127 protein-coding genes, 3 pseudogenes and 1 riboswitch (2 of these 131 cut by a window edge) are annotated in these 115,343 nt (G+C 36.6%); of the genes and pseudogenes, 28 read left to right on the top strand and 102 right to left on the bottom strand.

The window, feature by feature from the left end:
- The 22 genes from deoC to QE429_RS13430 all read right to left on the bottom strand — a co-directional run.
- Positions 1–101: the 5' end (the start) of a deoxyribose-phosphate aldolase gene (deoC, locus tag QE429_RS13535; RefSeq protein WP_307290812.1), read on the bottom strand. Its footprint begins 547 nt before the window's first position; the window shows 101 of its 648 coding nt (coding positions 1–101); its start codon is at positions 99–101; the stop codon falls past the left edge of the window.
- Positions 102–275: 174 nt separating this feature from the next.
- The gene (locus QE429_RS13530; RefSeq protein ID WP_307287599.1) at positions 276–539 is read right to left on the bottom strand and encodes a EutN/CcmL family microcompartment protein; all 264 of its coding nucleotides are present in this window, start codon (positions 537–539) and stop codon (positions 276–278) included.
- Positions 539–814 carry a BMC domain-containing protein gene (locus QE429_RS13525; RefSeq protein WP_026567441.1) on the bottom strand — a complete coding sequence of 92 codons (276 nt, stop codon included), beginning with the start codon at positions 812–814 and terminating at the stop codon, positions 539–541. The genes QE429_RS13530 and QE429_RS13525 overlap by 1 nt, the downstream gene beginning before the upstream one ends.
- A gap of 15 nt (positions 815–829) precedes the next feature.
- Positions 830–1,102 carry a EutN/CcmL family microcompartment protein gene (locus QE429_RS13520; protein WP_307287597.1) on the bottom strand — a complete coding sequence of 91 codons (273 nt, stop codon included), beginning with the start codon at positions 1,100–1,102 and terminating at the stop codon, positions 830–832.
- A gap of 239 nt (positions 1,103–1,341) precedes the next feature.
- Positions 1,342–1,797, bottom strand: coding sequence for a ribose 5-phosphate isomerase B (gene rpiB, locus QE429_RS13515; protein ID WP_307287595.1), 456 nt, complete (start codon positions 1,795–1,797; stop codon positions 1,342–1,344).
- Positions 1,794–2,633 carry a triose-phosphate isomerase gene (gene tpiA, locus QE429_RS13510; RefSeq protein WP_307287594.1) on the bottom strand — a complete coding sequence of 280 codons (840 nt, stop codon included), beginning with the start codon at positions 2,631–2,633 and terminating at the stop codon, positions 1,794–1,796. Before tpiA ends, rpiB begins: the two co-directional genes overlap by 4 nt.
- Before the next feature lie 11 nt (positions 2,634–2,644).
- A complete protein-coding gene (locus tag QE429_RS13505) occupies positions 2,645–2,923 on the bottom strand; it encodes a BMC domain-containing protein (RefSeq protein ID WP_307290811.1) in 279 nt (92 codons plus the stop codon).
- A gap of 113 nt (positions 2,924–3,036) precedes the next feature.
- The gene (locus QE429_RS13500; protein ID WP_307287592.1) at positions 3,037–4,464 is read right to left on the bottom strand and encodes an aldehyde dehydrogenase family protein; all 1,428 of its coding nucleotides are present in this window, start codon (positions 4,462–4,464) and stop codon (positions 3,037–3,039) included.
- A gap of 2 nt (positions 4,465–4,466) precedes the next feature.
- On the bottom strand, positions 4,467–4,766 hold the full coding sequence (locus tag QE429_RS13495) for a EutN/CcmL family microcompartment protein (protein ID WP_307287590.1): 300 nt from the start codon (positions 4,764–4,766) through the stop codon (positions 4,467–4,469).
- Between the two features lie 13 nt (positions 4,767–4,779).
- Entirely contained in the window at positions 4,780–5,514 is a 735-nt protein-coding gene (locus QE429_RS13490) for a hypothetical protein (RefSeq protein WP_307287588.1), read from the bottom strand.
- Complete coding sequence (gene pduL / locus QE429_RS13485) at positions 5,514–6,173, bottom strand: phosphate propanoyltransferase (RefSeq protein WP_307287586.1); 660 nt, start codon at positions 6,171–6,173, stop codon at positions 5,514–5,516. Before pduL ends, QE429_RS13490 begins: the two co-directional genes overlap by 1 nt.
- Entirely contained in the window at positions 6,166–7,128 is a 963-nt protein-coding gene (locus QE429_RS13480; protein WP_307287585.1) for a DNA-binding transcriptional repressor DeoR, read from the bottom strand. Before QE429_RS13480 ends, pduL begins: the two co-directional genes overlap by 8 nt.
- A gap of 346 nt (positions 7,129–7,474) precedes the next feature.
- Complete coding sequence (locus QE429_RS13475) at positions 7,475–8,827, bottom strand: aspartate aminotransferase family protein (RefSeq protein ID WP_307287583.1); 1,353 nt, start codon at positions 8,825–8,827, stop codon at positions 7,475–7,477.
- Positions 8,828–8,844: 17 nt separating this feature from the next.
- Positions 8,845–10,311 (bottom strand): CoA-acylating methylmalonate-semialdehyde dehydrogenase, encoded by a 1,467-nt coding sequence (locus tag QE429_RS13470; protein WP_307287581.1) that lies wholly within the window; start codon positions 10,309–10,311, stop codon positions 8,845–8,847.
- A 150-nt stretch (positions 10,312–10,461) separates the two neighbouring features.
- A complete protein-coding gene (locus QE429_RS13465; RefSeq protein WP_307287579.1) occupies positions 10,462–12,078 on the bottom strand; it encodes a PucR family transcriptional regulator in 1,617 nt (538 codons plus the stop codon).
- Between the two features lie 86 nt (positions 12,079–12,164).
- Positions 12,165–12,380: a hypothetical protein gene (locus QE429_RS13460; RefSeq protein WP_307287578.1), complete on the bottom strand. Its 216-nt coding sequence runs from the start codon at positions 12,378–12,380 to the stop codon at positions 12,165–12,167.
- 212 nt (positions 12,381–12,592) lie between these two features.
- Positions 12,593–14,065, bottom strand: a complete 1,473-nt coding sequence (locus tag QE429_RS13455; RefSeq protein WP_307287577.1) for an NCS1 family transporter — start codon at positions 14,063–14,065, stop codon at positions 12,593–12,595.
- 166 nt (positions 14,066–14,231) lie between these two features.
- On the bottom strand, positions 14,232–15,650 hold the full coding sequence (gene hydA, locus QE429_RS13450) for a dihydropyrimidinase (RefSeq protein ID WP_307290809.1): 1,419 nt from the start codon (positions 15,648–15,650) through the stop codon (positions 14,232–14,234).
- Positions 15,651–15,673: 23 nt separating this feature from the next.
- On the bottom strand, positions 15,674–16,960 hold the full coding sequence (preA, locus tag QE429_RS13445; protein WP_307290808.1) for an NAD-dependent dihydropyrimidine dehydrogenase subunit PreA: 1,287 nt from the start codon (positions 16,958–16,960) through the stop codon (positions 15,674–15,676).
- A 32-nt stretch (positions 16,961–16,992) separates the two neighbouring features.
- On the bottom strand, positions 16,993–18,360 hold the full coding sequence (locus QE429_RS13440) for an NAD(P)-dependent oxidoreductase (RefSeq protein WP_307287575.1): 1,368 nt from the start codon (positions 18,358–18,360) through the stop codon (positions 16,993–16,995).
- 401 nt (positions 18,361–18,761) lie between these two features.
- Positions 18,762–19,580 carry a uroporphyrinogen-III synthase gene (locus tag QE429_RS13435; RefSeq protein ID WP_307290807.1) on the bottom strand — a complete coding sequence of 273 codons (819 nt, stop codon included), beginning with the start codon at positions 19,578–19,580 and terminating at the stop codon, positions 18,762–18,764.
- Positions 19,580–20,260 carry an oxidoreductase gene (locus tag QE429_RS13430; protein WP_307287574.1) on the bottom strand — a complete coding sequence of 227 codons (681 nt, stop codon included), beginning with the start codon at positions 20,258–20,260 and terminating at the stop codon, positions 19,580–19,582. Before QE429_RS13430 ends, QE429_RS13435 begins: the two co-directional genes overlap by 1 nt.
- Before the next feature lie 116 nt (positions 20,261–20,376).
- Between QE429_RS13430 and QE429_RS13425 the strand changes: the two genes are divergently transcribed.
- Positions 20,377–20,676, top strand: coding sequence for a hypothetical protein (locus QE429_RS13425; protein WP_307287572.1), 300 nt, complete (start codon positions 20,377–20,379; stop codon positions 20,674–20,676).
- Between the two features lie 77 nt (positions 20,677–20,753).
- Here the strand turns inward: QE429_RS13425 and QE429_RS13420 are convergent, their stop codons facing one another.
- Entirely contained in the window at positions 20,754–21,137 is a 384-nt protein-coding gene (locus QE429_RS13420) for a DUF302 domain-containing protein (RefSeq protein ID WP_307287571.1), read from the bottom strand.
- 230 nt (positions 21,138–21,367) lie between these two features.
- On the opposite strand from QE429_RS13420, the gene QE429_RS13415 reads away from it, so the two are divergent.
- Complete coding sequence (locus QE429_RS13415; protein ID WP_307287569.1) at positions 21,368–21,604, top strand: hypothetical protein; 237 nt, start codon at positions 21,368–21,370, stop codon at positions 21,602–21,604.
- Positions 21,605–21,912: 308 nt separating this feature from the next.
- Here QE429_RS13415 and QE429_RS13410 read toward each other — a convergent pair whose 3' ends face one another.
- From QE429_RS13410 to QE429_RS13340, 15 genes and pseudogenes are all read right to left on the bottom strand, one after another.
- Positions 21,913–22,299 (bottom strand): YidH family protein, encoded by a 387-nt coding sequence (locus QE429_RS13410; RefSeq protein WP_307287568.1) that lies wholly within the window; start codon positions 22,297–22,299, stop codon positions 21,913–21,915.
- A gap of 18 nt (positions 22,300–22,317) precedes the next feature.
- Positions 22,318–23,208 (bottom strand): redoxin domain-containing protein, encoded by an 891-nt coding sequence (locus QE429_RS13405; protein WP_307287567.1) that lies wholly within the window; start codon positions 23,206–23,208, stop codon positions 22,318–22,320.
- A gap of 124 nt (positions 23,209–23,332) precedes the next feature.
- Entirely contained in the window at positions 23,333–24,109 is a 777-nt protein-coding gene (locus QE429_RS13400) for a sulfite exporter TauE/SafE family protein (RefSeq protein ID WP_307287565.1), read from the bottom strand.
- A gap of 40 nt (positions 24,110–24,149) precedes the next feature.
- Entirely contained in the window at positions 24,150–25,277 is a 1,128-nt protein-coding gene (locus QE429_RS13395; RefSeq protein WP_373463199.1) for an MBL fold metallo-hydrolase, read from the bottom strand.
- Between the two features lie 76 nt (positions 25,278–25,353).
- Positions 25,354–25,932 carry a sulfurtransferase TusA family protein gene (locus QE429_RS13390; protein ID WP_307287563.1) on the bottom strand — a complete coding sequence of 193 codons (579 nt, stop codon included), beginning with the start codon at positions 25,930–25,932 and terminating at the stop codon, positions 25,354–25,356.
- A 49-nt stretch (positions 25,933–25,981) separates the two neighbouring features.
- The gene (locus QE429_RS13385; RefSeq protein WP_307287562.1) at positions 25,982–26,461 is read right to left on the bottom strand and encodes a DsrE/DsrF/DrsH-like family protein; all 480 of its coding nucleotides are present in this window, start codon (positions 26,459–26,461) and stop codon (positions 25,982–25,984) included.
- Between the two features lie 66 nt (positions 26,462–26,527).
- Positions 26,528–26,755 (bottom strand): sulfurtransferase TusA family protein, encoded by a 228-nt coding sequence (locus QE429_RS13380; RefSeq protein ID WP_307287560.1) that lies wholly within the window; start codon positions 26,753–26,755, stop codon positions 26,528–26,530.
- Between the two features lie 117 nt (positions 26,756–26,872).
- Positions 26,873–27,133: a metal-sensitive transcriptional regulator gene (locus QE429_RS13375; RefSeq protein WP_307287558.1), complete on the bottom strand. Its 261-nt coding sequence runs from the start codon at positions 27,131–27,133 to the stop codon at positions 26,873–26,875.
- A gap of 88 nt (positions 27,134–27,221) precedes the next feature.
- The gene (locus QE429_RS13370; protein WP_307287556.1) at positions 27,222–27,524 is read right to left on the bottom strand and encodes a rhodanese-like domain-containing protein; all 303 of its coding nucleotides are present in this window, start codon (positions 27,522–27,524) and stop codon (positions 27,222–27,224) included.
- Positions 27,525–27,544: 20 nt separating this feature from the next.
- Positions 27,545–27,901 (bottom strand): rhodanese-like domain-containing protein, encoded by a 357-nt coding sequence (locus QE429_RS13365; protein WP_307287555.1) that lies wholly within the window; start codon positions 27,899–27,901, stop codon positions 27,545–27,547.
- A gap of 104 nt (positions 27,902–28,005) precedes the next feature.
- On the bottom strand, positions 28,006–28,266 hold the full coding sequence (locus QE429_RS13360; RefSeq protein ID WP_307287552.1) for a metal-sensitive transcriptional regulator: 261 nt from the start codon (positions 28,264–28,266) through the stop codon (positions 28,006–28,008).
- A 14-nt stretch (positions 28,267–28,280) separates the two neighbouring features.
- The gene (locus tag QE429_RS13355) at positions 28,281–28,607 is read right to left on the bottom strand and encodes a rhodanese-like domain-containing protein (protein WP_307287550.1); all 327 of its coding nucleotides are present in this window, start codon (positions 28,605–28,607) and stop codon (positions 28,281–28,283) included.
- Between the two features lie 467 nt (positions 28,608–29,074).
- The gene (locus QE429_RS13350) at positions 29,075–29,839 is read right to left on the bottom strand and encodes a cobalamin-binding protein (protein WP_307287549.1); all 765 of its coding nucleotides are present in this window, start codon (positions 29,837–29,839) and stop codon (positions 29,075–29,077) included.
- Between the two features lie 482 nt (positions 29,840–30,321).
- Entirely contained in the window at positions 30,322–30,777 is a 456-nt protein-coding gene (locus QE429_RS13345) for a branched-chain amino acid aminotransferase (protein ID WP_307287547.1), read from the bottom strand.
- A 117-nt stretch (positions 30,778–30,894) separates the two neighbouring features.
- Positions 30,895–32,447, bottom strand: a pseudogene (locus QE429_RS13340) (DHA2 family efflux MFS transporter permease subunit).
- Between the two features lie 185 nt (positions 32,448–32,632).
- On the opposite strand from QE429_RS13340, the gene QE429_RS13335 reads away from it, so the two are divergent.
- Positions 32,633–33,532: a TetR/AcrR family transcriptional regulator gene (locus QE429_RS13335; protein WP_307287545.1), complete on the top strand. Its 900-nt coding sequence runs from the start codon at positions 32,633–32,635 to the stop codon at positions 33,530–33,532.
- 69 nt (positions 33,533–33,601) lie between these two features.
- On the opposite strand, the gene QE429_RS13330 is transcribed toward QE429_RS13335, so the two are convergent.
- The 3 genes from QE429_RS13330 to QE429_RS13320 all read right to left on the bottom strand — a co-directional run bounded on the left by QE429_RS13330 (position 33,602) and on the right by QE429_RS13320 (position 36,036).
- Positions 33,602–33,988 carry a hypothetical protein gene (locus QE429_RS13330; protein ID WP_307287543.1) on the bottom strand — a complete coding sequence of 129 codons (387 nt, stop codon included), beginning with the start codon at positions 33,986–33,988 and terminating at the stop codon, positions 33,602–33,604.
- A 141-nt stretch (positions 33,989–34,129) separates the two neighbouring features.
- Positions 34,130–34,615: a PaaI family thioesterase gene (locus QE429_RS13325; protein WP_307287542.1), complete on the bottom strand. Its 486-nt coding sequence runs from the start codon at positions 34,613–34,615 to the stop codon at positions 34,130–34,132.
- A 266-nt stretch (positions 34,616–34,881) separates the two neighbouring features.
- On the bottom strand, positions 34,882–36,036 hold the full coding sequence (locus tag QE429_RS13320; RefSeq protein ID WP_307287541.1) for a lactate 2-monooxygenase: 1,155 nt from the start codon (positions 36,034–36,036) through the stop codon (positions 34,882–34,884).
- Between the two features lie 186 nt (positions 36,037–36,222).
- On the opposite strand from QE429_RS13320, the gene pepF reads away from it, so the two are divergent.
- Positions 36,223–38,037 (top strand): oligoendopeptidase F, encoded by a 1,815-nt coding sequence (gene pepF, locus QE429_RS13315; protein WP_307287540.1) that lies wholly within the window; start codon positions 36,223–36,225, stop codon positions 38,035–38,037.
- A gap of 62 nt (positions 38,038–38,099) precedes the next feature.
- On the opposite strand, the gene QE429_RS13310 is transcribed toward pepF, so the two are convergent.
- From QE429_RS13310 to QE429_RS13285, 6 genes are all read right to left on the bottom strand, one after another.
- Positions 38,100–38,549, bottom strand: coding sequence for a flavodoxin domain-containing protein (locus tag QE429_RS13310; protein WP_307287539.1), 450 nt, complete (start codon positions 38,547–38,549; stop codon positions 38,100–38,102).
- Positions 38,546–39,592, bottom strand: a complete 1,047-nt coding sequence (locus tag QE429_RS13305; RefSeq protein WP_307287537.1) for a ribonucleotide-diphosphate reductase subunit beta — start codon at positions 39,590–39,592, stop codon at positions 38,546–38,548. Before QE429_RS13305 ends, QE429_RS13310 begins: the two co-directional genes overlap by 4 nt.
- Before the next feature lie 17 nt (positions 39,593–39,609).
- Positions 39,610–41,898, bottom strand: a complete 2,289-nt coding sequence (locus QE429_RS13300; protein ID WP_307287535.1) for a ribonucleoside-diphosphate reductase subunit alpha — start codon at positions 41,896–41,898, stop codon at positions 39,610–39,612.
- A gap of 130 nt (positions 41,899–42,028) precedes the next feature.
- Positions 42,029–42,228: riboswitch (cobalamin riboswitch) on the bottom strand.
- Between the two features lie 115 nt (positions 42,229–42,343).
- Positions 42,344–42,796: a 5'-nucleotidase C-terminal domain-containing protein gene (locus QE429_RS13295; protein WP_307287534.1), complete on the bottom strand. Its 453-nt coding sequence runs from the start codon at positions 42,794–42,796 to the stop codon at positions 42,344–42,346.
- A gap of 135 nt (positions 42,797–42,931) precedes the next feature.
- Complete coding sequence (locus tag QE429_RS13290; RefSeq protein WP_307287533.1) at positions 42,932–43,951, bottom strand: alpha/beta fold hydrolase; 1,020 nt, start codon at positions 43,949–43,951, stop codon at positions 42,932–42,934.
- A gap of 69 nt (positions 43,952–44,020) precedes the next feature.
- Positions 44,021–45,019, bottom strand: a complete 999-nt coding sequence (locus tag QE429_RS13285; RefSeq protein ID WP_307287531.1) for a VanW family protein — start codon at positions 45,017–45,019, stop codon at positions 44,021–44,023.
- Between the two features lie 238 nt (positions 45,020–45,257).
- Here QE429_RS13285 and QE429_RS13280 point away from each other — a divergent pair, with 238 nt between their 5' ends.
- Complete coding sequence (locus QE429_RS13280; RefSeq protein ID WP_307287529.1) at positions 45,258–45,659, top strand: hypothetical protein; 402 nt, start codon at positions 45,258–45,260, stop codon at positions 45,657–45,659.
- Positions 45,660–45,999: 340 nt separating this feature from the next.
- Here QE429_RS13280 and QE429_RS13275 read toward each other — a convergent pair whose 3' ends face one another.
- The 5 genes from QE429_RS13275 to QE429_RS13255 form a co-directional block, all read right to left on the bottom strand.
- Entirely contained in the window at positions 46,000–46,986 is a 987-nt protein-coding gene (locus QE429_RS13275; protein ID WP_307287528.1) for a proline dehydrogenase family protein, read from the bottom strand.
- Between the two features lie 191 nt (positions 46,987–47,177).
- Positions 47,178–48,371 carry a cell division protein FtsZ gene (gene ftsZ / locus QE429_RS13270; protein WP_307287527.1) on the bottom strand — a complete coding sequence of 398 codons (1,194 nt, stop codon included), beginning with the start codon at positions 48,369–48,371 and terminating at the stop codon, positions 47,178–47,180.
- Between the two features lie 316 nt (positions 48,372–48,687).
- Complete coding sequence (locus tag QE429_RS13265; protein WP_373463253.1) at positions 48,688–50,595, bottom strand: TRAP transporter permease; 1,908 nt, start codon at positions 50,593–50,595, stop codon at positions 48,688–48,690.
- A gap of 34 nt (positions 50,596–50,629) precedes the next feature.
- The gene (locus QE429_RS13260) at positions 50,630–51,166 is read right to left on the bottom strand and encodes a DUF1850 domain-containing protein (RefSeq protein ID WP_307287525.1); all 537 of its coding nucleotides are present in this window, start codon (positions 51,164–51,166) and stop codon (positions 50,630–50,632) included.
- A gap of 91 nt (positions 51,167–51,257) precedes the next feature.
- Entirely contained in the window at positions 51,258–52,259 is a 1,002-nt protein-coding gene (locus tag QE429_RS13255) for a TAXI family TRAP transporter solute-binding subunit (RefSeq protein ID WP_307287524.1), read from the bottom strand.
- A gap of 226 nt (positions 52,260–52,485) precedes the next feature.
- On the opposite strand from QE429_RS13255, the gene QE429_RS13250 reads away from it, so the two are divergent.
- The 3 genes from QE429_RS13250 to QE429_RS13240 all read left to right on the top strand — a co-directional run bounded on the left by QE429_RS13250 (position 52,486) and on the right by QE429_RS13240 (position 54,956).
- Positions 52,486–53,466, top strand: coding sequence for a 2-hydroxyacid dehydrogenase (locus QE429_RS13250; RefSeq protein WP_307287523.1), 981 nt, complete (start codon positions 52,486–52,488; stop codon positions 53,464–53,466).
- Between the two features lie 176 nt (positions 53,467–53,642).
- On the top strand, positions 53,643–54,131 hold the full coding sequence (locus tag QE429_RS13245) for a DUF2243 domain-containing protein (RefSeq protein WP_373463252.1): 489 nt from the start codon (positions 53,643–53,645) through the stop codon (positions 54,129–54,131).
- Positions 54,132–54,278: 147 nt separating this feature from the next.
- Complete coding sequence (locus tag QE429_RS13240; RefSeq protein WP_307287521.1) at positions 54,279–54,956, top strand: cytochrome c oxidase assembly protein; 678 nt, start codon at positions 54,279–54,281, stop codon at positions 54,954–54,956.
- A gap of 5 nt (positions 54,957–54,961) precedes the next feature.
- Here QE429_RS13240 and QE429_RS13235 read toward each other — a convergent pair whose 3' ends face one another.
- On the bottom strand, positions 54,962–55,624 hold the full coding sequence (locus QE429_RS13235; RefSeq protein ID WP_307287520.1) for an NUDIX hydrolase: 663 nt from the start codon (positions 55,622–55,624) through the stop codon (positions 54,962–54,964).
- A 106-nt stretch (positions 55,625–55,730) separates the two neighbouring features.
- The gene (locus QE429_RS13230; RefSeq protein WP_307287519.1) at positions 55,731–56,324 is read right to left on the bottom strand and encodes a kinase; all 594 of its coding nucleotides are present in this window, start codon (positions 56,322–56,324) and stop codon (positions 55,731–55,733) included.
- Between the two features lie 158 nt (positions 56,325–56,482).
- Between QE429_RS13230 and QE429_RS13225 the strand changes: the two genes are divergently transcribed.
- Positions 56,483–56,770, top strand: coding sequence for a hypothetical protein (locus QE429_RS13225; RefSeq protein WP_307287518.1), 288 nt, complete (start codon positions 56,483–56,485; stop codon positions 56,768–56,770).
- Between the two features lie 78 nt (positions 56,771–56,848).
- Here the strand turns inward: QE429_RS13225 and QE429_RS13220 are convergent, their stop codons facing one another.
- From QE429_RS13220 to QE429_RS13195, 6 genes are all read right to left on the bottom strand, one after another.
- Entirely contained in the window at positions 56,849–57,973 is a 1,125-nt protein-coding gene (locus tag QE429_RS13220; RefSeq protein WP_307287517.1) for an NAD(P)/FAD-dependent oxidoreductase, read from the bottom strand.
- 22 nt (positions 57,974–57,995) lie between these two features.
- On the bottom strand, positions 57,996–59,186 hold the full coding sequence (locus QE429_RS13215) for a MalY/PatB family protein (RefSeq protein WP_307287516.1): 1,191 nt from the start codon (positions 59,184–59,186) through the stop codon (positions 57,996–57,998).
- Positions 59,187–59,339: 153 nt separating this feature from the next.
- Positions 59,340–59,636 carry a hypothetical protein gene (locus tag QE429_RS13210; RefSeq protein ID WP_307287515.1) on the bottom strand — a complete coding sequence of 99 codons (297 nt, stop codon included), beginning with the start codon at positions 59,634–59,636 and terminating at the stop codon, positions 59,340–59,342.
- 66 nt (positions 59,637–59,702) lie between these two features.
- Entirely contained in the window at positions 59,703–60,653 is a 951-nt protein-coding gene (locus QE429_RS13205) for a Ger(x)C family spore germination protein (protein WP_307287514.1), read from the bottom strand.
- Positions 60,654–60,776: 123 nt separating this feature from the next.
- Positions 60,777–61,865 carry a GerAB/ArcD/ProY family transporter gene (locus QE429_RS13200; RefSeq protein WP_307287513.1) on the bottom strand — a complete coding sequence of 363 codons (1,089 nt, stop codon included), beginning with the start codon at positions 61,863–61,865 and terminating at the stop codon, positions 60,777–60,779.
- Positions 61,866–61,880: 15 nt separating this feature from the next.
- Complete coding sequence (locus QE429_RS13195) at positions 61,881–63,299, bottom strand: spore germination protein (protein ID WP_307290805.1); 1,419 nt, start codon at positions 63,297–63,299, stop codon at positions 61,881–61,883.
- A 253-nt stretch (positions 63,300–63,552) separates the two neighbouring features.
- Between QE429_RS13195 and QE429_RS13190 the strand changes: the two genes are divergently transcribed.
- The 5 genes from QE429_RS13190 (at position 63,553) to QE429_RS13170 (ending at position 68,359) form a co-directional block, all read left to right on the top strand.
- The gene (locus tag QE429_RS13190; protein ID WP_307287512.1) at positions 63,553–63,747 is read left to right on the top strand and encodes an alpha/beta-type small acid-soluble spore protein; all 195 of its coding nucleotides are present in this window, start codon (positions 63,553–63,555) and stop codon (positions 63,745–63,747) included.
- Between the two features lie 116 nt (positions 63,748–63,863).
- A complete protein-coding gene (locus tag QE429_RS13185; RefSeq protein WP_307287511.1) occupies positions 63,864–64,904 on the top strand; it encodes a DUF3231 family protein in 1,041 nt (346 codons plus the stop codon).
- Positions 64,905–65,252: 348 nt separating this feature from the next.
- Positions 65,253–66,404, top strand: a complete 1,152-nt coding sequence (locus tag QE429_RS13180) for an SLC13 family permease (protein ID WP_373463198.1) — start codon at positions 65,253–65,255, stop codon at positions 66,402–66,404.
- A 71-nt stretch (positions 66,405–66,475) separates the two neighbouring features.
- Positions 66,476–67,833 (top strand): IS3 family transposase gene (locus QE429_RS13175; protein ID WP_307283228.1). Its coding sequence is split into 2 segments (ribosomal slippage): positions 66,476–66,929 and positions 66,929–67,833, totalling 1,359 coding nucleotides; the frame shifts between segments, so codons are not numbered across the junction.
- A 166-nt stretch (positions 67,834–67,999) separates the two neighbouring features.
- Complete coding sequence (locus tag QE429_RS13170; protein WP_307287510.1) at positions 68,000–68,359, top strand: SET domain-containing protein; 360 nt, start codon at positions 68,000–68,002, stop codon at positions 68,357–68,359.
- A 44-nt stretch (positions 68,360–68,403) separates the two neighbouring features.
- Here the strand turns inward: QE429_RS13170 and QE429_RS13165 are convergent, their stop codons facing one another.
- From QE429_RS13165 to QE429_RS13110, 12 genes are all read right to left on the bottom strand, one after another.
- Positions 68,404–68,967, bottom strand: a complete 564-nt coding sequence (locus QE429_RS13165) for a DUF2062 domain-containing protein (RefSeq protein WP_307287508.1) — start codon at positions 68,965–68,967, stop codon at positions 68,404–68,406.
- 257 nt (positions 68,968–69,224) lie between these two features.
- On the bottom strand, positions 69,225–69,671 hold the full coding sequence (locus QE429_RS13160) for an aminodeoxychorismate lyase (RefSeq protein ID WP_307287507.1): 447 nt from the start codon (positions 69,669–69,671) through the stop codon (positions 69,225–69,227).
- The gene (locus QE429_RS13155) at positions 69,661–70,041 is read right to left on the bottom strand and encodes a hypothetical protein (protein ID WP_307287505.1); all 381 of its coding nucleotides are present in this window, start codon (positions 70,039–70,041) and stop codon (positions 69,661–69,663) included. The genes QE429_RS13160 and QE429_RS13155 overlap by 11 nt, the downstream gene beginning before the upstream one ends.
- A 462-nt stretch (positions 70,042–70,503) precedes the next feature.
- The gene (locus QE429_RS13150) at positions 70,504–70,854 is read right to left on the bottom strand and encodes a 2Fe-2S iron-sulfur cluster-binding protein (protein WP_307287504.1); all 351 of its coding nucleotides are present in this window, start codon (positions 70,852–70,854) and stop codon (positions 70,504–70,506) included.
- Between the two features lie 35 nt (positions 70,855–70,889).
- A complete protein-coding gene (locus QE429_RS13145; protein ID WP_307287503.1) occupies positions 70,890–71,591 on the bottom strand; it encodes a GntR family transcriptional regulator in 702 nt (233 codons plus the stop codon).
- 43 nt (positions 71,592–71,634) lie between these two features.
- Positions 71,635–72,165, bottom strand: a complete 531-nt coding sequence (locus QE429_RS13140) for a chromate transporter (protein ID WP_307287502.1) — start codon at positions 72,163–72,165, stop codon at positions 71,635–71,637.
- Complete coding sequence (locus tag QE429_RS13135; protein WP_307287500.1) at positions 72,162–72,746, bottom strand: chromate transporter; 585 nt, start codon at positions 72,744–72,746, stop codon at positions 72,162–72,164. The genes QE429_RS13140 and QE429_RS13135 overlap by 4 nt, the downstream gene beginning before the upstream one ends.
- A 116-nt stretch (positions 72,747–72,862) precedes the next feature.
- Positions 72,863–73,342, bottom strand: coding sequence for a GlcG/HbpS family heme-binding protein (locus QE429_RS13130; protein WP_307287499.1), 480 nt, complete (start codon positions 73,340–73,342; stop codon positions 72,863–72,865).
- A gap of 28 nt (positions 73,343–73,370) precedes the next feature.
- Entirely contained in the window at positions 73,371–74,834 is a 1,464-nt protein-coding gene (locus QE429_RS13125) for an aldehyde dehydrogenase family protein (protein ID WP_307287497.1), read from the bottom strand.
- A 190-nt stretch (positions 74,835–75,024) separates the two neighbouring features.
- Positions 75,025–75,756 (bottom strand): iron-containing redox enzyme family protein, encoded by a 732-nt coding sequence (locus QE429_RS13120; protein WP_307287495.1) that lies wholly within the window; start codon positions 75,754–75,756, stop codon positions 75,025–75,027.
- A 223-nt stretch (positions 75,757–75,979) separates the two neighbouring features.
- Positions 75,980–76,750 (bottom strand): creatininase family protein, encoded by a 771-nt coding sequence (locus QE429_RS13115; RefSeq protein ID WP_307287493.1) that lies wholly within the window; start codon positions 76,748–76,750, stop codon positions 75,980–75,982.
- Between the two features lie 64 nt (positions 76,751–76,814).
- Positions 76,815–77,144, bottom strand: coding sequence for a 2Fe-2S iron-sulfur cluster-binding protein (locus tag QE429_RS13110; RefSeq protein ID WP_307287491.1), 330 nt, complete (start codon positions 77,142–77,144; stop codon positions 76,815–76,817).
- 263 nt (positions 77,145–77,407) lie between these two features.
- On the opposite strand from QE429_RS13110, the gene QE429_RS13105 reads away from it, so the two are divergent.
- Both QE429_RS13105 and QE429_RS13100 read left to right on the top strand, forming a co-directional pair.
- Positions 77,408–77,743 carry a hypothetical protein gene (locus QE429_RS13105; protein WP_307287489.1) on the top strand — a complete coding sequence of 112 codons (336 nt, stop codon included), beginning with the start codon at positions 77,408–77,410 and terminating at the stop codon, positions 77,741–77,743.
- A 340-nt stretch (positions 77,744–78,083) separates the two neighbouring features.
- Positions 78,084–79,526, top strand: a complete 1,443-nt coding sequence (locus tag QE429_RS13100; protein ID WP_307287488.1) for a hypothetical protein — start codon at positions 78,084–78,086, stop codon at positions 79,524–79,526.
- A gap of 42 nt (positions 79,527–79,568) precedes the next feature.
- On the opposite strand, the gene QE429_RS13095 is transcribed toward QE429_RS13100, so the two are convergent.
- The gene (locus tag QE429_RS13095; RefSeq protein ID WP_307287487.1) at positions 79,569–80,264 is read right to left on the bottom strand and encodes an NAD(P)-binding domain-containing protein; all 696 of its coding nucleotides are present in this window, start codon (positions 80,262–80,264) and stop codon (positions 79,569–79,571) included.
- 194 nt (positions 80,265–80,458) lie between these two features.
- Complete coding sequence (locus QE429_RS13090; RefSeq protein WP_307287485.1) at positions 80,459–81,904, bottom strand: hypothetical protein; 1,446 nt, start codon at positions 81,902–81,904, stop codon at positions 80,459–80,461.
- Between the two features lie 575 nt (positions 81,905–82,479).
- Between QE429_RS13090 and QE429_RS13085 the strand changes: the two genes are divergently transcribed.
- Complete coding sequence (locus QE429_RS13085; RefSeq protein WP_307287484.1) at positions 82,480–83,286, top strand: aspartate dehydrogenase; 807 nt, start codon at positions 82,480–82,482, stop codon at positions 83,284–83,286.
- Positions 83,287–83,321: 35 nt separating this feature from the next.
- On the opposite strand, the gene QE429_RS13080 is transcribed toward QE429_RS13085, so the two are convergent.
- Positions 83,322–83,999 (bottom strand): GntR family transcriptional regulator, encoded by a 678-nt coding sequence (locus QE429_RS13080; protein ID WP_307287483.1) that lies wholly within the window; start codon positions 83,997–83,999, stop codon positions 83,322–83,324.
- Between the two features lie 116 nt (positions 84,000–84,115).
- Complete coding sequence (yyaC, locus tag QE429_RS13075; RefSeq protein WP_307287482.1) at positions 84,116–84,736, bottom strand: spore protease YyaC; 621 nt, start codon at positions 84,734–84,736, stop codon at positions 84,116–84,118.
- 333 nt (positions 84,737–85,069) lie between these two features.
- On the opposite strand from yyaC, the gene QE429_RS13070 reads away from it, so the two are divergent.
- Both QE429_RS13070 and QE429_RS13065 read left to right on the top strand, forming a co-directional pair.
- The gene (locus QE429_RS13070) at positions 85,070–85,660 is read left to right on the top strand and encodes a guanylate kinase (RefSeq protein ID WP_307287481.1); all 591 of its coding nucleotides are present in this window, start codon (positions 85,070–85,072) and stop codon (positions 85,658–85,660) included.
- A 156-nt stretch (positions 85,661–85,816) separates the two neighbouring features.
- A complete protein-coding gene (locus QE429_RS13065; protein WP_307287479.1) occupies positions 85,817–86,644 on the top strand; it encodes an aldo/keto reductase in 828 nt (275 codons plus the stop codon).
- Positions 86,645–86,697: 53 nt separating this feature from the next.
- Here QE429_RS13065 and QE429_RS13060 read toward each other — a convergent pair whose 3' ends face one another.
- Together QE429_RS13060 and QE429_RS13055 are read right to left on the bottom strand one after the other, a co-directional pair.
- Positions 86,698–87,237 carry an NADPH-dependent FMN reductase gene (locus QE429_RS13060; RefSeq protein WP_307287478.1) on the bottom strand — a complete coding sequence of 180 codons (540 nt, stop codon included), beginning with the start codon at positions 87,235–87,237 and terminating at the stop codon, positions 86,698–86,700.
- Positions 87,238–87,320: 83 nt separating this feature from the next.
- Positions 87,321–87,914 (bottom strand): class I SAM-dependent methyltransferase, encoded by a 594-nt coding sequence (locus QE429_RS13055; protein ID WP_307287476.1) that lies wholly within the window; start codon positions 87,912–87,914, stop codon positions 87,321–87,323.
- A 160-nt stretch (positions 87,915–88,074) separates the two neighbouring features.
- Here QE429_RS13055 and QE429_RS13050 point away from each other — a divergent pair, with 160 nt between their 5' ends.
- Entirely contained in the window at positions 88,075–89,415 is a 1,341-nt protein-coding gene (locus tag QE429_RS13050) for an NAD(P)/FAD-dependent oxidoreductase (protein WP_307287475.1), read from the top strand.
- Between the two features lie 54 nt (positions 89,416–89,469).
- Here the strand turns inward: QE429_RS13050 and QE429_RS13045 are convergent, their stop codons facing one another.
- From QE429_RS13045 to QE429_RS13010, 9 genes and pseudogenes are all read right to left on the bottom strand, one after another.
- The gene (locus QE429_RS13045; RefSeq protein WP_307287473.1) at positions 89,470–89,946 is read right to left on the bottom strand and encodes a GNAT family N-acetyltransferase; all 477 of its coding nucleotides are present in this window, start codon (positions 89,944–89,946) and stop codon (positions 89,470–89,472) included.
- A gap of 3 nt (positions 89,947–89,949) precedes the next feature.
- Positions 89,950–91,452 carry a M81 family metallopeptidase gene (locus QE429_RS13040; protein WP_307287471.1) on the bottom strand — a complete coding sequence of 501 codons (1,503 nt, stop codon included), beginning with the start codon at positions 91,450–91,452 and terminating at the stop codon, positions 89,950–89,952.
- A gap of 43 nt (positions 91,453–91,495) precedes the next feature.
- Entirely contained in the window at positions 91,496–92,944 is a 1,449-nt protein-coding gene (locus QE429_RS13035) for an aldehyde dehydrogenase family protein (protein ID WP_307287469.1), read from the bottom strand.
- A 13-nt stretch (positions 92,945–92,957) separates the two neighbouring features.
- Positions 92,958–94,244 (bottom strand): aspartate aminotransferase family protein, encoded by a 1,287-nt coding sequence (locus QE429_RS13030; protein ID WP_307287468.1) that lies wholly within the window; start codon positions 94,242–94,244, stop codon positions 92,958–92,960.
- The gene (locus QE429_RS13025; protein WP_307287466.1) at positions 94,228–95,661 is read right to left on the bottom strand and encodes an aminotransferase family protein; all 1,434 of its coding nucleotides are present in this window, start codon (positions 95,659–95,661) and stop codon (positions 94,228–94,230) included. Before QE429_RS13025 ends, QE429_RS13030 begins: the two co-directional genes overlap by 17 nt.
- On the bottom strand, positions 95,636–96,205 hold the full coding sequence (locus tag QE429_RS13020) for an IclR family transcriptional regulator (protein ID WP_307287464.1): 570 nt from the start codon (positions 96,203–96,205) through the stop codon (positions 95,636–95,638). The genes QE429_RS13025 and QE429_RS13020 overlap by 26 nt, the downstream gene beginning before the upstream one ends.
- A gap of 66 nt (positions 96,206–96,271) precedes the next feature.
- A pseudogene (locus QE429_RS24460) lies at positions 96,272–96,421 on the bottom strand (helix-turn-helix domain-containing protein); the annotation flags it as partial.
- Positions 96,422–96,632: 211 nt separating this feature from the next.
- Positions 96,633–97,010, bottom strand: a pseudogene (locus tag QE429_RS13015) (VOC family protein).
- Between the two features lie 149 nt (positions 97,011–97,159).
- Entirely contained in the window at positions 97,160–97,303 is a 144-nt protein-coding gene (locus QE429_RS13010) for a hypothetical protein (RefSeq protein WP_307287463.1), read from the bottom strand.
- Positions 97,304–97,514: 211 nt separating this feature from the next.
- Here QE429_RS13010 and QE429_RS13005 point away from each other — a divergent pair, with 211 nt between their 5' ends.
- Positions 97,515–97,820: a hypothetical protein gene (locus tag QE429_RS13005; protein ID WP_307287462.1), complete on the top strand. Its 306-nt coding sequence runs from the start codon at positions 97,515–97,517 to the stop codon at positions 97,818–97,820.
- 69 nt (positions 97,821–97,889) lie between these two features.
- Here the strand turns inward: QE429_RS13005 and QE429_RS13000 are convergent, their stop codons facing one another.
- From QE429_RS13000 to QE429_RS12985, 4 genes are all read right to left on the bottom strand, one after another.
- Entirely contained in the window at positions 97,890–98,063 is a 174-nt protein-coding gene (locus QE429_RS13000) for a hypothetical protein (RefSeq protein ID WP_307287461.1), read from the bottom strand.
- 178 nt (positions 98,064–98,241) lie between these two features.
- The gene (locus tag QE429_RS12995) at positions 98,242–98,424 is read right to left on the bottom strand and encodes a hypothetical protein (RefSeq protein WP_307287460.1); all 183 of its coding nucleotides are present in this window, start codon (positions 98,422–98,424) and stop codon (positions 98,242–98,244) included.
- A gap of 396 nt (positions 98,425–98,820) precedes the next feature.
- Entirely contained in the window at positions 98,821–99,381 is a 561-nt protein-coding gene (locus QE429_RS12990) for a class I SAM-dependent methyltransferase (RefSeq protein ID WP_307287459.1), read from the bottom strand.
- Entirely contained in the window at positions 99,378–99,893 is a 516-nt protein-coding gene (locus tag QE429_RS12985) for a hypothetical protein (RefSeq protein ID WP_307287458.1), read from the bottom strand. Before QE429_RS12985 ends, QE429_RS12990 begins: the two co-directional genes overlap by 4 nt.
- Before the next feature lie 287 nt (positions 99,894–100,180).
- Between QE429_RS12985 and QE429_RS12980 the strand changes: the two genes are divergently transcribed.
- Complete coding sequence (locus tag QE429_RS12980) at positions 100,181–100,840, top strand: YqcI/YcgG family protein (protein WP_307287457.1); 660 nt, start codon at positions 100,181–100,183, stop codon at positions 100,838–100,840.
- Between the two features lie 39 nt (positions 100,841–100,879).
- Here QE429_RS12980 and QE429_RS12975 read toward each other — a convergent pair whose 3' ends face one another.
- The 4 genes from QE429_RS12975 to glnA all read right to left on the bottom strand — a co-directional run bounded on the left by QE429_RS12975 (position 100,880) and on the right by glnA (position 105,162).
- Entirely contained in the window at positions 100,880–101,449 is a 570-nt protein-coding gene (locus QE429_RS12975) for a cysteine hydrolase family protein (RefSeq protein ID WP_307287455.1), read from the bottom strand.
- A gap of 132 nt (positions 101,450–101,581) precedes the next feature.
- On the bottom strand, positions 101,582–102,511 hold the full coding sequence (locus tag QE429_RS12970; RefSeq protein WP_307287453.1) for a phosphate ABC transporter substrate-binding protein: 930 nt from the start codon (positions 102,509–102,511) through the stop codon (positions 101,582–101,584).
- 133 nt (positions 102,512–102,644) lie between these two features.
- Positions 102,645–103,640, bottom strand: a complete 996-nt coding sequence (locus tag QE429_RS12965; protein WP_307287452.1) for a hypothetical protein — start codon at positions 103,638–103,640, stop codon at positions 102,645–102,647.
- Positions 103,641–103,797: 157 nt separating this feature from the next.
- A complete protein-coding gene (glnA, locus tag QE429_RS12960) occupies positions 103,798–105,162 on the bottom strand; it encodes a type I glutamate--ammonia ligase (protein ID WP_307287451.1) in 1,365 nt (454 codons plus the stop codon).
- A 310-nt stretch (positions 105,163–105,472) separates the two neighbouring features.
- Between glnA and QE429_RS12955 the strand changes: the two genes are divergently transcribed.
- The gene (locus QE429_RS12955) at positions 105,473–106,147 is read left to right on the top strand and encodes a Dph6-related ATP pyrophosphatase (RefSeq protein ID WP_307287450.1); all 675 of its coding nucleotides are present in this window, start codon (positions 105,473–105,475) and stop codon (positions 106,145–106,147) included.
- A gap of 124 nt (positions 106,148–106,271) precedes the next feature.
- Here the strand turns inward: QE429_RS12955 and QE429_RS12950 are convergent, their stop codons facing one another.
- Positions 106,272–106,430: a hypothetical protein gene (locus QE429_RS12950; RefSeq protein WP_307287449.1), complete on the bottom strand. Its 159-nt coding sequence runs from the start codon at positions 106,428–106,430 to the stop codon at positions 106,272–106,274.
- A gap of 206 nt (positions 106,431–106,636) precedes the next feature.
- Between QE429_RS12950 and QE429_RS12945 the strand changes: the two genes are divergently transcribed.
- Positions 106,637–106,783: a hypothetical protein gene (locus tag QE429_RS12945; RefSeq protein ID WP_307287447.1), complete on the top strand. Its 147-nt coding sequence runs from the start codon at positions 106,637–106,639 to the stop codon at positions 106,781–106,783.
- Between the two features lie 138 nt (positions 106,784–106,921).
- Here the strand turns inward: QE429_RS12945 and QE429_RS12940 are convergent, their stop codons facing one another.
- The 4 genes from QE429_RS12940 to QE429_RS12925 form a co-directional block, all read right to left on the bottom strand.
- Positions 106,922–108,037, bottom strand: a complete 1,116-nt coding sequence (locus QE429_RS12940; RefSeq protein ID WP_307287446.1) for a cysteine desulfurase family protein — start codon at positions 108,035–108,037, stop codon at positions 106,922–106,924.
- Positions 108,038–108,228: 191 nt separating this feature from the next.
- Positions 108,229–108,732 (bottom strand): DinB family protein, encoded by a 504-nt coding sequence (locus QE429_RS12935; protein WP_307287444.1) that lies wholly within the window; start codon positions 108,730–108,732, stop codon positions 108,229–108,231.
- Positions 108,733–108,871: 139 nt separating this feature from the next.
- A complete protein-coding gene (locus QE429_RS12930; RefSeq protein WP_307287442.1) occupies positions 108,872–110,041 on the bottom strand; it encodes a DUF3800 domain-containing protein in 1,170 nt (389 codons plus the stop codon).
- Between the two features lie 170 nt (positions 110,042–110,211).
- Positions 110,212–110,544 (bottom strand): nuclear transport factor 2 family protein, encoded by a 333-nt coding sequence (locus QE429_RS12925; protein ID WP_307287439.1) that lies wholly within the window; start codon positions 110,542–110,544, stop codon positions 110,212–110,214.
- 226 nt (positions 110,545–110,770) lie between these two features.
- Between QE429_RS12925 and QE429_RS12920 the strand changes: the two genes are divergently transcribed.
- Positions 110,771–110,977 carry a hypothetical protein gene (locus tag QE429_RS12920; protein WP_307287437.1) on the top strand — a complete coding sequence of 69 codons (207 nt, stop codon included), beginning with the start codon at positions 110,771–110,773 and terminating at the stop codon, positions 110,975–110,977.
- A 61-nt stretch (positions 110,978–111,038) separates the two neighbouring features.
- Here QE429_RS12920 and QE429_RS12915 read toward each other — a convergent pair whose 3' ends face one another.
- Complete coding sequence (locus QE429_RS12915) at positions 111,039–112,055, bottom strand: NADP-dependent oxidoreductase (RefSeq protein WP_307287436.1); 1,017 nt, start codon at positions 112,053–112,055, stop codon at positions 111,039–111,041.
- A 226-nt stretch (positions 112,056–112,281) separates the two neighbouring features.
- On the opposite strand from QE429_RS12915, the gene QE429_RS12910 reads away from it, so the two are divergent.
- From QE429_RS12910 to QE429_RS12900, 3 genes are all read left to right on the top strand, one after another.
- Positions 112,282–113,064, top strand: coding sequence for a Cof-type HAD-IIB family hydrolase (locus QE429_RS12910; protein ID WP_307287434.1), 783 nt, complete (start codon positions 112,282–112,284; stop codon positions 113,062–113,064).
- Between the two features lie 142 nt (positions 113,065–113,206).
- The gene (gene sleB, locus QE429_RS12905) at positions 113,207–113,923 is read left to right on the top strand and encodes a spore cortex-lytic enzyme (protein ID WP_307287433.1); all 717 of its coding nucleotides are present in this window, start codon (positions 113,207–113,209) and stop codon (positions 113,921–113,923) included.
- 139 nt (positions 113,924–114,062) lie between these two features.
- The gene (locus QE429_RS12900) at positions 114,063–114,590 is read left to right on the top strand and encodes a GNAT family N-acetyltransferase (RefSeq protein WP_307287432.1); all 528 of its coding nucleotides are present in this window, start codon (positions 114,063–114,065) and stop codon (positions 114,588–114,590) included.
- Between the two features lie 141 nt (positions 114,591–114,731).
- Here QE429_RS12900 and QE429_RS12895 read toward each other — a convergent pair whose 3' ends face one another.
- A protein-coding gene (locus tag QE429_RS12895) for an LLM class flavin-dependent oxidoreductase (protein WP_307287431.1) crosses the window boundary here: on the bottom strand, positions 114,732–115,343 show its 3' portion. It continues 438 nt past the right edge of the window; 612 of the gene's 1,050 nt are visible here — the last part of the coding sequence; the start codon falls outside the window, past its right edge; it ends in the stop codon at positions 114,732–114,734.

Raw genomic sequence — 115,343 nt, 5'->3', positions numbered from 1 at the left:
TTTACACAGACAGTAGCAAATTTATGTTCTCTTGCTTCTTCACAAAGCTTAACAATTTGCTCTTTTGATGCTTCTGGCTTTAAAAGTGTATGGTCGATCATTCTAGCGACAGAAGGACCAGTAATAATATTAGATGAAGAACCTTCTTTATATGTCACGTTTCCAGAAGTAACAGGCTTCACTTCTTTTAACTCTTGTTTATTCGTCAATTGCTGCATAATTTGATTTGTTATTTGTTCAACCAATGCTTCTATTTGCATCGTGCTCACCTCACATTAATGTAATCGATCAACGATACCGGCAATGACTGCATCAAAAGACCCTTTTGGATCTTCTAAAATGTCTCTTGCCGATCCACCCTCTTCTAGTATCAACACATAATCTCCCACCCCTGCCTGAAAGCGATCAAACGCAATCATTGCATCTCCGCATTCTTTGCCTGATGCGTCAACAGGGATGACAACCATGAGTTTTTTGTTTTGATGACTGGGTGTTTTAATCGTTGAAACGACATTCCCAACGACTTTTGCTAATTTCATTATTTTGCTACAGGAAGAATTTTCTCGATATCTGAGTGTGGTCTTGGGATAACATGAACAGATAAGAATTCACCAACACGTTGCGCTGCATCAGCACCTGCTTCAGTTGCCGCTTTTACTGCACCAACATCACCACGAACCATTACACATACTAAACCTCCGCCAACATTTACTTTTCCAAGTAAAGTTACGTTTGCTGCTTTTGTCATTGCGTCTGCTGCTTCAATAGCTCCTACTAAACCTTTAGTTTCGATCATTCCTAATGCGTTGCTCATTTATATTTCCTCCATTCATTTAGTCACATTATAGTAGTCGATAATTCCCAATATCCCCGCATCTGACGGGACCAAATCTTTGTTAAGCGGTAAGGAAGACTCTCTACTTTTTGCTAAGTAAACAAGATCTCCTTCTCCTGATTGTCCAATCGTATCTATAGCCACAAGTGGTTTGCCTTTGTCATTCAATTGATCATCTACCGGTTGAACAATCAGAAGCTTTAAACCTATTAAGTTTTCATTTTTATGTGAACAAACCATGTTACCAATTACTTTGGCTACAAACATGTTAAAACCTGCTTTCTAAAATTTCTTAAAGGTCTATTTCGAAGGCTCTATTAAACTTGTCTGTTGATCTCCGCTCCAGGCACTTCGCTTTCCGTGGGTGTTTCCGGCGAGCCTCCTCGGCGAAAAGCGCCTGCGGGGTCTCCCCTGAACCATACTCCCACAGGAGTCTTCGTGCCTTCCGCTCCAATTAACAGGGTATAACAACTAAAAATGTTATTTAACAAGGCCATTTCGAATATTTAACGCCCTAAGAAACGGCTTTCTATTTCCATAATCTTGGTTACTCGACGGTCGTGACGTCCGCCAGCAAAGTCTGTTTCTAACCATGTTTTGACTAATTGCTTGGCAAGGCCCTCGCCAATAAATTGACCACCTATGGATAGCACATTTGCATTATTATGCTCACGGCTGTTAATCACAGATGATAAATCCCAGCAAACTGCACCGCGTACACCTGGTATTTTATTTAATACCATTCCGCTGCCCACTCCTACTCCATCGATCATAATTCCTACATATTGATCATTAGTAGCAACAGTTTCACCAACAAGGAAGGCAATGTCTGGGTAATCTACTGATTCATTAGCCTTACAACCAAAATCTAAATATTCGTAGCCTAATTCAGTTAAGTAGGCTTTCAACTTTTCTTTTAGTTCGTATCCACCATGGTCGCATCCGATTGCAACTTTTTTCATTGATTTTGATCTCCTTTGGCAAATACATTGATAATTGCATCAAATGACTTTGCATTTAGGCTAGCGCCACCGACCAGTACGCCATCAATATCTGGCATAGCACTGTATTCAGCAGCGTTACTTTCATTTGCAGACCCACCATACAAAATCGATATACCTTCTGCTTTATCTCCGATTAATTTTGTTAAAACGGACCGAATATAAGCATGTGTTTGCTGTGCTAGTTCAGCCGTAGCAGACTGACCTGTCCCAATCGCCCAAACCGGTTCATAAGCTAGAATGAAATTATGTGAATCGATTTCTTTCAATGCACCAATAAGTTGTGTAGATAACACATGTTCTGTCTGCATTGAATTCTTTTCTTCTAGGGTTTCTCCGATGCAGATGATAGGGGTAATCCCAGCCTGAATAGCTAGACTAGCCTTTTTATTAATTAGTTGATCATCTTCACCAGCATATTGTCTTCTTTCGGAATGCCCGATGATACAATAATCACATCCAACATCCTTTAACATATTAATGGATGTTTCTCCGGTGTAAGCACCTTTTTCAGCCCAGTGTACGTTCTGACCACCCAACCCAATCGGCTTTCCAGATTGTTTGATAAAAAGATGGGCAGGATACAGTAGCTGTGTCGGAGGACAAACAACAACAGAAACGTCCTTACTGCTATTGATTTGTTGGAAAAACTCAGCAGTCTCAGCTAGATTTTTGTTCATCTTCCAATTGGCGATAACGTAGGTTTGACGATCCCTTTGAGATTGTAGACCACCTAGAGTCTGGCCAATTACATCTCTGACCAGATTTTTTATATAGTTTTCAATGGATTGTTCCATTCTAATGCCCCTTATTCAGCCTTTGGTAGAATTCCTTCAACATCACCGTTTGGACGTGGAATGACATGTACAGATAATAATGATCCTACACGCTGAGCTGCTTCTGCACCCGCTTCAGTTGCCGCTTTTACAGCACCAACATCTCCGCGAACCATAACAGTTACAAGACCTGCACCTACTAATTCTCTTCCTACTAATGTTACGTTTGCAGCTTTAACCATTGCATCTGCTGCCTCAATTGCTCCTACTAAACCTTTTGTTTCAATCATTCCTAATGCTTCCTGACCCATTTTATTTCCTCCTCTAGTAACCTCTAATTTTTGTTTTTCTTGTTTTTTTGCTTTCTCTTCCTGTGAAGTGACTGTTTTTTCTTCTTTTGCTTTAGCCAATGACTAACACCTCACTATATAATTCTAAATCCATCTACTAAAACGCAGCGGCGCTGACGTGTAAATGTCTTTGCACTTGTTAATCCTTCGCCTGTTGGACCGGCAATTGTCAGTGTAGTGAATCCTTCACTTTCAAAGCCTAATCCAGCAACAGAAGGGCCATTTTTAACAAAAATCGTCGCTTGAATTTCTTGCGCCATCTTTGTTAGGTTGGTTACATTTTGTGAATGCATAATTGCAGTATGTCGATTTCCTTTTTCAGCAATAACAGCTAATTCTATGGCTGTCTCAACATCAGGAACTCTAACAATCGGTAATACCGGCATTAACATTTCTGTCATTACTAATGGATGATCCTTACTTGTTTCCGCAATAATAAGCTTCACTGTTGGGCTTACTTGGATGCCTGCAGCTTGTAAAATGACAGAAGCATCTTTTCCAATAAAATCTCTGTTTGGATAAAACTTATCGTTTTTCTTCACCATGACTGTTTCAAGAAGTTTTTCAAATTGGAACCCTTTAAGCTCTACAGCCCCATTCTTCACCATTTCTGCTTTAAGAGCATTAGCCACCTTGTCAACAACGAAAACTTCTTTTTCTGCAGTACATAAAACATTGTTATCAAAGCTTGCACCCTTAACAATATCTGCTGCTGCTTTCGAAATAATGGCTGTCTCATCCACAACAACTGGTGGATTTCCTGGTCCTGCTGCAATTACCTTTTTTCCTACAGCCATCGCTGCTTTTACAACTGGCCCTCCACCTGTAACTACAAGTGCATTAACCTTCGGATGGTTCATGACTTGTGCGGACGTTTCTAAGTTAGGAGATGCCACAGATGTTAAAGTATTTTCAGGCCCGCCCGCTTCTACAATCGCTTGGTTCAATAGCTTCAGGGTTTTAATAGAAACACGTTTTGCACTTGGATGTGGATTGTAAACAACAGTATTCCCTGCTGCAATTAATGAAATAGAATTGTTAATCACTGTTGCTGCCGGGTTGGTAGATGGTGTAATTGAACCAAATACTCCGATTGGTGCATATTCTACCAGTGTCAATCCATCATCACCCGAATAAGCAGTACTTACAAGGTCTTCCACACCAGGTGTCTTATTTGTTGCTAAAAGAATCTTTGCAACTTTATCATCGACTCTACCCAGCTTCGTTTCTTCAACTGCAAGCTGTGCAAGTTCACTGACATGCTTACGGCTAGTTTCTCTCATGTTTTCTATTATTTGTCTTCTAGTTGATAATGGCAGTTTGCGAAGCTTTTCCCATGCAACTCTTGCTGCATCGACTGCCTCGTCGACAGTAGCAAACACACCATCACCTAAGCTAATATCATTTTGAGATGCAACAGGTGCAGCAGCAGTTTGGTTTTGGCCTAATTGCATCAGCACTTGTTCAACCATCTTTTTGATATCGGTTTCATTTACTTGCAAAATTAATTACCTCCTTTATTAAAGGTTAATGACCCTTGTATTTCAATTTGATCGACAATCCCAACAATTGCCGCATCAACCGGGACACCGTTTGTAATCTCTGTTTGTCTTGCTGAACTACCGCTGACAAGCAATACCACTTCTCCTACACCAGATCCAACAGTATCAATGGCAACAAGCGGTTTCCCGTCTTCTTCGATACTCTTCATATCAAGTGGTTGTACAATAAGAAGTTTCTTCCCTGTAAGCTTTTCTGCTTTAGTGGTGGATACAATGGAACCAACTACCTTACAAATAATCATTGTGTCCCTCCTTTCAAGCGTTTGACTTCGCAATGATAATGTTTAATTCTTTCGCTGCATCCTTTGCTGAAGGAGTGATTCTACTCTTATGCGGAACATTCAGTTCTTTTAATCCAGCCTGGAAGGCTTTCTCCACATGCTTTGCTAGAATTAGAGTCTGCTTTTCTTCAGTAGCGGTAACTTGGTCCTCGACCGTTTGAATGAGTTTATTTAGCGGTACCCATTTCACTTGGTCTGTCTGGATTTGTCTTATATAGTTCTGCAAGCGTTCCTGAACTGTATGTGGAGCATGGATTTGTTGATACACATTTGGTTCAACTCCATTGTTTGCAATCACAACAGGCTTACCTAGTAATTGATATTGAATAGCCAACCATACTGATAGTTCATCATCCATTGTCAATGCAAGTTTTGATAACAACCGGTAGGAAGCAGCTGGAACAACCAGTACAGCTGTTTCTTCGATAATCTTTGTCAATTCTTGTTGTGTAGCTTCTTCTAATAAAACAACTGGTCGGTTACTTAATGAGGGGGTAGAACGAACCCACTCTTTTGATAAGATGAGTTTCACGTCGTAAAAATCTAGAAGCGGGGTAATCGCTTCCAAAACATCTGACGGTTGTTGAGATTCATAACCTAATAAAATAGAAATTGGCTTTTTATCATTTTCTAACACTTTTTCTTTTAAATAAGCTTCGACCACTTGCTGAACTAGTAATTTAATCTGGGATTGGATATCCACCAGCATCAGCCTCCACCCACTTGCATTTGACTTTCAATGGCTACAATCTCACCAATTTGACCATTTTTGATATTTGCTGCATTTGCTTCATCAATATCAATATGCATTTCAAGTTTGTATTTCGGTGAAATTCGAATTAGAACATTGGAAAAAACAATCCCTCGTTCACCTTCGACTTTTACTTGAACACGGTCTCCGTCTGAAACACCAAACGCTTCTCCATCACTAGTATGCATATGTATATGGCGTGCGGCACAAATCAGGCCTTCATTAATCGTGACCTGACCTCGAGGTCCTTGAATTGTGATAGATTCAGACCCCTTAATATCTCCGGAGTTTCGGATTGGAGGTTTGACACCAAGTGTAAAGCCATCAAATAAAGATACTTCTACTTGTGTATTTCCCCTCGCTGGGCCTAGAACGCGAACATTCGGAATCTTCCCCTTTGGACCGATTAGTGTAACAGTTTCCTTTGCAGCAAATTGATTAGGCTGAGATAAATCTTTCAGTTTATTTAATTCATAGCCTTTTCCAAACAATCGGTCCACGTGTTCGGGTGAGAGATGAATATGTCGGTTCGAAGCTGCAATCGGTACTTGTTTCGATTGTTGGAGTTGAGCTCTGACAATCTCTTCAACTAGTACTCTTATTTTCTCTTTATCCATTCTGATTATCACCTCCCATATCGAGTAAAGCTTTGGCAGTATATTGGTCGGTTATGAGTACATTGGCATGTCTGCCCTTAAGGGCGCCATATATCCCATCAATTTTTGAATTTCCACCTGCAATAAGAATTCCATACTCTTTTTCCGCTAAATGGGAGAGTTCAATCCCGATCGTTCGATCATTTAAAGCCTCATGGCTTATGCGCCCTTCAATATCAATAAACCTAGAGCATATATCCCCAACCGTTTTATTCGATTTCAGAATTTCAACGTCATTGTCTAAAAAGTAGCCCGCATGCATCAAAGTAGAATGTTCGCTTGGTTCGCCAACCGTAAAAATCGTAATATTTGCCTGTCGCCCTAGTTCTAGTATCTTCTTTACATGTCTGTCAGCAATAATTGCCTGTTTGACAACAATATGATCTACAACAGCGGGTACTGGCAAAAAATGTGGTGTGGTGTGAAAGGCATTGGCAATACCATTGATGATCTCTGATGCATATGTATTTGACTCCGAGTAACTCACCCCACCATTTAGCTGAACAACAGTAACATCCTTCACATTCTTAGGTTGCAGATTTTTCACTAGTTGAAAAAGGGTTGTTCCCCATGTAATTCCGATGGTATCTCCACTTTGGACGATGCCATATAAGTAATCCGCCGAAACTTCTCCAAGCTTTTCTTTAATAAGTTCATCCTCGTATTCAGGGATAGGAGCAACAATACAGTGCTTTAACTGAAAAAGCTCCTTTACCTGCGATGCAAGTTCTTGAACATCTTCAGCAGGATCACATATTTTTATATGAACAACACCTTCCTCGACGGCTTGCATCAAAAGTCTGGAGACGGTGGGGCGGGAAATGCCTAACTTTTTCGCAATTTCTTGTTGACTATAGTCTAATTGATAATACATTTTAGCTACTTCAACAAGGCGCGAAATCTTTTCATCCGCCATAAATTCATTCACCTTATCTTTAATGTTATTAAAATTCTAAACTCCCAATCTTTTCAAACAAGTAAACGGTTACATCATTGTGTTTAAATAAAGAATGCATGACTTCTAAATGCATTCTAATGAAATTATGTAAATCTTGGATGAACATTTGCTAATTTCATTATAACCGATGCAAGGTTTCTGTCAATCACTCTTTCGGAGTATTTCGACATTTTTTTAATTTCATACAACTCTTTCAGTAGTATTTCACTATTTTGTCGATTTTGTGACCTTGTACAGCATGAAAAAAAGAACACTCGCCAATTACAATTTGTAAGCTGACGAGTGTTCTTTTCCACATCATTTATTAAAGTTTATTAAGAGCCTCAGTAAGTGTTTTAGTGATATATTGTAGATCCTTCTGTTCAATATTCAATGGCGGCGCTAGAGTTAATACATTATTATACCCAGCTACAGTAGCTCCATTTTTACCGATGATTACACCTTGTTCTTTACAGGCGGCAATCACTTTGTTAACTAGGTCCGCTTCTAAAGGCGCTTTAGTATTTTTGTCACTCACTAATTCTATTCCTATCAATAACCCTTTACCACGAACATTTCCTACAAATGGATGATCCTGTAATAAATTCGTAAGATCGTTTAACAACTGCGCTCCTAAATCCCTTGAACGATCAAATAGTTTTTCTTTTTCCATAATTTCAAGGTTTTTCAATGCAAGTGCACAGGCCGCTGGATTTCCACCGAAGGTATTTACATGACGGAAGTAATCATATTCTTCCGTCCCTTTAAATGCTTCGTAAATTTCTTTTCGAACGGCAGTAGCTGAAAGAGGTAAATAGGCGCTGGTAATTCCTTTTGCCATTGTTATGATATCAGGCTTTACATCGTAATTCATAAAACCAAATGGCTTCCCTGTGCGTCCAAATCCACAAATAACCTCATCTACAATCAATAAGGCACCGTGTTTTTCACATACCTCTTTTGCTGCCTTCATATAACCATCTGGTGGAACAAGTACGCCTCCTCCAGTAATAATGGGTTCCATAATCATTGCAGCAATCGTTTCACTAAGTTCCCATGTCATGGTACGATCTATCTCTTTCACAGAGGAAAGTTCTCTTGGATCTGTCACATTTATTTCATCACGGTAGGAGTCCGGTGGTGAGACATGGACAAATCCAGGTGCAAGCGGTTCATATTTGTATTTTCTTTGCGCCTGCCCAGTTGCTGCCAAAGCTCCCATTGAATTTCCGTGATAGGCACGATAGCGCGAAACAATTTTATAGCGATTATGCTCCCCCTTTTGTTGGTGGTATTGGCGGACGATTTTAAAGGCTGTCTCATTCGCTTCCGAACCGCTATTTGAGAAAAAGATGACATATTCATCTCCAAGTAATTCATTCAACTTTTCTGCTAATTTAATAGCTGGTACGTGGCTTTGCGAAAGTGGAAAATAAGCCATTTCTTTTAATTGCTCATAGGCTGCCTCAGCCAATTCAGTTCTACCGTACCCAACATTCACACACCACAACCCTGCCATTGCATCTAAATATCTCTTGCCATCCGCATCTGTTACCCATGAACCTTCTGCTTTTGTCGCAACAATCGTTGCCTTTGGGTTATATGGCTTCATCGAATGCCAAACATACTTATCGTCTTGCTCTAATAAATTCTCATTCGTCCGACTTGTTTGAACCATTCTTCTCCCTCCCTATTTTAAGCATCAAAACGAGACGTAATCATTTTTTTACGTGTAAAGAAGTTTAATCCATCTTTTCCGTTCACGTGTAAATCACCGTAGAATGAATCCTTCCAGCCTGAGAATGGGAAGAAGGCCATAGTAGCTGGTACACCAACATTTATACCAAGCATGCCGGCGTCAGCCTCTTCACGGAACTGTCGTATTGCCTTTGCATTGTTGGTATAAATCGTTGCGCCATTTCCATATCTGGATTTCCGAATATATTCCAATCCCTCATCTAAGTCCTTCGCACGAAGAAGGCTTAATACGGGTGCAAAGATTTCATCTTTAGCAATTGTCATTTCAGGTGTAACATGATCAAAGATGGTAGGTCCTAAGAAATTGCCTTCAGGAAATTCCTCCATCTCTCTCCGTCCGTCACGAATTAAATCCGCGCCTTCTGCAATTCCCTTTTCGATATAAGTGAGCACTTTATCCCGGTGTTCTTTACGAATAACAGGAGTTAATAAAACTTCATCATCCATTCCGTTGCCAATAATTAATTCATCCGCTTTCTTCCTTAATGCGGCAACAAATGGTTCGTTGTCTCCAACCACGACAACAGCACTACATGCCATGCATCGTTGGCCCGCACTTCCAAAAGTTGAACTGATAATATGTTGTACAGCCTTATCCATGTCTGCGTCAGGCATGACAATATGATGATTCTTTGCTCCAGAGAGTGCTTGAACACGCTTGCCTTCGGCTGCAGCACGTTCATATACATATTTAGCAACTGGCTGTGAACCTACAAAAGAAATAGCTGCAATATCCTTATTTTCAAGCAAGCCATTAACAACGTCGTGCGCACCGTGGACCACATTAAGGACTCCATTTGGCGCTCCAGCCTCCGTAAATAACTCCGCGAGTCGATTAGCTAAGATTGGTGTACGTTCAGATGGCTTTAATACAAAAGTGTTTCCACAAGCAACGGCTAGAGGAAACATCCATAGAGGGACCATCATCGGGAAGTTAAATGGAGTAATCCCGCCCACAACACCTAATGGGTAGCGGAACATTTCCGAGTCAATATCTTCGGCAATCCCTGCTAAGGTTTCGCCCATCATTAACGTTGGTGCACCTGATGCAAATTCCACACACTCAATTCCGCGTTGTACCTCACCAAAAGCTTCTTTGTAAGCCTTACCATTCTCTTGTACAATCAATCTAGCTAATTCCTCATGGTTTTCTGTTAATAAATAGTGATATTTAAATAGAATTCTAGCTCTCTTGGGAACCGGGACATTTTTCCACTTTTTAAATGCTTCTCTTGCTGCAGCTACAGCCATAGTAACGTCTTCTTTTGAAGAAACAGGTACCTTAGTAATCACTTCGTTTGTTGCAGGATTGGGAACATCTAGTGTTTTTCCACTGTTTGAACTCACCCATTCACCGTTAATATAATTTTTAAGTACCAACGTTTCATTTTTTGTTACGCTCATGTTTTTGCCTCCTTATTTTCAAAAATAACTATAAAATTCAGTTAATTAATTCCTAATAACCTTATTATCTCTAATCTACTACCAGCTTTCATTAGACACTGTGTAAAACCTCGTGATGCATTTCTTCAACAAAATGAATAGGCTTGTTTGTTACAGCACTTGATTGACTTTTTTTGACTTTGATGCTGCTAGATAATCGTAAACAAGCAGCATGAATTCTATCGCTACCCGTTTTTCGTGTTCCATAAAATCTTCTCCTAATAAGTTTTCTAGTTTTTGCAGACGATGATAGAGTGTCTGTCTTACTATGAACAGCTTATTAGAAGTTTCCTGCTTTGAGCCATTACATTCTAAATAGGCTTTTAGTGTTTCTAGCAACTTACCATTATATTTTTGATCATACTGAATGACCGGATGAAGGTACTCAGAGGCTAGCTCTTGTAAGTCAGTATGTTTACTCATTTGTGAAATGAGACGATATAAATGTAAATCCTCATAAAAATGGTAAATTTGTTTATTCGTCATTTTTTGCTGGATCCGGAGTGTTTCTTTTGCTGTTTGATAGCTTTTATGTATGTCATCAAATGCCTGAATAAATTTGCCAGCAGCAATAATTAGCTTTGCTGAACTTTGCTTCTTAATAAACTCCGATTCCTGGATCGAATCAATGGCCCGTTTAATCCGTTCCTTTAGATTTTTCTTTGGTCGGTTATTAAGAAGAATAAAGGTAATTTCATTCTTTTTTTCAACAAAAATTACTGCAAACCCATTCTGCTCAAAAACAGAACGAAATAATAGTTTTAAGTAAGTAACATCTTGACTAAGTTTATCCTTAAAGGAGATAAGTTTGGTAATTAAGACAGTTGCATCATTGGTCTTTGTCTTTATTCCATTTTCTATTAAATATCCTTGGATATCCTCAGGTGAATGCTCTCCTTCTAACCAACCGTGGAGCCATTCAAATTCTTCCACTCGCTTTTTCTCCTCCACATATAAATCTCTTAATAAATGTTGGGCTAAAGCGGTTGCTGTTCGATCTAAAATTAACAAGTCATATTCACTAATGGCTATATCCTTTGAATAGATATATAGTTCGGCATATTCCTGACCAAATAAGAAGATTGGCAAAGAGGCAATGTACTCGCACGACTGGATTTTAGATTCTTCTAATTGATGGATAATTGCCTGTTGTTCCAATCGGCTGATTTCTGGCACAAATTCACATTCTTGATCCTTTAATCGAAAGATAATCTGCAAATCCAAGGCTGAAAAAATAAATTGAAGTATATCTTCGTAGGTTTCAATGGTTAATAGGCGTTTATTTAAACTTTGAGAATAATTCTCTAAATCAGATATTTTTTGATACTGCTGATTAATTATGGTTGCGTGAAGATCCTGGGTAATCTCTACGAATGGAACTTCTTTTTCGAAAACGATGATCGGAAATTGGTATTCGTTTGCTAGTTCGATCACCTTGTGGGGAATTTCGGTTATATATGTGCCTATTTCAATACATAAACCAGCAGCCTTATTGTCAATCAATTCTTTGACAAGTGAAACAAACAAGCTCTCCTGATCCTTCCATGCTACACCAGTTGATAGAATTAGTTCATTCCCATTGAGCAGCTTTCGAATACTAGTAACTTCAACCACATGAACCCATTTAACAATTCTATTAATTCCGCCATCACCAGCAATCAACCTGGCATATTCAAAATGCCTTCTCTTAAAAACGTCCGCTACCGTTAATTGAAAATGATCTTTCATAAAGTATTCTCCTTATAAACAAGAAGTGTTTTTAGTGAAGAAAGGATTGGTACTAACAACCAACCCTTCCTTCCATCTGTCATTTTTTAGACTTGTTGATTCTGTTTCATTAATAAGCTGGAAAAATACTTTCTGGCATTCGCAGTACCAATTTGAAGTGTTTCAGTTACGTTTCCACTTGGATGTATGAAGTCAACCGATGCTCCATTCAAATGTTCTCTTACAGCACCAATCCGACAGCCCTTTTGAATAAGAAAATCGATTTTGTCTCTTTCATCTAGAAATTGTTGGTGTTCAGACATCATAATCCTCCCTTTTCAAATTAATGGCTTTGCTTGCTTGCTGTTGATTTCCGCTCCAGGCGCTTCGCTTTCCGTGGGTGTTTCGGCGAGCCTTCTCGGAGAAACGCGCCTGCGGGGTCTCCCCTGAATCATACTCCCACAGGAGTCTTCGCGCCTTCCGCTCCAATCAACAGTGTGTAAAAAAATCAACAATGTTCTTTAATATAGCCAAATTAATATAAATCAAGATTATTTGGAATTTCTTCCAAGACAGTTTCGTAGGCATTTTCTTCGATTACCCAATCACGTCCAACGCTTATTCCTAAGTATTTCTCGTCACTTGGATCTTCAATTTCTGCTTGACGGTATTTTTGGAACCACCAGTATTTTGCGAGAACATAATAGATTCCTGCACCAACCACGAAACCAACTATGAAACCATAATTCGGTACAAAGTACGAAGCTACAGCTCCTATTACCCAAGCAATAAATCCTGCTAGGTTTACTCCGCCCATATATTTATATTGACCTTTGTCTTCATATAATTCTGGAACATTCACACGTCGTTTACGAAGTAGGTAATAATCTGCAAACAGAATGCCAACAATCGCTGAAAGGATACCACCTACGAAAAGTAAAATAGGAATAATAACCCCAAATAATGTCCACGGCTGAACAATGGTACCAACTACACCTGCTGTGATTACTCCTGCCCAAAAAGGAAACTTCGGACCGCCTACATTCGAGAAGATTGTTGCAGCAGGAACCACGTTAGCTGCAGTGTTTGTAGACCATTGAGCCAATACAATCATTAATAATAAAATAGCCAGGATAAAGCCGCCTGCTGCTTTTTGTAAAGCTACCACGGGATCATAATTTAATACAGCAATATACGAAACGGCACCAATGATAATCATAAACGTCTGTGTCAATGGCATTGCGATAAGGTTACCAATTAATGAGCCTTTATTTCGCTTAAACCAATTTTTCTCATTAACTGGAGCCTTAATAAAACGTGAAATAGAAGGGATATCAGCACTTAATGTAGCCCAAAAGCCCATGTTACTAAAGACAACAACTAAAAAGGCTGAAAAGGCTGCACCACCTGTAACTGGTGATTCCACCCAACTCCAAACATCTCTTCCTGCAGTTGCTGCCTGGTCTGAAAGTGTAACATACATCCATAAGGAAATTAGAAGAATTATAGGGGCTGCTAGATCAGCAAAACGTTCAATGGATTTGATTCCTAGTGCAGTATTGACTAATTGAACGACAGCAAAAATGAGGAAGCAAATAAACCAATTATCAAAGCCAAATAAAATATTTAATATACCATTCATCGCTGTTGCACCGAAATAGGTATTAATTCCAAACCACATCGATGCAGCTACACCTCGTGTTATGGACGGGATGTGAGTACCTATAGTCCCAAACGGTGCTCTCATATAAACCGGAAAAGAAATCCCATGTTCGATCCCTATATCCGCAATTAAAGAAATGAAGAAACCAATCGCAAGACTTCCTATCACTGTTGCGAGTATAACCCAAGGCAATGAAAGGTTGATAACGCCTGCACCGCCGATTGCAAAGGTAGCGAGAACGACAACCATGCCTACCCACATAAACGAGTATCCCAATTTTGTAATTGTTCTGTCCTTTTGATGAATCGGTAATAAATCTGGTGATTTTAAATGGCTTTTTTTCATGGAAACACTCCTTGTTTCGGTTTTATTTTATTGAATTCAACATCTAAAAATTCAAACAACCGACTAATAACAACAAAAAAGTAATAAAGAGGAGCAATTGCCCAGAATCTGAGCAATTGCCGGAGTGTACTTCAAATATAGTTAAAAACTTAAGCTGTAATTGTTGTTAGATTGATAATGTTTCACCCTGGTTCAACGGAGTATTCAAGTTATACTTTGCTCGCTTTAAATATTGGCCTGAACCTGGTTTACCAACGAACGCCTTGTCACGAACCACATATTCCCCACGGACTAAAACAGAAACTGGCTCTCCGGTAACCTTCATGCCTTCAAAGGCATTGTAGTCAACTGCCATGTGATGTGTTTCTGCAGATATTACCCGTTCCACATTTGGATCAAAAATAACGAGGTCTGCATCCGCCCCAACTGCAATAGTTCCTTTTTTCGGAAATAGACCGAAAAGTTTGGCAATCCTTGTTGAAGTAATATCAACGAACTGGTTCAAACTAATACGTCCTTTCTTCACCCCCTCTGAGAATAATATGGATATACGGTCCTCAATAATCGGGCCGCCATTCGGGATTTTTGTAAAATCATCCCTACCTAAATCCTTTTGTCCTTTAAAATCAAATGAACACTGATCAGAGCCAAGAGTTTGGAGTTGACCACTCTTTAGCGCGTTCCACAATACCTCCTGATTCCATTTTTCTCTTAGTGGAGGTGACCAAACGTATTTTGCACCCTCGAAATTAGGTTTTTCTAAATAGCTTTGGTCAAGTACTAAATATTGCGGGCACGTTTCACCCCATACCTCAAAGCCCTTACTGCGTGCTTCTGCAATCTTTTCCACAGCATCTGCGCAGGATACATGGACAACATATAATTGTGAGTTTGCTAGACCCGTAAGCTTAGCGGCACGTCCTGTAGCTTCTCCTTCAAGTTCAGGTGGTCTTGTAAGGGCATGATAAATCGGTTCTGTTTTTCCTTCCTCTAGAGCCTTCTTTGTTAAATAATCAATCACATCACCGTTCTCAGCATGTACCATTACTAAAGCACCATGCTCTTTAGCGGAAACTAGCGTTCGAAATAAGGTTTCATCATCTGCTTGGAAGACATTTTTATAAGCCATGAAGACTTTAAAGGAAGTGATTCCTTCATCATTTATCACAGATGGAAGTTCATTCAGTACTTCGTCGTTAATTTCTGAGATCATTAAATGGAAACTGTAATCAATTACAGCCTTTTCTTTAGATTTATCATGCCAGGTTTGAATGGCATTTTTTAGTGGCTCTCCTTTGTTAGTTAAGCAAAAATCAATTATTGTAGTTGTTCCACCAAATGCAGCGGCAATGGTACCGGATTCGAAATCATCCTTCGTAACCGTCCCTCCAAAAGGCATATCTAAATGGGTATGCGGATCAATTCCCCCAGGAAAAACAAGATAACCTTTTGCATCAATGACTTCCGCTCCAATTGCTGAAAGGTTGGTACCAATTTGTGAGATTTTCCCGTCTTCAATTAAAACCTCTGCTTGATACGTATCTGTTGCGGTAACAATTGTTCCATTTTTAATTATCTTCTTCATCATTATTCCCTCCTAATCTATTACTACTTAGCTACGTCCGCTTTACATTCCACTGCTACATTTAATGCAGCTTGACGCTCATTCCAAGTCATTGGAGGCATCTCTCTTGGTGCTTCTACCATATCAATTGCTCCATCAACTGGACATACAATCGAACATAAATTACAACCTACACAATCCTCTTCCCTAACCTTCAGATAACTTTTTCCACTTTCATCTTGTAGCATATCTATACATTGGTGTGATGTATCCTCACAGGCAATATGGCACTTATTACAATTAATGCAAACGTCAGTATTAATCTTTGCAACAATATTATAGTTAAGATCCAGGTTCCCCCAGTCAGAATACCTTGGTACAGATTTTCCAATGATGTCTGTAACAGAGGCAATTCCCTTACTATCTAAGTAATTATTAAGTCCCTCAATCATATCTTCAACAATTCGGAATCCATGATGCATGGCCGCAGTACACACTTGAACACCTGTAGCTCCCATTAACATAAATTCCACCGTATCTTTCCAGTTTGAAATTCCTCCAATACCAGAAATCGGAACATTGATATGTGGGTTTCTTGCACATTCTGCTACCATATTTAACGCAATCGGTTTTACCGCAGGTCCACAATAGCCTCCATGTGCTCCTTTACCTGCCACATGTGGGATGGTATTCCAAGAATCAAGGTCTACTCCCATTAAACTATTAATTGTATTAATCATACTTATGGCATCGGCACCACCATTGCAGGCAGCCTCAGCAGTTGCTGTAATATCGGTAATATTTGGAGTAAGTTTAACAATAACAGGCGTTTTTGCCACTTCTTTTACCCAGTAGGTTTGACGCTCTACAAGTGCAGGCACCTGTCCTGATGCTGCTCCCATTCCCCGTTCAGCCATTCCGTGCGGACAGCCAAAGTTTAATTCAAGTCCGTCAACCCCTACATCTTCCACACGCTTGACAATTTCATGCCATTTCTCCTGTTTGGGCTCTACCATTAAAGAAGCAATGATCGCATGATTCGGGAATCTCTTTTTAGTTTCATAGATTTCTTTTAGATTGACATCCAATGGTCTGTCAGTAATTAACTCAATATTATTAAAACCCGCTACTCTTTGTCCGTTAAAACTAATAGCAGCAAACCTAGATGAAACATTCAAGATAGGGTCACCCAATGTTTTCCAAACGGCTCCTCCCCAACCAGCTTCGAATGCTCTTTGGACTTGGTATCCAGAGTTTGTAGGAGGTGCTGACGCAAGCCAAAATGGATTAGGAGATTTTATACCTGCAAGATTAATACGTAAATCAGCCATCATTATTTCTCCCCTTTACCTTCAATAAAGTACTATGCTGAACCAACCACTGAAAATTGCTTATGAATAGCATAAGCCACATTCTTCCCTTGTTGAGCTGCGGTGACCACCATCGCGTCTCCTTTTCCTTTTCCAAAAACCACATCACCGCAGGCAAAGATTTTTGGGTTAGAGGTTTGGTACGTTTCCTGGTGCACTTTCACAACCCCGCCTTCATGCAGAAGACCAAATTGATTTATGAGTTCGAAATGTCTGGTTTGACCAATTGCTTTGACTACAGCGTCAACCAGTAAGATGTGTTCAGACCCTTTAACCTCAACTGGTCTGCGGCGCCCATCCTTTTCCGGTTCCCCAAGCATCATCTTGACACACTCTACCCCAGTGACATTACCAGACTCATCACCGAGAATTCTTTTAGGAGCGGTTAACCAACGGAACTCCACCCCATCCTGCTTAGCAAATTCATATTCAAAGTCATAAGCTGTCATTTCTTCTTCAGTTCTTCGGTAAAGAATTTTTACGTTTTCTGCTCCTAATCGAACAGAGCAAGTGGCACCATCAATCGCTGTATTTCCGGCACCGATCACGACTACTCTTTTGCCCACAAAATCCTTGGAAAGTTGGCCGCTTTTTGTAGCTTTGACAAATTCAATCGCATCATAGACTCCATTCAAGTCCTCACCATCAATTCCCAGCCTTGGTACATGGGCCATACCAACTGCTAAAATGACATAATCAAAGTTATTTGTGATTTCTTCAACCGATACATCTCTTCCAACCATGGTGTTTGTTTTTATTTTTACATTTAATTTTTCTACTTGTTCTACTTCCCAGAAGGAAATTGATTGCGGTAAGCGGAAGGAAACGATACCGTACGTATTTAATCCCCCAGCCTGACCTGCAGCCTCAAATATAGTCACATCATAGCCTAATCTAGCCAACTCTCTAGCCGCTGATAATCCAGCAGGTCCACCGCCAATAACAGCCACGGTAAGACCGTTTGAATCACCAGGTTTGAAAAGTGTTTGTTCATTTTTGATTGCCCAATCTGTCGCATATCTCTGGAGATTACCAATCATAATTGGTTTAGTTGAATGATTTAGGACACAAGCACCTTCACAAAGTTCTTCTGTTGGACAAACTCTTGAACAACTTGCTCCTACTGGGTTAGAGGTCATAATCGTCTTAGCTGAGCCAAGTAAATTTCCTGAGGCAATTTTTTTAATAAATGTTGGAATATCAATCCCTGTTGGACAGGCTTTAATACATGGGGCGTCATAACAATAGAGGCATCGATTTGATTCTTCAACCGCTTCACGGTTTGTTAATCCTTTTTCCACCTCTAGAAAATTTTTTTCGAGATCAGAAAAGGAAATACGTTCGATTTTTTCATTTGGCAAAGAAATATCCTCCTTTGACTGGTAAAATCATTAATAATATAGAAAACATTAAATGAAAGCGCTTTAAAAACACTGTTCTTTTGTAATAGATTTGGGAATAACACCAGCCTCCTTCTGCTTAAGTATAAACTTTGCAGAAAATTCTGCATCTTAATTTTATTTTACAGACCTGAAATAAGCATTGCACCTTACATTTTGTTAAATGATGCAGGCATTTGATTATTCATTATGTAAAAAGTGGTTAAGCTGATTTCTTGTACATTTTCTGAATACTTTTTCAATTTAACATAAGCATACTAAAAAAATTGTAAAAATAAATCGAATTGTCATTTTTTCTTACATAGTTTTTTTCGACACATACTACTAGCGATTTAAAAAAGCATACCTCGTAGAAGGTATGCTTAAATGGTAGTTTGTTTTTGAAAGTATTTTGCCAATTGAATAATCATTGCGCCCATTCTTTCATGCTCTGGAACAATGACCCGATCAATTCCTTCCTCCTTCAACGCTTCTAAAGTAACTTTTCCAACGGCAACGGCTAATACATGATGTCCAAAGACCTCAATGATTTCTTTATCAAAATGATTCGCCCTCGCATAATCAAGGAGTGAACGTACCTGGGTAGCCGTAGTGAAACAAACTGCATCGCAATCATAATTCAGTAATTCATGACATAATTTTTGAACAGTATCCGTTTCAGGAGGTATGTGTTGGTAAGGAAGAATTTTTTGTATGGAAGCACCGCGCTCCTCTAGAAAGTGTAGCATTTTCGGTGCAGTTTCACCATGTAGTTGGATCATGACTCGCTTTCCTGAAAAATCAAAGCTTCGTAAACCATGAATTAAACCTTCAGTCGTTCCGTCTTCATCTATTAACGCTGGGGTAATCTCTAATTTTCTTAACGCTGCAAGTGTTTTATATCCTCTTGAAGCAACCCTCGCCTGACGTAAATTTGATAGAAATTCTTCTTTGTAACCTAGCTTTTCAGCAATCTTGACCAACGTTTCAAGGCCGATTCCAGTTGTAAAAATGACCCAATCTGCACCATTTTTAATAAAATCAACAAAATCAGGCTCCACCTCCTTCTCGGCTAAGAAAACTGTCCCTTGTAGGGAACGTACTAGTGGAAATCCACCTTGCTTTTTAATTAGTGTTTGTATTTCTTCAAGTTTTCGAGAACTACCGATGACAATACGTTTACCGGAAAGTGGCTTTTTCATCATACTATAATCCTTTTTGCGAGTTGTTGAATTTCATCCGATCGATAAATTTGTACACCTTTATTTTCTGATGAAGCTACTTCTGCCATAGCCGCAGCAACTTTTTTTGCCTCTATTGCTTTATAGGACTTTAATGGACCTACCATGAAAAGGTTCAGTATATTACTAGCTTTTGCTGCTATTTTTTCACCAAAACGGAATTCCTCTCTATTACCTAACAACAATGATGGGCGAAAAATATGAAGAGAAGGTAACTCTAGCTTTTTAAGTGTCTCTTCTACATCACCCTTTACTTTATTGTAAAAAATGAGTGATTTTGGATTTGCACCCATTGCTGTCACTATTAAGAAATTGTCAACACCCGCTTTATAAGATAATTTAGCTGCTTTTACCGGGTAGTCATAATCCACTTTTCGAAAAGCTTCCTTTGTTTTTGCTTTTTTAATAGTGGTTCCTAAACAGCAAAAGACATCGGTAACTTGAAATAACTCATCTTCGTTTTCCAAATGATCAAAGTCAACCACATGCGGTTCACAAACAGGATTGATAATTTCAATTGGTTTTCGAACTAACAACACAATTTTTTTATATGTATTTTGTTGGATTAAGGTTTCTACTAACGCTTTCCCTACGAGCCCACTACCGCCTAGGACCAATGCAGTTCTTACTTGATTATTCACTTTAACTCCCCCTTAATCATCATTCTCGCATTTATAATAACAAATTCCAACGGCTTTTTTATGAATCTTTGGAAATACTGTATGGAGTGAGAACCTATTTTGGGGGAGGATGTATAGTGATAAACGAAAGTCATTTTAGTGAATTTATTAATGAAGTATCTATACAAGCAAAAATGGAAAATGTTTGGAGTTATACATGTGGCTCATGGGAAAATTGTAATGAAGATACCATTCAATCTTTTTTGTCTCAATGTCTAGAATACAATATTGACCCTCACTATTGTATGAGCTGGGTAGAAAAACACCAGAATGAAATTCCTAATTGGTCAGCTGTTTCGGAGACCTCACTTAGCTGGGTAAGTCAAAATACTTCAACTGGTACAGCTATTTCTATTTCGGGACAAGATTTAAGTTAAAAGGGGAAAAGCATGACAAAATCATTAATCACCTGGTTGTCATGCTTTTTTCAATTAAAAAGGGACAATATTAAAAATTACTTTTCTTTTTCAAGACAGGATATAAGCCTCATTTCAATATCGAGTGCAATTTGTCCAAGGTTTTCATCTGATACCATGCTCATTAACGCAGATGGCTTTGGCATTCCAATTTTCGTTTGGTTCTCTTCCTTATAAACAACAATTTTACACGGTAAAAAATAACCAACTAGATTATTTTCCATCAATACTCTTTTTGCTTCATGCGGATTGCAGACCTCTAGAACAATAAATTCCTTTTCAAGGTCTACCCCTTTTTCTTTCAGTTTTTCTTGTATATTGAAGCTCCACAGTACACCAAACTTCTCTTCTTTTAAAGCTTCCTCCACAGCGTTAACTGCTTCAGTAAGTGATTTATTGGAATCAACCGTATAATGAAACATATGGAAAAGTCTCCTCCTTTTTCCATTATCTTGCAGATGTATTTGACCAATACATATCAATCGTTTTATTATCTTTCAATCATACAATTCAATCCCTATCTATTATTTCCATCAGTTCAATTTCACCTTATTTAAAATGATGCTACAGTATTGTAACAAATGCTCCATGTTATTTGCCTTAAATATTATAAAATTATTCTTGTAAGCAATATAGCATGGGAGGTATAAAAATGAAAAAATTAGTAACAGGTATTTTTACAGCAGTTATGCTATTAGGATTGGGAACTGGGGTCATGGCAGCTAGTGACCAGATTGCATGCAAAGTTAGTGACTTCAAAGAAATGCTCCCATTTATGCAAGAGAAGCATCCTGATTTAAGTGAAAAACAACTTAAAGAAATGCATAAGGACTGTGCATCAAAAATGAAAAAAGAAACAAACACAGACTGTATGCTTAACAACAATTAAATAAGAGACTGTGTTAAAGAACAGTGTTGATATTTACACCCTGTTGATTGGAGCAGAAGGCACGAAGATCCTCGAAAATGCTATCGCATTTCCTTCGTGCGGTGTAGATTCGATGAAGCTTATTCAATGTCCTGTGGGAGTATGGTTTAGGTGTGACCCCGCATGCGCATGCGTCGAGGAGGCTCGCCGATACACCCACGAACCGCTCGTGCCTGGCGCCGAAATCAACAGGCAAGTTTAGCAGAGCCAAATAATAAAAAATAAAAAGCACTCCAAAGTGCTTTTTATTTTGTCATTATGTAATTTAATTAAAACATTAAAAAGTAGGCTCCAAATAACAATGTTATACAAATAATTAAGATACTGAGTGTAATGATATATTTTTTAGATGCCGTAAAGGTTTGCTGGTTAATTGTTTTAACCTTTTTCAGATATACTATTGTCGCCATTAGAATAGTAACAATTCCTAGTCCAACAGAGGCGATCCCAATTAAATTTGCTAAAAGATCTCCTATTGGAGAGAGACTAGACATCATATTAAAATGTAAATTGGTTACTAAAAAGCCAACACCAATTATTGCAATAGCTGTTCTGATCCATGCTAAATATGTCCGTTCGTTTGCAAGATGCTGTTGAATATATTTTGAATCTACCGTCTGCTTCATTTCTTGTTCCTTTATTTCGTCCTTCTGCATTTTATCCCTACTTTTACTTTAATCAATACCTTGTATCAACTCAGTCATCATTTCTTTATCCATTGGTCCTATAATTTTTTTCCTGATGACGCCTTTGGTATCAATAATATAACTGGTTGGAATAGTAACCGCTTGGTATGTTTGCCCGACTTGTCCATCACCATCAAGTACAATCGGGAAGGTTAGTCCGTAATCTTTCACAAAAGCCCCTATATTGTTACTACTTTTTTCAGAAGTAGTTAAATTTATAGCTAAAATCGTAACTTGGTTATTTTTCTGTTCCTCATAAAATTCCTGCATATGCGGCATCTCCGCCTTACATGGTGGACACCATGTGGCCCAGAAATTTAATATTACTTTCTTTCCAACCATATCAGAAAGCTTAACTTCTTGTCCATCTAAAGTTCTTAGGCCGAAATTCGGTGCCTTATTCCCTTCCTGAAGCCCTATATCTAGATCCTTTGATGATGATACAGCTTCCTTTACTTTACCTTTTTCTATTTTATTCACCGACAATATTGTCGTATTATCTAAAGCGAGAAAGGTAGTAAAGTGATAACTGCTAAGAACTATTAAAATGAAGATAAGAATAGTTTGAAAAATAATTTTTTTTGAAGTTTTCGCTTTCATATTTTTATAAATAAAATAAATAAGGGAAATGAGTGTTGCAATAACTAGCCCTTTAGTGCCACCAGTAAAATAAAGGATTGAAATAGGACTTTTTACTATAAGCTTTGGTTCTAATACAATGAGACTGCCCTTCCAAACTAAAATTAATATAAAAAGGCTGTTTGTTAACGTATCAAAGATTCTTTTACTCTTTTCTTTCATTTGAGTTTTCTGCAACCACCCTTTAATTACCACTAGCCCTAATAGGATACCAAAACCAAGCAGTACCCATTTAAGCATAATGGATATTGGCCCTATTTGGATTACGTTCATTTATCCAGCCCCCACAATTAAAATTTTCCATTACTTTGATAAGAATCTATTTAGAAATGAAAAAAAGGCTATTCCTAGCCCCATTTAATGATTATAAAATATCTATCCAAATTTTTACTGCAGTTGAAAAGATTAATATTCCTAAAATTACTTGTAAAACCTTTGTATTCATCTTTTTACCCATTTTAACACCTAATGGAGAGGCAAGGAGACTTGCAACCACCATGATTAGAGAAGGTATGATCTCTACCTGACCTGTTGAAACTTTACCAACCGTTGCGCCTATTGAAGAAATGAATGTGATAGCTAAAGATGATGCAATTGTCATTCTTGTTGGAATCTTTAGAACAACTAGCATAATTGGGACTAATAAAAACGCACCACCGGCACCTACAATTCCAGCTCCGATTCCCACAATTAATGCAAGTGTTGCAGCAAGCCACTTATTAAATTTGACTTGGTCCATAGGGATATCATCAATTCCTTTTTTAGGAACAAACATCATAATCACGGCTAATAATGCTAAAACTCCGTAGACGATATTAATTCCACTCTCAGGTAGAAGTGTTGAACCAAATCCACCCATAAAGCTACCAATTAAGATACTAATACCCATATAGCCAATCAATTTTTTATTTAGATATCCGCCTTTTCGGTATGCCCAAACTCCCCCTATTGTTGCAAAGAATACTTGTATCGCAGTAATACCTGCCACATCATGCGCTGTAAAATGAGCCACACCTACAGCAGCTGGGATAAGCAATAGCATCGGAAAATTAATGATGGCACCACCGATTCCTAACATACCTGAAATAAATGAGCCTATAAAACCAATTAAGAATATGGTAATTACAAAATCGATACCCATTTTCTCCTCCTTTTGAAGGGATATCCACTTCCGCTTCCTATTATCGCACTGCGCATCGATTTGGTCCAATTTCCATTTCACGTTGTTTTTCAACGTCCGGATTTATTTTTCCCATATTTGTTTCACGAATCTCTTGATATGCATTGGGCTGTGGTGGTAGGTTTTCGGTTACTAATTTCCTAAACTCATTTTCATCTGCAATATTTAAGCCATGGTTCCTTGCAAATAACGTACCTAGCTTTTCAGATATACTTCCGTCTGCATTCAATTCGTCAATGATCATAAAATGTGCAGGTAACACAATTAATTCTTCGGATAACTCTCTATATCGCTTATAAAGACTTTCTCTTAAATCAGTAACCCAATCCTCTGCCATTCCAGCAAGGTCCGGACGTCCAATTGAATCAATAAATAAGATATCACCGGAAAGTAAATATTTTTCATCTACTACAAATGATGTAGATCCGATTGTATGTCCTGGTGAATACAATGCATGGATATTAATCGTTGTTCCACCAATTGTTACATCATTGCCACCTTCTAATGGCTGGTATGCGAATGTTACTTCAGTTGCATCTTTTGGAGGTAACCAATAAGTTGCATTTGTTTTCTCAGCAATCATACGGCCTCCAGAAATATGGTCCGCATGTAAATGTGTATCAAACACATGAGTAATAGTTGCATTAACACTTTTTGCAAATTCAAGATAATAATCTGTCATTCTTGTAGCGTCAATAATTGCAGCTTCACCTTTTGAAACAACCATATACGATAGACAGCCTTTACCAATACGAACAAATTGATAAATCTCTCCTCCGTCTTTTAAATCTCCAACCTTTACAGGCTCTAAGTGTTCACTCCAAGCTTTCATTCCGCCTTGAAGGTAGGAAACTGATAACCCTTCTTCTGAAAGCATCTCTGCCACCATAACAGAAGAGCCTTCCTTAGCACATACCACTAATACCTCATTATCAGTGGGTATTTTATTTAAAATTTCTTCTACCCCGTCAAGCAACTCAAAATATGGAATATTTAAATACTCAAAATTTTCCCCTTCAATTTTCCAATCTTGAAAATCGCTTTCGTTACGAACATCGAGAATAAACAATGGTTCCTTGTTAAATACCTTTTTAGTTACTTCTTTTGAAGTCATCACATTAACTGACATGTTTTATTTACCCCCTATGGTATATTTTATTTCAAAAAAAAATTATATTTTTGTGGGGCGGTTAAGCCCCATTTGATTAGCTGTTTATGCTTGTTAATTCTCCAGCCCATTCACTCATACCTGGTACAACATTAAAGACTTTACTAAAGCCCATTTCTGCTAATTTTTGTGCTGCAAAGTCACTTCGATTACCTGTTCGGCAAACAACGAAAATTTCAACCTCTTTACTTAATTCATTTACACGATCATCTAATTCACCTAATGGAATTGAAACAGCATTTGGAATATGATTAAACACATATTCAGCCAATTCCCTAACATCGAGTACAACGATGTTTGCATTTGCCTCTAACTTAGCAGCAAGCTCTTCATTTGAAGTAACATACGGATGCTTTCTCTCGGCTTCTTCCTCAGCAGAAGAGGATTTTCTAAGGTAATGTTTAAGCACGTTGCCTTCTTCAATGGTTCCTAAATATTGATGACCTGAACTTTGTGCCCACGCTTTAATATCAGCTTTTGAACCCTTATCAGTTGCTAAAATTTCTAATACTTGACCTGCTTCTATACCGGTCATAGCTTTTTTGGTCTTCACGATTGGCATTGGACATGCTAATCCTTTTGCATCTACAACTAAATCCGTTTTTAATGATGTCATAATCTTCCTCCTAAAATATACCCAACAAGGTTTTAATTCTATTATTCTATTAAATAAACAAGTTTACATTGCCATCCTCAGCATCGGCTAAATAAGCTGCTACACCTGCATATTCAATATTTTCTAGTAGCTCTTCTTGCTTTAGTCCTAAAAGATCCATTGTCATCGTACAAGCAACTAGCTTTACTTCTTGTTCTTGTGCCATCTCAATTAACTGTGGTAATGGCATTGCATTGTGTTTTTTCATAATGTCTTTAATCATCTTGGGACCAAATCCTGCAAAATTCATTTTGGAAAGCCCCATCTTATCTGCGCCTCTTGGCATCATTTTTGCAAACATTTTTTCAATGAACCCTTTTTTAACCATAATATTTTCGTCTTTACGTAATGCATTTAATCCCCAAAATGTATGGAAAATAGTTACTTCATGGTCATAGGCAGCAGCTCCGTTTGCAATAATGTACGCCGCCATCGCTTTATCATAATCTCCACTAAACAATACAATTGTCGTCCTTTTCTTTTCCGTCAAAATAATTCCTCCTGATTATAGTCGTTTTTACATATACCCGTACAGGTATTTTATTTTCTAAAAAAATTAGCCTTTTTTAATCCAAAACTTCAGTACATCTTGATCTTCTTCAAAATTTAAAAGCTCATGTCCTCCAGATTTTGCCCAAGCAGAAAGGTCGTTTTTTGCACCTTTATCGGTTGTATGAATTTCTAATACTTGACCAGTGCTAAGTTCATTTATTGCTTTTTTTGTTTTTACGATTGGCATGGGACATGCTAACCCTTTAGCATCTAGAATTTTATCTGCATTCATTGTATATAATCTCCTTTAGGATTGATTTCAAATTTTTGAGGTTGTTTGGATTATCAACATTACCCCTATGGGTATATTAATAAATTAATATATATGTGTCAACACTATGAACTATTTTTATCTGCTCTTGACAAGTAAATTTACAGCATCCTTTATTAATAAATCAGTTTTTTCACCATTTTTCTCTGCATCAAGTACGCATTCCACTAAATTTGAGCTAACAATTACTCCAATTGTCCGATCAACAGCAGAACGAACTGCCGATAGTTGAGTAATAACTGCACGGCAATCTTTATCTTCTTCCATCATTTTTAAGATTCCTCTAAGCTGGCCTTCCATCCGCTTAATTCTATTTTTCATTTGATCATTGTAATTCACCGTAAACACCAATCCTTTTTAATAAATCCTCTATATTCGGATTTCCATAGACATAGCATACCTATAGATGTATTATTGGTAATTTTACTTATAAAAATTCAACTTCGCCCTCCCAAGCCATCATACCGCCATCCATGTTTGTAACATCGAAGCCGTAGCTTTCTAAGAACATGGTAGCTTGTGAACTTCTTGCTCCTGAACGACAAACAATAATATATTTTTCTTTTTTATCAAGATCTGGCATTTTAAACTCCACTAATCCTAAAGGAATGTTAACTGCATTTGGAATTTTACCAGTTGCCACCTCTGCCACTTCGCGAACATCAATAATATTTAACTCTTCACCATTTAGAAGTTTTTGTTCCACTTCTTTAGCTGTAATCCGTTTCATCTTTTTATTCCTCCTAATTTTTAATTCCAGGCGCTCATGCCGCCCTTTACGTTTGTAATTTGAATAAAACCTAATTTTTTTAAGATTTTTGCGGCTTGTGTACTTCTCATACCACTTTGGCATATAACAATGACATCTTTATCTTTTGCTAGTGTAGCTGCTTTATTGGATAATTGATCAAGTGGAATATTTTTAAACCCTTTAATATTCCGTCCCTTAAACTCCATTGGTGTGCGAACATCAATATATTGTTTGTTCTTATCACCAAGCTCAGCTTTTAATTGAGCCGTTGTGATATTGCGTACCCCTTTTACAGGAATAAGCCTCCAGGCCAAAAATCCAACCAATAAAATTATGATTATGGTTCCTGTACTCAAATCCACTCATCTCCTTCAATTTTTCCTCTAACCATTTAGAGAGGATTAATTTAATATACCCATAGGGGTATATTAACAAAGAAAAAAATTCATGTCAACACTTTTTATTTTCGACTTCTAACCAAGAGTTTTACTGCATCATTGACTAGTTCATCTTTGTTGCTTGCATCAACTTGTTCAATTAAGCAATACTTAAGGTTTTCACTCACAATAACTCCAACTGTATGGCTAATGGCAGAACTAACAGCTGATAATTGATTAATGACTTTCTTACATTCCTGTTGTTCTTCCATCATACGTAAGATTCCTCTAATTTGCCCTTCTGTTCGTTTTAACCTATTTTTTGTTTGCTTATCATACTCCATTGTTTATTACTCCTTTATTCATCTAGTATCATAAAACCTTGAATGGAGAAATTTCTTTTTCTTAAGAAACGGATGGCGAGATTTTTTTCAATAGAATCTGAAGCAATGATTAGAAGTTTTTTATTAGGTATTTCTTTGTAATATCGTTTTAAGTATGCGTATGGTATATTTACTGCGTACGGAATCTCCTCTTTTGAAGTTGTTTGATAATCTCTTAAATCCAGCAAAACAAATTCCCCATTATTTATAAAATTTTGCACAGATGAAATTCCTCTAACAGGAACATACCTTTGATATATAAAAAAAATAATTAACGCTCCAATAAACCACGAAATAAACATTAAGTAACCTCCATGATGTTTAATACAAAAATAACTTTATACCCTTAAGGGTATTTTGTAAAGCGAATTGTATTACCAAATTTTTAATATTCTCTGTTACTTTTGACTGTTGATTTCTGCTCAAATGCGAGCGGTTCTTAAGTGTTTCGCTGAGCTTCTTCATATTACTCGAGTAACCCGCAAGTAAAATAAAGAGGGATTGTTCCGGTTAAATGCAAAATGAAGTTCGATTCGGGGAGTGAATAAGGGGAGTTTTTCCGCTTATGAAAAAAAAATCTCCCATTTTCGCATCATTAGAATCAATAGGGGGAAATTCTCCCTCTATTTATCGACTCGTGTGCTTAACCTGATCCCCAAACCAGGGCCCTCTTAATTCTAAATGCGGGAATAAGCAGATAAGTCATTTCTTGTGTCTTTAATAACAATCCACCCGAAAACAGAACCCTTTGAATGTAAGGCAAAAGCTTTTATTTTTGAATCAATCCGATCAACTTTTCTAAACCATCAAGTAGTCTTGGTGAAGGTCTACAATAAAGTTCTTCTTCCAAGATCAAAATTTGATCTTCATCTAGGTTCAATCTTTCAAATCCTGCACGTCTTTTGACGATACTTTTTTGTACTTTTTCCCTTCTAACCCCCACCCAAACTAGACAAATAAAATCCGGTTGCCGGTTCAATACGTCTTCCCAATCAGTCTGAACACTTGCTAATTCAACATCTTGGAACAAATTGACTGCACCTGCCAACTCAGAAATTTCAGTAAGCCAATTAAGTTTACCTGGCGTAAAAACAGGTTTCGGCCACCATTCCCAATATAAAGAGGGTGTAAACTGTTTACTAGGTCTTTGCTGTTTCACCTTTTTAAGTTTATTACGAAATTTTTCAGCAGCATGTTTGCCTAGTTCGGGGTATCCTAGTACCTCCGCTGTAGAAATAAGGTCTTTTTCGATATCAGATATAGACTGCGGGTTCAGGATGATATAAGGAATTCCCCGTTCCTTTAATTGCTCCACATTCTTCTCCATCCCCGGAACACTTAAAGAAGCTAGAACCATGTCAGGCTTTAATTTTTCGACGAGACCCATATCAATTGATAAATCTGGTCCTAATCTAGGTAGGTGCACAATGGATTTAGGCCAGTCTGAAAAATCATCAACACCTATTAATAAGTGTGTCAGTTCCAAGTATTCCATTATTTCTGTATTACTTGGACAAAGGGATATAACTCGCATGGTCCTCCTCCTTTATTTTCATTCAAGAATCAACTTTACAATCGAGATATAATAATAAATATTCTAGCGAGGTTTTAGCAATGTTTAACTTATTCTATCATTATAATTACACCAGCCAATAATTGGAACAGTTTACGGCAGTCAATGGGCTGCGGGACTCAAAGACCAAAAAATCCTAGCATTACTAAAAAAATATCCGCATCTAATTCTAATTAGCAGACATTCACATTATCCTCTAAACAATCAAAGCTGTATTGTTCAAGATGGTCTTACAATGGTGAATATAAGTGCAGCAGCATACACTTTTAAAAAGGTACAGGAAAAAATACAACTCAATCACAAGGATATGCAGTGAATGTCTATGATAATCGCGTGGAGTTTATGGCTAGAGAGTTTAGTACAGGTTCATTGATCAATCTGTTACTGTTCCTATTTCAAAAAACTAACCAGCTAATTTAGCTGGTTAGTTTTTTGGGGTTTAACTATTGTACTACTTTTACTGTGTCAACTAGTTTAAATAAGAATTGGTAAATGAGTTTAAAGGCCTCACTTAGTGGCATTTCTTCCTTAAAACCTTCCACATAATTTAATGTAAAATTTAAATTCCATAAACCATCTTCTTGACTGAACATCAAATCAAATTTAGCATCCTTACCTTGTAAATTTGTATCTAGATATGACCTTATGGATTTGTCGAATTTCTTTTGAAGCTTTAATCCTAACATCACATCGTACGTCGCAAAAACATCGTCTACTTCTAGTGAAATTGCTTCCACTCCAATCTCATCAAACCACTTTGATTCCAAATAGATAAACTCTTTTTTATTCTTTTTTAAATAAGTTAGCGCTTGTGATAAAAAAGCTTCTGTTTCAATTTTTATCATATTCTCTGTCTCTTTATCACAACGTTCAATATATGCATCCGAAAAATTCACCATATGTATCCTCCTAAAATAACTTCCAATACTAATATTGAGTATTTTCCCCTAAAATGCAAATCTAGACTGCCTAAATAGCAAAAAAAGTGCCAAGCACTTTACGCTTGGCACCTTTTGTTAATTTTCAGCTAGTTTAGCTACTACTTTTTTACCTGCTGGCTTTATTTCTCCAGGATCTTCTGCCTGTTTTGCACGTTTGATGAACAGAGCAAGAACTAATGCGAGTCCTGCAATAAAGACGCTGACATAGAAAGCATCATTTATACCTTCAAGCATAGCTTTCATTTGAATGTCGTGTTGCATTTTTAATTTCATAGCTTCCGTAATTGCTGTTGTTGGTGGATTGCTGATCATTTTAGCTTTGGCAGCCGCAACGAGTTCCGTTGCGTGTGTTTTCGCACGTGTTGTCATAACCGTTACCAATAATGCTGTACCTATCGCACCTGAAACCTGTTGCATCGTACTATTCATTGCTGTACCGTGTGGGTAGAACCTAGCCGGTAACTGATTTAACCCATTCGTTGTAACTGGCATATTAACCATAGACATACCGAACATTCTAAAAGTATAAAGGAAAATAAGGTGTTTATAAGTCATGTCAAGAGTTAAATTACTAAGAAGATAGCTTGTGATCACTGTTATAGACAAACCAATGATAGCTAGTAGACGACCACCAAACTTATCAAATAATTTTCCTGTAATTGGCATCATGATTGCCATAACTATAGCACCAGGTAACAACATTAAACCAGCATCTATTGGAGAAATGCCACGAATGGTTTGGACGTATATAGGTAAAAGAATCATACCTGAGAACATCGCCATAGTAACAACCATTGAAATGGCCGATGACAAAGCGAACATTGGATATTTATAAATCCTAAAGTTAAGAAGCGGTCGTTCTTGGTTTAATTGACGTAAAATAAATATGACCAAAGTAACCACACCTAATGCGAGAGTACCATATACCTTCGGGCTATCCCATCCATCTTTACCGGCAGAGCTAAAGCCATACAATAATCCGCCAAAACCTAAGCTGGATAAAATTACTGATAAGTAATCAAGTTTGATATCGACTTTGCCCTTCTTATCCTTAAGTAGGAAAAAGCCAATCAGAATAACAACAATTGCAATTGGTGTAATAAAGTGGAAGAGCATTCTCCAGTCATAATGCTCAATAATCCAACCGGATAATGTCGGCCCAATAGCTGGAGCAAACATTAATACTAATCCAAAAATCCCCATCGCCATTCCACGTTTTTCTACTGGAAAACTTGTTAACATAACATTCATTAATAACGGCATCATGATCGCTGAACCAGAGGCCACAAGGCCTGAGTCATCCTTCCAGTTAATAATAACGGAAAATTATGAGCGAAACCGGCTAGAATGGTTCCGATTGTGAATAAAGCCATTGCAGCCAAGAAGAGTTGGCGAACTGAAAATTTTTGAATTAGAAATGCTGATAATGGTATAAGTATTCCATTCACCAACATAAATCCAGTGGTAAGCCATTGAACTGTGGAAGCTTCAATCTCTAAGTCCTTCATAATGGAAGGAAGTGCAATATTTAATAATGTGTTATTTAAGAATGCAATAAATGCTCCAATCATCAAGATGGCAATTATTCCATATGGCGGACGTTTAGCCTCTACTTTAGATTGATCCATTGAATTTCCCCCTATAAACTATAAGTTCATTTTTTTATACCCCTGTTACACACTTAGATAATAATATACTGCGAGTTCAATTTTTGCAATTAAAAAATTCTACAAATTTAAGGGTTTGTAAAGGAACTTGAAATAAGTTAGTATAATTTTATACAGGAAGTACAAATCCATTCAAAGGTGATTATATGTACAATAGAAAACAGAATGTTATTCATTCTGCTCATCAGCTTTTTACTGAAAAGGGTTTTCAAGCTACGTCTATACAAGACATTTTAGACTACAGTGGTATCTCAAAGGGGACATTTTATAACTATTTTTCTTCAAAAAACGAGTTATTAATCGCAATATATAAGACCATCCACAAGAATTTAGAAAAGGACAAGAATGACTTACTTATTGGTCAGGATCCCTCAGATATTGAGGTTTTTATAAAACAAATTGAATTGCAAATGTTGACAAACAGAAAACATAAATTGATAGCACTATTTGAAGAAGTGATGGCTTCAAATGATGAAGATTTAAAACAATTTATTCAGCGCAGTCGTTTAAATAACCTTCACTGGTACTATAAACGCTTTGTTGAAATCTTTGGTGAAGACAAAAGACCCTATATGTTAGATTGCGCAATAATGTTTCAAGGCATTCTCCAAAATAATGTTCAATACAATCGACTGGCCTATGAAACAGGTGAAAAAGTTAGTCGGGTAGTTCGTTATAGTGTTAGCCGTTTAGTAAAACTGGTGGAAAATGTGGCTGAGTCTGAAGATCAGTTACTACAACCAGAGTTCTTAAACAAATGGCTTCCTGGTTGCCAAAAAAATGAGCACGAGTTTAAAACTCAACTTCTTCAGCAGTCGGGGTCATTGAGAAAAACAATAGGAAAGCATATCCCAAATGAAACTGATCAAGTAAAATTTATTGAACTTCTAGATTTTGTAATTGATGAATTATTACATTCAACTGTACCGCGAAAATTTATTACAGAGAGTGCCCTTTCATCAATGAAGTCTAACTGTCATCTTGAGAAGGAACTGATTCAATTGGAATCTTTGGTGAAAGATTTCTTTAGACAGTTCGAGGATTAACACAAAGAAGACCCTTTTTCAACATTGAAAAGGGGTCTCATTATTTATTTTTACTTAGAAAAATTGCTTTTACTGGAAAAAAGCTTTTTGAATTTCCCAGATAAAATAATGTCTTGAATATTGTCTGACTTCCACCACTGCATCCTCACCATTTTTTGTGAAAATTAGACCTGATCCCATTTGTTCTTGAAAAAACCATCCTTTGGATTTCATAAAGTCTTCTACTACTATATATGCATCCTTCCCTTTACTTTCTGATATGTACCTGCTTCTTTTTTCGTTTTTAGATAATTCAACATACTCTGACTCAGAAAATTTAAGTTTTATCGCAGAAACCAGAATGGGCAGAGGATTTCCCTCTTGAAGAATGGCAGATCCAATTGTACTCATCACAAAACCAGAACCAATGACAAACACGATCACTAAGGAAACGATTAAAGTTTTCAGCTTCTCCATCTATTAACCTCCCGTTCTTCTGTTCCTACAATATTTGACGGGTGGAAAGGAATTTTAGTTTCAAAAGTATACATTTCATTTCGATGACAATATAAAAGAAGACTGCCTTTATATTATTGAGGCAGTCTTCTTATTAATAGGTTATGCTTTTTGTAAAAAAGTACTCGGCATTACTACCGCTACAACCTCACCACGAGCACAAAGTAAGTCATTTGCATATACTTCTGCTTCAACTTTAAATTTTTTCGGGTGAATTTCATGCACCCTTCCTACCGCCTTTAGAGGCACACCATGAGGAGTAGGCTTGAGAAAGTTCACATTTAGGGAGGCAGTCACAAAGCGTGGAGGTTCTTCCCCATCACCCGGTTCGTGGCCGTTTTTTCGGTGAAGTGCCAATGATGCTGACCCTGTTCCATGACAATCAATTAACGAAGCAACTATACCGCCATATACGAATCCAGGAAGCGCTAAATGTTGTGACTCGGGGTTAAAGAGTGTCACCGTGTGCTCCCCTTGCCAACAAGTACGAAAATGATGTCCATCTTCATTTAATCTGCCACAGCCATAACACCAGGCGAAATCATCTGGATACTCATCCTGAATAGCTACTATTTTATTTTCTACCACTGTAATTCCCCCGTTAATTTTATATTTTTTTTAATGGCTCTGTTAAAGTTTTCTGTTGATTTCCGCTCCAGGCACGAGCGGTTCGTGGGTGTTTCGGCGAGCCTCCTCGACGCAAGCGCCTGCGGGGTCTCCCCTGAACCATACTCCCACAGGACATTGAATTACATCTTGAATTCGCCCACGCACGAAGGAAATGCGATAGCATTTTCGAGGAGTCTTCGTGCCTTCCGCTCCAATCAACAGGGTGTATTAATCAACACTGTTCTTTAACACAGCCTTTTTAATAAGTCCCGATTTAGCTCACTTACATAACGTTTCCCTGATAAAGCAAGTGTTAAGTCAAAATCTGCAATAAGGTTTCTAAGTACCTGTTTAACTCCTTCTTCTCCAGCCAAGGCTAATCCATACATATAAGGACGACCAACCATAACAGCCCTTGCTCCTAGTGCAATAGCTTTAACTATATCAGAACCACGTCTAATTCCACTGTCCATTAATACAGGGATTTCGTCTCCAACTTTATCTATGATTTCTGGCAAAGCTTCAATTGCCGGGATGGCTCCATCCACTTGTCTTCCCCCGTGATTGCTGACAATAATTCCATCTACACCATGCATTACTGCTAGCTTGGCATCCTCAGGATGTAAAATCCCTTTTAATAAGATAGGTAGAGTAGTTTGTCCTTTTATATATTCTATGTCATTCCAGGTTAATGAAGGATTTCCGAATACTTGAGCCCATAGCATAATGGCTGACCTCAAATCCTCTTTTGGAGACTTCTCTAACCGTGAACAAAAAACAGGATCTTCTAAATAATTACCAATTCCTTCTGCTTCTAGGAACGGTAAATACGCATGTTCAATATCTTTTTCGCGCCATGCCATCATGGGAGTATCAAGTGTAATGACAATAGCACTATACCCTGCAGCTTCAGCTCTTTTTACCATACTTGCAGCTATTTCCCTGTCACTACTCCAATATAACTGAAACCACCTATCTCCTTCTCCCATTTCCTCAGATATTTTTTCCAAACTATATGTAGATGCTGTACTCGCAACGAGTGGAACACCTATATCAGCTGCAGCACGTGCAGTTGCTAGTTCGCCTTCTGGATGGACGATAGATTGAACTCCAATTGGTGCAAGTAATAAGGGATATTGAAATTTTTTTCCAAACAATTCAATGCTTAAATCTCTCGATGAGGTATCACACAACATACGTGGTACTATATTCCATTTTTCAAATGATTTATTATTGTTCCTCGCTGTAACTTCTGCACCAGCAGACGCCGCCACATAGTAATAAGGTTTGGCTTCTAATTGCTCCTTAGCTTTTGCTTCTAACTCTTCATATGAAACTGGTATAATGTTATTCTCTATTTTTTGATAAACATTAAATTGGACTTTATTGCCGAAACCCATTGTCAAGATCCCTCCTTTTTCCGAAAACGTTTTCATTAATATGATATCACCCCGAAAATTAAATGGTCAATGAATTGACAAAATAGTAGGAAAATCCAAATTATTTGAGCTGGTTATTATTTGACTTAATTTTCTAATAATATATGATAAATTTAGTAGTTCGAAAGAATGGTAGGAGGAGACTAGATGGAAAAAACAGTTAAAAAACGTTTAGCCCGATCAGAAGTACCTGAAGAATTGACTTGGAACCTAGATGACTTATTCCTGTCAGAGCAGGCTTGGGAAGCAGAATTAGTTGCTATTGACCAGGAAATCAACAAGTTTGAACAATATAAAGGAACAATACATACAGGGGCAAAAGCATTATTAGACTGCTTATCTGCACAGGAACAACTGTCCATGAAAATCATAAAAGCTTGGACATTTGCAAATCTTAAACAATCCGCAGATGGAACTGATCCAATCAATCAGGCAAATTCAGCGAAATTTTCCGCATTACGTACGAAAAGTATCGCTGCACTATCGTTCATAAATTCCGAAATTCTTTCACTCGAAGAAGGTGTTATTGAAAAGTACCTTCAAGAAGAGTCAGAACTTGAGGCTTTCAGAAAGAGCTTAATGGAACTTCTTGAAACAAAAAAACATAGACTTTCACCTGAAACTGAAGAGGCGCTTGCAGCACTGGGTGAGCTCCAAGGATCTCCTTATCAAATCTATCAAATGGCGAAGTTGGCGGATATGGATTTTTCTCCAATACAAGATGAGAATGGACTTGAATTACCCGTATCATTTGCCTTATTTGAGAGCCGCTACGAATTTTCATCGAATACAGAAGTTCGTAGAAAGGCGTATTACTCTTTTGTGGAAACTCTTAAGAAATATAAAAATACGATGGCGGCAACCTTTGCTACAGAGGTGAAGAAACAGATCACCCTTGCTCGCATGCGAAAATTCCAATCCGTTACACATATGTTACTGGAGCCACAGCAGGTTACTTTGGAAATGTATAATAACCAAATTGATGTAATTTATAAAGAACTAGCCCCACATATGAGGCGTTTTGCCCAATTAAAAAAGAAAGTTCTTGGTCTAGATAAAATGCTTTTTTGTGACTTGAAAGCACCACTTGACCCGGATTTTGATCCAAAAACCACTTATGAGGAAGCGAGCCAACTCATAATGGATTCATTAAAAGTGATGGGCCCTGAGTATTCTGAAATTATGGAAAGAGGTTTTAAGGAAAGATGGGTTGACTTAGCAGATAATGTTGGAAAGTCCACAGGAGCTTTCTGCTCCAGTCCTTATGGAGCTCACCCCTATATCCTTATTACTTGGCAAGATAATATGCGAGGCTGTTTCACCTTAACACATGAATTCGGTCATGCGGGACATTTCTTTTTAGCCAATAAAAATCAGAGGATCATGAATGTCCGTCCTTCTATGTACTTTATAGAAGCCCCATCAACGATGAATGAAATGTTATTAGGTAACCATTTACTAAGTAATTATAAAGATAACAAAATGCGTCGTTGGGTAATACTGCAGCTCCTAGGAACCTACTATCACAATTTTGTCACTCATTTACTAGAGGCTGAATATCAACGTAGAGTCTACTCACTCGCAGAAGATGGCAAAGCACTAACGGCCAAAATATTAACAGATATAACCCAATCAGTTCTTTCTGAGTTTTGGGGAGATACAGTCGTAATTGATGAAGGGGCAAGTTTGACCTGGATGCGCCAGCCGCATTATTACATGGGTCTTTATCCGTATACGTATTCTGCAGGGTTAACGGCATCAACAGCTATTGCGCAGATGATCCTTGAAGAAGGTCAGCCAGCGGTGGATCGATGGCTGGAGGTATTACGTGCAGGTGGTACAATGAAACCGCTTGACTTATTAAAACACGCGGGCATTGATATGTCTACGCCAGAGCCTATAAAGAAAGCAGTGGCCTATGTTGGGTCCTTAATTGATGAATTAGAAGAATCCTATCAGTAATTTTATATGAAGAGAGGCTGACTCTGCCTCTCTTTTGCTTAACCCATTTACATTTGAAATACTCAGCAATTTGAACCCTGTATACACCTTTCCAATACGATGTTTACAAGTTGGATGCAACGGTTCAAGTCTTTCTGTTGGGGTGTTATCTCAATTTTTAAAGTAGCAACTAATTTCGTTTGTACATAGAGCATATCCTTAAAATCATCTACAGCCCCGCAAAACTTTGGATAACCACTATCGCCAGTGCCAACAACTGCCGTGATTAAATTTTTCAGATCTAAACTTTCAAACCCATGATAGATGGCCATCATTTCTTGGGGGATATTACCATCCCCCCAAGTATATGTACCAACAATAACAGCATCATAGTCATTCAAATTATGAATGGAAAATTGAGAGATTCTAAATAGAGAAACATCGACCTTTTTTTGAATAAATAACTGCTGAATCAAATTAACTAATTCTTCCGTGTTCCCTGTATTAGATGTATACACGATCGCAATTTTCATAATTCATCAAAACCATTTGTTTGCGTGACCTTTGTATATGTCCTCGACTTCTGTTCAAAAAAATCAGACTTTGTTCCATTGATCATTTCATCACTAAACACATGAATCCATGGCATGGGATTCGTTCTCTCCTCGTACAGATTCTCCAAACCTAACTGTCGTAACCGTTTATTGGCAAGATATTCTGTGTAATCCTCGTATTCTTTTAAATCAATTCCATTAATATTGCGCAAAATGACATGTGCCCATTCCTTCTCTAGTGCAACTGCCTGTCCAATTGATTCGTAAATATATTCAATATTTGATGCTGTGTTTAATTGAGGATTTTCAGTTAAAAGAATACGTAAAAAGAGAGACATAAAGTATGCATGCTGCATTTCGTCACGTTGAATATAGCTAATCATGGTACTTGTCTTTAGCATTTTTTGCTGACGGGCTAGGTGATAGAAAAAGGCAAACCCTGCATAAAAGTAAATTCCCTCTAGATTAATGGAATTCACAGCGAGCTGAAATAAATTCTGTGGTGTAGGATTAGCCCGAAAACATTCATAGGCATCTACTATTAATTGGTTACGCTTTTTAACAATAGGATCCTCTTTTGCTTGATTAAACCACTGATTTTGCTCACTTAGAGGGATAAGTGAACTTAATATATATGAATAGGATTCATTGTGAACAGCCTCTTGTTGGGCAATGACTGCAAATATTGCCTTAAAACTAGAATCAGACACATAGTCCATTACCTGAAACATTGTTGGTGTTTGTATACTGTCTAAAGAGGCAAGTTGTGTATTAATCCGTAGAAAAACCCTCTTCTCAATTTCACTTAATAAGTCCCATTGCTTAATATCATCTTGCATATTAATTTCTTGCGCCTTCCAAAAATTAGCCAATAAGGTTTGATATAATTCATACATTTGCGGGTAGGCGATATCATTCCAATTAAGCAACCCAGAGGACTGGCCATTTATTATTCCTGTTGATTTATTTGGAAACTCAGGATTTAATAGTTTTATTTTTAATAAAGATGAATGAATATCCATGTAAAATCTCCTCTCAATTAACTGTGACAAGCCTCGCATTCTTCTATTTCGGTTTGGGTGGTACTCCTTACGTAATAGGTCGTCTTTAGTCCATGCTTCCAAGCCTCTAAATGAAGATTTAACAATTCTTTTGCTTTAATATCATGGCGAACATAAAGATTGAAACTAATTGCCTGGTCAATGTGGCGCCCTCGTGCCGCATTTTGTTTAATGCTCCATATCTGATCAATTTCATGTCTTGCTCGACGGTAATAGTTGTAGGTAATGTGATTTAAATCTGGTGCTGTCACTTTAAATTTAAAATTTTTCTTTTCTTCAGCATATTCGACAGAATAAATCGGATCTATTCCATCAGTTGACCCTCCGATTTTTGCCGTTGAGGAGTTGGGAGCTATAGCCATAAGCCATCCATTTCGAATTCCGTGAATGGCTACCTGTTTCTTTAATTCCTTCCATCTCTCAGAATGGTAATTTTTCCGTAAAAAGTAGTCTCCGGTCTGCCACTCTGAACCTCTAAACTGACTATATGCTCCTTTCTCAGCAGCTAATTCCATGGATGATTGAATAGTGTAAAAAGCAATATTTTCATATAATTCATCTGCAAATTGAACGGCTGTATCCGATTCCCAGTGGATCCCCTTAAGTGCAAGGAGATGATGCCAACCAAATGTGCCAAGACCCACGGCTCGAAACTTTTTATTCGTAAGAAGTGCCTGTCCCACTGAAATTGTATTTAAATCAATGACATTGTCCAACATTCTAACCTGAATACGTATTAATCTTTCTAGAACGTTCGCTGGTATTGCTTTTGCAAGATTAATAGAAGACAAGTTACAAACTACAAAATCACCTGGTCTACGAACAATTATGATATTTCCATCTTCGTCCTGATATTCTTTTAAGATCGTGGTTGGTGACGTATTCTGCGCAATTTCTGTACATAAGTTACTGCAATAAATGGATGTACGGCCCTGCCCAGAAATGTGTTTATTCGGATTTTGTCTATTCACTTCGTCCCGATAAAACATGTAGGGTGTTCCTGTTTCTAGTTGTGATACCATAATTCGTGCCATTATATCCATGGCTCGATAAGTCTTACGGGGAAGAAGTGGATTTTTTACAGCCTCTTCATATTTCTCAGTAAAGAATTTCTGATCTCTTTCATCATAAAAATCTTCTAGTCCGAGCAGATTACCTTTTTCATCCTTCCAGCCCATGATTTGTTTAACCTGATGCGGACAAAATGTATGCCATTCTCCTATACTTCTACCACTATCATCTTTTTCTTCAAGTCTTTGCATAAATAAATCTGGAATGGTAACGCCTGTAAAAATATCATGAGCTTTCCGGCGCTCATCTCCATTATTTGTTTTTAGGTCAAGGAACCCATTCATCAAATCTTTATGAAAAATATCTAAATATACTGCGATGGCTCCTTGTCGCTGACCCAACTGGTCTACACTAACAGCTGTATCATTTACTAATTTTATCCATGGTACTACACCTGAAGAGTTTCCTTTAAATTTCTTAATATCGGATCCTAATGCACGAACTTTACCATAATAGATCCCGATTCCCCCTCCATCTTTACTTAACCTGGCAATATCCCAATTATTTAAATAAATACTATCTAGGGAATCATCGACAGTATCAATAAAACATGAGGATAGCTGGCCAAAACTTTTTCCTGCATTTGCTAATGTCGGTGTAGCAACTGTCATATATAAGTTACTTAAAGCCCAATATGCTTCTTTCACTAGTTGTAAGCGAATAGTCTTTTTTTCGTACTTCATAAGTGTCATAGCAATAATCATGAACCGTTCTTGAGGCAATTCATAGATATTTCGTTCATAATCACGTGCGAGGTAACGATCTGATAATAAGAATAATCCTATGTAATTAAACAAGTGGTCTTTTTCAGGTCTGATCACTTTGGCTAAATTATGTATTTCATCTTTACTATACAAGGCTAATAAGTCATTCGAATAGATTCCTAGATCCGTTAGAATGTGTATTAATTCATAAAAATTACCATATTTTTGTGTATGATCGTACCCCCTATTTTTTGCTGCATCTCTATATAGTTCACTTAAATAAAAATTTGCAGCAACAAAAGTCCAATCTGGTTGGTCTATTGCTATTTGGTTAACAGCATATAATAATGCTTGGTCATTAATATCAGTGGCTGTTCCTTCCAACTGACTTAATTGCTTTTTTAGACCAGAAGCATCGATTTGAAATTTCTGTTCAGCCTGTTTAATAGCTTCTAAAACTAAATCAAGTTCTGTTTGTACTTTAGTGTTCATATTTTTCCCCCAAAAACAATAAAATCCGCTCAAGGTGAATTGAGCGGATGAAACGATAACAATAAAGGAAAAATCAAAAAAAGATGTCTTCCTGTCGCCATCGAATCATCTTCTCAATCCCCGAAGAAGTTGAAACATCTTAAGAAAGACAGGTCTCCTGACTTATGCATCACCCTACTTTGAGCCCTTCCCGTATAAGCGCCTACTCTTTTAAGCTCTCTTATACAGTGGTTTCCTCATTTCGTCTGCATTTACAGTTGCGGGGGCAGTTCTGGTTTTACACCAGATTCCCTTTTAAGCCTAACGGCATCTCATCTTAAGGCAAACACAATATATAGTTTTTTGTTATTAAAATATAACAACATCTTGTATAAAGCGGTTAAAATAAATACTAGTATAAATCTCATAAAATATCAAGGTATATTTTTAATTCCCTTTTTTAGTATTATTGTACCTTCTGAATCCTGTTTTGTAGTGGATAGGAGAAGGCTTTAGGCTGTGCAGTAATGTAATTAACCAGTGCATCTAGATCAACAGGACCAACTTCTTTATTTTGTGCATTTGTAAAAACAGTAAAACCGTCACCACCACCTGATAAAAAGATGTTGGCTGTTACTGTATACGACTTAGCCGGATCAAGTTCTGTCCCATCTGGAAGCTTTATTCTAACGATTCTGTTTCCTACAGGCTTATTAGAGTCCCAAGTATACGTTAACCCCGATATTTGCAATATTGCGGTTCTTGAATTCCTTGCTACATGAATGGAATGATTTTGAGTCAAATTAGAACGTTGATTATTCTGCACCTCCACTACACGTGCTAATGTATGATCTTGTTCTCTCCATCCCAACAATCCAAAAATTGCTGTATACAAAAGTACCCTAAAAAACCACTTCATACAATTCCCCCTATATTTTTCTAAAAGAACCAAAGGTATTTTTTGCTTGGTATAGGAGGAATATGCATATACCTATAAATTGAAAAATCACGTAAACTTTTACGTGATTCCTCTTTGCCAAAACTTTTACAAAAATTAGGTATGAGCAAAATCAATTAAATATTGTTCTATCATTCTCGCATCATCAGGGTGAAACATATGCGATGAATTTTCATACCAAACCATATCTTTTCCAAGTGGTGCCTCAAGGTTTTTATAAAATTCTTCTAACGGCCGCCCGTCTACATGAACATCCTTGGCACCATGTAAAAAAGAGATTCGGGTATCTATTCTTTTTAATTGGTCTAACTTAATATTTGCAAAATCTTCGATCAAATCTTGGGTGTATGTAAGATTATAGGCACTATAAAAAGAATGAAAGATATCTAATAATGAATATTCTGGGCTAGTCAAAAATTGTTTGAATCCTCCAACCATACCAGGATGTTTAACCGTTTCACTTTGATAGACCATAGAATTATATTTAATTAAGGGACGACGGAATGCTGTCCATTGTCTTACATTCAGGTAGGGCGGTTGACCTAATTCCTTTAACTTCTTTAGTGTTTTTTGATCATTGGCTTGTTTGGCTTTTTTTGTAACCCAGTCATAACAGAGTTGATCATTATTTGACCAATTTAATATTTGTGAAATCCCCATATAGCCATAAAGCTTTTCTGGATACCTCGAGGCCATATTTAACCCAATAATTGTCCCCCATGAATGGGCAGCTAAAAATAACTTATCCTGTTTAAAACGGCTCCTAAGGATATCGACTAGTTCATTACAGTCATTAATAAATTGCTCTACTCTCATTGATTCTACAGGTGTCTTCCTATCGAAGGATTTGCCTGCTCCACGTTGGTCATAAAACACAACGACAAAATGTTTCACCAGCTCTTTGGTCATAGTTGAAACCGCATAGTCTTTCCCCCGAGATACTATGCCTGGTACAGGCATACAAGGTCCACCATGAACAAACAGCAAAACTGGATTTGTCAAATTATCAGCTTGAATTAATACAGTTTGGTCCACTCCACCCAATTTTATCTTCTCAATAGAATCAATCCCGGATGGTTCAATAGCAAACTCCCTTTTCCCAAAAAATAAAACCATAATTTTCCTCCCTCTCCTTAATAGGATTATACAACAAAAAGTGTCAGGAACCATGGTTCCTGACACCTTTTATTTCTTAGCAATTAGATTTTGATAAGTGGCTGACGTCCTAACTTCCACAGTTAATGTACCCTTACCATAAATGGCTTTTATCAAAAAGGGGTATCCAGTTGTGTTTTTAAATTGAAAATCCGGCCCTCCATATGACACTGTTGCATCTCGACCTGCTGGCACATAACCAACGGATAATGAATGGTGATGCTTTTCTACATAGTTAACTGCTAAAAAATCCACAGCGTTAAATAATGTTGAGGACGTCTGACAAATGCCACCGCCAATTCCATCTACCATTTTTTTGTTCACAATTTCCTTTGCCTTTTGATAACCGTGTGCTGTGTCACTTGGCCCCACTGTAGAATTAAAGGAAAAGATGTCACCTGACCCCACAATGATATTATTGATGGCAATCGCAGATAGCTCGATATTTTTTGATCGCCCTATAACACCGCTATTAAATCTGGTTGTAAAAGTTCCTACTACTACTTCACTTAAGTGAGCAATATCCTCAGGCTTATATCCGCTTTCTGTAACGTACAAGGGTAATTCAATATCTCCGCCAACGAGAGATGCGGCCATTACCTTCTCGACTAATTCAGACTCCTCTAGGATCACTCTAGGTTTTCCTTTTATAATTTGCCCATTGGTATCAATCTTATCGAGAACCATTCGTTGGTCGTACCCAGTTGATGATTCGGTTCCTCTGGCCAATTCTTTTGCCCATTTTTCAATTTCTTTCTTAAAGGTTTCTTTGTCTGTTGCAAATCCCATGGTTTCTGGTATAAAGGTCTTAATTATTATTTTTGTATTCGGGTCAATGATATTTACAACAATTTGCTTAGGTTCCTCTTCCTTCTGTGGCTCTTCTTTTGGTTGTTTCGCAGGTGTTTTTTGAGGTTGCGAAACTTTTTTATCTGAGGACACCTCTTTTGTGGTTTCATCCATACATCCCGTTAATCCTATTAAGCTACTCATAACTAAAATAGAAATAGCCCACTTCCTTTTGCTCATCTCCCCAACTACTCTCCTCTAAAAATTATTCAGCGCTGTCCTAATACCTACAGGGCACCATTCCCCATTCACCCATTTTATTCGTTCCAGCATGTCCTTATTACTTCATGAGTAAGGTTCATCAAAAAAAGCGAGGGCTATTTCTGCACCTTCAATAAAGTGTGCTATAATAAATATTGTAGTGATTAAATGAATAATAAACTTGCTTATAAAATTTATTTGGAAAAAGGTGCTATACATGGAAGGTTCGGTTGAAACTGTTTACTTCTTAGAAAATCCTGAGAAGAATATTATTAAATTTGCAACTGGGACACAGCTACGCTATGAGGATGTAATAAAAGATGTTTTTGGTGTGGCAAGTATCAATGATTTACACATGATGATCCAGTTCAACAAAGGCTTTCAGACAAGCATTTGTGAATGCCACGGAATTAGTGAAAAAAGTATTACACTTGACCGAATTATACGCATTGCATCTAAAAACGATTTACTTCGTTTCAAACAAGAAATATTAGACCAAATGTCCCAAGGGGAAGAAGAAACTTTGTGTCCCTTTGATTCCCGAATAAAACTGCAAGAAGGAATATTCCAATGGGATAACTCCAATTTTTCCTATAATGCCGTAAAGCCAGGTGCCTAACCTTGTGATGAATAATCACAAAGGCTAGGTGCCTTTTTTATTAATAGGCTTTGTTAAAGAATAGTGTTGATTTATACACCCTGTTGATTGGAACGGAAGGCACGAAGACTCCTCGAAAATGCTATCGCATTTCCTTCGTGCGGGGCGAATTCAAGATGTAATTCAATGTCCTGTGGGAGTATGGTTCAGGGGAGACCCCTCAGGCGCGTTTCTCCGAGGAAGCTCGCCGAAACACCCACGAACCGCTCGTGCCTTGAGTGGAAATCAACAGAAAATTTTAACAGAGACTAACAAAAATAAAATCCTCGCATCTATTAGATGGAGGATTTAAAAAGCAACATTATTTTCGATTTTTCTTTGCTTGCTTATTTGTCATTCTTCCTAATAAGAATGCACTTGCTGCAACACCAATAATAGTATTCGTTTTTTTGTTAAATACTTGTTTTGCAACAAGGTTTAGGTTTTGTGGACGTTCCGCAAGACGTCTCATAAAGTAACCGTACCAGTCATTCCCAAAAGGAACATACGTACAGAAATTATAGCCTTCACTTGCAAGCTTTAATTGCAGTTCTTTTCTAAAACCATAAAGCATTTGGAACTCATATTTCTCTTTTGGAATATTATTCTTTTTAACAAAATCTTTTAGGTAATTAATGATTCTATGGTCATGTGTTGCAATAGAAGTAAATTTACCATTTAATAAATGCCATTCTGAAATCTTAATAAAATTGGAATCGATATCCTTTTTATCCTGGAATGCAATCTCTGGTGATTCTTTATAAGCACCCTTTACAATACGGATACGATAATTTTTATATTTTTCAAGGTATTCCTGCGCATTGTGAAAATATGCCTGGATGACAGTCCCTACATTATCGTACTCGAGTGAAAGGTCGTCTAATAAATCAAAGGTAGGATTTAAATGGCTATAATCCTCCATATCTATATTTACAAAGATCCCATATCGATTTGCTCTATCAACAATTTCTCTCAAATTATTTAGACAGAAAGAATACTCAATATCTAAGCCCAACTGGGTAGGTTTTAAAGAGATATGCGCATCCACTTTATGTTCATTAATAGCTTCAATTACATTCAGAATTTGTTCTTTTGCAGCATTTGCTTCTTCTTCTTTAAATACAAACTCTCCTAAATTATCAACTGTACAAGAAATTCCGTGTGAGTTCAGCTCTTTAATACTTCTAATTACTTCTTCTATGTTCGTTCCTGCAACGACACTTTGTGCTCCCATTTTTAATCCATATTTTTTAGCAGCACTATTAAGAAATTGGTTTTGAGATAAACTCATAAAAATATCTTTCAACATAGCGATTACTCCTTGCAGTGATTTTTATATCACCATCATTATAGCACACGCTTTCAATAATAGTTATTTTGCGAATATTCCAACTTAATGTTGCTAATTTCTTACTAAATTTGTTTGATATATTGATTATTTCTACCATAAAAAAGGGTCCATCCTGGATTGGATGTACCCTACTTGCTCAGTCAATAATGTTATCTATTTCTTCTATTACGATTTCGTAAGAAGGTTGGAATATCAAGAGAATCCTCAGTATCTTGGGCTTGATGATAACTATGATCACTTACCTTTTCTTCATGTTCCTGCCACTGCTGACTCTGATTAAGAACTGGATCTTCTTTAACCATCGGTTCCTGTTTTGGTTGAATTGTTCCAAACTGTGGCCTTGACTTCCCTTCTCTTGAAGGAGTCGAAACATTTTTATTAACAGGTATATCATCTGTAAAGCCAGTAGCTATTACTGTTATCATAATTTCATTCTTCAAATTCTCATTAATAATAGAGCCAAAAATCATATTTAATTCATGATCTGCTGCAGAAGCTACAAGATCTGCTGCCTCTTGAACCTCGTATAAACTTAGATCAGTTCCTCCTGTGATGTTCATTAATATTCCCTGAGCACCATTAATAGAAGTCTCTAGTAAAGGACTGGAAATGGCTTTCTTAGCGGCTTCTACTGCTCGTCCATCACCCTTTGCTACACCAATTCCCATTAATGCCGTACCCTGATTAGACATAATAGTTTTAACATCAGCGAAGTCAAGATTAATTAATCCCGGTACAGCAATTAAGTCGGAAATCCCTTGTACCCCTTGACGAAGAACATTGTCTGCTTCTCGGAAGGCCTGAATCATTGGTGTTTTTTTATCCACTATTTGTAATAGACGATCATTCGGGATAATGATAAGAGTGTCTACGGCATTTCTCATTAATTCGATTCCACTTTGGGCGTTAGATGCACGCTTTCTTCCTTCAAAGCCAAATGGTCTAGTAACAACTCCAATAGTTAATGCCCCGAGTTCACGAGATATTTGGGCAATAGCAGGAGCAGCTCCTGTACCGGTTCCTCCACCCATACCTGCAGTTACAAAGACCATATCTGCACCCTTTAATACCTCTTGCAGTTGGTTTCTGCTTTCCTCCACTGCTTTCCTGCCTACTTCTGGATTTGCCCCTGCTCCTAAACCTCTTGTTAATGTTGCCCCTATTTGCATCCTTATCTCTGCTTTTGAAAGATTAAGAGCTTGTGCATCTGTATTTACAGCTATAAATTCAACACCCTGAATTCCTGCTTCAATCATTCGATTAACGGCATTATTTCCCCCACCGCCAACACCTATTACTTTTATTCTAGCTACTTGATCTATATCCATATTAAAATCCCACATTCATTATTCCTCCTACATGGCTGTTACATTGCCTCATTATTCAAAAAATTCATTATAGACTTTGTTACTATGTATTTTGTAGAATCCTATTCTACTTATTGTTATTTTAGCAAACTATACTTATATTTTACATAGTGAGAAAGTTCCTCTAACAGTAACTGTTACACATTATGTCTTTCCTACTATTCTACTAAACTTTGGTAAAGGTTCCAACTGGAAATGTCGAATATTACAAAATTAGTCATATTGAAATAGGTAATTTACTTTTTTGAACAAAAAAAGTCCTCCGTACAAAGAGGACTTTAAATAACTTTTGTTAGTTTTCTGGATTAGGAATTTGCCTTCTTTTATAAATGTATTGCAGGGACAGTAGAATACCAAATGTAAATAATCCAACAATATCACTAATTTTCTCTGGATAAATGAGGCATAAACCAGCAACGAGAGCGACTATTCGTTCAATCCAGAACATTTTTCTCATCCAAAACCCAATTACTCCAGCACTTATAGCAATCATTCCAATCAATGCCGTAAATACTACCCAAATAAGATACAACCAAGATGTATCAATCATCAATAATTCAGGTGATAAAACGAACATGTAAGGAATGATAAAGGCCGAAATGGCTAATTTTGACGACTCTACACCAGTTTTAAATGGCTCTCCTCCTGAAATTGCAGCTGCTGCAAATGCTGCTAATGCAACAGGTGGGGTGATATCTGCAACGATTCCAAAGTAAAACACAAATAAATGCGCAGATAAGTCAGGGACACCTAGTAAAATAATGGCAGGTGCTGCGATCGTCGATGTTATAACATAATTAGCTGTTGTTGGAGAACCCATTCCCAAAATAAGTGCAGCTATCATTGTTAAAAATAACGTTGGTAATAAAGCCCCACCTGCTAAATCAAGTAGACCGTTTGCCATTTTTAATCCTAATCCAGTTTTAGTCACTACGCCAACAATGATCCCCGCTGCAGCAGTAGCTGCAGCTACTCCAAGGGCTGATCTGGCACCATCCACCAAAGCGTCAACGATTCCCCTAAATCCAATCCTTGTATCTTTTCGAAATGTACTTACTACCACAGTTATTACGATTGACCATAAGGCTGCTCGGATGACACTCATCCCAGACATAAGGAGTATTATGATGGCGATAATTGGCAACAACAAATACAGCTTATTAAGTACTTCTTTTCGATTTGGCATTTCTTCCTTTGTTAACCCTCTAAGCCCAATCCGTTTCGCTTCGAAATGGGTCATAATCCAAATACCATTAAAATAAAGAACGGCTGGTATCGCAGCTGCTTTGGCAATATCCCAATAGCTGATCCCACCTCCGATAAACTCAACCATTAAAAAGGCTGCTGCACCCATCACAGGCGGCATTAATTGACCTCCAGTTGAAGAAGATGCTTCAACTGCACCTGCAAATTCCTTTTTATATCCCAGATTTTTCATCATAGGTATTGTAAAAGCACCTGAGGTAACCACATTAGCAACAGAACTTCCACTAATCGTCCCTTGTAGCGCACTAGAAAAGACCGCCACTTTCGCTGGTCCGCCGACACTCCGACCCGCAATCGCAATCGAAAGATCATTGAAATATTCACCCACACCCGTTTTTATTAAAAAAGAACCAAACAAAAGGAATAAAAAGATAAAAGTGGATGAAACAGCAATTGGGGTGCCAAGTATCCCTTCTGTGGTAAAAAACATTGTTTGAACTAGACGTTCTAAGTCCAGACCTCGGTGAGCTATAAACCCTGGCATATAAGGGCCGAAAATGGCATAAACCATAAAAACTATTGCGATGATTGTAATTGGAAGACCAACTGCACGACGTGTTGCTTCCAATACTAGCAAAATGGCAGCAAGCCCTACATAAAAATCGATATTGGTTACATTTCCTGCACGAAGGACTAAATCATCCATCATCATCGGCCAATATGCACCAACAATAACTGAGAAAATAGCTAATAATATATCGTACCAAGCTACTTTCTGTTCTTTCCCCCTATTTTTTCTACGTGCAGGAAAAAGTAAAAATATGAGTGCAAGAGCAAAACCTAAATGGATAGAGCGTTGTAGTTGCGCCGTTAATACACCAAATATTCCTGTATAGAGATGAAATAAGGAAAAGCATAACAAACCTATGAAGGTAATCCAGCCAAATACACCATTTAATTTTCTTGTTCCAGCCTCTGGGTCATATTTCTCCATCAATTCCTGCTGTTTTTCCCCAGAAAGTGCTTCTTCATAATGACTCAAGGATATTCACTCCTTTCCACTGTTGAAAAAAGGATAGTTTTTGTATTTCTACTTTTACGGAGGTTCCAGGTTTAACCGATCGGGATAAAGGATATTCCTTTTTATGAAAGATAACCCGGTGATTAGCTCGAACCTGCCCTACTCGTAAATAAAAATAAGGAAAGTCTCGATTCATATTTTTGATATAATATTTTCCATTTATATGTTCAAATCTTTCTCCTTCCTCTGCATTCGAGGGCATGCCGATTGAAAAATTCTCATACATCAATTCATATTGTTGTATTTGTCGATTAATGGTTATCCTATAGCTTTCGACTACATCTGTTAAATGAATAGAATGTGTGTATTTGATTTGAAAATCAGTTTCACCGTTTAATAGGATATAGGCTAGCTTTGCATTTGAATGAGCAGGCTGAAATACAATTGCTAGCCTTTGAGGGATTAACACTAGAAATCCAATAGCTACAATGAAGCAACTTGATAGCATAATGCTAAAAAACATTAACCTATTGCGACGCTGCATATTCACTCCTTGATTAATGAATGTTATTGATGGAGAAAACGAGACCGGCTAGCTCTCTGCTGCCGGTTAAAGATCAAGATGTCTCCACTTCTTATGGTGCCTTTACACCTTTTTCATCAAAATATTTTTGTGCCCCCGGATGAACATCAATTCCTACTCCGTTAAGCGCATTTTCAACCTTTATTAATTTACCTTTTGCATGTGTGACTTGGTCAAGATTTTCGAAAATGGCTTTCGTAATATCATAGACAACCTTTTGGGAAAGATCACTTCTTACTACTAACATGGCTTGAACAGCAACAGTAGTCACCTTATCCTTTAAGCCGTATGTTCCCGCAGGCACTTCATCCTTTACATAATAAGAATACTTCTTTATAAGCGCGTCAATTTTGTCCTGTTCAATCGGAACAATCACAACATCTTCAGTTGCAGAAAGACCCTCGACAGCCCCTGTTGGTGTACCTGCAGTAACAAATGCTGCATCAATGGTTCCATCTTGAATTCCTTGGGTAGATTCATCAAAGGATAGATCTTGTTTTTTAATATCATTTAGGGTCATTCCATGGACTTCTAGGATTTGTTCTGCATTCGCTGCGGTTCCGGAACCTGGCGCACCAATGGAAACTTTTTTTCCTTTTAAATCCTCGACAGACTTTATCCCTGATTTTTTCGTGGTTACTAGTTGAATAGTTTCAGGATATAGAGTAGCAATAGCTTTGATATTGTCTACCTTATTATCTTTAAACATCAGTTTCCCATCATTTGCATATGAAGCGATATCTGTTTGCGTAAAGGCAATTTCACCATCACCATTTTTTAGGGTGGTCATATTCTCTGCAGAAGCCCCAGAGGTTTCTGCGTTTGCTTCAATTCCTGTTGCATCCTTAATAATTTTTGCAAATGAGCCCCCCAGCGGATAATAGGTACCACCTGTTCCGCCTGTTAGGATACTAATGAACTTAGGTTTTTCTTCTGTCTTTGTTCCTTCACCTCCCTTTTTTTCTCCCCCATTCTCCTTACTGCCGCAGGCCACAAGAAACATAGACATAGTTAACAGAAAGACAAACCAAAGAATAAACCTTTTCTTTTTCAACTAAGATATCCCCCTTTATTAAATTGATTGCCTGTTTCCATACTTATTAACTATTTAGTACAAACTTGTCAATTATTACAAAGTTGGCACTTTAGACCTATAGAATTTTTTGATAGTATTTTTCAACATGGTATAGTACAAGAGTATGAGAATGTTTGACTCTTACTTCTTTCTATGTCACTTTATAGATATAAAATTCCATATATGAACAGGGGTTCTCTATCTAATGAAAAGAAAAATAATTGCCTATAACTTCGTTTTAAAGGAAGCTCTTGAACAACTTGATGATCGATTCGAAGTAGATGTTTTTGAGGGTATTAATCCAAAGACAAATCCCGCATTTTTACATGCGCTTAAAAATGCAGAAGGGATCGTTGGTCTGGCACTTCCAGTAGACGCGGAATTACTTGAATGTGCACCAAATTTAAAAATTGTTTCTAATAACTCTACTGGTTTTAATAACCTTTCCCTTGATGAGATGACTGCACGTGGCGTGATGGGGACAAATACACCAGGTGTACTTGAGGACACAACTGCTGATGCAATTTTCGGGATTCTCCTTGCTTCAGCACGGCGTATACCTGAGTTAGACCAATTCGTGAAAACAGGAAAATGGAAAGGGCATTTAACAACTGAACAATATGCCATAGATGTTCACCATAAAACTCTAGGGATTATTGGAATGGGGAAAATTGGTTCAACGATAGCTAAGCGAGCCCATTTTGGCTTTGACATGAATATTTTGTATCATAATCGCACACCTAATTTGGAAGCAGAAGAAAAATATAATGCTAAGTATTGTGAACTTGATACGCTTTTAAAAGAGTCAGATTTTGTTTGTTTAATGACGCCACTTACACCTGAAACTGAAAATATAATTGGCAATCGGGAATTTAAGCTAATGAAGAATTCCTGTATTTTTGTAAATGGTTCACGTGGTAAGACAGTCGATGAAGAAGCCTTAATTGAGGCTCTTAGAAAAAAAGAGATTTATGGTGCAGCAATAGACGTCTACCGTTCGGAACCTATTAACCGTGACCATCCACTCCTTCAATTTCCAAATGTAGTCACCACTCCACATATTGGATCTTCTACTTTTGAAACGGAACTGAAAATGGCTAAGTTAGCTGTTGAAAACCTACTCGCCGGCCTTACAGGAAAATGTCCAAAGAATTTGGTTAATCCTGATGTATTTAAAAAGAACTAATATATTTGTATGTGCCATCGTTAATTATTTTTAATTTAGTTTACGATGGCTTTTTGTTGTTCAAAATTCCCTTCTTTCTCCTAAAAATTGTTTATGTCAACAATTTTTAGGAGAAAGTGATAGTAATTGTTGAAACACTAACGGAGGGTCATATGAAGGTAAATGAAAATCTAAAAATGCAATCAAATAAGACTACTCAAACTTTGTATGGTAATCGTAATTTATGGTCAGGCATTCTATTCGGAATAGGGTTAGTAGCATTTATTGATGAAACTGTTTTTCATCAATTACTGCATTGGCATCATTTTTATGACCAATCAACGAGAGCTATTGGTCTTGTATCAGATGGTTTTTTTCATGCGTTTAGTTGGTTTGCAACAGTGGGAGGATTATTTATGGTTGCGGACCTTAGACGTAGGAATGCTTGGCTTTTTAAGAGATGGATAGGAGGAGTGTTTCTTGGTGCAGGTGGGTTTCAATTTTATGATGGAACCATTCAGCATAAACTCATGCGACTTCACCAAATTCGATACAATGTCCCTCTTTTACCCTACGACATGATATGGCACATAATTTCTACCATTTTAATTTTAGTTGGAATAGTTCTTATCATACGAAGCTCTAAAAGAGTAGAAAAACAGGAGTTGTTATTTAACAATGAATAATTTCCAGCACATGGAAAAAATATTGGGATTTTCCCCATTCCCATTACTAATGTGCCTACCATTTGTGTTGTTATTAGGTTTCTATTTAGTATTAGTAGGGATATCCATTCACCATCATAAAAGATGGTCTATATATCGAGTTTCCTTATGGTCGTTGGCATTTTTTGTGCAATGATAGCAGTTACTGGGCCCATTGCCAACCAAGGACATAATAATTTCTCTATGCACATGGTTGGTCATCTCCTTCTTGGAATGCTTGCCCCCCTTCTTTTGGTTTTGGCTGCACCAATGACTTTATTATTACGTACACTTCATGTCAAACCTGCAAGATTTATAGCTCAACTTTTAAAAAGCACACCATTATTCTTGATTACCAACCCCATTGTTGCTTCCTTATTAAATTTAGGAGGTCTCTGGCTGATCTACACAAGTAATCTTTTTGAAATGATGCAACATAATCTAGTTATCCATTTAATCGTACATTTTCATTTATTTCTTGCAGGTTTTGTCTTTACAGCAGCGTTTATTTATATTGATCCTCATCCACATCGGACAAGTTTTTTACACCGCGCAATTGTTCTAATTTTTACCTTTACCGGCCACAACGTCCTCTCCAAGTATATTTATGCCCATCCACCTGATGGTGTTTCTATTGAACAGGGTAGAACTGGAGGGATGCTAATGTACTATGGCGGGGATGCCATTGATCTTATTTTTATTATTATTTTTTGCTTTCAATGGTACAATGCTTCAGAACCAAAAGGTTTAAATTTATCCAGAGCAAGTAAGAAGCAGCAGCAGATAACTAAACCCCTGCATCGATAAAATATTCAATTTTTATTACCCCATTTCATTGGTAAATTAGGCATGAAGAGAGGAGTATCTGGTTTAGCATTTAAAATTGTCTTAAGGGCAAGAATTGTAGGAGGAGCCAAATAGATTTTTCCGTTCCTTTCCTCCTGAATTGCTTCCTCCGGAGAAATCCAAAATGCTTCCTCTACTTCATTTAAATTAGGTCTTGGTGATTGACCCTCGGGTAGCTTTGCAAGAAAAAATCTGGTATCAAACCGAATGGGACTTTCTTCTGGTGTAATGAGACGGCCAAAGTATCTTATATTCTCTAGCTGAAGCTGAACCCCTTCTTTATGGCAGATATCTATAAATGATATTTCACCGTTATGAAGGAGTCGCCGATATTCTATTAATCTTTCATTATGTACATGAAATGGAGTACCATCTTCATGTCTTACTAGCATTATACCCACTTCTTCATATAACTCTCTTGCTGCCGCAACATAATAAGCAAAATCAAATGTTTCTTCTATTTTTCCTTGTGGATGTTGAATTAAATAGTCAGCTTTATCAACGGCACCTCCAGGAAAAACACAATATCCTCCAAAAAATTTCATTGTTTTAGGTCTCTTGGTCAAATAAACATTTGACAGTTGATCTAATAATACGACAGTTGATGCAGGACGTGGGTTTACAGCCAAATTAGTCCCTCCTTCTATTAAAAATTACTCTAAATTAATATTGATTTCATTATATTCCATTACTTCGCCTAATTTTCCTCCTCTACACTTTTTATATTAATTTACTTTAACTGCTCAAAACTAAATTAGCATTCTCCATCGGACGTTCTTGCTTAAGATAAAACTCCTCCGCTTTCCAATACCGATTTTCAAATTTTGATAAATTCTTTTTGGTCTCATTGCCTTCTCTATTAAACCGCTTTTCTCTCGGACAATCTAAATAGACAAGAAAATCAAAGTAGTTTCTCCATTCCTTCCGCTGAAGAAAGACACCTTCAATAATGACCACGCAAGAATAAGGGAGAATTACCCTTTTGTTCAATTGTATATCCGATTCATCAATATAGTAAGGTAGGCTAAACGATCGATTCCACTTTATTTTATTGAAAAGTTGATTCGATAAACCTGGAACATCCCATTGTAATTGATAATACTCGTACCATTCTTCATTCCCTGTGTGATATCGTTTGTTCCGATTGACAATATGGTCATCTATATGAAACACATAAGATGGTATCTTTTCTTCTTTTAACTTTTCGACTAGCTGCTTTACTAAAGTTGTCTTTCCGGAACGACTTAAACCGTCAATTCCTAATATTAACCGCTTTCCTCCTTCAAGAGTTGGAATCATGTTTACGATCTTTTGTACTTTTTCATTCATACATTTTTAACTCCTTTTAAAAGAACAGACAAGTGAAAATTATTAATAATTTGGAAGTCAGACGTTTATCTTTTTTAGTTATAAAAAAGTTAGACCTTTTTATACATTTACCCATATGATATTCCATCCAACTCATTTGGAAGGAAAAGGTGATAAGAATGAATAATATGATAAATGAATATAGGCCCATACATGGAGGACCTGGTGGCCTAGGACATGGAGGTCCAGGAGGTCCTGGTGGATGGGGACACGGTCACGGTGGATGGGGACATGGATATGGTGGTTGGGGACATGGTGGAGGTGGATTCTACCCTGGTTTTGCAACAGGTGCTCTTACTGGTTTAGCCCTTGGTGCCGCAGCAGGTACACCTGTTGGATACCCAGTACCGGCATACCCAGCTTATCCTGCCTACCCTTACCCTTATCCGTATCCATATCCTTACTAACAACATACACATAGTTTTAGAGTCAAACATCATATGGATAAAAACATCATGCACCCAGTTGGGTGCTTTTATTTTTAGTTATTGCTCTGGCATAACTGCCCCAGCTACATCATATATTTCTAAATCTATTTCTGTTTGTCTTCCTAAAACAACCTTGGCAAGTTCTGCCCCGATAAATGGCCCACTTGTTAAGCCTGATGCACCTAACCCATTTGCTACATATATTCCCTCAAAATTAGGCAAAGCACCTATCACTGGTAAAAAACCTGGTGTGAAAGGTCGAAAACCTACTCTTGTTTCTAAATAAGTACTTTCAGATAACCCAGGAGCTACTTCTAGAGCCTTGCTTAAAATTTCATTTATTCCTCCAGATGTAATACGTGTGTCAAAGCCTGCGTCATTTTCATGAGTAGATCCGACTACCACACGGCCATCCTCAAACGTTAATATATAGTGATTACTTGGCGGGATAACAACAGGCCATTTTTCCGTATCCATATTTGGTATTTCTAAATGTACAATTTGAGCTTTTTGCGGGGTTACTAAAAACTGAACTCCAAGGGGCTCCAGTAACTCCTTAGACCATGCTCCTGCAGTAATAATAACGGTATCAGCAAAAAATACTTCTGTGCCCATTTTCACCCCAATGACTCGATTTTCATCCCTTACTATAGACGCTTCTCCTTTAAAAAAGGTTACCCCATGTCTTATGGAAGAGCGAACCAATGATTCACATAATGCCCTTCCATTTACACGTGCTCCTCCACTAATATGAACAGAACCATATACATCTGATAATGGGGGGAATAGTCTTTTTGTTTCCGTGGCTGATAAGAGCGTAATCTCACCAATCTCAGGGGCATCCTCCCTACGCTTTCGAGCTCGCTCTGCCATTTGTTCAAGTTTATTCCAATCTGTATGAAGGCTTATTGCGCCTACCCGTTTATATCCTGTCTCCGTCTCTCCATCGGCCTCTAACTGAGCAATTAATTCAGGATAATACCGAGCCCCGCCACTTGCAAGCTGGTACCAAGCTTTGTTTCGGCGCTGAGAAAGCCATGGGCAGACAATCCCTGCTGCAGCATCCGTAGCCTGCCCAACATCCCCACGATCTACCAAGGTTACCTGTGCCCCTAATTTGGTAAGATGATAAGCTGTAGAAGCTCCAAGTATCCCTGCACCAACAACAATTACTTTCTTCATAAAACACCTTTTCCACTTTAATCTATTGTAAATCTTCAAACTCCCTTGCGATCCGTTCAAATGCTTCCATTATAATTGGTCTTGGTGATGGGATACAAATACGTTGAAAATGCAACCCTTCCTCACCAAACATTTTCCCATCTTCTAGTAAAACATTAGCTTTATTATAGATTCGATCATGAACCTCTTCAGGAGTTAACCCGTAACCGCTAAAATCCATCCACATGATATAGGTTCCTTCAGGAATTCTCACCTTAACCTTAGGCATTCTTTTTGCTAAATATCCCACTATCCATTCCATCGTTCCGTCAATGTATTCCTTCAACTGTTCTAGCCACTCTTCCCCCTCATGATAAACCGCTAGAAGTGCTGAAACAGTAAAAGGTGAAGGTAAATGCGTCCCCATAACACTGCTAAATGTTTTCCTATGCTCTGGATTCGGTATAATTACATTCGTACAATGGAGGCCAGCAACATTAAACGTTTTGTTAATTGCTGTAAAAGTAATAATATTTTCATCATCGTCAGCTGCTTTTGCAATAGGAATAAACGTTTGATTACTTCGAACTAAATCGCCATGTATTTCATCTGCAACTATAAGCACATTATTTTTCACACAAATATCAGCTAATTTTTTCAGTTCATCCTTGTTAAAGACTCTTCCCGTTGGATTTTGAGGATTACATAAAATAAACATTTTGGTTTTCTCATCTTTTGCTTTTGCCTCAAAATCTTCAAAGTCAATTTGATAATAACCGTCATCATTACTTAGAAGCGCATTATTCAGTAGTTCTCTCCCGTTCGCTTCTATCGCTGATGTAAAAGGAGGATAAACTGGACGTTGAATAATAATTCCATCCCCTGGCTGTGTAAATGCTTTAACTGTTACTGTTAGTGCGTGAACTGTACCGGGACTAAAAATAATTTCTTCCTTCTTGATATTCCAATCGTGTCTCTTTTTAAACCAGTGTTGAATGGCTTCAAAATACTCATCAGGGAAAATTGAGTAACCAAATATCTTATGGTCAACTGTCTTATGTAATGCGTCAATTAATGGTTGAGGAACAGGTAAATCCATATCTGCTGTAAATAATGGAATGGTATTTTCATCATACCTATCGGTGAGACCCATCTTTTTAATCAACTCACCGCCATCCCACTTTATAGAATAGGTCCCTCTTCGATTGACGATTTCATCAAAATTATATTTCATGAAAACCCTCCTTTTAAGATTTATTTTAACAAAAAGTGCCGGAATTTACCTCCCAAAGAACTTGTCATGCCCGGTAAACGAAAAACACCAGGTATCGTTTTTACCTAGTGTTTCTTTTTAATGCGATGCTAGTTACCCGCCTAAAAAACGGGCTTAGCGATTATTAAAATAAACGGACAATGCATTCTCTATCTCACTTATATGTTCATTGGCGCTAATAATATAGTGGTCTCCATTTATAGAGGATGAGAAACTAATAAACCCCTGATTTCGTAAAAAATCATCAATATCTGATAAATCCTCTCCTCGGCTCTTTAAAGTTTTTTGACCAACAAAAGAATGATTTACAAAAACCTCATACCGATCCTCAGTTAATTTTGAATGGACGTCAGTAGAAAGATTTGAATTTATAATTGGAAAACTGCTATTTGATGTATTTTGGTTGATCATAATTTTCCCTCCTTCATATATCATTACCTTTTCCAAGAATGATTGGAATATGACCTACTGTATAAATTATTGTGTTACGCCAAACTCAGTAATGCTAACTTTTGCCTCTGCTTCTATAATCATTTCAGGATAATAATCCCTATATCTTTTTAAATCAAAGTGACGAATGCGACTGTTAAGTATATTCCCAATAGAAAGGGAATCAACCTTTAATGCCTGTGCTTTAGATATGATTTTCTTAAAATCTTTATTTAATTGTTCCTCAAACTGCTTCTCCAATCTTTGAACTACTTTATGGTTCATTTTTGTACCTTTATATTCCCTAATCACACCTTCAATTTCTATATCTATTTTAATTTTTGGAATGGGGCCACTATTATCAACCTTGAAATGTTTTTTAGAGTTAATATTTTCAAGGTCTGCCGTATTTCCTTTAATATGTAGAGGGTATAAACCAAATTTATAATCTTCAACCAGTGTCCTAAAGGCAAAAAGTTGATTATACAAAATTTTACCAACGTATTTATCTCCCTTAAATAAAGCTATTCCATTGATTTTAACCTTATCATCTATTAACACCAAAAGTGGAAGCGAAAAATCTGCTCCTTTGGAGTAATACTTATAGAGCAACTGATGAAGATTAGTCTTTGGTATGGTCCCTCTTTTGATATTTTTTTCGATAATTCCTGAAATATAAAGACCAGTATCCTGAGTTTCATATTTTTTGGTTAAATAATCCTTCGCCTTTCCCTCCACTACTGCAAGATATACATGCGATCCTACACTTGGATCTCGGTTTAGATAATCAAGATACTCATATATTCCATGCTTAGCAAGCTCCTCGTTATATAAAGCAAGCTCTAATTTGCCACTAAGTAATGGCTTACTTGATTCAGAGTCTAGTTTTGCTCGGTTTTCTCGAATTAAGCCTGATACATTTGAAAATGTTCCGCTTGAAACAGATTTATCTGGTTTTAAAAACTGGAATAGATACGGTACCTCTAATTTGGTCTTCATTAATGTAATCGTAACCAACAGCAGTTACTAAGTCGATATCGTCTATAATGTTTTGTTCTGAAGAACAGCCTGTCACCGTTATTAAAAACATTAACAATAAAAAAATATAAAGATAATTTTTCATTATGTTTTTTTCACCTTACTATAAATAAAATGGCTAATGAAAATGAAGGGTATGTATCCTCCCATAACAATGTATCCACCATAATTAAGGAGCGCGCTTAACTGACGTATTTGATTGTATCCTTTAATAAATGGCACTATTCCCATAATAATTAACAAGGCAAACAGCAAGATGATTCTTTGCTTCCCTCCAAAAATTCGTTTTGTTCCTCTCATAAAGCACCATAAGGCTAATGTAATATTTGGAAGAATAACTAGTGCCCATGAGCTGATTCCGATATATTCAAACCGCTCCACAAAGGGCATCTTCATTATTTTCCACAAACCCAAAGTTGGCCAAAGATTTTGCACCAATTGCCCTTCACTATAGTAAACAATGGTCACAATATACGTAGATAAATATAGAAAAGTACTAAAGGCAACACCATAATGTCCCCACTTCTGAGACTTTATGGGGTCCTTAATAAAGGGGTAGTAGATAAAAAGGGTTTCAAATCCTACATAACTAATGGCCATTCCCTTTGCTGAGAACAAAATCTGCCAAATTGAATGGTTCCAGATTGGCAAAAGGTTTTCTCCATGTGCAAATTGAAGTGGAAATAATAAAGTTAAAATTAAGTAAAGTGGTAGTACGACACCAAAAAAACAAATGCCTGTAACGATTCTAAATCCACCTTCTACGATGTAATATAATAAAGGAAGAAAAAAGATGCATAAAGCCACTAAACTTACCCTCGGAAACATCCACACCTGAATGACTTCAAAATAGACTCTGATTACAACAATGGCAACCAAAAGAAAATAAATAAGAAGGGCAAAATTAAGGAAATTCCCGAGCCATTTCCCAAAAATTTTTTGATTAATAGCAATTACATCTGTTCCCTCCTTGTTTAAAACATGAAACATCATCCATAGTAATACGTGAATAATTGATCCTGATAGTAAAATAGAAATCCAAGCATCGTTCCCTGCCCCTTTAACTATTTCTGATTGAAATGTTAAGATACCCACACCGATTTGAATAGAATGAACTAAGAAAAAAACAAGATAGGGAGAAACTTGAAACCTTTCTTCAACTGTTGCCTGCATTATCTCTCACACCAATCATTCATCAACATCTTTATTTTCTTTTGCTTTCTTGGGATTAAAACGTATGGGATTATCAGTTTGTAACTTTATTGGTCTCTTAGCACTAGCTGAAAATGGAAACCTAAAAATGGCATCTTTTAAATCTTGCATACGACTAGGATATAATGGTTCCAAAAATGGTCTACCAAGTGAAGTTAATCTAAGTAAATGAGTTAACAAATAGCAAAAGCATATGACCACACCAAGCATTCCATAAATATTTGCAAATATTAAAAATGGAAAGCGTAGTAAACGAATAGTATTACCCATTTGATAAACAGGTGTTGTAAATGATGCTAGTGCCGCCAAAGCAACAATAATAAGGAGTACATTACTTGTTAAACCAGCTTCAACTGAAGCAGTCCCAATAACAATCCCTCCCACGATACCAATTGTCTGACCAACCTTGGTTGGAAGCCTGGCTCCCGCTTCTCTTAACAGTTCAATCGTTAATTCAAGAAAGATGGCTTCTAATATGGGTGGGAGTGGAACTCCCCGTCGTGAAGTAATAAGCGTCCCCATTAAATCCTTTGGAATTAATTCATAATGAAATGTCAATGCTGCCACATAAATAGGAGTGACTAAAATAGAGAAACTAACTGCAAATAAACGAATGACTCTAAAGGTAGAAGCAATTAATGGATTTAAATAATAATCTTCAAATGCTGAGAAAAATTCGACCAATGATGTTGGACCAATTAATGCATGCGGTGAGCCATCAACGATAATGACCACCTTTCCCTCAGCTAAGACCGCCACAACTCGATCTGGTCTTTCGGTATCAACCAATTGTGGGAATATAGATTTGTGGTTATCAGAAATAATCTGTGTGATAAAGGAGCTATCAATTATTTGATCAAAATCTATCTCTGAAACCCGTTGAATTACCGTATTAACATTCTCCTCATTAGCAATACCATCAAGGTAAATAACAGCTATATTTGTTTTTGATAATCTGCCAATCTCAAATTGCTTGACGGTCAATTCCTGTACAGGTAACCTTTTTCTGACTAAATTTATATTAATATTTAACGATTCAACGAACGCTTCCTTCGGGCCAACAACCGAAAACTCTACTTCAGGGAGTGATATCGCACGTGACTGATGCGATTCAGATTGAACCAATAAACAAAAAGGATCGTACTCTTCTAGTTGTATAACTACATATCCTGAATGCATCTTATTCCTAATAGTGCTGACATCACTAGTAATGATGATGTTCTCAATTGGAATGACTGATTGGATACTTTCTAGAGAATTTCCGCTTCCTTTTTCTAGATAACACATAATATCTTTATGTAAAACATCAGGATCCACAATCGATTGATAATAGGAAATCCAATAATGGTGGTTCAGTACTGGGTAACAATAGTGAACGAAATCATCAGATTTCATGGATGTTCTAAATAATTCTAATGGATTTTTAGCCTCGGTTATTTGTTTCGAACTTATGGAAATATTAGCTGCTCCATTTTCTTGATCATCATTTGGTAGTTGAAATTTTGGCTTTTTCTTGAACATACATTCACATCTTTCTACCTTTTGCATCTTTAACCATTATTTTCTACCATTATGTTTCTTTTAATTCGGTTAAATTAAATACGAGCAATTATAATTGCTCAAAAAAAATCGTCGGGAGTGATGTATCATGGCTAGAAACAAACTTTTGGTTCCTGGTGCAGAGAATGTTCTGGACCAAATGAAGGAAGAAATTGCCAACGAGTTTGGAGTTCAACTTGGTGCTGATACGACCGCACGAGCAAATGGTTCAGTTGGCGGTGAAATGACGAAACGTCTTGTCGCTTATGCTGAACAAAGCTTACGAAATCACCAGGGTCAATAACTTGTGATTTTAAGAGGCTGCCATTATGGCAGCCTTTTCATGTGAATAAATTTTATGTCGCATAAGTTTCAATAGTTAGAAAAAACTAAGAAAAAACGAACTAAGGGGACTATTAGATGGAAATGAATATACCCATTCAACCAATCAACTTACGTCCAGAACAAACACAGACTGATGAAAAATTAACCGCAGTTGAAATGGCAAAGCTTTGGGCCACCTATGTTGGTAACAGTATGTCGAATAAAATTCTACATTACTTTCTTCAACACGTTAAGGATGAGGAAATAAAAACACTGGTGGAAAATGGTTTCTTATTAACTCAAGATTTTATGAAAAGAATCGAAGAAATCCTTAAAAAAGATAACTTTCCCATTCCTAAAGGGTTTACAGAAGATGACGTAAATTTGAATGCTCCAAGGCTATTCGAAGAAGAGTTTTTTGTCCATTATTTGAAGTATGCTGCAAAGGCAGGACTTAGTATTTATGCAGTGGCCATTCCATTAGTTATGCGAAAGGACGTCAAAGAACTTTTTATTTATTGCAATACATGCACAATTGTCCTTATCAATCAGATCAATGATGTTTTAATGGTAAAAGGAATGATTATTAAACCACCGATTCTTCCTGTTCCTGAAAAAGTGGATTTTGTTAAAGATCAAAACTTTTTAAAGGGGTTTTTGGGAGATGTGCGGCCTCTTCATGCGCTAGAAGTGACACACCTATATGATAACATTGAAAATAATGTGACAAGTAAAGCCTTAATTCTTGGCTTTAGTCAAGTAGTGAGGAATGAAAAAGTCAAACAATTGTTTATTCGCGGCACCGATATGACGGATAAATCTGTGTTACGCTATAAAGAAAAATTGCATAAAGAAAACCTACCCTCCCCATCCCTTTTAGATCATTTAGTAACAGAATCGAAAATTCCACCGTTTTCAGATAAGCTTATGCTTTTTCACAAAGTAGATATGTTTTCGATGAAAATGAGAGCCTTTGGAAATTCATTAGCCGTAAATGGACGAAGGGATATAGGTATACTTTATACACGCTCTTTGAAGAATATTTTTCTTTTTGTCGACGATGGTGCCAATATCCTGATTGAGAATGGGTGGATGGAACAACCTCCAAAAGCTGCAGATCGAGAAAATTTGGTGTAATTCTTGTAAAGCCGTTTTCTTAATGAAAGTGGCTTTTTCTACATTCCAACTAAATCATATTGACAATGATGGTTTTTGTAATTAATGTAGTCTTTGGTCTTTTAAAATATTGGCTGTGTTAAAGAACATTGTTGATTTATACACCCTGTTGATTGGAGAGGAAGGCACGAAGACTCCTGTGGGAGATATGGTTCAGGGGAGCGTTTCGCCGAGGAGGCTCGGCGAAACACCCACGGAAAGCGAAGTGCCTGGAGCGGAAATCAACAGACAATTTAACAGAGCCAAAATATTAAAAATACTAGCTTTCTAGTTTACTATCCAAACAAGATTATTAATCGGTGGTGTATCGTGAAGGAATCTGTTATCATTCAGCAGAAAAAAAGAATTCAATTAAAATTTGGTTTCTTAAAAAAGGACTTAGTTTTTACTATTTCGTTGTTCTTAGCAGCTTGCAGCTGTTTCATCCATCCACCAAAACTAGAATATATTAATTTTAATGTTTTGGTGAGTTTATTTAATTTGATGCTTGCAATAAAGGCATTGGAAGAATTAAAGGTTTTAGACAAATTTGCAATCACAATATTAAATAAAACAAAGAATAGTAAGAATGTTTCTGCCATACTAACACTATTATGCTTTTTTAGCTCAATGTTTGTGACAAACGATGTAGCATTACTTACTTTTGTTCCTTTAACCCTAGTAATTAGTAAAATGACAAAAATAAACATGATGGAAACCATTATTCTTCAAACCATAGCAGCTAATATTGGAAGCAGCCTAACTCCGATGGGTAATCCACAAAATTTGTTCATTTATTCATATTACGGTTTGACAGCTCTGCCATTTTTCTTGACGATTTTTATGATAACCGTTATCGGTGTGGTGATTCTCTATTTTCTGATTCAAAGACTTCAATCAAATCAAGTAAAAGTGGATTTAAATACTGTTAGTTATGGGAACCGAAAAAAGACAATCGTTTGGGTAGTGGTGTTAGCCATCATTATTGCTTCCATTTTTGGTTTAATCAATTATCCATTAGCTTTTATCATCACACTTGGTGCAACAGTTATTTTAAGTGCTAATCTTCTACTAAAAATAGATTATCTGCTTTTAATTACATTTGTCTGCTTTTTTATTTTTATCGGGAATATTTCAAATTCAATTACTGTTCAAAGCTTTGCAAGTGCCAGTCTGAAAAACACTTCTTCAGTGTATTTTAGTTCGATTCTATTAAGCCAGTTTATCAGCAATGTACCTGCATCCATCCTACTAGCACAGTTTACTACAGACTGGAAACCTTTACTCCAAGGTGTAAATATAGGTGGATTAGGAACGGTTATCGCATCCTTAGCAAGCGTTATTTCCTATAAATTGTATATCCAAGAAAACCCCCATGAAAGTAAGAAATACTTAATAAAATTTAGCATATATAATTTCTCTTTTTTAGCATTTTTATCCTTAGCTCAGTATTTAGTTTTGAAATTCATGGGTTTTTTTTAAGAAAAGCCGTCTTCTCTATGAACTGCCCCGTAAAAGTTAGACACTAATCTCTCTTTTACGGGGTATTTTTTATGACTAAATTTACAAAAGATGAAAAAATACGTATCTCCTTACGTTATATAAAAGGGCAGGAAAGTGTTAAAGAAATCGCTCGAGATGAAAATGTGAGCGTAGCCGAATTAACTTCTTGGATTCGTTTATATGAGCAACATGGTGTAGAAGCCTTTCTAAAATCATATACAAGCTATTCTGCAGAGTTTAAAATGGATGTACTTAACTATATGAACGAAACGGGTACGTCCTCAATTGATGCAGCTGCGATTTTCAATATCTCCTCTTCAAGATTAATTAGAAAATGGCGAAATCAAGCTGAAACAGGTGGATTTGATGCCCTCATATCAAAGAAAAAGGGGCGTCCATCCATGAATAAAAAAGCGAAAAAAACAACAGAATCAATACCAGCTGATGGATCTGTAGATGCACTTGAAGCACGCATTAAACAACTCGAAATGGAGAATGCATACTTAAAAAAGTTGAATGCTTTAGTTCAAATGCAAGAAAAATTACAAATAAAATCAAAGCGCAAGTAATTTTTGAACTAAAGGACATCTACGATGTCGTGGAATTGGCTAAAGTCGCACGCATTCCACGAAGCACTTATTATTACTGGGAAAAACGATTAAATTGCAAAGATAAATATGCAGAGGTAAAGGAGGCAATTCAAAAGATTTATCACGAACATAAAGGGCGTTATGGTTATCGTCGCATCACAAAAGAACTGAAGAAATATGGTTTCCATCACGATCCAAAGACAGTTAACCGATTAATGAATGATATGGGCATAAAATGTATGGTACGTATGAAAAAATACCGTTCTTATAAGGGACAAAAAGGTCGTATTGCGCCTAATTTATTGATGCGTGATTTCAAGGCAGAGAAGATGAATGAGAAATGGGTAACGGATGTGACCGAGTTCCATTTGTTTGGAGAAAAACGCTTTTTATCTCCTGTGATGGATTTATGTAATGGTGAAATAATCGCCTATACCCTCATGAATCGACCTGTATATAAACTTGTTTCAGATATGTTGGATCAAGCATTAACACATCTTCAGCCGGGAAATGAAGTAATTTTACATTCTGATCAGGGCTGGCATTATCAGATGAAACAATATCAGAAAACACTCCAAACACATGGCATCAAGCAAAGTATGTCCCGCAAGGGAAATTGTCTTGATAATGCTTCAATGGAGAGTTTCTTTGGCGTGTTAAAATCGGAATTACTCTATTTACAAGAATTTGATAGTATGGAACACTTCGAAGAAGAATTAAAGCAATATATCGAGTATTATAATCACAAACGTATGAAGGTAAATTTAAAAGACCTAAGCCCGGTAGAATACCGAACTCAGGTCTTGGAAGCCGCTTAACTATATTTGTCTAACTTTCTTGGGTCAGTTCACTATCGAGAAAACGGCTTTTTTCATTGTAAACAACAAATCGACCCAAACAAATTGAACGCAGTAAGCATAAATTAATAAAAAATTATGACATGTTCTTATTCATAATGAGTTAGATAAATGGTGGTGAGTGTAAATGTTTGAAGTGAAGAAATGTAAATACGGTAGAGGAATATTTGCAACTCGTGATATTTCAAAGGGTGAACTTATTCATGTTGCTCCAGTCATTATTTCACCTAAGAGCGAATACAAACACTTAAAGAAAACGATTTTGATGGATTACGTCTTTTGGTGGGGAGAAGAATGTGCGGTAGCATTAGGTTATGGTTCTTTATTTAACCACTCGTATACACCTAATGCCTTATATAAACTTCGCAAAAAAAATAAAACAATTGATTTTGTTGCCTATAAAGATATTAAAGCTGGTGAAGAGATCATGGTAAATTACAATGGAGACCCAGAGGATCAAACAGAAATTTGGTTTGACGTACTATAAAATGAAATTAAAAAAACCATCTCCCTAGCGGATGGTTTTCTTGTTTAAATATAATTATTTTCAAGATTATTTTTTCGAAGTGCTTGTTTATTTAGGATTCGGTTTAATCGTTTCGTTTTCTCTTTTTCGTAGAAATAATGAACGATAAAATATGAGGCTACCCCAAGAACAATACCAAAAATGGTCATTCCAATTAATACGTGGACTCCTCCATGGATAAAACTTACAACACCCTGAAAATCCCCATGAACTAAACCTTTAAAAGAAAATGGTGCATTATGTCCTAATTTAACCCGCATTGGAAAAATGAGCTTACCAATTTTTTTTGCAAATGGTAATAAAAGAACGGGTAAGAAAGTTAACTTCCCAATAACGTTGCCAATTATTGCAGCGGGTAATGAACCTCTCGCAATACGGACAATAGGTAAAAATAAAATATAGATAAGAGAAGCTGAGGAGAGAACCACCATTTCCATTCCAAAGCCAATGGCAAATCCAAGGGAAACCTTACGAGCTCCACCTGGAGACCGAAGCAATTTAATAAAATTATATTTAAACGCTCGGCCTAAGCGCTGAATAAAATTATATTTTTTTCGTTTATTATTCATATTCCTACTTCCTCTTTAACTACAGATTTATAAAGAATGAAGATGAAAAGCTTTGGTGGCTCATACTTTAAAAAATACTTTAACATAATCATTACACTATAAATAAATAATAAGTCACAATTTGCGAAATGTAAACGAAATCACACTGATATTGTCACTGTTAAATTTTATCTTTTTTTAAACAAGGTTAGAAATATTTTTTATAAAAAAAAGTACTAGGTTTTTATACCTAACACTTTATCAATTGATATTTTGATTTACTTGAAAATAGTTGCAACCACTTGGTCAAATGACATTTCAGTATCCACTACATATGTCCCTGGCCGTAATTTATTCGATAATCCTCTTTGCTCTATAGTTTTTGAAAACTCGAATGCATTTGAAACGATTCCTGATGGAACAAGTATATTTCCAACATCTATACTTGTCATTCCCTCAGTTACATTAATAGTCACTTTAGTTACCGTCTTGGCAGTCTTTTCATTTGCAGCTTTTAAACTTTTCTCATAATCCGCCTTCTTTTGAACTACGTAGCCTTTAGCGACAAGTTTCTGTTCCATCTCTTTTACAGATGTTTGAACGGTTATTGTTTTGTGGTTATCTTCTTTTTTTGTCGAATTATCATCTGTTAGATATACAACACTACAAATACTTGTTGTGAGTAGCACCCCTGCTGCAAAGCTGCTTAATAAGTTAATTCTCATTGGCAACTTTTCTCCCTTCATCCTTTAAGTGTTGATAAGGTACAAGCAGTTGCTTAATTTCATTTTCATTTACTTGTTTCATTTCTGCAATGCTCTCGATTGAATAGTTACGTTTATATAAATCTAGTACTTCACGCGTAAATACTATTTCTTCAGTTGAGAGTTGTACACCTGTTTCCTTCATTACCACTTCCATGTCAAGTTCCATGTTACGAATTGACTCTTGAAGAGCATTGATTTCCTTCATCGTTGAGATATGAGCTAAATCAATTTGCTTTTTCTCTACATTTGCAGCATGATTAGTTTTTAAAATAGAAAAAATTAACAGTAAAAGGGAAACCACAAATAACCCAGTTAACGTCCATTCCATTAGATTATACCCTCCTTTAATTAAAGAGAATTTTGCAAGTCCTTATTATACATCCAAAAGAGAAATTTAGCGATTTTATTCTTAAAAACACGAAAAAAGTCTGAGGGTTTTTACAAAATTCGGGGAAACAGGAATTCATTTCTCTTGGAGGATATAAAAATAAATCCACAAATCTTCCAGTAGGCTTGGAAGGTTTGTGGATTTATTTAGTGGACAAACATAGATAAATGACAAATTAGGCTAATGAACGCAACTTTTGATTGTTTTGTATTCGTAAAGGCTGGTGAGTATAGTAAACTTTTACATTTGCACGATTTTCACAAAATGAACATTTAATTTGGTAGGACGCTTTACTAATATGGGGAGCTTCTAAGAAGGTTAAAATTTCTTTCATATGTTTATTACAAGCCCACATAATCTCACCCCGAAATTTTAGTTTTTATGGTAATCACTTTATGTTAATTATTTAACAGGAGTAACTTCTTTTTGAATTTTTTCTGGTTTTTTCTTGATTACTTGCTTTGTAATTTCTTCGTCCCAAGAAATAGAAATATCCCCATTTGTTACAAAAGTTTGGCAACCTAAACGGTACCCATTTCCTAACCACTCTTCACCTAATTTTCTTCGTTCCTGTACCTTTACATTATCAAGGAATTCAACGCCTTCCTCAGCCTTAAATACACAAGTTCCGCAAATACCGCCCCCACACCGGTTTGGCAATTCACCCTCATAACGCAGTGACATTCGTAGAATGTTTGAATACTCTGGTACCTCTAATTTTTTATTACTGTTTACAAAATGAATTTTAGGCATTTGTTATTTCCTCCCTTTATTATTCAGCTTTTCAATTAAGTACTTTTCACTTTATCTTTTTTATTTAGTTTTTCTTTAATAGTTTTAATATAAGTGATATATGCTTTTTTTGAGTTTTCTATATGAATTCTCATTAAATATTCTGCTAGTTCTGCTTCTTTATCGTGTAAAGCTTTCATAATATTAATATGTTCTCTTAGTGATTCTTTTCTTCTGCCAGGAGTTTCGTACCCCATATTTGCTGCCATATGAATATAATCTATGAGTCCAGATAGAATATCGAATAATTTAGGGCTTTTAGATGCTTTATTAATTAACCGGTTCATTTGAATATGTTCAAGATTAAAATCCTCTTCTGCTTGATTTTCTAATGCACGGAGCTCTTTAATCTTTTGTTCTAATTCGCTTTGAGTTTCAGGGTCCATTCGCTGCGCGGCCATTTTTACAGCCAATACTTCTAATGATGCCAGAATAGTAAATACCTCTATTACCTCATGTTCAGAAATATTCGAAACGACGACTCCTTTTCTAGGTACTGTTTTAACAAAGCCTTGAGACTCAAGCCGGAATAATGCTTCCCTTATTGGTGTACGGCTGATATTGAGTTTCCCTGCTAGTTCTCTCTCTATTAGACGATCACCTGCTTTTAATTCACCCTCAAGGATCATTTCCTTTAAGTATATATAGGCATGCTCACGAATCGATAATAGATTATTTTCCTCCCATCTTAAGTCCATTCATTTCACCTGCTTAATTTAATAAATTTTTAATTCTATTAACCTACGAAAGGAAGACTCCACCGTAAACCAATGCACAAATAATTACCAGGGAGGGGTGAATCTTGAACCTCATTAACGTAACGTAGCTAGCCCCAGCCAATAGAATTAAATGCAATATTCCGCTTTTTTCAAAGGCTGATAAAAAGAACTGATAAGCCATTATGGCAAGTAAGATCGCGATAATAGGCTGTACTGATCTTGTCATTAATGTTACTTTCGGTGACCCTTTAAACAGATTTACAAATTTAAATAATAAAATGACCGCGAGTGCTGAAGGTAGAACCGTTGCAATAAGTGCAATAATTGCCCCTAGAACGCCTCCAAGCTGAAAACCTATATATCCGCCCATTTTTGTTGCTATCGGACCTGGCAAGGCATTTGCTATAGCTAAAATATCGCCAAACTCTGATAACGTCATCCATTGATAGTGATTTACTACTTCATTTTGAATCAGTGGGATAGTAGCTGGCCCCCCACCATACCCTAATAAATTTGCAATAAAAAATGACCAAAATATATGCCAGTACATCATGAACTTTTTTCCTTTCTATGAACAAGAACCTCAGGGGTGCCTGCAGCTGCTTTTTCTTTTCGATCGGCAATTAAATAGGCAGCGATGAGAAAAATAGCAATTAAAATACCAGGGTGTAATCCAAGAAACTGAACAAAAATCAATGATACTGCCGAAAGAGCAACCATTTTTTGTAGCCCTAACCCTTTACGGCCATTTTGGAAAAACCTATATGCCATCTCGACTAACATAAAGCCAATAACTGGGGTAACACCTTGAACCATTCCACTGACAATAGGTGATTCTCTATATGAGTATAGGACACCTAATAAGGCGATCATTGCAATGATTGAAGGTAAAATGTGAGTAAGGATGGCCACGGCTGCTCCTATAGACCCTTTTACTTTATAGCCAATATATGCTGCCATTTTTGTAGCGATAGGCCCTGGCATGGTATTGGCTAAGGCTAAAATCTCCACAAACTCTTCCTCTGTCATCCATTTATATTTTTTGACAGCCTCAAACTCAATCAAGGGTATGGTCGAGGGGCCGCCTCCATAACCCGTTACACCAGTTCGGGCAAATCCAATGGCTAACTCCACATATGCTTTCAGTTAATTCTCCCCCTTTTATACCTTTTAATTTCATTTTTTAAAGAGTAGTAGATTTAAGACCCCATTTCGGTTTAACAAATATCCCGAATGAGGTCCTTGACCTATTATTTTTTTATGTCTGCTTGAGTAATTACTTCTAGACCTTCACTTTCCAAAAAGTTTTGTAATGCTTGCAATGCTGCTGTTCCAACAGCCGTATCCTGTTCACCGTTTCCACCACTTACACCAATACCTCCAACCACTTCCCCATTCACGACAATCGGAAAACCACCTACAAAAATGGCGAATTTCCCCGGGAGCATCATTTGTATACCAAAGGCTTCATTCCCAGGGAGTGCAGGTCCATTTGGTTCCTTATTAAATAAATGGGTGGACCGTTTATGTCCGGCCGCTGTGTATGCTTTAGCAATTGCAATTTCTGGTCCCGTAATTCGCGCTCCATTCATTCGTTCAAGGGCAAGAAGATTCCCGCCATCGTCACAAATAGCGATCGTTTCAAAAACATTGATTTCTTCCGATTTCTTTTTCGCTGCCTCAATCATAATTTTTGCTTCTTCTAATTCTAGCTTTAGAACTGATTTCATGAATGTTCTCCTCACATTAAGATAAATTTTAATAGCCCATATACACGGTTTTTATTTGAGTGAAGAATTCTAATCCGACTCTACCAGATTCACGGAAGGTGGAAGTGCTTGATTTCTTCAAGCCTCCAAATGGTGCATTCATTAAGTTGCCGGTTGTTGTCCGGTTCACTTTAACAGTCCCGGCTTGAATATCCTTTGTAAATTGGTTTGCGATTTTTAGATTATTGGTCACAATGGAGGCTGACAAACCATACTCCACATCGTTAGCGATGGTGATGGCTTCTTCATATGTATCTACTCCAATAACAGCCACTACCGGTCCAAAGATCTCTTCTTTTGCAATGCGCGAATTTGGGTTTACATTTGTAAAAATAGCTGGCTGAACATAATATCCCTTTTGGTATTCTCCAGTAGTAATATGGTTACCCCCATACACCAAAGTGGCTCCATCCTCTTTCCCGTATTCCACATACTTGAGGACATTTTTCAATTGCTTTTCATTGGCGAGGGGTCCAATTTTGACACCAGGCTCAAAACCATTTCCTACTTTCAAAGTACTTGTTTTCTCAATTAATTTTTGCACGAACTCGTCTATTACCGCTTTTAAAACTATAACTCTACTCGTACCCGTACAGGCCTGACCTGTTAAAGAAAAACCTCCATTAACGACTAACGTTGCTGCTAAACCAAGATCTGCATCATCCATAACTATCAACGGATTTTTCCCACCGAGCTCCATTTGAGTACGAGTTGAAAAACCAGCTTTTTTATGAATATCTTCCCCTGCAGCTGTTGATCCGGTAAAAGTAACGGCGCGGACTGCAGAATGAGTCACTAACAAATCACCAACTTCAGACGCCTTACCGGTTACAAAGTTAATAACACCCTTTGGAATTCCCGCCTTATCTAAAGCTTCAATTAGGCGTAAGGCTACAAGTGGAGTATCAGAAGAAGGTTTAAAAACAACTGTATTTCCCGTGATTAAAGCAGGAGCAATTTTTCTTGCAGGAATTGAAAGCGGAAAGTTCCAAGGTGTAATCACACTTACTACACCAAGTGGTTCTCTTTCTGTTGAAACCTTCATATTAATATCATCATTTGGAAAAGTTTCACCTGTAAAGCTTTGACCTTCTACTGCATAATATCGAAGAGTTTGAGCAGACCGTAAGACTTCATTCTTTGCATCATCCACATGTTTACCTTCTTCTCTAGTTAACTCTTCAGCAAGCGATTGAACATTTTGTTCAAGGATTCTTGCTGCTTCATTTAAAATTGCTGCCCGTTTTGAGGGGGCCGTTTGTGCCCAGCTAGGAAAAGCCTTCTGTGCTGCTTCAATTGCTTGTTGCACATCATTTTCGTTTGAAGCTTGAAAAACCCCTACTACATCTTCATGATTGGCGGGATTTACGCTAGCAAACGTTTTCTTGGTACCAGCTTCTTGCCATTCTCCATCTATATAATTACAGAATGTCGCTACTTTTGTTGTAAGCATTATGATCACCTTTTTTCATTAATTAAGTAGTATAAGCTTTTAATGCTCCTGCGATGAAACTAGTGTTTTGTTTATAAAAATGGCCGTCACTTAAACCTTTAAACTACAAGATTATAATGACGGCCTGTGATAAGTAACGAATTCAATTTTCTCCAATAAAATCCGTTATATAAGTTTGATATCCTAAAGACTATTTTGCTTCAACTAATGCTCCTAAATCCTGCTCCAGGTATTCTCTCCAAAGCCCGTCCATATACATACGGCGCATTTTTGCTCCTGTTCGTACAACTTCTAAGCAACGCTGTTGTAATTCAGGTGTGTCTGCATGATCGAGAACAATTTTATATCCACGCTCACCATGGATTTCATCGGAGACGATGTGTAAATCGAAGAATTCAATTTCTTCATCCGTGAACTGATACTTTTCACGTAATGCAGGTGTCTGCTTTCTATAGATGTCTGGAACTTGTGATTCTAGACCAACAACTAATGCTGCAGTTGCTACCACGAAATTTTCTCGCGCTGCTACTGCGAAACACCAGCTTTGTAAGCCTAATGTAGTTGGAGCCATATTAGCTGGGTCAATAACACGCTCTCTCGTTGTACCGCAAGCTTCCGCAAAACGAATCAATAAATCAGTATGACGATCTGCTGCAATTTCTTCTTCATACATATTTTGAAGTGTGAAGTCTTTTGCAGCTTCGAATTTTGGATCGGTTGGAGTATTGTGGTAAATATAAGCTAAGTAATCAGCAAATGGACCTACATAATGGTAATGATTTTCAGCCCATCTAGCAAAATGTTTTCTTTCAAGTCTTCCCTCTGCCCAAGCTACTGTAAACGGAGCTTTTTGGCTATGATTACCTTTAATAGCTTCTTCTAATTGCTTACGAAATTCATCTTTTGATAATAATTCTGTCAACTGAAACTCCTCCTCTTATTATGTAGTATCCAAGTTAATGGTATTTGATATTTTGTATACCAAGTTAGTTTAAAAATAAAAAGATTTTTGATTTAATAGAGTTCCAACTATCTCTATTTCTTTTAAACTATGTATTTGGTATACCGTGATTTAATACTATCAAGAAGTTGTTTATTTGTAAATATAATTTTTAGAATTTTTAAAAGATTATTTTTTTACTCCGCTATACATGTACATTAACTTTTAAATTGAATAATTCTTGAAGTTCAAATGTTAGATGATCTAAAGCTTCTTCGACAATTTGGCGACCTATATCCCAACTAGCTTTTGTGCCATCACCAATACAACCATTATTGGTCATTTCCTCATAATAATAAAATCCTTGGATTGCCTTCCCTGGTCTAAGTTGCTTCCATCTTCCTTCCTCCTGTATATCCCCTTTTTCCAAGTTTTCAAGACGAACAATATCTGGTGCCAAATAAAGTGCTTCTGACACTTCTCGCTCACAGCTATGACCATATAAGGGTGAACTCACATGTTCCTGAATTGCTTTTTTTGCTGAAGCTGTCGTCTTTGCATAATAAATTTCAACGTTTAGTTCCTGAGTTAAAATGGTTGAAGCAACATTGAGAGTTGATTGGTTTCCACCGTGTGAATTTAACAATAAAAACTTCTCTACACCATGATGTTTTAATGATGAAATGACATCCTTCAAAATTGCTATTAAGGTCGTTGGCTGCAATGAAATCGTCCCAGGGAAATTCAAATGATGTGGCGATACCCCCATATTAATTGTAGGAGTTACTAGTGCATAAGGAAACATCCTCTCTCCTAGTTTTTTTGCCATCTTTTCTGCTAATACTGCATCACAACTTTCCACCATATGTGGACCGTGCTGTTCATGTGCTCCAATAGGTATTACAGCAAATTTAACACTTCTAAGTGCTTCCTCTACTTCCTTCCATGTCATAACTGTTAAATCATAGCACTTCAACTTATTTCACCTACCTGCATTTTTTGTATTTTGTATACCATTATTCCTGTAAAAAAAAGCGTCGTTACACTTGATATGCTGATTTCTTCTTCGGGGGATCGATCATAATATTTTCTTGAGAAATTTCAATATCCTGTTGAATCGTTAATTGACATGTTAAACGGTAACCTTCATTTACTTTTTCTCCTAGCATTTTTTCCTCTTTCCAATTGGGTGGTGATAATGATTCGGCACCATTTATAACAATGCACGTACATTTTGTACATCTTCCCATTCCACAGCCATACTTTAATTTAGGTAATTGACGTATCCCTGCTAACACTACTAAGTTAGCATTATCTTTCACTTCTTGTTCAACTGTCGTTCCATCTACATGAAGGATTACTTTTGGCATGAAACTTCCCCCTTTTTTCTTAAAATTTTGAACCTTTTCTGAAGTATACATTGTTTTTGTCAGAGAAGTAAACTAGTTTTTGTATTATTAATAATTATTTAAATATTTTGATTATATTATTGAACAATTAACCTGATTGATATAAAATATACACAAGTAGTTTGGTATACAATATTCCATTAGGGGTGATAGGGAAAATTACTATTCGCTGTTTTCACTTTACTTAATTAAATAAAAAAATACTTATTTAAGGAGTGTTATTATTGGGAAATTATATTGTGCTTACGAATAAGGAAACGTTTCAAACGATTCTTGAAAATGATGGGTTAGAGCCTGTAGAAACATACCACTTTTATTTCTTTGATAAGTTAAAAGCTAAATATACGATTGCAAAAGTACTTGATGAGAATATGAAAATCCAACTATTTGAAAAATATGAAGGAAAAGAATATGTAAATCATATCGCTGTTAAGTTTTTTGAACGATTCAATACGATAGAAGCAGCACGAGAGGAATTAAATGAAATTGTGAAAGCATCTGGGAACAGTGAGGACTCAGTAAATTCTAAACTAGTTAAATCAGATGAGGTAGCAGTTTAAGCTACAGGGTGCCATTAAACGAGGATCTCTATATGTAAAATTCGGAGAGAAAAATGGTATCTCTCCGTTTTTTTATATGAAGGGTGACTACAAAAAAGAAAACCGTCACAATCAGCGACGGCTTCCATTACTAGATTTTTAAAATTTTAATGTTCTCTTAAGTGAAGCTAATTTCTTCTCAGCCTTCTCCGCAGCCTTTTTTGAACCAAATAGAAAGTTGAACATGTTCTTTCCCCCTGTAGGATCCTATATTTGATACTGTTATTGTAGTACGTAGCATAAAATAAAACAACTATTTTGTATACCAAACACCAAATTTATTTAAAAAAATGGCGATTTCATGACAAAAATATCCCTAAAATTTAATTTTGGTATACAATTAAAAGGACTTGGTGATGAAATGCTAAGATTTATCCTCTTTTCTGTTATTTTATTGTATTTATTAAATGTTCTTTTACCAACACTCCATTTTGGACCATTAATCTCCGCTTTAAGTCTAGTTATTGTCCTTTGGACATTATTTAAAGCAAAACGATTTGTCCAATTATTGGGGAGTACATTCTTGATCCTTGGTATTGTTTTATTATGGAAAAGTGGGGTCTCATGGCAGCAATATGTCCTTTCTTTTGGTCCTATGCTGGATTTGCTTACTATGTTTACTTTAATTCCAATCTTAGGAATTCCGATTAAATTAGGTGGTTACAGTACAGGTATACAAACGATAATTCAAAAGAAAATTAAAAACTCTGGACAACTTTATATGATCACATCCGGAATTTCTTATTTCTTTAGTATTTTTATGAATCTTGCTACTTTACCTATGACCTACTATTCAATAAGACCAGCGTTAGATATTATCCCAGTAAAGAATAAAGAACGGTTCATGAGCAGAGCCATTTCGCGTGGATTTGCAATGCCTTTACTTTGGGCCCCGGTTACTCCTATTGTTGGTATTGTCATTACGATGACAAAGGTAAGTTGGGTATCGATTCTGCCTTACGTTGTCCCTTTAAGTATCTTAGGTATGGGAATCGATTGGTATATTGGGTCTCGAAAATCAAAAATTATGGTGCCACACCAAATAAATTCCGCCATCCATGAGACTGCTGCTACACTTGAGACTAGTCAGCCTACCCGTTCTGGTAGGGTCATACAAATCCTTCTTGCGATCATTATTTTCAATGTTGTTATTTCTTTAGTTGAATCGTGGTTCCCTTATCCGTTTTTAATTTTAATATCCTTAATGGTCATTCCATTTGCCCTAGCCTGGTCTTTATTTTTAAAAAAGGGTAAAGAGTTCGGGGTACATTTATTTAAGCATTTTCAATCCTTTTCTGTAAGTATGAAAGACCAATTCTTTATTTATCTATCAGCTGGATTTTTTATTTCAACTATTAACGTTTCCCATACCAATGCGTGGTTGGACTCGTTAGTCAATAAATTTATTCATTTTGCTGGTATTGAATTCTTTTTAATTCTACTGCCCTTAATTCCATTAGCTCTTGCATTTCTAGGACTTCACCCCGCTGTTTCTCTTGCATTAATGACAGAGGGTCTAAATCCCGAGGGTATTGGCATCTCCCCACATATATTGAGTGTAGCCATGTTAGCAGGAGCTGTTTCATCCTTTCTTGTAGGACCATATAACGCTACTTTAGGACTTATGTCAAATATCGTAAAAGAAAGTTCATACAAAGTATCAAATTGGAATTTATCCTTTGCTGGCATTTATATCGGTTGTGTCATGTTGTATTTATTTGTTTTACAACTCATCTTTGGGTAAGATAAGCATCAAAAAAGGTGTCAATCAAGTTTGACACCTTTTTCAATCCTGCTTCCTATTTTCTTCTTGAATTTCTTTCACTATCTCTTTGGCAAAGTGCCCAAGAGTACCTTCACTATACGAACGTATCACCTCTGGAGCAAGAGATGTTAAAGCTCGTTTTAGATAATCATACGATAAACCTCTAGCTGTAAATTCATTTTCTATATCAATGGCAGTCTTTATTGCATAATATGTAGCTAATTTGTTTACCTTTGTTAAACACTCTTCACTGTCAATTTCTATCTTTCCAATAGACTGGAAAAGTTCATCTACTATTTCAGGTAGGACGAGTTCTGAAATAAACAGACCATTTCCATGTTCCAATAAATCTTTCGCATGCCCCATATATTTTATTCCATATAGATTCAAAAATGGAAACTTCGACTTGATTTCTTTGGTGGGAAGGTTTGTTGCCATATTTATGATATTGGGTGAATGTTGTGACATACTTTGGTAATTCAGACTCGAAATAAACGGGATTATCTCTATGGCTGGAAGAGCTAGAATTAATACATCTGTGTTCAATAATTCTTTTTCTTCTAAAAGATAACTAGTTTGATAACTCTGAGAATATTGATGTGCCTTTTCTCTATTAGGATGGTATACTCCTATTGAGATCCCTTGTCTTTCCCAGTTAGTCAGCATCGCCGTACCCAACTTACCAATCCCAATTAATCCCACTTTTATTGGTTTCATTGAACAACACTTCGATTCATAATACTGTCTCCCTTATAATTAAAATTCTTACAAAAAGTTTGTTTTCTACTAAAAAATTGGGGCTTCTCAAAAGTTAAGTCTTTTCTAACTTTTGGAAAGCCCCTTAATTTTTTTATATTTCTACACTCTTTATTATTTTCTCTAATATTATACAGACTAGAGCTTAAAAATTCTTACCAAATTATTACTGCCAATATAGTTGCTAACAGTAGTCCGGTAATAACTGGAAGGAAATTTTTTCGCGCCAATTCCAATGGTGATACTTGTAAGAAGCCGGCAACAGCAACAAGTGAGGACCATGCAATAAGCGTTCCTCCTCCGCTCCAAACCGCACCCATCTGACCGATTGCAGCAAGAACCGAAGGATCGATGTGACTACCTGGCCCTATAGCTCCGGATAAAGCCCCCGTTAGAGGTAGACCTGCAAACCCAGAACCATCTAAGCCTGTAATTACTCCCACTATTAATATACTAAATGCAGCAAACATTGGACTATGCGGAATATAGTTTTGTCCTGCTTGAATTAAATCAAATAAAAATGCTGGTTTAGCTGCCTCTTCACCTAAAGAAAGAATTGAACCCGAAAAATCTCCACTTCCCATAAAGAAGTAGCCTGCAATTGGAATTACAGGTGCCATTGCACGAAATGCAAAAACAAAACCTTCTGTAATATGTTCACTAATTTTATCAAGTGCATGGATTCGATTAAATGCTATAGTGGCCAATACTAACAATATTGTTGCAACTCCACCAATAAAAGCTGCGCCATCTCCACCTTCAAATCCACCACCATTACCAATTTTAGTTTGGAACATGAAAATCATGACAGCCAACATCGCCAAGGGTACAATAATAGCAAATATTTTTCCCCATGTTTCTTTTCTTTGATTAATTTCTGCACTCTCTTCTACTGTAGCAGCAAGCTCTTCAGTTACTTCAAAATAACCTTTTTCATTTTTCTTTAACTCACTTGATCCAGCCTTTTTGGTAATTGATTTCCTATGTGTTACATAAACAATAGCTAAAGAACTTAAACCAGTAATGAGTGAAAGTATGAACGCCTTATCTGATACAGCGGATTTATCAATCCCTGCCGCTTTTGCACTAAGCATAGGCGCAACTTGCATGATATAGTCCGATGAAAGTGCCATTCCTTGACCTGCAATGACAATAACCATTGCTGATGTCATAACTGGTAATCCTGCACTTACAGCGGCAGGAACTAACAAGGCACAAATTAGAGGAACCGCTGGAGTTGGCCAGAAAAAGAGTGAAATCACATAGGTTGTAACCATTAAAACAAGATATGACACATGCCCATTTATCATTATTTTTTGTATGGGTACAACCATCCTTTTATCTGCCCCTAAATCCTTTAAAGAATTAAGGAGACCGATCATGATGGAAATAATCAAGAAAATGCTGAATAACTCTTTTGCAGCAACAAGGTTAGCATTAAATACAGCTTGGAACCCTGCAATGATACTCCCTTTATATACTGCTGCTACTAAAAAAGTACCTATTATAAGAGGTAAAACAACACCTTTTCTAAAAAGCATGATAATAATTACTGCTGCAGTGACAAATAGATAAACCCAATGAGCTGCTGTTAATTCCATAGTTCCCCTCCGTTAGCTTAAATAATTTAAAACAATACGAAAGTCCTCCAAACATATCCTGAAAAAGGAACGTAGGAGAGGAATTTAGTTATTATCGCCTCTTTACTCTTGTTGTTTTCCTCTACTTCATAAATCCTTTGTCACCTTAGAGCTAAACAAGACCAACAATCCGCAACTAATATTTTGTATTTTGTAGATTGTATACCATGGTTATATAAGAAAAAATACATAATACCCTACTCATTCCAACAATTAAACAATAATTATTAATAGTCTTACAGCATTACCTAAAGTAATCATTCTACCAAAAGCAACTTGAATAAAAAATTATTCTGGATTCATGATCCTTTGGTTAAAATTTGTTTCACTCCTTCCTTTTTCACTATGTAGACCTTGTTTACTATAAGGTTGAAATAAATATAACATTATTTAAAATACTTTGCAAAACAATTTTGAAAATTTAGAAGTTTATATATATTCATAATTTTATTGTTGATTTCCAATAGAGTTTCATTTAAAATAGAGAAAAAATTAATGGTATACGGTATACAAAATGTAAATAGAGGAGAATAATTATGCTTAAAGTTGGTATTATCGGTTATGGAACTCTTGGTAGAAGTATTAGCGACTTAATATCTTCCAAACAGGCAGGCGATGTCGTACTTAAAGCTATTCTAGTTAGAAAGCCACTTAATTCCACGGAATTGACTCCAGTAAATTGTACCATTACAACAGATGAATCCGGTTTTTTTAATCAAAATTTAGATATCATTATTGAAGCAGCGGGACATCATGCTCTACAGCTTTATGGTGAAAAAGCTCTCTCCTCAGGAAGCAACCTTATTATCCTATCTGTTGGTGCTTTGGCAAATATAGATTTTTATGAGTCCCTTTTAGAAACAGCTACTCTTCATCAAAAACAACTGATAATTCCATCAGCTGCAATTGCTGGTTTGGATCGAGTAGCTGCTGGAGTGTTAGGTGAAATTAATGAAATAAGACTAATTACGAGGAAGCCTCCGAAAAGCTGGTACGGAACGATTGCCGAGGAAAAAGTAAATCTTGAAACCATTAAAGAACCATATTGTATCTTTGATGGCAATGCTAGGGACGCTGCAAAATTATTTCCTGAAAACGTAAATGTATCTGCTGCCTTAAGTCTAGCAGGTATTGGTTTTGAAGATACAACGGTTCAAGTATATGTTGACCCGACAATTGATAAAAACACACATACAATTGTAGCAAAGGGTTATTTTGGACAAGTAGAGATTTCCGTTCAAAACAATCCTTTTATTCAAAATCCAAAATCCAGCCCCATTGTGTCCATGAGTGTGGCAAAAGTATTAAGAAATCTAACCTCCGCCTTAGTCATTGGGGTATAGAAACAAATAAAGAAGCCGACTCATTGTCAGCTTCTTTATTTGTTCTTTTTCACTTTATTTACAGCTTCAATATACGCTTTGCGTGAATTTTCAATATGAATTTTTGTTAAGTATTCAGCCATTTCTACTTCTTGATTGACGATGGCTTCCATAATTCTTAAGTGTTCTTCCATAGACTGTTTTGGCCGTCCTGGATTCCTATAACCTGTTTTTGCAAATGCTCTAATATAATCAGATAATCCACTCAGCATTTCGTATAACTTGGAATTTTTCGCAGAACTGTATAGAAGATGATTTAATTCACCATGTAGATGTGAGAAATTAGAATCATTTTCATCTTTAAGGCAATCTTCCACCTTTTTAATATAATCCATAAATTTATTTCTCGTATCATCGTCAAGCTTTTGAGCTGCTAGTTTAGCTGCTAATACTTCAAGAGAGGATAGAATGGTAAATACTTCAATAATTTCCTTCTCAGAAATATCAGCAACAATTACACCCTTCCTAGGTACGGTTTTTACAAATCCTTGTGATTCTAATCTAAATAAAGCTTCACGAATAGGAGTTCTGCTTATATTTAATCGTTCAGCCAGTTCACGTTCAACTAATCGATCCCCAGTTTTAAATTCACCTTCTAAAATCAAATCTTTTATGTGTAAATAGACCCTTTCACGTAAAGATATAAGGTCTTCCTCTACCCAGTTATTCCCCACAATTTTTCTCCTTCTTTCTAGGTATACATTATACCAATTATAACGTAATCTATTTATTAACTACAACTTCTATGGATGGATTTTCCACAAAAATAAATAAAATGTATTTTTGATTACTATCCATTCTTTTCAATAACTTTCTCATCGGTGAATGATCCTTCAATTAATGCTGCGTCAGTTATTATTTTTGATATCGATTCGGCCAGCCTCATAACAACAAATAGTCTTGTGGTATTGAGTGATTGACCTGGTGAGAGTGGATCAAGATAATTTACTATTGCATTCATATGGTAATCGCCAACACTTGGTAAGGATTTGTTTAGCGCCATTCCAGGAATTAATGGACCTTCCTTTAATAAGATATAGCCTATTTGCCGTTCATCTCCCAAGCAAGCATCAATTCCCAATATAAAAGGATTTTGATAAATTTGAACGATTTCCTTCAGAATTTTCTTTATATTTAAAGCGTGGACAGGTTCTTCTAATGTTCCATAAACAGGAAAAGATATTTTACTCTTCTTGAGCATTGTTCCTACAAGAGGACCGAGTGAATCACCTGTTGAACGATCCGAGCCTATACACAGAATAACGACCTGTTGGGAGGTACTGTGGAACACTTCGTTTAATTTATTTATTATATCTCTAAATTCTGTCCCATCTTCTGTCTGCTTTTCGGAACAATAATATACCCTAACATCTTTTTTAATTTTCTTTTTCTTTCCATTAAAAATCCACATACTTCTCCCCCCTTAGCTTCTAGATGTTTTTTCATTTCAATCATGGTTTTCACTATAAAGGTATTGTATATTACTTATTTTATGATAATTATGGCAAAACCTGCTATATACCATTTGATTAAATCTAGTATTAACATCGTCTTGTTCACACCTTTGTAACAATTATCCTATATGAATCTATACACACCTATCCTAAAAAGCAGAAAAGTCAGATTTTTTATTGTAAATCTGTTATAATGAATGTATCCCCAAAATCATGTCCAGGGAAAAACATGTATCATATGTACCCATCGTTTCACTTTTAATTCAATAATTTGTTGCAGGAGGTTTGCCATGTACAAGATTAAAGAAAAAGAAAAGATTTTTATTTATACTGGACCGGATGGATCTGGTAGAAAAACCATTGCTAAAATGGTTGCTACTGCCTTTGATATGGAAACCGTTCTCTCCTACACCACACGTCCCTCTCGTCATTATGAAAAGAATGGTGAAGATTACCATTTTATTAATGAAGCTGACTTCAAAAAAATGCAAGAAAACCATGAGTTTCTTGAAAGTGTTGAAATTGATGGCTTTTTTTATGGTATTCGTGAACAGGATATTGTAAAAGCTTTTGAGCATCATAACCTTGTCTATTTAACTTTAAATCCTGAAGGAACAGAAAAATTGAAGAAGTTATATGGTGACCGAGTAATGCGTTTCTTTATTTATGCGGACAGGGATACTGTGATTGAAAGACAAAAGGAACGTCAAGATAATGCTGAAGATATTAATCGTCATATAAGCCATTACGACGAAATTATGGCTTATAAGGCTTCCTGTGAACATGCGTTTGAAAATTATGACCTTCCACAGGTTTCTTTTCAAATCAGCGAAGTTATTGAAGCATTTCTTGATAGAGGTTTTGAGGTAACAGACTATTAATCATACCAGAGATAGGACCATTGAAAAGGATGTATAATTTCCTTACGTTTCAAGGTCCTTTTTTATGGATTAATTTCCCTGAAGAACCATTTAATTGATTTTCATTTTAGAGAAGTACTATACTTATTTTTATTAAATTGTAAGGAGGAACCATTAATGAATAGCTTACAGGATACTACTACATTACATAATGGGGTAATGATGCCATGGTTGGGTTTGGGTGTGTATAAGGTTCGCCAAGGAGAAGAAGCACTGCATGCGGTTCAGCATGCTCTTAGAGTTGGTTATAAAAGCATCGATACAGCTGCACTTTATGATAATGAAGAAAGTGTAGGACAAGCGATTAAAGAATCCAGCATTCCACGTGAAGAGCTGTTTATAACAACAAAAGTTTGGAATTCAGATCAACGTACTGATTCTGTGCTAGGGGCTTTTGAAACAAGCTTAGATAAACTTGGTCTTGATTATGTTGATTTATACCTGGTTCACTGGCCAGTAAAGGAAAAGTATAAAGAAACATGGAAGGTACTTGAGAATTTATATAAAGAAGGTCGTGTTAGAGCAATCGGGGTCAGCAATTTTAATATTCACCATTTGGAAGATTTGATGTCAGTCGCTGAGATTAAACCAATGGTCAATCAGGTGGAATTACACCCAATGTTAGCACAGATCGAACTGCGCGACTTTTGTAAAAAGAATGAGATACAGATTGAAGCGTGGGCTCCGCTTGGTCAAGGTCGTCTACTTGAGCACCCAGTATTACAGGATATCGCTTCAGCACATCATAAATCAATCGCTCAAGTTATTTTGCGATGGGATTTACAAAATGGTATCGTCACGATTCCAAAGTCGATAAAAGAACATCGAATAATAGAGAACGCAAATATTTTTGATTTTACCTTAAATGATAGCGATTTGGAGAAAATCAATGCACTAAACGAAAACAAAAGATTTGGGGCAGACCCTGATAACTTTGATTTTTAAAATAATTGTTAGGAGAGGTGCCTTAAATGAGATTTAGGGCACCTTTCCATTCACTATTCTTTTATAAAATTGACATACCTCTCCATTACACCATCTAAGAAAGATAATGTTGTTTCGTCTATTAACTTTCCTGTTTCTTCATTAAATTTGGCAGATGCTAAATTAATTAGAATTTCGTTACCAACTGGTGGCAAAAGTTTCACCTGTAAAGCTGTCAAGATTTGACGTAAATGGAGCTGTGCACGTAGGGTACCCATTAAACCTGTTGCAGCACCAGCTGTCATTACTGGTTTCCCAATAAGCACCTTATCTACTCTTGAGAGCCAGTCTAAAGCATTTTTTAACACACCTGGAATAGACCAATTGTATTCAGGTGTAATAATAATTACCCCGTCTGCCTCTTTTACTTTCCTCTTAAAATCGGTAACGGTCTCAGGAGGATTGATTTCAATATCCTGATCAAAATGTGGAAGCAAGCCGATGTCCAATATTTCTAATTCAAATATTTTTCCGTATCGCTCCTTTATAGTCGCGGCAAGCTGCTTATTATAAGATCCCTTTCGCAAACTTCCAACAATCGCTACAATTTTCATCCTTTACTCACACCTTTGTATATAATCATATTATGTAACACTATGATTATAGAAAGAAAAAAATGAATATTCAATAAATGTGCCTAGTTCTTATTGACACCTTCCACAACTATAAATAAATCACTATAGTAAGTTTCCATATTTTTTATTTGTATCCCGCGTGCTTGAAATAACTCCACTGTATCACGATTTAAACAACATCCATCACAGACTCTCTTCCAAGCTGGAGTTAACCATTCTTGAAGTGCCCCTAAAAATCGATTTTTCATCTTTACATGTTCAAATAACAGAATACTTCCTTCAGGTTTGCATACCCGGTTCAGTTCTCCAAGTGCTTTTTCTGGATTGGGAATTGTGCAAAAAACAAGCGTTGCTACCACTGTATCAAATGTATTATCAGCAAATGGCAACTCCTCTGCACTTGCCCGAACGATTTCAATAGGGACAACTGCCTTTTTTATTTTCGTTGTTGAACGTTCAACCATGTAGGGATTAGGCTCAATTGCAAATACCTTGTCCACTTTTTTATAAAAAGGGAAATTTATTCCTGTCCCTGCACCTAACTCCAAGACATTTCCTGTTGCCTTTGAAATAAGTTCTTTTCGAATCTTCTTAAACTTCTTTTTCTCTAGTGGATTCATAAAAAAGTCATACCATTTAGCGAATAACCGACTCAACCTACTCAACTCCAAAAAGTTAAAATGTAATCCTATTATACAGCTTTATCACCTATCTAGTAGTCACTACCACTATATAATCTGGGATTACTAATATCACTATTGTAAATTTTATGCTATTTTAATATAGAAGATTATAGATATGTGAGGTGTCCATTCTTTGTTTCCCAAGGAAAAAGCAATAATTATTGGTGGGGGGATTTCAGGAAAGTTAGCGGCTCGTGTGTTATCTGATTTTTTTCATGAGGTAATTATCCTAGAACGTGATCAGGAACCCGCAGGACCATTCCCAAGAAAAGGTGCCCCACAAGGCGAGCATATACACGCGCTTCTCCATGCTGGAGAATCCGGACTTGAGAGACTATTTCCTGGTATTACAGAAAAATTTTATTCAGGTGGCGCAATAAAGATAAATTCTACAAAAGACCTAGCTTGGTTTCACCATGGAGTTTGGAAACTCCGATACGATGGGGAATACTCCACTATCCTGCAAACCCGACCGCACCTTGAATGGAATGTAGAAAAATACATAAAGAAAATACCAAATGTAACTGTTCATTACAATCAAGTGGTCAAAAATTATGTATATAAGGAAAAAGACAATATTATTGTAGGAGTTGAAGTAGCAGATCAGAGTGACAATATCAAAACCTTAACGGCAGATTTAATAGTAGATGCAAGTGGAGTCAGCGGAATTACCTCTAAATGGTTTGAAAAACGAGGAATCCATCTACCTGTGAAAAAGGCTAAAATAGGCTTAAGCTATATTAGTAAGAGTTTTCAATTAGCAACAAATGAAGCCAGAGACTGGGCAATTAAAATTGTATATCCAAACCCTCCAATCGAGAAAATGGGAGGAACCATCTCAAAAGTAGAGGGAAACCGTTACATTGTTACAATAAATGGATACCATAATGAAATAAATGAAAAAGATGCCCTTGCAGACGATAGTGGTTTTCTAGAACTGGCCAAAATATTGCCTAAACTAGATATTTATCAAGAAATTAAGGATGCTACTCCATTAACTAGCACCTCTGTTTATCGAGTGCCAGGGATAAATTGGAACCAATTCCAACAGGTGAAACATTTCCCAGACAGACTCATTGTGATTGGTGATACAATTTGCAGGATCGACCCTGTTTTCGGACAAGGCATGAGTATTGCTGTGTTAGAAGCGCTTGCACTTCAAAAATTATTACAGAGTTATAGTGATTCAATAAGAAAGGTCATCACTAAATTTCATAAACATGCAGCAAAAATCATTTCTCCTATCTGGAACATGGTCATAAATGAAGATTTCCGCTATCCAGAAACAATGGGAAAAAAGCCGATAGGTCTCTTCATTCAACAATGGTACGCAAGGAACATCTTTCTTCTATCATCGCAAAATCAATATATTTATAGTTCATTATTTAAAGTAATGAATCTTATTCAACCTATGATAATACTCATGCAGCCGAGAATACTAAAAACGGTACTGAAGCGTACATTTATTAAATAGAAAAAGCTGCAGCCTGATTTTAGTCTGCAGCTTTTTTATACAAATCATATAGCGTTATAGTACTTTCTCCATATAGTAACGATCTTCCCCTACCCCAAATTCAGAGTATCTTGTTTCCTTTATTTCATATCCTTCTTTTTCATATAACTTTACGGCAGGAAGGTTCTTTACACTTACAGTTAAGCAAACGACAGAAAATCCATCATTTTTTAAAATAGAACTAACTTCCTGCAAGAACATTTTCCCAATTCCCTTCCCTTTATAATCGGAACGAACATAATAACCAAATATATAGGCTTTATTGGGATTATTATAATCTCTCATACACTCGCAAACTGCCACAGGCCGGTCATCGCTCGGTTGTTTATATAAGATGAGTTTCCCATAACGAGCTATGGGCACAAGTGTTTGTTCATCAACGGCACCTGTACCTGGAAATGCATCAACTTCAAGCTCCATCATCATTTTTTGTTCTTCAGGTGTTAATTTTTCTGGAATCTCAATATAAAAGTTCTTTTCAATTACAGTCATATCTTATACCTCCATAAGTACAGTATCATCTATATCTTTAAGCGGCCAAATCTTCTTTGGGATATTTTTATAAGAAAAATTCTTTAAATCATTAGATGCCACTCCTGGTGCATCGACATAGATGACCTTACTAATTAAAGGATCAAATGCTGCCCGGAAGTGATTTTTGACTTTTAAACCTAGAATGGTATAGGAGGTTGGCTCAATACCTATATGGCGAAACATTTCCGGGTCATTAGCTGACATTGGACGGCCAATGAGAAGAATATCCACTTCACCTGCTCTTATATAGGCTGCACCTTTCACATCCACTCGTAAATGTTGATTAAAAGGGCCACTATTGTAAAAAATTCCATCTGAAAGAGCTAGCACCTTTGCCATTACTTGAACAGGCCTTCCAAATTGCGGAGAAACTTTACCTCCCAAGTCAAGCATGACCTCATTTCCTACGCCTGCCAACCTACATCTTTTAATCGATTCAGGATCTGTCAATCCGCCAAATAAGGTTTGTGGTTGATTCACGCTGATAAACTCTTTTAATAATAGAGTGGTGTCTCCACTTCCACAGCTTAATGGGTTATCAGAGATATCCGCCAAGACAATAGGTTTTTGTTCCATTAATGACAAAGCGTGCTTCATTCCCTCTTTAACTGTTGGAAGCTGCAAAATAAAATCATTACGAAGCTCCCAAAATTTATCCGCTAATTCTCTAGCTGCCTTATTTGCGCTAGTTTGATCATTTGCAATGACAAGAACACTGGCCCCCACCATCGGAATATCGGAATAAGGAAAACCGCCAAATACAGATGCATTTTTAATTGAAGGTTCCCTCTCAAGTTGAAGAGCTAGTTCCACCAAATGATGCATCGGCCCTTCTTCTGTACGCATGTTGATAGAAGGTGGCATCATAGGCAATTTGATGAAGGAGGAGACAAAGTTTTTTTGTTCTAGTAAGACCTCCATGAGTAACTTTGCAGCATTTACTCCTTGATTATACATATCAACATGGGGATAGGTTTTAAATCCAAAATGATAGGGAGTATGATCTAACATTCTAGCACTTAAATTTGCATGCATATCTAAGGTCGTTGCAATTGGAATATCATTCCCAATAACTTTTCTAATTTCCCTTAACAGCTTTTCTTCAGGGTCGTAGAGGTTTTCAACAACCATGGCACCATGGAGGGCAAGAAGTAATCCGTCCAATTTACCTGCATTCCTCAAGTGTCCTAACATTTCTCTCTCAATAAACTGATAGGCTTCTATCGTTACGAGACCTGCTGGGGTCGCCGCAGCACATAGAAGTGGAACAACTTCTATGTGCTCTTCCTTTGCAAGTACATCCAAGAAACCGCCTACTTCTGTTTTTGTTGCTGTGTAGGCCGAAAAAATCTCGTCTCCTTTAAAAAATCCTTCATTATAAAATGCATCGATATCCGTTTTTAATGGAGCGAAACTATGAGATTCATGATAGAAAAAAGCGATTCCAACTCGAAGCTTTTTCATTAGACATCTCCCTTATAAAAATAATGGCTCAACCATTTTTATCCTAATAGGTCGTATAAATGGACTTCCACTCTGTCATCACATCGAAGGCATGATGGGATACCTCGCGATGTCCATTTCCAGATTGTTTCGTTCCACCGAATGCCACACCAAGTTCCGCATTGGAAGTACCATTATTAATATAAACTAGCCCGCTTTCAATTTCTTTTGCACCACGATTCGCATAGTAGAGACTGTTTGTAAATAATGAAGTAGATAGCCCATAAATGGTATCATTGTTTACTTCAATCGCTTCTTCAAAACTATTAACTTCTATAAATGCTAAAACCGGACCGAAAATTTCTTCTTGAGCAACCACATCCTCATTTTTTACATTACTTAAGATCGTAGGCTCATAGAAGTATCCTCTTTCACTTGCTATTCGTTTACCGCCACATTCTATCACAGCTCCCTGTTCAACTGCTACTGCTATATATTTTTCAACGGTTTCAAGTTGCTGTTTATTGGTTAAAGGTCCGATATCCACACCTGGTTCAAGACCATTCCCTGCTTTTAATTGTTTGGTAATGGAAACAACACGGTTTAGTAATTCATCCTTTACCTCTGATTCAACAATGACCCGGCTGGCAGCTGTACACCTTTGCCCCGTTGTTGTAAAGGCGGCCTTAACAATTGCTTCCGCTGCTAGTTTTAAATCTGCATCCTTCAACACAATAACAGCATTTTTTCCGCCAAGCTCTAAAGCTACTCTTTTTAATGTCTTGGCGGCTGTTTCTGATAGTTTAATCCCCACTTCTGTAGACCCGGTAAATGAGATGACCTTTACATCCTTATGTTCAGCCAGTTTAGATCCAACTTTACTTCCTGATCCCGTAATTAAGTTTAAGACTCCTTTTGGGAGCCCAATCTCATGGAAAATATCTGTGAAAATTTGTGCTGAAAGAGCCACTTCAGAGGCTGGCTTCCATACAACTGTATTACCACTAATTAGGGCTGCTAAAATTTTGTAGCCTGCCAAAGAGACCGGGAAATTCCAAGGTGTGATACAAGCGACAACACCCACCGGCTCACGGACCATCATAATATGACGGTTTTCAGCCCCCGCACCAACGGTTTCACCAAAAAGTCTTCTTCCCTCACCCGCCATATATTTGCAGGTTTCAATGACGACACCTACTTCACCAAGGGATTCTGCTATTACTTTCCCCATTTCCTGTGTCATCATTTGAGCTAAGAGCTCTTTTTTCTCTTCAAAAGCCTTGGCCGCTTTCCAAAGAAATTGAGCTCTCTCTGGCAGTGGGGTATTTTTCCACTTTTTAAAGGCCTTTCGTGCACTTTCTACCGCATCATCTACTTGTGATGATGTAGCAGCCGCACAATAGCCCACCACTTCCTCTGTCGCAGGATTTATACTTTTGAAAAAATCCTGATCCTCTTCTTGAATCCAAGAACCATTTATATACAATCCTTTTTTCACAGCTTGTTGGATCATACCTTGACCTCCTTTATAATGTTTCTTTAATCGCTCTTTCTAAAATGGATAGGCCCTCATGTAAATCTTCTTCATTAATATTGAGAGGAAGCATTAACCTGATTGTTTGTCCTTGTACTCCGCAATTCATAATGAGAAGCTTTTGTTCTAAACACTTTTGCTTGATAACTGGAACAACTTGACTTGCAAAATCCTCTTGAAATTCGATACCAATCATCATTCCTAATCCTCGCACTTCTTTAATCCCAGTTAACCCTTCTAGTGATTCCTTTAACTGTGCTACAATGTTTGCTCCTAAATCTCTGCTTCGGTCTACTAGTTTTTCCTCTTCAATTACTGTAATATTTGCTAGTGCTGCTGCACAGGAAATCGGGTTCCCTCCAAAGGTTGAACCATGTCCCCCTACTGGCCATTTTTCATGAAGCTCTTTACTCGCTACAATCGCTCCAAGCGGCATTCCACCTGAAAGTGCTTTTGCGAGAACCATAATGTCAGGAGTTACACCAGAATGCTCAGCCGCAAACATTTTCCCTGTTCGCCCAAAACCAGTTTGCACTTCGTCAAAGATTAATAGGATGCCATGTTTTTCTGTTATTTTTCTAAGTTCTTGGAGAAATTCTGCAGGTGCTGGGTAGTATCCTCCTTCACCAATCACAGGTTCAATCACAATAGCTGCTACTCGGGATGGATCAATCCGTAATTCAAAGATTTTTTGAAGCTGGTGTAAACAATAAGGAATAATCTCTTCTTGGTTCACACATTTTAATTGAGATGGATAAGGATATGGAGCATGGTACACCTCACCTAAAATAGGTTCATAGTTTTTCCTGTATTTAGAACTAGAAGCAGTAATAGCAGTTGCTCCAAGTGTTCTTCCATGGAAGGAACCTTCAAAAGCAATGATTCCAGGTCTTCCTGTAGCTGCTTTAGCCAACTTTAATGCGCCATCAATCGCTTCACCGCCGGAATTAGCAAAAAACACAGTATCTAAATTACCTGGTGTAATCTCGGCAATTTTTTCTGCAAGATTAGCAGCTGATTCATAGTAACCATAGTTCAGACCGAAATGAATAAATGACTCTGCCTGTTTCATAATGGCTTGAATCATCGCATCATTGGCGTGACCAACAGCATTAACAGCCACTCCAGATACAAAGTCAATGTATTCCTCTCCATCTGCCGTCCAAAATCTGGCACCCTTTGCTTTTTCTACAACTAATTCTGTTACCCTCGTTAAAACAGGAGATAAATGTTTTTTTGCTTTTTCCTTAATTTCATCTGATTTATTTTGTAATTTCATATGCTTCTTCCTCCTTTAGTTCTTCTATAAATATCTTTAAGGAATTTTCTAGAATTCTTAACATTTCGTCGATCTCACCCGTGGTAACGGTAAGCGGCGGTGAGATTAATATATGGTCTCCTAAATAGCCGTTAATCGAACCACTTCCTGGATAAAACACAGCTCCAAGCTCCATTGCGATGTTATTGATCCGCTCAGAAGCATGTAACTTTTCTGGGAAAGGTGTTCCTGTTTTTCCATCCATAGCTAATTCAATACCTAACAATAGTCCTTCTCCACGTACATCATATATAATCGGATATCGGTTTTTTAGAGCGAACAGCTGTTGTTTAAGGTAATCTCCTGCAAACTGAACGTTGCTGACAATCCTATCTCGTTCATAAATGGTTAAAACAGAAAGACCAGCTGCAACGGAAACGGGATGTCCGCTGTACGTATATCCATGAACAAATTTCCCTTTACTATTTTCTATTAGACTATCTACAATCCGGTCGTGAACAATCATACCCGCTAGTGGAGCATAACCAGCAGATATCCCTTTCCCAAACGTAATAATATCTGGCACAATCCCAAAGTGTTGGAAACCAAAATCTTTTCCGGTTCGACCAAAGCCTGTCATTACTTCATCTACTATGAGGACAATATTGTATTGATCGCAAATCTTTCGGATTTCTTTAAAATAAGCTTCAGGGGGACTTACTGCACCTAGCTGGCTCCCTACAATCGGTTCAGCAATAAAAGCAGAGACATTTTCTGGCCCGAGCTCATTGATAACGCTTTCAACAGCCCTGACACAGGACCAATTTTGTTTATGATCGCAGTCCTCTTTTTCTCTCTGATATGGACATCTCTTACAGTTAGGGGAATGGACATGGTTGAAATTAATTAAGTTTGGAGTATATGTCTGTCGTCGCTTTATATCGCCTCCGGCAGATAGAGAACCAAATGTGTTTCCATGATAGGACTGCCATCTCCCAATGACGATGTTTTTTCCGGGTCTCCCCGCATCCTTATGAAATTGTCTTGCAAGCTTAATGGCACTTTCGTTTGCTTCCGATCCCCCGCTTGTAAAATAAACCTTATTCAATGTATGAGGCGCTAGTATTGCAATTTTTTCAGCAAGTTGGAACAATACCTCTGTTTCAAATCTCATAGTATGGACAAAGGCTGCCTTCTTTGCTTGCAAAGCCATGGCTTCTGCAATTTCCTCCACTCCATGACCTAAGTTCGCGGCAACTGCTCCTGAGCAGGCATCCATGTACCTTTTTCCGTTCTCATCAAATAAATAAATCCCTTTACCATGAGTGATAATAGGATACGATTTAGTAAAATCTCTATGGAACACATAATCTTCTATTAGTCTACTTCCCATCATTCCACCACCATTTTTTCTAGCTATCACTAGATAATTCTTCATCCTCAAAATCACTATACTTTTCAGATCCTAATTGCTTTGAAATAAGGTGAGCCGTTTTAAGTAATAGACGTCTAAATTCTTCTTGTTTTTCTTCTTTGTAGTGATGTTCGGGACCAGATAGGGATATACCGGCAACGACTTCGTTTGAATAATCGTAGATAGGTGCAGCAATGGCGGCTTCTCCAATAGTTAGTTCTCCCTTAGATTCTGCATAGCCTTGGTGCCGAATTTTTTTAAGTTCTTTTATTAATAACTCTCGGTGAGATATCGTTTGTGGTGTAAAGGATAGTAAATCATCTGAAATGAGGGTAGTTATTAATTGTTCTGGCAGATGGGCTAAGATGACTTTTGATAATGCCCCTCCGTATACGGGAAGGCTCTGTCCCACTTTAATTCCCATAAAATAGCTTTTAAAGGACTCTATATTGATTAGACATAAGACCTTTCCTTGATCGTACACACTAAGGTTACAATTCTGTGAGGTTTTATTGGATAGTTCTTGAAGGTAAGGTGTTGCCGTATGTACAAGATCTAAGCCCCTCACAACTATTCCGCCTAATCGTACAAATTGCTTACTTAGCTTATACTTACCAGATATAGGGTCTTGCTCGATATAGCCTCTTACCAACATCGTTTGAATAAATCGATGAATGGTAGCTAAAGAAAGTGATGTTTTTGTTGAAATTTCTGTTAGCGTTAATTCCGCATCATCTAGAGTAAAAGCTTCAATAATATCAAATGCCCTTTCTAATGCACGGATATTTTGACTTTTGTCTTTTTCTATTTTTGCCCCCCCCTAAACACTTTTCTGAGCTTAATTTCTATCTTTCCATCTAGCGGAAATATAGTTTTCATTTTATAAAACCATTATATTATTAGGAAAATTAAATAGTCAATATTTTTTAAAAATTATAAAAAGTCGGCATTTTCGCCGACTTTTTATATATTAAGGTATGTAAAAGTTATTAACTTTACATATAATTGGAGACTTCAATTAGATTCCATCAGGATCTCTAAAGTAGACTGATTCAATTTTCCCTAAAGCACCTGTTCTTAAAACGGGACCTTCCAAGATAGTGACATTATTTTTTCCTAAGTGTTTAATGACTTGTTTTATTGGAGTATCTGTTATGAAGCATAAATCTGCTGAACCAGGAGTAGGCTTACATGCTTTTGGCTCAAACTCTTTCCTAAGACATGAAGGTTTATTTTTTGCTGACCAAATTGGACCGCCTTTCTTCCTTCAACAAATGTTTGTAAATCCATTCCCAGAATAGTGGTATAAACATACAAGTGGCTTCTATGTCGTGAACGGTTAAGAAAAAGTGATCTAAACCTTTAATCTGCATGACCATCTCATCCTTCTGGGTCTCCACCTTATTTTTTTGTCAGTAATAATAATCCACTTTCAATCGGAAATTTAATTGTTTTAAAGCATTCGTCATTTGACACCATTTCAAAGAATTCTTGTATCACCTTGAAATGTGAGATGACATTGTCAACAACAATGAGTCCATATGAGGAGTCGTTCCGTTTCAGGTGTTATATTTCTCATTCTTCTTGCTTTCTCCATTATTTCTCGGTTATTGGCTGAACCAAAGTGTTCAAGTTCTTTTAAAAATACTGCTAATTCTTTATTCAAGTCACCATTTCCCCCCAAATAAATGAATTCATACCATATCTACTATTTTAAAATCCTTTTTATTCCAAATGGAAAAATACCAATCTTTAGGAGTGAATATAACCTTTAATTGGTGAAGGTCTTATTGGAAAACGATAAATTATTTATAAATTATTGATTTATAGGGTAAAGTAGTTATGAAAAAAATATAAAAATCCAAAGAGACCAGGCGGTGAATTTATCAATGGATCAAGATTTTACAATTGAACGAAGTCAGATGCCTTCTTTCAGCAATCATGAAGAAGCAAGAGAGTGGTTTAAAGAACAGTTTGGAGATCGTTTATTACTAAGAATGACAGATATGAAGGATGGAAAAAGGGTGAACTTTTATCACCTTGTAAAGGATCCTGAAGTGTACCAGCCATACATGGAGAGCTTTGCCAGTACGGTAAAGCATGAGATTACAAATATGGATGTTTTTAAAAGTTATACTACAATAGAAATTGATGAATTTGGACATGTAGAGTTTAGAGATTAAAAGCTCTAAAAAACGACAAATCCAGTAAAAAGGCTGATCTCTTCAACTGAGTCAGCCTTTCCTACTCCTTTAATTTGTAAAGAGAATTTTGAGTTCAGCCTCTGCCTCAACCATCCTTCCAAATCGATACCCTTCAATCAACACATGACGTTCGTGTTCACTTAATCTCCGATTCCATTTTGTTTCTAGATAGTAAATAACTTCATTATAAAAAATTTCCGGATAATTTAGTGGTTGTTCCATGGCTAGTTTCCTCCTTTTAAATCGCCCCATTTCTTATTGTTTTATCCAATTTACTTAATGTATAAAATAAAAATTTTTTTTAATTTCAAGATATGTAAAAGTGTTCTAGTTTGAGAATGTCTACTGATGGGTACTTACGTATTTACTTATCTTTAAGAGCACCCCACTAATGACCCTCTTATGGAACAATAGGTGGTGGCGTCACAGCTTCCTCTTCAAGAATATTTAACCCTCCAACTACTTCATATCCCGACCCAATGGATACAAGCAAGTCTCCTGTAATGGCCAGTTTTTGTTGTGGGATTAGTTTTAATAAGTCGGTTTCGCCCAATTGTTTTGAAACCGAAACAGCTTCTAACATTTGTCCAATTGTTCTTATCCAAACCCCCGTTAAGATTTGTTCCTCACCTAATGTGTTTTCATCTTTTCTTAACTGTAAAAGTTCGGATAATGCAACCAGTTCAATAATTTGCCCAACTACTTGAATCCAAAGTCCTAATACAACCTTTTTTTCAAGAGCATCAATTTTTTTGCTTTTATCATCAAAATATCCATTTTTGTTTTGGTTTTGATTATGCAGTTAGTCCACCTCTAGAGTTAAATTATTCATTATTTTATGAAAGGCAAAAGGATGTGTGTTATTTTTAATCGAAACTTCCTTCTGCAATGCTCATGAAGTATAAAATGAAACAAAAAAACCACTAAATCACTGGAATTAGCGGCTTTTGAATCAGGAATTTCATTAAAAACAGAAGTATTAGAGCTTCTGACAAAATATTGTTTGTCTACCTTCCTTCTCATCTTCTTCAAAAAAGTGTATCTTCCAATCGTTAAATACTGTTTGCAACTCTTTTGGCTTTAGTTTATATTGGTCAGATACTCCCTGATTACTGCTTTCTTGTGACTGATAGAAGGTTTCCATGAAAAAATAACCTTTCTTTTTTATAAGAGTCTTCACTAACGGGAAAAGCGAACGATCTAGGTAATAGGTCATTACAACTAAATCAAAAGACCATTTATGCCAATGCTTTTTTCCCAGTTCCGTAAGATCATATATCTTTGGATTGATTGCAAGTCTATAAATTAGAGCCTGTTCCTTAATAAATTGAATGGCAACATCAGAAATATCAACAGCTTCAACCTCATAATTCATTTGTGCAAGAAATAGACTGTTGCCCCCAATACCACATGCAAGATCAAGCGCCTTTCCTCCTGTTAGAAAGTCGGACAGTTTTTTTAACCTGGGATTTGATTCAAGCTTTATTGGTTGATTTAGGCGCTCTTTGTATTTTGAGTTCCATTTAATCCTTGAATTCATTTCTCTACTCCATCTCTATATCCTTTTTTCCATAAATCATAAATAACCTCTTTAAAGAGATCATTCAAACCTGTCTTTTTTTGTTTCTTTAACCATTCCACTTGGTCTATCGGCAGTTTTAATTTCAAACTAATTTCTTCATCTGGCATTTCCACTTTTCTTATATCCTCAAGTGTAATGCCTTCTTCGAGATTAAAGGACCATGAATCATTTTCATTTAACCGTTTGAGATCGCTGTACTCCTCTATGTCATCCAGTTCGCAGAATAAATTTAGTTGTGGCAAGCCATCAGAAAAGGTTTTAACTTGCATAATTGATTGTATAACTCTACCAGTCTCTAATCCTACCTCAATTATAAGATTCTCTTCTTTTTTGTACTTTTTTACAACAACCTCACTCACAATTAGATCTAACTCTAATGTGAAGGCAGAATTCGTTTCAATAATGTATATTGCACTTTTAAAAAAGTGAATGCTCGTACCATCAATTTTGACTGATTTTACAATTACCATACTCGCTCCTCCATAAAGCTGCTTCATCTGAATATTAAACTTTTATATTGATTTATAAATGATATTATCACTAAATTATACTTTTGTGAAAAATTAATTCAAATATAAAAATAGTCAGGCGAAAGCCCATAATGACTAGGACATTCACCCTCCTAAATGGATTTTGAATATAATGTATGAACCATTAGGAGGTGATTATAATCAATAAACTATATAAGGATTCCCCCCTATCCCGAAACCAACTCCACCAATGGGAAAGAACTGCTTTAGCCAAATTTGAAGAGAAAATGAAAGATAAAGACCAGCCGTTTCCATGTATTCCTGCAACAATAGGCTTCTTAACAAATCAAATACGTTACGGGTTTGCTGGTGACCCAAGGTATGCTAGTACACTTAAAGAGGTTGCCCAGTTGTTAAGTGAGTACACAGAAACATCTAAAGAATATGGCAAATTTACCTCTCTTATCATTTTTTATGAAACGCCAAAGGAGTTAAGGGAAACGTATAGCGTAGAAATGTTTGAACAATTATTTTGGGACCATTTGAACTGCTTAACTGACATAGATGAAAAGGATTGGCCCAACCATATTCCGCAAAATCCCCATAATCCTATTTGGGAGTTCTGTTTCAACGGGGAACAGTACTTTATGTATTGCGCAACACCTTCACATATAAATAGAAAAAGCAGACATTTTGATTATTTTATGTTAGCTATTACACCCAGATGGGTGTTGCAAGAGTTCAATAAAAATATATCTTTTGCTAATAATATAAAATCTCAGGTTCGAAAAAGATTGGAAAATTATGATTCTATCGGTATTCATCCTGATCTGAATAGCTATGGGCTGGAGGATAATTTTGAATGGAAACAATATTTCTTACGGGACGATGACACTTCCTTATCAAAATGTCCGTTTCATCAATTTTTGAACAATCATTTAGAATAACCTAAACAATTTGAAAAAGCGTAAGATTATTCTTGCGCTTTAGTTATTTAAAAGTGTTATGAGTTTATCTGCATTAATAATAGTAGCAAACTCTTTATTTAATGCTGCCAATTCAATTTCTTGTATCTCTTCTGCCGAATGTTTAACTCCGTTGTGATCTGTAATTTCAAAAGCAGCAATAGCGTCTTCAATCAAATAAGTATCGAATCCTAAGTTTCCACTCATTCGGGTCGTTGTTGAAACACAATGTTGCGTAGAAAGTCCTGTAATGACAATTGATTTTATTTGTTGATCATGTAAAAAAGTTTCTAATTGTGTCCCAATAAATGCACTATTAACATTTTTTTGAAATACTTTTTCTCCGGCTATTGGTCGAATCTTTGTTTTAAACTGCGTTCCACTTTTGTTCTTATAATGAAGAGGGGAGCCAGGCAACAGGGATAAATGTTGTGAATAAATCACTGGCCATTTCCTTTTCCGCCACTCTGTAAGCAACTTAAGAATATTATCTTCCGCATGCATATTATTACGTTTTCCCCAATAAGGATGATCAAATCCTACTTGAACGTCCAAAACTAGAAGCGCTGCTGGATTTAAAAAGGTTTTCATGAAGTATCTCCTTAAATAAATTCATAAACAAATTTAACTTATGTAAGATAATACCCCTATATTCATTTAAGGAAGTTTTATAACACAAAAAATAGCAAGTGCTTTGTAAACACCTACTATTTTTCCTTATAGCTATTTATTTGTTTGTTTACCTTCTGCATCACGCTCTACTTGCATTTTTGTTACAGGTAAATATCCTTGCTCTTTTAATAAGTTGTTTTGGATATCATCTGACATCAAATAATCAAGGAATGCTTTTGCAAGATCAGTTGCTTCACCTTTTGTATAAGAATGTTGGTATGCCCAAACTGGAAACTTACCAGATTGAACATTCTCAGCTGTGGGTTCTACACCATCAATAGCAAGAGGTGTTACAGAATCATCAGTAAAGTATGAGAAAGCTAGGTAGCCAATAGCACCATCAGTCTCATTAATAATCTTTTTAACAGTGTTTGAAGAATCTTCAGTGATTCCTTCAGCTGGTGTTGCACCATCAAGAGCAAACTTATTGAATACTGCACGAGTACCAGAAGAATCTGGACGGTTTACAAGTACGATTTTTTGGTCTTTTCCGCCTAGCTCTTTCCAATTTGTAATTTTACCAGTGAATACTTTAATTAAATCTTCTTTCTTAATATCCTTAATTCCAACCTTAGGGTTAACAGCTGCAGTCATTCCAACTACTGCTACTTTATGGTCAACAAGCTGGTCTGCTGGAATGCCTTCTTTTTCTTCAGCGAATACGTCTGAGTTACCAATTTGAACAGAGCCTTCAGCTACTTGGGATAAACCTGTTCCTGAACCGCCAGCATTTACTTGAACATCTACCTTTGGGTTTTCTGCCATAAATTCTTCAGCCGCCGCAGCAACTAATGGTTGCATTGCAGATGAACCGGAAATAACTAATGAACCAGATAGTTCTTTCTTTTCTTCTGTTTTTGGTGTTTCTTTTTCTGTGTTTCCTGCTGTTTTGTCTGTAGTAGTTCCGCCTCCACAAGCAGCCATGATTACCATTAATGCTGCAAATAATGTAAGAAGGCTAAGTTTCTTCAAGTTTTTCATGTACCTTGTTTCCCCCTAAAGAGTTAATTTTAATTTCCCTTACATTTATAACTATAGGACGAAAGTATTAACTCTGTTTAAACGGAGAGTAAAGGTTGTGTAAATTAATGTTATGAAAATATTAAGTTAGATTTTATGCAAATCGGTAATATATCAGTAAAAATGTTGCAAGAACAAATATGAAGTTTAAAAATACAAAGATAAACTGATCTGTTTTAGTTTTATGCATTTTAATTGGTGGGTTATAGAAAGAAACACCCTCAATAATGAAGATAATTAGTACAATATGAATCATAAAATGACCGATGACTTCAGTCATTCCGAACAGCATCGTAGTTGAAATAAAAATGCCTGTTACCACAAAACCTAACACTCGATTTAAAATTCCGACAACAAGTAAATAACCTACGACAAATTCGATAAATGCTGCCATTACAACAAATAAACCAGGTTCAAACCCAAATGTTGGTACATGATGATGTGTGACAATATCTAGTGCCATACTTGGATAAACCCACTTTTCAACGGCCACCCAGCTAAGCGATAAACCCGTTCCTAGGTAAAGAAAAGGGAATCCTACTTTCTCTAATCTTGTATTTCCTACTAATAACACTCCGATAATTGCTACATAAAACCCATAATCAAGCATATAGAAAATTCCATGATGGATAGTAACATAAACAAACAATCCTAATAAAATGGATGCCCCCATTTTTGTAGCAATATGATGTGGAATTAATAAAAAACCAATTGTAACCCATGCTAATACTGTTACAAAAGTATTGCTGACATGGAATTCAGGAGCAAATAATGTACCGTTAATCATTTGAATCATTAATGCTACGGCTGTTCCATATTTTAAAATATATCGTGAATACTTCCTTAAACCAGTAAGACGATCCTCTATTTTCTTTACTGGACCCCATTCAGCCATTTTTGGAATGATAATCGTTAATGACGCTAAAACTACTGCTGCGACTAATGCTAAAAATATAAACTCTGACGATAATATATGTTCAATAGACTCCTTATGCGGAGCAACATTTGTGAACCACTTCACATGCGCTTGTGCAAAAAAAGGTGTCATAACCAATCCTATTATTAAAAATATTTGAAATATCTTTTTCATTTGTAGTCCCCCTATTTATATAAACAATATGATTATAGTGTTAATATACAGGATAAATTAGTCACCTAACCGTTCTGGTTTTGAACGTTTTGTGAATAATTTCACAAGAAAGATGCGTAAAAAAGGACAGTGACCCAATTTCACTGTCCCATTAATATTAAAATTTAGTTTGATAGTTATCAATTTCCCATGTATGAACAGCTGTACGATAGCTATCCCATTCTGCTTTTTTCATTAAAACATACTCATTATAAACGTGTTGACCTAATGTATTTGAAGCAATTTCTCCAGATTCTAGCTCTTTCAAAGCCTCAGCTAAGCTACCTGGAAGGTTATCGATGCCTCGGAATGCTCTTTCTTCCTCACTCATATGGAAGATATCTTCATTAATTGGAGCTGGTGCTTCTAGTCCTTTTTCAATTCCATCCAAGCCAGCGGAAGCAATTACCGCAAACGTTAAGTAAGGATTCGCTGATGGATCTGGACAACGTAATTCTACACGTGTCGCAAGACCTTTCTTAGCTGGAATTCGAATCAAAGCTGAACGATTTGATGCAGACCAGGCAATATAACATGGTGCTTCATAACCAGGCACTAAGCGCTTATAAGAGTTTACTAGTGGGTTTGTTACTGCCGTAAAACTTTTTACATTTTCTAAAACACCAGCAATAAACTGGTATGCTTTTTCCGATAATTGAAGCTCATCTGAAGAGTCAAAGAATGCATTTTCACTTCCTTCAAAGAAAGACATATTTACATGCATTCCAGATCCATTGATTCCAAACACTGGCTTTGGCATAAATGTAGCATGTAATCCAAATTTCTTCGCAATTGTCTTTACAACCCATTTATATGTAGTGGCAAGGTCTGCTGCCGTAAGTACATCTGCATATTTAAAGTTAATTTCATGCTGCCCCTCCGCTACTTCGTGGTGAGATGCCTCAATGGTAAAGCCCATTGCTTTTAGCGCACGGTAAATTTCTAAACGGACGCGTTCGCCCAGATCATGTGGTGAAGGTTCGAAATAACCTGCTCTATCACTGATTTCTTGAGTTGCATAACCCTTTTCGTCAGTTTTAAAAAGAAAAAACTCTAATTCAGGGCCAACTGAAATGGAATAACCATGATTAGCTGCACGATCTACCGTTTTCTTTAAAACGTTTCTTGTATCACCATCAAAAGGTGTTCCGTCTGGATTGTTAACAGAACATAAGAATCGACCCTCAGCATAACCCGCTTCCACTGTCCAAGGTAGAACAGCAAATGTGGCTAGATCTGGTTGAAGATAAAGGTCTGACTTATTAATAGGTGAAAAACCTTTAATTGAGGACCCATCAAACATCATTTTACCTTCGACTACATCCTCTAATTGCTCACTTGTAACTGTAATGTGCTTCAGAACACCTTCGATATCGACGAATTGCAAATGTAATAGTTCAACACTTTTTTCTTTAATCGTTTCTTTAATTTGTTCTAATGTTGCTGCATCTACAGGTACTTTTGAAATAAGTGTTTCAGTCACGTTACATTACCTCTCATTTTCATGTAAGTTTTTATGACATCATTAATTAATACTATGATTATAGTTAAAAAAAGATAGTTTGACAATCTTTTTTAAGTATATTTTTTGAATATTTATACCATTATTCAAGTAAGCGTTTACATTCGCAAGTATATAGTAAAGGTCTTTTATCAAATTTCACACCCAACATATACTCATTTATACGTATAAATATTCATTATTATTTAGTCTAAAATAAATATGGAGGATTTTTTATGCTAAACTATCAATATTACAAACTACATAATTATGCTAGTGAGGGTGAAATATCATGAAAAAACGAATAGCATTATCTTGGAGTGGCGGGAAGGATTGTTGTATGGCCTTGGATACGCTTATAAAAATAGGATACGAGGTCGCATGCCTTGTTACAACCGTTCCCAAAGAACTTGGTCGAACATTTGGCCATGGTGAGCGAACAGAAATGATAAAATTACAAGGAGCAGCTCTTTCTATACCTGTTCACTTTATCCAATGCTCCTACGATACTTATACAGATCAATTTGTTAAAGCTCTCTCAAACTTGAAGAAACAATATAAAATTACAGGTATTGCATATGGAGATTTATATTTAGAGGCACATCGTAATTGGGGCGAAAAAGTTGCTGACGATGCAGGTGTGGAATCATTTTATCCCCTATGGTCCCAAAAGGAAGAGGCACTTAAACTGCTGAGAAATTTTGTCCAATCTGGCTATAAAGCAGTTGTTGTTCGTGTGAGAGAGAATGTACTAGATGAGACTTGGCTTGGCAGATGCCTTGATGAATCGTTCCTTCATGATGTAAATAGGACTACTATTTGTCCAATGGGAGAGTCAGGTGAATACCATACCTTCGTATATGATGGTCCCCTATTTTCGAAAGGGATTCAATTATTGCCTGGTGAAATCATACAACTTGAAACCACAAAAAAATTAGAATTTATGAGTTACCAACTTGTTGACTAAGGATAGAAAGCTTGAGATATAAAACGTCATCAAATACCTAGGTCATAGAGCCCCTATTCACTCCATATTTCTAGAAGCAAATATAGGATTATTACAAATAAAAAAAAACGCCGGTTGGCGCTTTCTACTTGTATTTCGGACCAGATTGATTCTGGTCTTTACCATTTTTCCCTTTATCTAATTCCTGTTTACTAATTTTACTTTTCCATTGTTCATAGGTAATTCTAGAATAACCCTCATCGTTTAAATATTGGATATAATCTTTGCCATAAGGATAGATCAATCACATCACCTCCAGTGCTTACTAATAAATGTATGCGCTTACATATAAAGAAAACACTGTGTTTACTAAATATTTCTTTATATCCAATATTAAATCCTTTACGTCAATTTCCTTCTTTTTTCGATTATTTCTCCAAAAAATTAACATACTTTTCATATCGTTCTAATATATTGAAAAAGAAAAAGATGAAGGGTGGAGACTCAAAATTGGAGACCAATTCGCAAGTATTATTCAACGGCAAGATATATGTAATTCTTTATAAGTATACGTCAGGTTATTGCGAGATTAAGGAAGTAGGAAGCATACATAATATTAAATTGGTTCATTTAGCAGAATTAAAAAAACTAGACTAAATAATAGTACTAGAAAAGGCATTTTCCCTTTTTCACATCTGAATTCTCTTGCATTAGAAAAATTTCTCAATAGAAGTCCGTATCCATAATAAAAAGCCCTAAACTAGGGCTCTTTATATTATGAAGACGATTTCTATTTCACATTATATTATTTAACAATAAGATTACTTTATCAATTTCTTCCTTGGTCGAATTCCTGCCTAAACTAAACCGAATAGCTCCCATCCCAACCTCTTCAGGAACATTCATCTCCTTCAATACAGGCGAGAGTTCTATGCTTCCAGCATGACACGCTGATCCAGTTGATGCCGCAAGAGTAGGAATAGACTCTAATAGTTCTTGGCCAATTTTATTTACAAAACTAACATTCAAGGTATTCGGCAGGCGTTCCAAGGGATGTCCATTCAGCACAACCTGTTCCCCGAACTCCCCTTTTAGTCTCCTCCAAAAATAATCGGTCAAATCTTTGATTCTATGATTACTTACTTCTTTAGAAGTGATTTCACATGCCTTGCCTAGTCCCACTGCTAATAAAGTATTTTCGGTGCCTGCACGAAGTCCAAACTCATGCCCCGCTCCGTGTATTAGAGGTTCAAGTTGGATTCCATCTCTTATATATAGTGCGCCAATTCCTTTCGGTGCATATAGTTTATGACCAGCGATCGTTAGCATGTCTACTTTTAAATCATTCACTTGGACAGGTACTTTTCCAACAGATTGAGAAGCATCTGTATGAAAGGCAATTCCATGTCTTTCCGCTATTTCCCCAATCTCCTTTATCGGCTCTAATGTACCTACTTCATTATTGGAGTGCATAATTGTAATCAAAATTGTTTCTTTTGTAATCGCCTTTTCGATTTCTTTCGGTGATACTCTCCCAAACTGGTCAACGTCTACGTAAGTTATCCTTGCCCCTACTTGTTCAAGGAACTTACAAGGACTTACGATAGCTGGGTGTTCGATTTTTGAAGTAATGATATGGTTGCCTTTATGCTTATTTTTAAAATAAAAACCTTTTAAAGCAAGGTTATTTGCCTCACTTCCACCACTTGTAAAAATGATTTCCTCTGGAGAACAAGCAATTAATTCAGCCACCTGTTCTCTTGCTTTATGTAATAATTCCTTAACTGGTTTTCCTGACCAATGTAAGGCCGAAGGATTCCCATAGTAATCCAGTAACAACGGTTGCATCACTCTTACTACCTCAGGAGCCAAAGGGGTACTAGCATTGTAATCCATATAAATCTTTTCCATAAAGCCCACATCCCTTCTAAGGATCATTTCTCCTATGTTTCTCTAATTCTACCACAAGTTTTAGCCGTATTTTCCTTTCATTTGTCTTCAATTCATTTTTATCCGGAAGTTAATAACCCACCAATTAATACATAAAAAAGAGCCTTATAAATGCAGTTTTGCAAATATTTGGCTCTTTATATCTTGACTTGTTAAAGTGCTGGAGCATCCATTCCCATGTGAGTCCATTCTTCTCTTGCAGGCCCATAAATACCAGGAACCTTCAATCCTGCCTGGCGCATTAGGACCGTCATTTGACCACGGTGATGAATGATGTGCTTGATGAGCAATGAAAGTGTTACTGCTTTTGGCATCGTCATACCAAACACATTAACCATTTCCTCTAGGGAACCATCCACCCATTGCTGTTTCACTGCGTCAATTGTATTAGCACTGATCTTTCGAAATGTTTCTGCAATCTCATTCGCTGAGGAAGGAACGGTTCCTGAATTTCCAACCGGTTCCACCTTGATTCCGAACTCGATTAGCATTCCAGGAGTACTTGTAACAATGTGCCAGGCAATTCGTCCTAAGGTACGGTCTTCCGATGAAACCTGTTGTTGAAGAGAATTGTCGGTTAAAGCATCCAATACTTTTTGAGTAGATCCTGCTTCATGATTCCATTCTTGGATAAATTCAGCTATTGAAGTATACATTTTGTTCTTCCTCCGTTTTTAAGTTCCTTAGGATTCAAATGATCTGACAGGACATAATTAAGATATAAAACTACACCATTTATAACCATAAGTACAAATTTCACTTTTTTATTCTTGCCTATTTGAGCTCTACTTAATATTAAATTTCTAACTTTTCCAATTCAATAATCTTTTTCAGATAACCATATCCCTTTTGCCCAAGTATGTCGATTTCATTATTGGTTGCTAGAAGAATTTGATCCCTACACTTTGATATTCTTTGAATCATTGGGTGGATTGTTAGGCTTGATAGATTTACAAAATCATATAAATCGTTTAAGCAAGCAGGTAATTTATAGCCTTTATTGCTGCTCGCAATTAAAAGACCACTATCACGGAGTTTAGACACCACCGATGAGCGAAAGTTATGAGGATTTAGTTTTAAGTCCCTTATGGCATTTAAATTATCTAAAATTTCTTCCGTATACACATATTCATCAGGATTTTCCTTTAAATTAAATAAAAGAAACTTAAGAAAGTCAATTCGAAGCTTTTCTTCCTCTTCCTCGTTTTTTCGATGCTTTTCAATATATTGATAGGTTAAATTTACCGAATGTTGGATGATAACGTCATTGTATCTAGAGTCCTGATGTGTTGATTTAGTATCCTGAAGAAAGTCTTTATAATCGAGAGGTAATAGATTAATTGCTGCTATTCTTTTTTTTATGATTTTGAAAAATGAACGATACTGGTCATATTGGTGGGTAAGATCATAGCCTTTTGCCAAGGTTCCAGCAATTAAATCTGCCAACAGAAGAAGAATATTCGATTTACTATTGTTGAAACCAAATGTCGAATGATTAAATAAATCCGGTATACTCTTCGTTCTTATATAATTTTTAAATTCTCGTAAGAATAATTTTTCATCTCGGTCGTCTGCCACCAGATCAAGCTGTTCAAATGTTATGTTCAGGTCCCTATAGACCATTTTATTAACATATTTTAAGTATGAAGTTTTAGACATGATGCCGCTGTCTTCTCTTATTTTACGCTTATCAATTACATAGGCGTATATACTAAAAGGTAAATCCTTAATTTCATTCAAAATTTGCATTCTTTGAGTAAGGTCATTGTCGAAACTTCTAGAAGTTAGATCCTCAGTTTGAACATAGGCTTGTCTTATCCTATCCATTTCTTGCTCTAAACTAGCTTTATTAGAATCTTTTACAAGAATGGCAACAATAATAAAGTGGGTTGAAACATCGCTTTTATCAAAATCAAAACGATAATCCCCAAATTCATCTAAAAATCCATATTGAATCTCGTCCAAGTTCTCCCACCTCACAAATTTTTACTTTTATATACAAATTCAACATAATCTACTTTAACCCTCTAAAAAATGATATTTTATCTGTAATAGGATTTGGTGCCTGTCCCCCATCACTTTAAAGGATTAACGTTATGTGATTCTATAAAAAAAGAACTTCCTTCATGGAAGTTCTACTCTCGTATAAACCAAACCTTTGATATTAAATTGTTCTCTATTTCATAAATGGCCATTAAGCTTGTACTTTCTCCTGTAAGCCCGCTGGTTGCAATTTCCCAATCTATTACTTTGTTGCCGACAATGGAACGATTTTTTATATCCGCGAAATTCTTCTTTTTGAATGTTTCTGTATACCTTTCAATCAATTCTTGTTTTCCACTCAAAGTTATAGTGTTATCCGGAAATGTGTAAACCGTAATATTTTCTGCATACGTACTTGCAAACCCTTCAATATCCTGTTTGTTGTAGTATTCAATTTGTTGTTGAACAACCTGTTCAATCGTCATAAGCTTCCACTCCATTACTTTTTATTGATTTAATATTAAAAGTGTGAGTGTCGATTGTAAACCTTTTCACTCTAGAATGGTATCTCAGTATCGATTATGAAGGATAGTTTACAAGTAATTCATAAAGCATTATCCTTACCATTATTAAAAACTTTCTTCTACATGCTTGTACTTTTAGCACAGAATGGGAAAAATATAGGCAAATGATTAAAAGGGGCGTTTAAATGTGAAAGAAAGCAAAAATGAGGCAGTTGAAGCAAATCAACAAATGGATCAATTATTTTATGACTTTGGGTCTAGGAGCTACGCTTCAGAGGGTTCTGAGGAAGATATGGTAAATAACGAAATCCAGGAACAGTTCTATGGAAATGATAAAGCAGATAACTCTCTTCCGTTTCATGTAGACATAAACAATCCACCAATCAAAAAGTAAACAGAACAGAATAATAAAGGGCAAGGTTTTACCGTGCCCTTATTAACTTTTCATTATTCCTTTAATCCTCTGCAACTTTCACTAGCTGTTTTCCAATGTTATCCCCTCGGAAAAGTCCTAAAAAGGCTTCAACTGTATTTTCAAAGCCTTCAACAATGTTCTCGCGGTATTGAATCTTACCTTCTTTTACCCATTGTGATAACTGAATTAATCCTTCCCTATTATGGTCTGCATAATCAGATACAATAAAGCCTTTCATCAATGAACTAGTTGTCAGTAATTGTCCCGCTACTCTTGGTCCTATCTCCGGCTTTTCTAAATTATACTGCGAAATTTGTCCGCAAATGGCTGTCCGAGACTGAAAATTAATCAATGTCATAACTGCATCGCTTACTCTACCTCCAACATTATCGAAATAAACATCGACTCCTGAAGGACAAGCTTCCTTCAATGCTTTGCGGAGATTTTCTTCTGTTTTATAGTTAATAGCAGCATCGAAGCCTAATTCTTCTTTTAAAAATTTACATTTATCATCTGCTCCTGCAATTCCTACAACACGGCAGCCATTTAACTTCGCAATTTGGCCAACAATTGTTCCAACTGCTCCCGATGCACCTGAAACAACAACTGTTTCCCCTTCCTTCGGCTGTCCAATGAACATTAAACCAAAATAGGCAGTTAACCCAGGCATTCCTAGAACATGGAGGGCCGTGGTAATCGGTGCTAATTCAGGATTAACCTTACGGATGGTACTACCATCTGACACATTGTATTCAGCCCACTCAAGACGCCCTTCCACAAATTGCCCCTCTTGAAACCTTGGATTTTTAGATACAACGATTTCTCCAACCATGCCTCCAATAAATGGTTCTCCCACCTCATAAGGTTTCGCGTAGGATTTTGCATCCGACATTCTTCCCCGCATATAAGGATCAACTGATAGATAATGAGTACGGATGAGTACCTCTCCCTCACTAATTTCTGGAATTTCGCACTCAATTAATTCGAAATTGCTTGCATCTGGCATTCCCTTCGGCCGACTAGCTAATAATATTTTTCGATTGATATTCTTGCTCATCCAACCACTCCATTCATTAAAATACATCATGTAACTGCCGCTGGTTGCTTTGTTTACAAGTTCGATTTTGAACTCTTATTTCCCTGCTTTATTTTTTCGTGAGTTAATTTTTTCAAACTAAGTTATACTCTTACCTAAAGCCTTCTTTTAAGTGATTGAAGATCGATGTGTTATACTGTGCTTATACTTTGGGTAACCACTTAGAATACATTTTAGGAGAGAGTTTATGAATTACAAGTTAGTCATCTTAGATATTGACGGAACCATCCTTCCTCATGGAAAAACAAAACTGAGTCATGCGACAAAGGATGCGATCCAACTGTTGAGGGAAAAAAAGATACCGGTTATCATCGCTACGGGGAGAGCACCCTATTTTTCAGAGTCCGTAATTCAAGAAACCGGAGTAGAATCTATGGTCTTTTTTAATGGATCATTTGCTTATCATGAAGGGAAAGAAATATACAAGAGCGCTATTGATAAACACATATTAGAGAAAGTACATCTATTATCAAATGATTTTCAGCATCCACTCACTTTCTTAAGCGGCTCAAGCTTTAAGTCCACAAATCTAAGCCACCCATACGTGATTGAAGCGTATCAACATGACCCATGGAAGCCAGAGCTTGCACCTGCTCAATTTTGGACAGATGAAGACATATATCAATTGTTCCTACATTGCGATTTGGAGGAGGAGCTCCATTATCAAACCAATGTACCAGAGTTAGATTTCAGAAGATGGAGCTCAGGCGCTAGAACCTGTGACGTTAATTTGTCCAACTCAAACAAAGCTGTAGGTATAACTAAACTATTAGAAAAGCTTGGCATAGCACCTGACGAAGCCGTTGCATTTGGAGATGGTCTAAATGATATTGAAATGCTTTCCTTAGTAGGAATGGGTGTAGCTATGGGGTCTGGTCGCGATGAATTGAAAAAAGTGGCCAATATGGTTACACTCTCAGCCGAAGAAGACGGTGTACGATATGGTCTAGAAAGACTTGGATTAATCTAAGCACCTTTGCCTTAGATAATTATTAATTAAAAGGGAGATTACCTGAAACAAGGTAATCTCCCTTTTTTTAGCTTTACATAAAAAAGGGAAAAAGATGCAAGTATATAAATTATAGTTATTTAAGTGGTTGGGAGGTTAGGTTGTGCAATTGATTAATTCCTTAAAAATACCGCTAATTTTAACCTTTTTAGCTGTAATCGTATTAAACAATGGTGACCAAAGTAAAGTAGTACAAGCATTTTCAAATCAAGTCTTACAGCGAGGGGCTGTGGGAGAAGATGTAATTGAATTGCAATCACGACTTACATATAATGGATTTTATAAAAGTAAGATAGATGGTGTGTTTGGTTGGGATACATACTGGGCAGTCAGGAATTTTCAAGACAAATTTGGACTCCCTGTTGATGGAGTGGTAGGGACCAAAACGAAAGAAATGCTGGTGAGATCGTCAAAATATGAACAAAAAGGAAATTCAGTTAATAGCTCAAATGTCCCAAACGGTTATTCACAAAATGAAATTCAATTAATGGCAAACGCGGTTTACGGGGAATCACGTGGAGAACCATATGAAGGACAAGTCGCTGTAGCCGCCGTTATCCTTAATAGGGTCCAAAGTGTATCTTTCCCTAATACAGTCGCAGGGGTCATATATGAACCCGGAGCCTTCACAGCTGTTGCGGATGGACAAATAAATTTAACACCAAATGAAACAGCAAAAAAGGCTGTTCTTGATGCTATAAATGGATGGGATCCAAGTGGAGGAGCTCTTTATTATTTTAACCCCGCTACTGCGACAAGCAGCTGGATCTGGAGTCGACCCCAGATCAAAAAAATTGGGAAACACATATTTTGCAAATAAATATAGCTGTCATATACAACGAATCCATTCATTGTATATGACAGCTTTTTATTATAAATTGGAATTAGTAATGACTTATCATATACTTTTAATTACTAATAAATATCATGTTATTAAACTCTAGAAAGGAAAATTATTTATGGCTATCCAATACGAAGTAATTTCTAATGATAATATTAATTGTCTTAAGGATCTTGTAAATGAATTAATGGCTTATCAAAAATCAAAAGCAACGCTACACCCAGAACTTTTTGATAACATGAATTTTGAAACTAGAATGATCCCTTCTGTAAAAAGTGCCAAATATAATTACATAGTAGTAGCAAAGGATAATGATGAAATTGTGGGATATGTGTATAGCAACATTTCGTCTAAGGAAACCTATTCAAATGATTTTGCTACCTTTTTTGACCTTGCTTCTGTAAAAAATGAAGATGTCGGTTGTCTTTCTCAGTTTTATATAAAGGAAGGTTATCGTAGCCTGGGCGTTGGTTCTGTCTTATTCGAAAAATCGAAAGAATGGTTACGTTCATTTCCGTCAATTGATGACTTGTTTATTTTTGTATCAAACGGGAACGATGAAGCCTTAAAGTTCTATCAAGGTAAAGGTTTCAAAATAAGTCACCAAATACTCGGTGGATTTATTACTGTTTTAAAAAACACTTAATAAACAATATCAATAGCTTGTAAAATCCGTCCCTATGGACTTCATTCTACAAGCTTTTTTGTTTTTACTATACATTTTAGGACCTAACAATATGATTACAATTGCTATTAGATAGCTAGCAGGTAAATAGGATATGCTAGACTATTGTGTTTTTTCCCATTCAGCGATTTCCTTCCGAACTCGAGGCGCTACCTCTTTACCCAACAGCTCGATAGCTCTCATGACCTCGTCATGAGGCATGGTACCTACAGGAACATGAAGGAAAAACCGTGTGATTCCAACATTCTTTCGAAGGTGGATGATTTTTTGAGCAACTGTTTCTGAATCACCAACGTACAACGCCCCTTCAAAGCTTCTTGCTGCATCAAAGCTTGATTGGTCGTAATGTCCCCATCCCCGCTCCCTACCTAGTACATTCATAGCTTGCTGGGTAGATGGGAAAAATTTATCTGCTGCTAGTTGAGTTGTTTCAGCGATAAAACCATGTGAATGTGAGGCAACAGAAAGTTTCGATAAATCGTGCCCCGCTTGTACTGCAGCTCTCTTATAAAGTTTAACCAATGGAGCAAATCGAACTGGACTGCCTCCAATAATCGCTAATACAAGTGGTAAGCCGAGAACACCTGCTCGAATAACTGATTCCGTGTTTCCACCACTGCCAATCCATACTGGGAGGGGGTCTTGAACAGGTCTTGGATACACGCCCAGGTTATTAATGGCTGGCCGATGTCTCCCTTCCCAAGTTACTTTCTC

It is taken from the genome of Bacillus sp. SORGH_AS_0510, assembly GCF_030818775.1.
Classification (GTDB): domain Bacteria; phylum Bacillota; class Bacilli; order Bacillales; family Cytobacillaceae; genus Neobacillus.
This window is presented reverse-complemented; position numbering and strand designations above follow the sequence as displayed.

Excerpts from the sequence above, each read along its gene's own strand:
- QE429_RS13530 (WP_307287599.1), bottom strand. The coding sequence starts at position 539 with ATGAAATTAGCAAAAGTCGTTGGGAATGTCGTTTCAACGATTAAAACA.
- QE429_RS13525 (WP_026567441.1), bottom strand. The coding sequence starts at position 814 with ATGAGCAACGCATTAGGAATGATCGAAACTAAAGGTTTAGTAGGAGCT.
- QE429_RS13520 (WP_307287597.1), bottom strand. The coding sequence starts at position 1,102 with ATGTTTGTAGCCAAAGTAATTGGTAACATGGTTTGTTCACATAAAAAT.
- rpiB (WP_307287595.1), bottom strand. The coding sequence starts at position 1,797 with ATGAAAAAAGTTGCAATCGGATGCGACCATGGTGGATACGAACTAAAA.
- tpiA (WP_307287594.1), bottom strand. The coding sequence starts at position 2,633 with ATGGAACAATCCATTGAAAACTATATAAAAAATCTGGTCAGAGATGTA.
- QE429_RS13505 (WP_307290811.1), bottom strand. The coding sequence starts at position 2,923 with ATGGGTCAGGAAGCATTAGGAATGATTGAAACAAAAGGTTTAGTAGGA.
- QE429_RS13495 (WP_307287590.1), bottom strand. The coding sequence starts at position 4,766 with ATGATTATTTGTAAGGTAGTTGGTTCCATTGTATCCACCACTAAAGCA.
- QE429_RS13490 (WP_307287588.1), bottom strand. The coding sequence starts at position 5,514 with ATGCTGGTGGATATCCAATCCCAGATTAAATTACTAGTTCAGCAAGTG.
- pduL (WP_307287586.1), bottom strand. The coding sequence starts at position 6,173 with ATGGATAAAGAGAAAATAAGAGTACTAGTTGAAGAGATTGTCAGAGCT.
- QE429_RS13480 (WP_307287585.1), bottom strand. The coding sequence starts at position 7,128 with ATGGCGGATGAAAAGATTTCGCGCCTTGTTGAAGTAGCTAAAATGTAT.
- QE429_RS13475 (WP_307287583.1), bottom strand. The coding sequence starts at position 8,827 with ATGGTTCAAACAAGTCGGACGAATGAGAATTTATTAGAGCAAGACGAT.
- QE429_RS13470 (WP_307287581.1), bottom strand. The coding sequence starts at position 10,311 with ATGAGCGTAACAAAAAATGAAACGTTGGTACTTAAAAATTATATTAAC.
- QE429_RS13465 (WP_307287579.1), bottom strand. The coding sequence starts at position 12,078 with ATGAAAGATCATTTTCAATTAACGGTAGCGGACGTTTTTAAGAGAAGG.
- QE429_RS13460 (WP_307287578.1), bottom strand. The coding sequence starts at position 12,380 with ATGTCTGAACACCAACAATTTCTAGATGAAAGAGACAAAATCGATTTT.
- QE429_RS13455 (WP_307287577.1), bottom strand. The coding sequence starts at position 14,065 with ATGAAAAAAAGCCATTTAAAATCACCAGATTTATTACCGATTCATCAA.
- hydA (WP_307290809.1), bottom strand. The coding sequence starts at position 15,650 with ATGAAGAAGATAATTAAAAATGGAACAATTGTTACCGCAACAGATACG.
- preA (WP_307290808.1), bottom strand. The coding sequence starts at position 16,960 with ATGGCTGATTTACGTATTAATCTTGCAGGTATAAAATCTCCTAATCCA.
- QE429_RS13435 (WP_307290807.1), bottom strand. The coding sequence starts at position 19,580 with ATGAAAAAGCCACTTTCCGGTAAACGTATTGTCATCGGTAGTTCTCGA.
- QE429_RS13420 (WP_307287571.1), bottom strand. The coding sequence starts at position 21,137 with ATGTTTCATTATACGGTTGATTCCAATAAATCACTTACTGAAGCAGTT.
- QE429_RS13415 (WP_307287569.1), top strand. The coding sequence starts at position 21,368 with ATGAAAAAATTAGTAACAGGTATTTTTACAGCAGTTATGCTATTAGGA.
- QE429_RS13410 (WP_307287568.1), bottom strand. The coding sequence starts at position 22,299 with ATGCAGAAGGACGAAATAAAGGAACAAGAAATGAAGCAGACGGTAGAT.
- QE429_RS13405 (WP_307287567.1), bottom strand. The coding sequence starts at position 23,208 with ATGCTTAAATGGGTACTGCTTGGTTTTGGTATCCTATTAGGGCTAGTG.
- QE429_RS13400 (WP_307287565.1), bottom strand. The coding sequence starts at position 24,109 with ATGGGTATCGATTTTGTAATTACCATATTCTTAATTGGTTTTATAGGC.
- QE429_RS13395 (WP_373463199.1), bottom strand. The coding sequence starts at position 25,277 with ATGTCAGTTAATGTGATGACTTCAAAAGAAGTAACTAAAAAGGTATTT.
- QE429_RS13390 (WP_307287563.1), bottom strand. The coding sequence starts at position 25,932 with ATGACATCATTAAAAACGGATTTAGTTGTAGATGCAAAAGGATTAGCA.
- QE429_RS13380 (WP_307287560.1), bottom strand. The coding sequence starts at position 26,755 with ATGAATGCAGATAAAATTCTAGATGCTAAAGGGTTAGCATGTCCCATG.
- QE429_RS13370 (WP_307287556.1), bottom strand. The coding sequence starts at position 27,524 with ATGAAACGGATTACAGCTAAAGAAGTGGAACAAAAACTTCTAAATGGT.
- QE429_RS13360 (WP_307287552.1), bottom strand. The coding sequence starts at position 28,266 with ATGGAGTATGATAAGCAAACAAAAAATAGGTTAAAACGAACAGAAGGG.
- QE429_RS13355 (WP_307287550.1), bottom strand. The coding sequence starts at position 28,607 with ATGTTTATTTCGTGGTTTATTGGAGCGTTAATTATTTTTTTTATATAT.
- QE429_RS13350 (WP_307287549.1), bottom strand. The coding sequence starts at position 29,839 with ATGCGAGTTATATCCCTTTGTCCAAGTAATACAGAAATAATGGAATAC.
- QE429_RS13345 (WP_307287547.1), bottom strand. The coding sequence starts at position 30,777 with ATGGTGAATTTTTCGGATGCATATATTGAACGTTGTGATAAAGAGACA.
- QE429_RS13335 (WP_307287545.1), top strand. The coding sequence starts at position 32,633 with ATGTACAATAGAAAACAGAATGTTATTCATTCTGCTCATCAGCTTTTT.
- QE429_RS13330 (WP_307287543.1), bottom strand. The coding sequence starts at position 33,988 with ATGGAGAAGCTGAAAACTTTAATCGTTTCCTTAGTGATCGTGTTTGTC.
- QE429_RS13320 (WP_307287541.1), bottom strand. The coding sequence starts at position 36,036 with ATGGGTTTCGGCAATAAAGTCCAATTTAATGTTTATCAAAAAATAGAG.
- pepF (WP_307287540.1), top strand. The coding sequence starts at position 36,223 with ATGGAAAAAACAGTTAAAAAACGTTTAGCCCGATCAGAAGTACCTGAA.
- QE429_RS13310 (WP_307287539.1), bottom strand. The coding sequence starts at position 38,549 with ATGAAAATTGCGATCGTGTATACATCTAATACAGGGAACACGGAAGAA.
- QE429_RS13305 (WP_307287537.1), bottom strand. The coding sequence starts at position 39,592 with ATGGATATTCATTCATCTTTATTAAAAATAAAACTATTAAATCCTGAG.
- QE429_RS13300 (WP_307287535.1), bottom strand. The coding sequence starts at position 41,898 with ATGAACACTAAAGTACAAACAGAACTTGATTTAGTTTTAGAAGCTATT.
- QE429_RS13295 (WP_307287534.1), bottom strand. The coding sequence starts at position 42,796 with ATGAAGTGGTTTTTTAGGGTACTTTTGTATACAGCAATTTTTGGATTG.
- QE429_RS13290 (WP_307287533.1), bottom strand. The coding sequence starts at position 43,951 with ATGGTTTTATTTTTTGGGAAAAGGGAGTTTGCTATTGAACCATCCGGG.
- QE429_RS13285 (WP_307287531.1), bottom strand. The coding sequence starts at position 45,019 with ATGAGCAAAAGGAAGTGGGCTATTTCTATTTTAGTTATGAGTAGCTTA.
- QE429_RS13280 (WP_307287529.1), top strand. The coding sequence starts at position 45,258 with ATGGAAGGTTCGGTTGAAACTGTTTACTTCTTAGAAAATCCTGAGAAG.
- QE429_RS13275 (WP_307287528.1), bottom strand. The coding sequence starts at position 46,986 with ATGTTGAAAGATATTTTTATGAGTTTATCTCAAAACCAATTTCTTAAT.
- ftsZ (WP_307287527.1), bottom strand. The coding sequence starts at position 48,371 with ATGTGGGATTTTAATATGGATATAGATCAAGTAGCTAGAATAAAAGTA.
- QE429_RS13265 (WP_373463253.1), bottom strand. The coding sequence starts at position 50,595 with ATGGAGAAATATGACCCAGAGGCTGGAACAAGAAAATTAAATGGTGTA.
- QE429_RS13260 (WP_307287525.1), bottom strand. The coding sequence starts at position 51,166 with ATGCAGCGTCGCAATAGGTTAATGTTTTTTAGCATTATGCTATCAAGT.
- QE429_RS13250 (WP_307287523.1), top strand. The coding sequence starts at position 52,486 with ATGAAAAGAAAAATAATTGCCTATAACTTCGTTTTAAAGGAAGCTCTT.
- QE429_RS13245 (WP_373463252.1), top strand. The coding sequence starts at position 53,643 with ATGCAATCAAATAAGACTACTCAAACTTTGTATGGTAATCGTAATTTA.
- QE429_RS13240 (WP_307287521.1), top strand. The coding sequence starts at position 54,279 with ATGGTCGTTGGCATTTTTTGTGCAATGATAGCAGTTACTGGGCCCATT.
- QE429_RS13230 (WP_307287519.1), bottom strand. The coding sequence starts at position 56,324 with ATGAATGAAAAAGTACAAAAGATCGTAAACATGATTCCAACTCTTGAA.
- QE429_RS13225 (WP_307287518.1), top strand. The coding sequence starts at position 56,483 with ATGAATAATATGATAAATGAATATAGGCCCATACATGGAGGACCTGGT.
- QE429_RS13220 (WP_307287517.1), bottom strand. The coding sequence starts at position 57,973 with ATGAAGAAAGTAATTGTTGTTGGTGCAGGGATACTTGGAGCTTCTACA.
- QE429_RS13215 (WP_307287516.1), bottom strand. The coding sequence starts at position 59,186 with ATGAAATATAATTTTGATGAAATCGTCAATCGAAGAGGGACCTATTCT.
- QE429_RS13210 (WP_307287515.1), bottom strand. The coding sequence starts at position 59,636 with ATGATCAACCAAAATACATCAAATAGCAGTTTTCCAATTATAAATTCA.
- QE429_RS13205 (WP_307287514.1), bottom strand. The coding sequence starts at position 60,653 with ATGAAGACCAAATTAGAGGTACCGTATCTATTCCAGTTTTTAAAACCA.
- QE429_RS13200 (WP_307287513.1), bottom strand. The coding sequence starts at position 61,865 with ATGCAGGCAACAGTTGAAGAAAGGTTTCAAGTTTCTCCCTATCTTGTT.
- QE429_RS13195 (WP_307290805.1), bottom strand. The coding sequence starts at position 63,299 with ATGAAATCTGATGATTTCGTTCACTATTGTTACCCAGTACTGAACCAC.
- QE429_RS13190 (WP_307287512.1), top strand. The coding sequence starts at position 63,553 with ATGGCTAGAAACAAACTTTTGGTTCCTGGTGCAGAGAATGTTCTGGAC.
- QE429_RS13185 (WP_307287511.1), top strand. The coding sequence starts at position 63,864 with ATGGAAATGAATATACCCATTCAACCAATCAACTTACGTCCAGAACAA.
- QE429_RS13170 (WP_307287510.1), top strand. The coding sequence starts at position 68,000 with ATGTTTGAAGTGAAGAAATGTAAATACGGTAGAGGAATATTTGCAACT.
- QE429_RS13165 (WP_307287508.1), bottom strand. The coding sequence starts at position 68,967 with ATGAATAATAAACGAAAAAAATATAATTTTATTCAGCGCTTAGGCCGA.
- QE429_RS13160 (WP_307287507.1), bottom strand. The coding sequence starts at position 69,671 with ATGAGAATTAACTTATTAAGCAGCTTTGCAGCAGGGGTGCTACTCACA.
- QE429_RS13155 (WP_307287505.1), bottom strand. The coding sequence starts at position 70,041 with ATGGAATGGACGTTAACTGGGTTATTTGTGGTTTCCCTTTTACTGTTA.
- QE429_RS13150 (WP_307287504.1), bottom strand. The coding sequence starts at position 70,854 with ATGCCTAAAATTCATTTTGTAAACAGTAATAAAAAATTAGAGGTACCA.
- QE429_RS13145 (WP_307287503.1), bottom strand. The coding sequence starts at position 71,591 with ATGGACTTAAGATGGGAGGAAAATAATCTATTATCGATTCGTGAGCAT.
- QE429_RS13140 (WP_307287502.1), bottom strand. The coding sequence starts at position 72,165 with ATGATGTACTGGCATATATTTTGGTCATTTTTTATTGCAAATTTATTA.
- QE429_RS13130 (WP_307287499.1), bottom strand. The coding sequence starts at position 73,342 with ATGAAATCAGTTCTAAAGCTAGAATTAGAAGAAGCAAAAATTATGATT.
- QE429_RS13125 (WP_307287497.1), bottom strand. The coding sequence starts at position 74,834 with ATGCTTACAACAAAAGTAGCGACATTCTGTAATTATATAGATGGAGAA.
- QE429_RS13110 (WP_307287491.1), bottom strand. The coding sequence starts at position 77,144 with ATGCCAAAAGTAATCCTTCATGTAGATGGAACGACAGTTGAACAAGAA.
- QE429_RS13100 (WP_307287488.1), top strand. The coding sequence starts at position 78,084 with ATGACAAAAATATCCCTAAAATTTAATTTTGGTATACAATTAAAAGGA.
- QE429_RS13095 (WP_307287487.1), bottom strand. The coding sequence starts at position 80,264 with ATGAAACCAATAAAAGTGGGATTAATTGGGATTGGTAAGTTGGGTACG.
- QE429_RS13090 (WP_307287485.1), bottom strand. The coding sequence starts at position 81,904 with ATGGAATTAACAGCAGCTCATTGGGTTTATCTATTTGTCACTGCAGCA.
- QE429_RS13085 (WP_307287484.1), top strand. The coding sequence starts at position 82,480 with ATGCTTAAAGTTGGTATTATCGGTTATGGAACTCTTGGTAGAAGTATT.
- yyaC (WP_307287482.1), bottom strand. The coding sequence starts at position 84,736 with ATGTGGATTTTTAATGGAAAGAAAAAGAAAATTAAAAAAGATGTTAGG.
- QE429_RS13070 (WP_307287481.1), top strand. The coding sequence starts at position 85,070 with ATGTACAAGATTAAAGAAAAAGAAAAGATTTTTATTTATACTGGACCG.
- QE429_RS13065 (WP_307287479.1), top strand. The coding sequence starts at position 85,817 with ATGAATAGCTTACAGGATACTACTACATTACATAATGGGGTAATGATG.
- QE429_RS13060 (WP_307287478.1), bottom strand. The coding sequence starts at position 87,237 with ATGAAAATTGTAGCGATTGTTGGAAGTTTGCGAAAGGGATCTTATAAT.
- QE429_RS13045 (WP_307287473.1), bottom strand. The coding sequence starts at position 89,946 with ATGACTGTAATTGAAAAGAACTTTTATATTGAGATTCCAGAAAAATTA.
- QE429_RS13040 (WP_307287471.1), bottom strand. The coding sequence starts at position 91,452 with ATGAAAAAGCTTCGAGTTGGAATCGCTTTTTTCTATCATGAATCTCAT.
- QE429_RS13035 (WP_307287469.1), bottom strand. The coding sequence starts at position 92,944 with ATGATCCAACAAGCTGTGAAAAAAGGATTGTATATAAATGGTTCTTGG.
- QE429_RS13030 (WP_307287468.1), bottom strand. The coding sequence starts at position 94,244 with ATGAAATTACAAAATAAATCAGATGAAATTAAGGAAAAAGCAAAAAAA.
- QE429_RS13025 (WP_307287466.1), bottom strand. The coding sequence starts at position 95,661 with ATGAAGAATTATCTAGTGATAGCTAGAAAAAATGGTGGTGGAATGATG.
- QE429_RS13000 (WP_307287461.1), bottom strand. The coding sequence starts at position 98,063 with ATGGAACAACCACTAAATTATCCGGAAATTTTTTATAATGAAGTTATT.
- QE429_RS12995 (WP_307287460.1), bottom strand. The coding sequence starts at position 98,424 with ATGTTAGAAGCTGTTTCGGTTTCAAAACAATTGGGCGAAACCGACTTA.
- QE429_RS12990 (WP_307287459.1), bottom strand. The coding sequence starts at position 99,381 with ATGAATTCAAGGATTAAATGGAACTCAAAATACAAAGAGCGCCTAAAT.
- QE429_RS12985 (WP_307287458.1), bottom strand. The coding sequence starts at position 99,893 with ATGGTAATTGTAAAATCAGTCAAAATTGATGGTACGAGCATTCACTTT.
- QE429_RS12980 (WP_307287457.1), top strand. The coding sequence starts at position 100,181 with ATGAAAGATAAAGACCAGCCGTTTCCATGTATTCCTGCAACAATAGGC.
- QE429_RS12975 (WP_307287455.1), bottom strand. The coding sequence starts at position 101,449 with ATGAAAACCTTTTTAAATCCAGCAGCGCTTCTAGTTTTGGACGTTCAA.
- QE429_RS12970 (WP_307287453.1), bottom strand. The coding sequence starts at position 102,511 with ATGAAAAACTTGAAGAAACTTAGCCTTCTTACATTATTTGCAGCATTA.
- QE429_RS12965 (WP_307287452.1), bottom strand. The coding sequence starts at position 103,640 with ATGAAAAAGATATTTCAAATATTTTTAATAATAGGATTGGTTATGACA.
- QE429_RS12955 (WP_307287450.1), top strand. The coding sequence starts at position 105,473 with ATGAAAAAACGAATAGCATTATCTTGGAGTGGCGGGAAGGATTGTTGT.
- QE429_RS12940 (WP_307287446.1), bottom strand. The coding sequence starts at position 108,037 with ATGGAAAAGATTTATATGGATTACAATGCTAGTACCCCTTTGGCTCCT.
- QE429_RS12935 (WP_307287444.1), bottom strand. The coding sequence starts at position 108,732 with ATGTATACTTCAATAGCTGAATTTATCCAAGAATGGAATCATGAAGCA.
- QE429_RS12925 (WP_307287439.1), bottom strand. The coding sequence starts at position 110,544 with ATGACGATTGAACAGGTTGTTCAACAACAAATTGAATACTACAACAAA.
- QE429_RS12915 (WP_307287436.1), bottom strand. The coding sequence starts at position 112,055 with ATGAGCAAGAATATCAATCGAAAAATATTATTAGCTAGTCGGCCGAAG.
- QE429_RS12910 (WP_307287434.1), top strand. The coding sequence starts at position 112,282 with ATGAATTACAAGTTAGTCATCTTAGATATTGACGGAACCATCCTTCCT.
- QE429_RS12900 (WP_307287432.1), top strand. The coding sequence starts at position 114,063 with ATGGCTATCCAATACGAAGTAATTTCTAATGATAATATTAATTGTCTT.